The organism is Streptococcus gingivalis, from assembly GCF_035544715.1.
GTDB classification, from domain to species: domain Bacteria; phylum Bacillota; class Bacilli; order Lactobacillales; family Streptococcaceae; genus Streptococcus; species Streptococcus gingivalis.
In genome coordinates this window covers 1,210,201-1,298,580 of record NZ_JAYKTO010000001.1, presented here as the reverse complement: position 1 = coordinate 1,298,580, position 88,380 = coordinate 1,210,201, and the positions used below count along the sequence as shown (strand labels likewise).

At 42.3% G+C, this 88,380-nt stretch carries 86 protein-coding genes, 1 tRNA gene, 1 other RNA gene and 1 pseudogene (1 of these 89 only partly in view); 70 read left to right on the top strand and 19 right to left on the bottom strand.

Annotated elements, in window-relative coordinates; all coding sequences use genetic code 11:
* From SM122_RS06390 to folK, 24 genes and pseudogenes are all read left to right on the top strand, one after another.
* Positions 1-628, top strand: a pseudogene (locus tag SM122_RS06390) (DUF2726 domain-containing protein); the annotation flags it as partial.
* Between the two features lie 178 nt (positions 629-806).
* Positions 807-4,073 (top strand): phage tail tape measure protein, encoded by a 3,267-nt coding sequence (locus SM122_RS06385; protein WP_324737654.1) that lies wholly within the window; start codon positions 807-809, stop codon positions 4,071-4,073.
* Entirely contained in the window at positions 4,070-4,786 is a 717-nt protein-coding gene (locus SM122_RS06380; protein ID WP_324737655.1) for a distal tail protein Dit, read from the top strand. Before SM122_RS06385 ends, SM122_RS06380 begins: the two co-directional genes overlap by 4 nt.
* Positions 4,783-8,118: a phage tail spike protein gene (locus tag SM122_RS06375; protein WP_324737656.1), complete on the top strand. Its 3,336-nt coding sequence runs from the start codon at positions 4,783-4,785 to the stop codon at positions 8,116-8,118. Before SM122_RS06380 ends, SM122_RS06375 begins: the two co-directional genes overlap by 4 nt.
* Positions 8,118-8,312: a hypothetical protein gene (locus tag SM122_RS06370; protein WP_324737657.1), complete on the top strand. Its 195-nt coding sequence runs from the start codon at positions 8,118-8,120 to the stop codon at positions 8,310-8,312. The genes SM122_RS06375 and SM122_RS06370 overlap by 1 nt, the downstream gene beginning before the upstream one ends.
* A gap of 3 nt (positions 8,313-8,315) precedes the next feature.
* Positions 8,316-8,921 carry a hypothetical protein gene (locus SM122_RS06365; RefSeq protein WP_324737658.1) on the top strand — a complete coding sequence of 202 codons (606 nt, stop codon included), beginning with the start codon at positions 8,316-8,318 and terminating at the stop codon, positions 8,919-8,921.
* A 30-nt stretch (positions 8,922-8,951) separates the two neighbouring features.
* Positions 8,952-9,353, top strand: a complete 402-nt coding sequence (locus SM122_RS06360) for a hypothetical protein (RefSeq protein WP_324737897.1) — start codon at positions 8,952-8,954, stop codon at positions 9,351-9,353.
* A 1-nt stretch (position 9,354) separates the two neighbouring features.
* Positions 9,355-9,618, top strand: coding sequence for a phage holin (locus tag SM122_RS06355; RefSeq protein ID WP_324737896.1), 264 nt, complete (start codon positions 9,355-9,357; stop codon positions 9,616-9,618).
* Positions 9,619-9,635: 17 nt separating this feature from the next.
* Positions 9,636-10,388 carry a CHAP domain-containing protein gene (locus SM122_RS06350; RefSeq protein ID WP_324737895.1) on the top strand — a complete coding sequence of 251 codons (753 nt, stop codon included), beginning with the start codon at positions 9,636-9,638 and terminating at the stop codon, positions 10,386-10,388.
* Positions 10,389-10,406: 18 nt separating this feature from the next.
* Positions 10,407-10,823 (top strand): hypothetical protein, encoded by a 417-nt coding sequence (locus tag SM122_RS06345; RefSeq protein WP_324737894.1) that lies wholly within the window; start codon positions 10,407-10,409, stop codon positions 10,821-10,823.
* A gap of 12 nt (positions 10,824-10,835) precedes the next feature.
* Entirely contained in the window at positions 10,836-11,186 is a 351-nt protein-coding gene (locus SM122_RS06340) for a hypothetical protein (RefSeq protein ID WP_324737893.1), read from the top strand.
* A gap of 11 nt (positions 11,187-11,197) precedes the next feature.
* Positions 11,198-12,082, top strand: coding sequence for a hypothetical protein (locus SM122_RS06335; RefSeq protein ID WP_324737892.1), 885 nt, complete (start codon positions 11,198-11,200; stop codon positions 12,080-12,082).
* Positions 12,083-12,972: 890 nt separating this feature from the next.
* Positions 12,973-13,242, top strand: coding sequence for a competence type IV pilus major pilin ComGC (gene comGC, locus SM122_RS06330; protein ID WP_049475017.1), 270 nt, complete (start codon positions 12,973-12,975; stop codon positions 13,240-13,242).
* Entirely contained in the window at positions 13,202-13,636 is a 435-nt protein-coding gene (comGD, locus tag SM122_RS06325; RefSeq protein WP_173018791.1) for a competence type IV pilus minor pilin ComGD, read from the top strand. Before comGC ends, comGD begins: the two co-directional genes overlap by 41 nt.
* On the top strand, positions 13,602-13,889 hold the full coding sequence (gene comGE / locus SM122_RS06320; RefSeq protein ID WP_003004353.1) for a competence type IV pilus minor pilin ComGE: 288 nt from the start codon (positions 13,602-13,604) through the stop codon (positions 13,887-13,889). Before comGD ends, comGE begins: the two co-directional genes overlap by 35 nt.
* Complete coding sequence (gene comGF / locus SM122_RS06315) at positions 13,879-14,331, top strand: competence type IV pilus minor pilin ComGF (protein ID WP_195327212.1); 453 nt, start codon at positions 13,879-13,881, stop codon at positions 14,329-14,331. Before comGE ends, comGF begins: the two co-directional genes overlap by 11 nt.
* Entirely contained in the window at positions 14,318-14,755 is a 438-nt protein-coding gene (gene comGG / locus SM122_RS06310) for a competence type IV pilus minor pilin ComGG (RefSeq protein ID WP_229042376.1), read from the top strand. Before comGF ends, comGG begins: the two co-directional genes overlap by 14 nt.
* Before the next feature lie 30 nt (positions 14,756-14,785).
* Entirely contained in the window at positions 14,786-15,739 is a 954-nt protein-coding gene (locus SM122_RS06305) for a class I SAM-dependent methyltransferase (protein ID WP_195327211.1), read from the top strand.
* Positions 15,740-15,790: 51 nt separating this feature from the next.
* Positions 15,791-16,984: an acetate kinase gene (locus SM122_RS06300; RefSeq protein ID WP_023919646.1), complete on the top strand. Its 1,194-nt coding sequence runs from the start codon at positions 15,791-15,793 to the stop codon at positions 16,982-16,984.
* A gap of 72 nt (positions 16,985-17,056) precedes the next feature.
* Complete coding sequence (locus tag SM122_RS06295; RefSeq protein ID WP_195327210.1) at positions 17,057-17,788, top strand: CPBP family intramembrane glutamic endopeptidase; 732 nt, start codon at positions 17,057-17,059, stop codon at positions 17,786-17,788.
* A gap of 162 nt (positions 17,789-17,950) precedes the next feature.
* Positions 17,951-18,901 (top strand): dihydropteroate synthase, encoded by a 951-nt coding sequence (gene folP, locus SM122_RS06290; protein ID WP_155125028.1) that lies wholly within the window; start codon positions 17,951-17,953, stop codon positions 18,899-18,901.
* Positions 18,902-20,212 (top strand): bifunctional folylpolyglutamate synthase/dihydrofolate synthase, encoded by a 1,311-nt coding sequence (locus tag SM122_RS06285; RefSeq protein ID WP_195327209.1) that lies wholly within the window; start codon positions 18,902-18,904, stop codon positions 20,210-20,212.
* Positions 20,213-20,220: 8 nt separating this feature from the next.
* Positions 20,221-20,775: a GTP cyclohydrolase I FolE gene (folE, locus tag SM122_RS06280; protein ID WP_195327208.1), complete on the top strand. Its 555-nt coding sequence runs from the start codon at positions 20,221-20,223 to the stop codon at positions 20,773-20,775.
* Positions 20,776-20,800: 25 nt separating this feature from the next.
* A complete protein-coding gene (gene folK / locus SM122_RS06275) occupies positions 20,801-21,610 on the top strand; it encodes a 2-amino-4-hydroxy-6-hydroxymethyldihydropteridine diphosphokinase (RefSeq protein WP_195327207.1) in 810 nt (269 codons plus the stop codon).
* 335 nt (positions 21,611-21,945) lie between these two features.
* Here the strand turns inward: folK and SM122_RS06270 are convergent, their stop codons facing one another.
* Positions 21,946-23,430 (bottom strand): DUF1846 domain-containing protein, encoded by a 1,485-nt coding sequence (locus tag SM122_RS06270; protein ID WP_021154294.1) that lies wholly within the window; start codon positions 23,428-23,430, stop codon positions 21,946-21,948.
* A 244-nt stretch (positions 23,431-23,674) separates the two neighbouring features.
* The gene (pepA, locus tag SM122_RS06265; RefSeq protein WP_014712788.1) at positions 23,675-24,739 is read right to left on the bottom strand and encodes a glutamyl aminopeptidase; all 1,065 of its coding nucleotides are present in this window, start codon (positions 24,737-24,739) and stop codon (positions 23,675-23,677) included.
* Positions 24,740-24,881: 142 nt separating this feature from the next.
* Between pepA and SM122_RS06260 the strand changes: the two genes are divergently transcribed.
* The 19 genes from SM122_RS06260 to SM122_RS06170 all read left to right on the top strand — a co-directional run bounded on the left by SM122_RS06260 (position 24,882) and on the right by SM122_RS06170 (position 41,120).
* Positions 24,882-25,172 carry a DUF4651 domain-containing protein gene (locus SM122_RS06260; RefSeq protein WP_031572648.1) on the top strand — a complete coding sequence of 97 codons (291 nt, stop codon included), beginning with the start codon at positions 24,882-24,884 and terminating at the stop codon, positions 25,170-25,172.
* Entirely contained in the window at positions 25,169-25,486 is a 318-nt protein-coding gene (locus SM122_RS06255; RefSeq protein ID WP_324737890.1) for a thioredoxin family protein, read from the top strand. Before SM122_RS06260 ends, SM122_RS06255 begins: the two co-directional genes overlap by 4 nt.
* Positions 25,487-25,495: 9 nt before the next feature.
* On the top strand, positions 25,496-26,122 hold the full coding sequence (ytpR, locus tag SM122_RS06250) for a YtpR family tRNA-binding protein (RefSeq protein ID WP_003009800.1): 627 nt from the start codon (positions 25,496-25,498) through the stop codon (positions 26,120-26,122).
* A gap of 101 nt (positions 26,123-26,223) precedes the next feature.
* Positions 26,224-26,619: a single-stranded DNA-binding protein gene (locus tag SM122_RS06245; protein WP_003004675.1), complete on the top strand. Its 396-nt coding sequence runs from the start codon at positions 26,224-26,226 to the stop codon at positions 26,617-26,619.
* Positions 26,620-26,807: 188 nt separating this feature from the next.
* Positions 26,808-27,791 carry a substrate-binding domain-containing protein gene (locus tag SM122_RS06240; RefSeq protein ID WP_101770900.1) on the top strand — a complete coding sequence of 328 codons (984 nt, stop codon included), beginning with the start codon at positions 26,808-26,810 and terminating at the stop codon, positions 27,789-27,791.
* Positions 27,791-29,107, top strand: coding sequence for a sensor histidine kinase (locus tag SM122_RS06235; protein WP_118095976.1), 1,317 nt, complete (start codon positions 27,791-27,793; stop codon positions 29,105-29,107). Before SM122_RS06240 ends, SM122_RS06235 begins: the two co-directional genes overlap by 1 nt.
* A 5-nt stretch (positions 29,108-29,112) precedes the next feature.
* Positions 29,113-29,796, top strand: coding sequence for a response regulator transcription factor (locus SM122_RS06230; RefSeq protein ID WP_070664840.1), 684 nt, complete (start codon positions 29,113-29,115; stop codon positions 29,794-29,796).
* Positions 29,793-31,091: an ABC transporter substrate-binding protein gene (locus tag SM122_RS06225; RefSeq protein WP_195327203.1), complete on the top strand. Its 1,299-nt coding sequence runs from the start codon at positions 29,793-29,795 to the stop codon at positions 31,089-31,091. Before SM122_RS06230 ends, SM122_RS06225 begins: the two co-directional genes overlap by 4 nt.
* A gap of 140 nt (positions 31,092-31,231) precedes the next feature.
* Positions 31,232-31,669 (top strand): PTS sugar transporter subunit IIA, encoded by a 438-nt coding sequence (locus SM122_RS06220; protein ID WP_049499847.1) that lies wholly within the window; start codon positions 31,232-31,234, stop codon positions 31,667-31,669.
* Between the two features lie 14 nt (positions 31,670-31,683).
* Positions 31,684-32,178, top strand: coding sequence for a PTS system mannose/fructose/N-acetylgalactosamine-transporter subunit IIB (locus SM122_RS06215; RefSeq protein WP_000261775.1), 495 nt, complete (start codon positions 31,684-31,686; stop codon positions 32,176-32,178).
* Positions 32,179-32,234: 56 nt separating this feature from the next.
* Complete coding sequence (locus SM122_RS06210; protein WP_014712796.1) at positions 32,235-33,077, top strand: PTS mannose/fructose/sorbose/N-acetylgalactosamine transporter subunit IIC; 843 nt, start codon at positions 32,235-32,237, stop codon at positions 33,075-33,077.
* The gene (locus tag SM122_RS06205; protein ID WP_037585172.1) at positions 33,061-33,915 is read left to right on the top strand and encodes a PTS system mannose/fructose/sorbose family transporter subunit IID; all 855 of its coding nucleotides are present in this window, start codon (positions 33,061-33,063) and stop codon (positions 33,913-33,915) included. Before SM122_RS06210 ends, SM122_RS06205 begins: the two co-directional genes overlap by 17 nt.
* Before the next feature lie 101 nt (positions 33,916-34,016).
* Entirely contained in the window at positions 34,017-34,310 is a 294-nt protein-coding gene (locus SM122_RS06200) for a hypothetical protein (protein ID WP_003004348.1), read from the top strand.
* A gap of 129 nt (positions 34,311-34,439) precedes the next feature.
* Entirely contained in the window at positions 34,440-34,721 is a 282-nt protein-coding gene (gene groES, locus SM122_RS06195) for a co-chaperone GroES (protein ID WP_003013619.1), read from the top strand.
* A gap of 21 nt (positions 34,722-34,742) precedes the next feature.
* Positions 34,743-36,368, top strand: a complete 1,626-nt coding sequence (gene groL / locus SM122_RS06190; protein ID WP_003004647.1) for a chaperonin GroEL — start codon at positions 34,743-34,745, stop codon at positions 36,366-36,368.
* A 1,025-nt stretch (positions 36,369-37,393) separates the two neighbouring features.
* The gene (locus SM122_RS06185; protein WP_037608250.1) at positions 37,394-38,128 is read left to right on the top strand and encodes a response regulator transcription factor; all 735 of its coding nucleotides are present in this window, start codon (positions 37,394-37,396) and stop codon (positions 38,126-38,128) included.
* A 31-nt stretch (positions 38,129-38,159) separates the two neighbouring features.
* Positions 38,160-39,446, top strand: coding sequence for a sensor histidine kinase (locus SM122_RS06180; RefSeq protein ID WP_324737889.1), 1,287 nt, complete (start codon positions 38,160-38,162; stop codon positions 39,444-39,446).
* A 289-nt stretch (positions 39,447-39,735) separates the two neighbouring features.
* Complete coding sequence (locus SM122_RS06175; RefSeq protein WP_009732098.1) at positions 39,736-40,416, top strand: ABC transporter ATP-binding protein; 681 nt, start codon at positions 39,736-39,738, stop codon at positions 40,414-40,416.
* The gene (locus SM122_RS06170) at positions 40,413-41,120 is read left to right on the top strand and encodes an ABC transporter (RefSeq protein ID WP_324737888.1); all 708 of its coding nucleotides are present in this window, start codon (positions 40,413-40,415) and stop codon (positions 41,118-41,120) included. The genes SM122_RS06175 and SM122_RS06170 overlap by 4 nt, the downstream gene beginning before the upstream one ends.
* 199 nt (positions 41,121-41,319) lie before the next feature.
* Here SM122_RS06170 and SM122_RS06165 read toward each other — a convergent pair whose 3' ends face one another.
* On the bottom strand, positions 41,320-41,850 hold the full coding sequence (locus tag SM122_RS06165) for a hypothetical protein (RefSeq protein ID WP_129824460.1): 531 nt from the start codon (positions 41,848-41,850) through the stop codon (positions 41,320-41,322).
* A gap of 562 nt (positions 41,851-42,412) precedes the next feature.
* Positions 42,413-43,564 (bottom strand): low temperature requirement protein A, encoded by a 1,152-nt coding sequence (locus SM122_RS06160; protein WP_324737887.1) that lies wholly within the window; start codon positions 43,562-43,564, stop codon positions 42,413-42,415.
* An 817-nt stretch (positions 43,565-44,381) separates the two neighbouring features.
* Here SM122_RS06160 and SM122_RS06155 point away from each other — a divergent pair.
* The 5 genes from SM122_RS06155 (at position 44,382) to SM122_RS06135 (ending at position 49,399) form a co-directional block, all read left to right on the top strand.
* Positions 44,382-45,671, top strand: coding sequence for a DUF308 domain-containing protein (locus SM122_RS06155; RefSeq protein WP_125330279.1), 1,290 nt, complete (start codon positions 44,382-44,384; stop codon positions 45,669-45,671).
* A gap of 9 nt (positions 45,672-45,680) precedes the next feature.
* The gene (locus tag SM122_RS06150) at positions 45,681-46,769 is read left to right on the top strand and encodes an AI-2E family transporter (protein WP_006150832.1); all 1,089 of its coding nucleotides are present in this window, start codon (positions 45,681-45,683) and stop codon (positions 46,767-46,769) included.
* A 549-nt stretch (positions 46,770-47,318) separates the two neighbouring features.
* Positions 47,319-47,663: a lipopolysaccharide assembly protein LapA domain-containing protein gene (locus tag SM122_RS06145; RefSeq protein ID WP_004250751.1), complete on the top strand. Its 345-nt coding sequence runs from the start codon at positions 47,319-47,321 to the stop codon at positions 47,661-47,663.
* A 585-nt stretch (positions 47,664-48,248) separates the two neighbouring features.
* On the top strand, positions 48,249-48,734 hold the full coding sequence (locus SM122_RS06140) for an immunity protein YezG family protein (RefSeq protein ID WP_009732100.1): 486 nt from the start codon (positions 48,249-48,251) through the stop codon (positions 48,732-48,734).
* Between the two features lie 125 nt (positions 48,735-48,859).
* On the top strand, positions 48,860-49,399 hold the full coding sequence (locus SM122_RS06135) for a T6SS immunity protein Tdi1 domain-containing protein (protein ID WP_009732101.1): 540 nt from the start codon (positions 48,860-48,862) through the stop codon (positions 49,397-49,399).
* A gap of 548 nt (positions 49,400-49,947) precedes the next feature.
* Here the strand turns inward: SM122_RS06135 and SM122_RS06130 are convergent.
* The 7 genes from SM122_RS06130 to SM122_RS06100 all read right to left on the bottom strand — a co-directional run bounded on the left by SM122_RS06130 (position 49,948) and on the right by SM122_RS06100 (position 55,067).
* On the bottom strand, positions 49,948-50,463 hold the full coding sequence (locus SM122_RS06130) for an HdeD family acid-resistance protein (protein ID WP_042361342.1): 516 nt from the start codon (positions 50,461-50,463) through the stop codon (positions 49,948-49,950).
* Between the two features lie 218 nt (positions 50,464-50,681).
* On the bottom strand, positions 50,682-51,098 hold the full coding sequence (locus tag SM122_RS06125) for a helix-turn-helix domain-containing protein (RefSeq protein WP_225305933.1): 417 nt from the start codon (positions 51,096-51,098) through the stop codon (positions 50,682-50,684).
* 519 nt (positions 51,099-51,617) lie between these two features.
* Entirely contained in the window at positions 51,618-52,628 is a 1,011-nt protein-coding gene (locus SM122_RS06120) for a YeiH family protein (RefSeq protein ID WP_031576934.1), read from the bottom strand.
* A gap of 322 nt (positions 52,629-52,950) precedes the next feature.
* Positions 52,951-53,364, bottom strand: a complete 414-nt coding sequence (locus SM122_RS06115) for a helix-turn-helix domain-containing protein (protein ID WP_081103087.1) — start codon at positions 53,362-53,364, stop codon at positions 52,951-52,953.
* Between the two features lie 94 nt (positions 53,365-53,458).
* Positions 53,459-53,531, bottom strand: a tRNA-Lys gene (locus SM122_RS06110).
* Positions 53,532-53,536: 5 nt separating this feature from the next.
* A non-coding RNA gene (ssrS, locus tag SM122_RS06105) (6S RNA) lies at positions 53,537-53,729 on the bottom strand.
* A 66-nt stretch (positions 53,730-53,795) separates the two neighbouring features.
* Positions 53,796-55,067 (bottom strand): replication-associated recombination protein A, encoded by a 1,272-nt coding sequence (locus SM122_RS06100; protein ID WP_324737886.1) that lies wholly within the window; start codon positions 55,065-55,067, stop codon positions 53,796-53,798.
* Between the two features lie 114 nt (positions 55,068-55,181).
* Between SM122_RS06100 and SM122_RS06095 the strand changes: the two genes are divergently transcribed.
* The 7 genes from SM122_RS06095 (at position 55,182) to dtd (ending at position 61,881) form a co-directional block, all read left to right on the top strand.
* Positions 55,182-55,652 carry a DUF3013 family protein gene (locus tag SM122_RS06095; protein ID WP_324737885.1) on the top strand — a complete coding sequence of 157 codons (471 nt, stop codon included), beginning with the start codon at positions 55,182-55,184 and terminating at the stop codon, positions 55,650-55,652.
* 12 nt (positions 55,653-55,664) lie between these two features.
* Positions 55,665-56,108, top strand: a complete 444-nt coding sequence (locus SM122_RS06090; RefSeq protein ID WP_049482801.1) for an NUDIX hydrolase — start codon at positions 55,665-55,667, stop codon at positions 56,106-56,108.
* Positions 56,105-57,001, top strand: a complete 897-nt coding sequence (locus tag SM122_RS06085; RefSeq protein ID WP_049482800.1) for a GIY-YIG nuclease family protein — start codon at positions 56,105-56,107, stop codon at positions 56,999-57,001. The genes SM122_RS06090 and SM122_RS06085 overlap by 4 nt, the downstream gene beginning before the upstream one ends.
* 10 nt (positions 57,002-57,011) lie before the next feature.
* Positions 57,012-57,962, top strand: coding sequence for a 50S ribosomal protein L11 methyltransferase (gene prmA, locus SM122_RS06080; protein WP_070505334.1), 951 nt, complete (start codon positions 57,012-57,014; stop codon positions 57,960-57,962).
* A 1-nt stretch (position 57,963) separates the two neighbouring features.
* Positions 57,964-58,707, top strand: coding sequence for a 16S rRNA (uracil(1498)-N(3))-methyltransferase (locus SM122_RS06075; protein ID WP_324737884.1), 744 nt, complete (start codon positions 57,964-57,966; stop codon positions 58,705-58,707).
* A 162-nt stretch (positions 58,708-58,869) separates the two neighbouring features.
* The gene (locus SM122_RS06070; RefSeq protein WP_003013723.1) at positions 58,870-61,089 is read left to right on the top strand and encodes a RelA/SpoT family protein; all 2,220 of its coding nucleotides are present in this window, start codon (positions 58,870-58,872) and stop codon (positions 61,087-61,089) included.
* Positions 61,090-61,437: 348 nt separating this feature from the next.
* Entirely contained in the window at positions 61,438-61,881 is a 444-nt protein-coding gene (gene dtd / locus SM122_RS06065) for a D-aminoacyl-tRNA deacylase (protein ID WP_003004672.1), read from the top strand.
* Between the two features lie 21 nt (positions 61,882-61,902).
* Here the strand turns inward: dtd and SM122_RS06060 are convergent, their stop codons facing one another.
* Positions 61,903-62,556 carry a metal-dependent transcriptional regulator gene (locus SM122_RS06060; protein WP_155168078.1) on the bottom strand — a complete coding sequence of 218 codons (654 nt, stop codon included), beginning with the start codon at positions 62,554-62,556 and terminating at the stop codon, positions 61,903-61,905.
* A 124-nt stretch (positions 62,557-62,680) separates the two neighbouring features.
* Between SM122_RS06060 and SM122_RS06055 the strand changes: the two genes are divergently transcribed.
* Positions 62,681-63,706 (top strand): DUF3114 domain-containing protein, encoded by a 1,026-nt coding sequence (locus SM122_RS06055; protein ID WP_324737883.1) that lies wholly within the window; start codon positions 62,681-62,683, stop codon positions 63,704-63,706.
* A 282-nt stretch (positions 63,707-63,988) separates the two neighbouring features.
* On the opposite strand, the gene tpx is transcribed toward SM122_RS06055, so the two are convergent.
* The 4 genes from tpx to SM122_RS06035 form a co-directional block, all read right to left on the bottom strand.
* Positions 63,989-64,483: a thiol peroxidase gene (gene tpx / locus SM122_RS06050; RefSeq protein WP_324737882.1), complete on the bottom strand. Its 495-nt coding sequence runs from the start codon at positions 64,481-64,483 to the stop codon at positions 63,989-63,991.
* 78 nt (positions 64,484-64,561) lie between these two features.
* Complete coding sequence (gene fimA, locus SM122_RS06045) at positions 64,562-65,491, bottom strand: metal ABC transporter substrate-binding lipoprotein/fibrin-binding adhesin FimA (RefSeq protein ID WP_324737881.1); 930 nt, start codon at positions 65,489-65,491, stop codon at positions 64,562-64,564.
* An 11-nt stretch (positions 65,492-65,502) separates the two neighbouring features.
* Positions 65,503-66,345 carry a metal ABC transporter permease gene (locus SM122_RS06040; protein ID WP_324737880.1) on the bottom strand — a complete coding sequence of 281 codons (843 nt, stop codon included), beginning with the start codon at positions 66,343-66,345 and terminating at the stop codon, positions 65,503-65,505.
* Positions 66,342-67,064 carry a metal ABC transporter ATP-binding protein gene (locus SM122_RS06035; protein ID WP_195487389.1) on the bottom strand — a complete coding sequence of 241 codons (723 nt, stop codon included), beginning with the start codon at positions 67,062-67,064 and terminating at the stop codon, positions 66,342-66,344. The genes SM122_RS06040 and SM122_RS06035 overlap by 4 nt, the downstream gene beginning before the upstream one ends.
* Before the next feature lie 148 nt (positions 67,065-67,212).
* On the opposite strand from SM122_RS06035, the gene SM122_RS06030 reads away from it, so the two are divergent.
* Complete coding sequence (locus SM122_RS06030) at positions 67,213-69,108, top strand: M13 family metallopeptidase (protein ID WP_324737879.1); 1,896 nt, start codon at positions 67,213-67,215, stop codon at positions 69,106-69,108.
* Positions 69,109-69,229: 121 nt separating this feature from the next.
* On the opposite strand, the gene SM122_RS06025 is transcribed toward SM122_RS06030, so the two are convergent.
* Entirely contained in the window at positions 69,230-69,460 is a 231-nt protein-coding gene (locus tag SM122_RS06025) for a hypothetical protein (protein WP_324737878.1), read from the bottom strand.
* Between the two features lie 187 nt (positions 69,461-69,647).
* Here SM122_RS06025 and SM122_RS06020 point away from each other — a divergent pair, with 187 nt between their 5' ends.
* Positions 69,648-70,739, top strand: coding sequence for a glycerol dehydrogenase (locus tag SM122_RS06020; protein WP_070594751.1), 1,092 nt, complete (start codon positions 69,648-69,650; stop codon positions 70,737-70,739).
* A gap of 315 nt (positions 70,740-71,054) precedes the next feature.
* On the opposite strand, the gene SM122_RS06015 is transcribed toward SM122_RS06020, so the two are convergent.
* Positions 71,055-72,377, bottom strand: coding sequence for a DUF1958 domain-containing protein (locus SM122_RS06015; RefSeq protein WP_324737877.1), 1,323 nt, complete (start codon positions 72,375-72,377; stop codon positions 71,055-71,057).
* A gap of 165 nt (positions 72,378-72,542) precedes the next feature.
* Between SM122_RS06015 and SM122_RS06010 the strand changes: the two genes are divergently transcribed.
* The 12 genes from SM122_RS06010 (at position 72,543) to glmS (ending at position 87,838) form a co-directional block, all read left to right on the top strand.
* Complete coding sequence (locus SM122_RS06010; RefSeq protein ID WP_324737876.1) at positions 72,543-74,519, top strand: peptide ABC transporter substrate-binding protein; 1,977 nt, start codon at positions 72,543-72,545, stop codon at positions 74,517-74,519.
* Positions 74,520-74,642: 123 nt separating this feature from the next.
* Positions 74,643-77,144 carry a leucine--tRNA ligase gene (gene leuS / locus SM122_RS06005; protein ID WP_155169352.1) on the top strand — a complete coding sequence of 834 codons (2,502 nt, stop codon included), beginning with the start codon at positions 74,643-74,645 and terminating at the stop codon, positions 77,142-77,144.
* A 96-nt stretch (positions 77,145-77,240) separates the two neighbouring features.
* Positions 77,241-77,696, top strand: a complete 456-nt coding sequence (locus SM122_RS06000) for a MarR family winged helix-turn-helix transcriptional regulator (RefSeq protein WP_070674717.1) — start codon at positions 77,241-77,243, stop codon at positions 77,694-77,696.
* A gap of 56 nt (positions 77,697-77,752) precedes the next feature.
* Positions 77,753-78,985, top strand: coding sequence for an acyl-CoA thioesterase/bile acid-CoA:amino acid N-acyltransferase family protein (locus SM122_RS05995; protein WP_173018886.1), 1,233 nt, complete (start codon positions 77,753-77,755; stop codon positions 78,983-78,985).
* Between the two features lie 141 nt (positions 78,986-79,126).
* Positions 79,127-79,540 carry a YjdF family protein gene (locus tag SM122_RS05990; RefSeq protein WP_070674722.1) on the top strand — a complete coding sequence of 138 codons (414 nt, stop codon included), beginning with the start codon at positions 79,127-79,129 and terminating at the stop codon, positions 79,538-79,540.
* A 306-nt stretch (positions 79,541-79,846) separates the two neighbouring features.
* A complete protein-coding gene (locus SM122_RS05985; protein ID WP_155169350.1) occupies positions 79,847-80,296 on the top strand; it encodes a MarR family winged helix-turn-helix transcriptional regulator in 450 nt (149 codons plus the stop codon).
* Between the two features lie 18 nt (positions 80,297-80,314).
* Positions 80,315-81,169: an SDR family oxidoreductase gene (locus SM122_RS05980; RefSeq protein ID WP_324737875.1), complete on the top strand. Its 855-nt coding sequence runs from the start codon at positions 80,315-80,317 to the stop codon at positions 81,167-81,169.
* Positions 81,162-81,890 (top strand): ATP-binding cassette domain-containing protein, encoded by a 729-nt coding sequence (locus tag SM122_RS05975; protein ID WP_195487395.1) that lies wholly within the window; start codon positions 81,162-81,164, stop codon positions 81,888-81,890. Before SM122_RS05980 ends, SM122_RS05975 begins: the two co-directional genes overlap by 8 nt.
* A complete protein-coding gene (locus SM122_RS05970) occupies positions 81,883-83,403 on the top strand; it encodes an ABC transporter permease/substrate-binding protein (protein ID WP_195487396.1) in 1,521 nt (506 codons plus the stop codon). Before SM122_RS05975 ends, SM122_RS05970 begins: the two co-directional genes overlap by 8 nt.
* Positions 83,404-83,581: 178 nt before the next feature.
* Positions 83,582-84,277 carry a gamma-glutamyl-gamma-aminobutyrate hydrolase family protein gene (locus SM122_RS05965; RefSeq protein WP_021154354.1) on the top strand — a complete coding sequence of 232 codons (696 nt, stop codon included), beginning with the start codon at positions 83,582-83,584 and terminating at the stop codon, positions 84,275-84,277.
* Between the two features lie 134 nt (positions 84,278-84,411).
* Positions 84,412-85,797 carry a glycoside hydrolase family 1 protein gene (locus SM122_RS05960; RefSeq protein ID WP_003009948.1) on the top strand — a complete coding sequence of 462 codons (1,386 nt, stop codon included), beginning with the start codon at positions 84,412-84,414 and terminating at the stop codon, positions 85,795-85,797.
* A 232-nt stretch (positions 85,798-86,029) separates the two neighbouring features.
* Positions 86,030-87,838 carry a glutamine--fructose-6-phosphate transaminase (isomerizing) gene (gene glmS / locus SM122_RS05955; RefSeq protein ID WP_155169344.1) on the top strand — a complete coding sequence of 603 codons (1,809 nt, stop codon included), beginning with the start codon at positions 86,030-86,032 and terminating at the stop codon, positions 87,836-87,838.
* Positions 87,839-87,900: 62 nt separating this feature from the next.
* Here the strand turns inward: glmS and SM122_RS05950 are convergent, their stop codons facing one another.
* Positions 87,901-88,380: the 3' portion of a 5'-nucleotidase, lipoprotein e(P4) family gene (locus SM122_RS05950; RefSeq protein ID WP_324737874.1), read on the bottom strand. It continues 378 nt past the right edge of the window; the window shows 480 of its 858 coding nt (coding positions 379-858); its start codon lies beyond the right edge, outside the window; it ends in the stop codon at positions 87,901-87,903.

Genomic DNA, 88,380 nt, shown 5'->3' with positions numbered 1-88,380 from the left:
TAATAGGACTTACGAAGTAACTCCTGGGCATTTCTTAACAACTGGAAGGCGGTGTCCGTACTGCAAAGGCGGTATAAGAGTTAAGGACTACGACTTCAGCGAGGAAGTTAAGAAAGAAACAAATGGTGAGTATGAAGTATTGAGCGAATATACAAATAATCGCACACCTTTAAAAATGCTTCACAAAACTTGTGGAACACAATGGGAAATCAGACCATACAACTTCAAAAACGGCAAAAGGTGTCCTAATTGTAATCAAAGTCACGGTGAAAAAACCATCGAGTCGATTTTAAAAAAAAATAATATAAATTTTAAAATCCAGTGGAAAACCGCTGATTGTAAAAACATAAGAAGTTTACCTTTTGACTTTGCTATCTTTGAAAATAATAAAGTTATTCAACTGATAGAATTTCAAGGAGAGCAACATTATAGAGTTGTTGAATACTTTGGAGGAAAGAAAGGTTTTCTTTCCAGAGTTAGAAATGACAAAATAAAAAGAGATTATTGTGAAAAGAATAATATACCTTTATTAGTAATTGATTATCACGATAATATCGAAGAAAAAATAAACACTATGACAATCATGAGCCAAGCCTGTACGGAAACGGCAGGAAGGTGCAACGACTAGATAAAGTAATCTAAACAAAAAGCAATCTAATTTTAGGTTGCTTTTTTGCATGACGAAATATCCACGAGCGCTTAACACCTTAGCGAATAAAGTCGAAGGTGATGATATAGTCTGAACTTATAGGAAACTATGAGAAGTTAGGATAAAGAGCCTAACGATAACATAATTGGGAACTGCAATGACTCAGACCCTTACTGGTATTGGTAAAGCCGTGTCTGGTGTAGGTAAAGGAGCAAAAGAAAAACTTGAAGTTATCGCACAAACAGCAGGAATGACTGCGGAACAATTTTCTACCGCTTGGAAACAGAAACCAGCGGAAGCCTTGCAATCATTTATTAAAGGCTTACAACGCGCCCATGATGAAGGCAAGAATATGGATGGCATTCTTGATGAACTTGGAATGACAGGTATTCGTCAAGGGAATATGCTGAAATCTCTAGCTTCTGCATCAGACAAGATGAGTGAGGCAGTCAGTCGCTCTAATACCGCTTGGAAAGAAAATAACGCACTTACTAATGAAGCAAGTAAACGCTACGAAACCACAGAATCACAACTTAAAATTTTTAAGAATAAACTTACTGACATTGCTATTGAGTTTGGTGGTCCACTCTTAAAAGCGCTAAATAGTAGTTTGGACGCTGCTAAACCGTGGTTACAAACTCTATCAGACATGGCTAAGAAGTTTAGTGAAATGTCAACAGAGCAACAGCAAAGCATTTTAATGTGGGGTGCTTTTGCTGCTGCAATTGGCCCAGCGCTTAAAGTGTTGGGTACTGGCGCAAGTGTCATCAGTGTTTTTGCTAAAGGAATTGGTACAGTCGCTAGAGGAATTGGTAAATTTAGCGGTGTACTAAAATCTGTTTCTGAGGGTAATGGATTTATCAACAGCTTAAAAGGAATGGCTACTGGTATGACTGCTACTGGTACGGCTGCAGAGAGTGCTGCTGCAAGTACAGGATTGTGGAGTGCGGCGGTTGGCTTACTTGGTAATCCATTAACTTGGGGTGTAATCGCTGGTGGTGCTGCACTAATAGGCATCGGGATCATTGCGAAAGAAATGGCGGATGCCAACGAACGAACCCAAACGTGGGGTACGAGCGTAAGCAAACTCCAAGATCAAGAATTGTCACGTTTGAAATCCAAAGTCGATGAAGTGCATCAAGCTACAATCGGATTTGGTCAAGGTGGCGCACAAGCGGTTGAAAATGTACGTAAGAGTGTGCAAGGTCTTGCTGATGATATCCAAAAAGCGATCGACAAAGATCTTGAGAAAACTTTAAAAGGTCTTGAAAAAGTTGGTGCGAGTGAAACAATCCAAAAACGTGCTGTAGCGCAAGCAGAACAGCAAAAGAAAAACATCCAGTCGATGACAGATGAGATTGTGCAGATTTATCAAAACGCATCTGACCAACACAGAAAGATCACTCGCGAAGAACAAGCGATTATCTACGACTACGAAAACCAATTTATTGACAAGCAATTATCATTGCAGAAATATTCTGCCGATGAACGTACTGCAATTATGAAAGCCATGAATGGCCAGATTAGTGATCTAAATGAAACTCAACTACGCAAAGGTACAGGGGTTGTAGCTAAATGGCTCAAAGAGGAACAGAAGCTCTATGATGAGCAAGTGACTGCATTGAAAGATGCTCACGAAAAGGGGATTTATAGCCAGTCCGAATACAACAAGGAAATGGAAAAACTAAATGCCCAACACAAGTCCAAGATGGAAGCATTTGGCCGTGAGTATGCAGCATTGCAACAAGAATGGAGTAAAAAAGTCCCTCTTAATTTTGGCGATGATCGACAACGTCAATTGTACTTTGATCAAATGCGTAAGAGTTGGGCAGAGCTTGGACTTGACTACGACAAGATGATGGCCAAGGCAGACCAATTCGCCGACATCGTGGGTCGTTCGTCTGGTATGGTTGCTAAGAGCGTGCAAAATATGTCACAGGAGACCAAAGATGCCAACAACATCTGGAATGGATTAGTATTTGATCCTAAGACTGGACAAGTCAAGACCAATGCGCAAGAGGAAGTAACTAAAGCGCTCCAAGCTGAAAATGGCTGGGAGAATATGCAGTTTATCCTCAAGCACGCAAATCTTGAAACAAATGCTAAGATGACAATCGGACAAGCATTGGTCGAGGTTGGCAAGTGGGATAGCTTAACCCCACAAGAGAAAGAGTTAGTAGTCGGTAACAACCAAGGTATGAAAGCCGTCCTTGATAGTAAAACATTGCTGGAACAGTACAACGCTATGCCAGCGGAAGTCAAAGAACTCTTGATGAAGAACACTGACTTTCTCTCATCTGGTGAACGTGCTACAGCAATCATCGAACGCTGGAATACACTCACACCAGAGCAGAAAGAACTGATCTTAAAGGATGCTGCAAGTGATAAAGCCGAACGTGTACGACTAGCAGTCGACTCACTAACTGGTATGGCCCACGTAGTCAATTTGGATGCAGAAGATAAGACCAAGAGCGCTATCGCTAGTGCGATGTCTAGCATCTTAACGTTACCAACTGACCACAAGACGGATTTGATTGCAACTCCAGACGGTGTTACCCTTGGAACTAACCAAGCTATGGGCGCTTTGGGATTGTATAACGGATTCGCAGTACCTACAAAACCATTAACAGCAGACGCTTCTAATGCCGTTAATCAAGGACAGGCAGCAATCAACAAACAGCAAGAATGGAATAACACTCCATCTCCTGTAAAACCTATACAATCAGATGCAATGAATGCTGTGACAAATGCTCAGAGCGCTATCAACAAGCAGAATGAATGGAACGCAACTCCATCTCCTACAAAAATCATTTCTGCTGATAACGCTGGTGCAGTTATTGGAGCGCAAGTTGCTAAAGGTGCAATCGAATCTATCCCAACATCTTGGACCACTGTCATCACAACGATCACCAAATCAATTAAAGGACATGCCAGAGGAACAAACTACCACGAGGGTGGCCTTGCGATGGTCAATGACCAACGCGGTACGCTCTACAAAGAAATGGTCACACTACCGGACGGATCATCGTTTATCCCAGAGGGCCGTAACGTGATCCTTGATCTTCCAAGAGGTTCGAAAGTCATGCGCGCTGGTTTGACTAAAAACTTTATGCGTGAATTAGGTATACCGAACTTTGCAGACGGTGTAGGTTGGAAACGTTCGGAAGTTGCGAACGTTACACAACGAATTAAGAATGTTAACGAATGGAAACGGAATAATGAACAGCGTGATTTAGTACCGTTTATCCAAGAGTTGATTGACCAAGTTAAACGCGGTAACAATCGTGATGAACGACCAAACCAAAACTACACATTGAATGTGCATGGAAATAGCACTGGACAAGATTTGACACCAGAGTTCATGAAGCGCTTAATGCGTGAACTAGCATACTATACTAATCAGGAAGGAAGGGGATTAGCTTGACGACATTTACTTTCAACGGAAAGAAAAATACTGAATTCGGCTTAAAAGTAGCAGAAGGCAAGAAGATCACTACTTCCAGCCTTGATGTGGAGCGCGTGACAGTAGCAGGACGGGACGGTGATTTGCTCATCAGTAATAACCGTCTTAATTCTGCTGAGTTGAGTTTTCCAGTAAATTTTGTGAAAGAAAAGGGATTAATCGCCACAGATGTTTATAAAATATCTGAGTGGTTAAATGTGGCGGGCTACAAGGATTTAACGATCTCTTATGATCCAGATTTTATCTATCGTGCTGCCTACCTCGAAACATTTAGCATTGAGGAAACCATGCGCCAGTTTGGTAAAACGACCATTAATTTTGTGTGCTATCCTGTTAAATTTTATAAGCAAGGTCGTACCACGCAGAAACTAATGAATGGTGCTACCGTGAATGGTATGGGCAATGTCAACGCAAAACCTATCATCACACTTGTCGGATCGGGTGACTGTACACTTACTATTAATGGACGCAAGACTAAGTTGCGAGACGTACAAGGTAAGATAACACTTGATATGCAAGCAAATCAAGTATACAAAGATAATCTACCAGCGTGGGATAAAGTCGTTCGAAGCCCACAATTCCAAATGCCGTATCTTGACTATGGACGCAATTTGATTAGTTGGGACGGTAACTTTGAAGTGTTTATTATTCCAAATTGGGGGGTTAAGCTATGAGGCCTATACTATTCAATAAGAATGAACAATCATTTGATACGTATGGCCTTGGTGAGCTTAACGTTACCAAAGGGACTGTAACCCGTGAACGCAACGGAAATTATACGCTATATTCAGAAATTCCCACGAACGATCCAATGGTTGCAACCCTTGAGAAAGAAATGAAGCTCAAGGCTGACGCTGGACTGCGAACTAAAAACCAAACCTTTGAGATCTCGCGAATCGTAAAAGATAGCAGTAACATTGTTAAAATCTACGGTCAGCATATCAGTCATAAGCTGGAATACATGGGGCTAGTGAATGGCAGGCCCTTTAGTGGTTCTGCCTTTACTGCTCTCGCAATCTGGCACAATGCAACGATTGGTGATCTACGTTTTGATGTATGGTCGGATATCCAAACCACTGGAAAAGGCGTATTTGATATCTCTAAAATGGAGAATGCCCGTCTTGCCCTTGGTGGTGTAGAAGGTTCTATTTTAGACATCTATGGCGGTGAGTATGAGTTTGACAATACGACGGTCAGACTACATAAGCAGTTAGGTCGTACTGCTCCAACCGTGCTTGAATATGGTCGAAATATCTTATCGGCTGAATTAGATGAAACAATCGAGAGTGCATACACTAGCGTACTGCCTTTCGCGACTTACACACCAGACAAACCAGAGGGCGACACTAGCGATAACCAGCCTGATCCTGTTACCGTCACGCTTCCAGAGAATTATGTAGATAGTAAGTATAAGGCTCTCTACGCACATCGCAGAATTAAAGTCGTAGACTTCTCTAGCGAGTTTAAATCAGATAGTAAGAGTAAGGATATCCCAACTCCAGATAAGTTGCGTAAACTTGCTACGGATTATATGGAGCATAACGCAATCGGTAAGCCTAAGATCAACATCAAAATCGAGTATGCTGATTTAGCTAAAACACTTGATTATGCAGATAATGGCTGGATTGAAGAACTAGAACTATGCGACATCGTACCTATCTACTACCCACAGATTGGGCTTACGGACGAAACCGCGAAAGTAACGACTGTTACTTACGACTTTGTCAATGAGCGAAACGAGAGTGTAGAGTTTGGTGACATTGGTACAAATGTCCGTGCGACAATGCAGAGCGGACTCGCTGGCAAGGTTGATGATATTGCTAAAGCCCAGCAAGACTTTGAGAATAGCTTGCCAGATTATCTCTTAAATGCACAGGGAAATAAAGTTTGGTACAACAGACCAGATGACAAAGAACATAAAATCGGCGATATCTGGTTTGAAAAGAACGGTCTATATGACCGAATGTATGTCTGGAACGGTTCGCAATGGGAGAAGCGTATTGATACGGAAGATGTCGATAAGATTAAGAAAGAGGTTGATAAACAGCTTGAACAAGCCAAGCAGTCAACTGCTATCGAGATTGAAAAGGCAAACGCTAAAGCTCAAGAAGCTCTTATAAAAGCTGGAACGATTCCAGACACAGCTACATTATCAGATCGGATTAAAACGCTGATTTTAAACAGTCCAGATCTGAGCCGTAAGGTTACGGAAACATTTAACAATGCTGATAATGGGGATACGATCTATAGCAAGGTGTATTCCAAGGTAGCAAAGAATTTTGCATCACGAGATCAATTTGAAAATTTGGATCGCGCACAAAACGACCAAGGCCGTGATTTACTAACCCTTTCTAAAAAAATTGAAACGCAAACCGTAGAATTTAACAAGCTGACGGAAAGTAACAAACTCTATGAGCGTATCCTTGGCACGTCAGAAACAGGCGCACCAGACAAGCTCTCTCGCTTGGTTATGTCAAGTGAAATATTTCAAACCGAAGTTGGGAAGTATGTCACAGATGATAATAACTTGATCGTCAACTCAATGACAATGGCTACTAATACGCTTGTCGGGAACAACAATCCAAATGCAAGCGTATCTGTCACAGATGGTATTTTTACGATAAAGGCGCAAGGGCTTACTGATTATAACTGGACAGGGTTCACACTCCCGATTTACGTTCGCAAAATTTATAAAGGTGAAACATACACGCTAGGATTTAAATATCGTATTAGAGAGTATCCAGATGTATCATTTGCATTTAACATCAAAAACCACGGACTAAATAAAACCCTAACATGGTCTAATATCGGCGAGAATAGGCCACCACTAAACGAGTGGCAGGAGTTCCAAAAAACTTTTACCATGACGGAAGACTTTACTTTCGGAGAAGATAAAAACTATCCATTTTATATCTTTTTGTCTAAAAATGGTTGGATAGAATTTAAGGAACCTATTTTGGTCCGTGGGTCAAACACAGGGCCTTACAAACCAAGTCAATTTGATGACGCTTATAAGGCTAGCAATGAAGCGAAAGTACTTGCTAGCGACGCGCAAGCAAAAGCGATTCAAGTTGCACAAGGTACGGAAGCGGTCAGAACGCAAATGAGTCTGCTTGCGGGGTCTTGGGCGGTGCGTAACCTAAATAACAACGGTGACGTACTCAACTCTATCAACCTACTTGCTAACGGTACGAACCGAATAGATGGAAGTCTAACGCATATCACAGGTCAGACCAAGATTGATAATGCGGTGATTAAAGATGGTATGATCGCTAACTTAAACGCTGATAAAATTGTCGGTGGCACGATTGATGCTAGTCAAGTCAATGTGATTAACGTAAACGCAAGCAACGTACTAGCTGGTACGCTAACTGGTATGACCGTTCGAGGTGGTCGGATCGAAGGTCTAAATGGCAAGATGTATATTGACTTACAAAATAGTCAATATAACGTTTTAAACAACGAAGCCACAATCAGACGGATTGACGATACCAATTCCTCGCAATTTATTAAATTAACAAAGAGTGGATTTGTCGCAGAACGATTCAGAGATAGCAATGCTGCACTCATGGTTTTAGGCACGAATCACAACAAAGACCCTAAAGAGGTAGAACGGCATGATAATGAAACGTTCGCAGGTATTCGGCTTTGGTCTGGTAAAGGAAACGGCACGGAAGAAAGTCTTACTGAATTCGTGGGTGACCGTGTGTTGATTTATAACAATGGTCGATACCGCAGTCCTTGGAACTTCCACGGAAATACAAATGACGGGAATGCCTATCTAATACCAATGAACCAAAATGGTGTTAAACATTTTATTGGACGTGGTGACTTTTTCTTAGAGGGTATTTACTCACGGAAATTTTACATGAGTGGTGGTATTGATATCGGTGATTACATCTGGGACTTGCTCACTTGCTTTGGAGAAATGGCCAAAAACAATATGCTTGGTGGGGCTAAAACCCACATTACTGGTGTACTACGGAAACGAGGTTACAGAATTTAATGAACACAACAGACAAAATTATCAACGATGTCGCAGTCCAACTTGCGAATAAAATTATTGAGTGCGCTAATTATAAGGCGTACTACGAACAAACAAATGAATTGCTAACTAAATTTAACGATGTTTTAGCTAGTGACTCAGCACTCAAGGACCTCTTTGATGAGGCCTCTCAAAAATTAGAAGAAGGTAAATAGTATATGACATTTAAAGTAGTAAACAAATACTTACAAGAAACTAACAAAACATTCGTAGCAATTCGACAAGACGCACCATATACGGCTTTTGACCGCGTATTAATCGGTGACCGTACAAGCGAGTCAGACGATGCACTTATCGAGGCTGTATTAGGTCAGATCGCAACCGAATTTAACCCAGCGGATGGTGTCAAGAAATTACAAGAAGATTTGCACGTCCAAGCAGAAAGCTACGAGCAGAAACTAGCTGAGAAAGATACAAAAATCGCAGAAGTAAAAGCGGTAGCAGATTGGGCAGTATTGGCGCGGGTGACTGACACAGATAACCCATTAGATCCAACAATCTACAAGCGTGGTCTTGAATTGGTCGATCTTGGACAGTCTGGTAAAACCTACAAGTCACAAGAAATCTTTGCAATTGAAGATGCCACACACAATGCATTGTATGGTGAGGGTAACCGTGTGATGGTGCAAGTCAACAGTGACTTTACCTATAATGGCGAAACTATTGATCAGCTTGCAAGCCTTGAGCAAAACGGCAAGCTGGCAGTTTGGAAGTGGACGAAACCGAAAGAAAATACTGATTTAGAAACTCAACCACTGGCATAGAATTGAGGTGATTGAGTGACATTCTCTGATTTGATCGCACACCTCGCCCCGACTTTCGGAGTGATTGCTACTGGCTGGTTTGGGATGAAAGCTAGTAAATCTGCAAACTTAAACAAAGAACAGTTTAACGAATTAAAAGACGAACTAGGAACAATCCAACAGGCGGTAGAGACCGTTAAAGTTGTGGGTGAGGATAATAATAAGAAAATCAATGAAGTGAATGATAAGTTAGCCGTACATGATGAAGCGCATCTAGTCACAATGTATTTGAGGCTAGAGCGTGACATCTCTACGGCTATCAAGCGTGGATATACCACAGTCCACGAATCAGATATCATTCATAAGATGCATAAAAGTTATAAGAAATTGGGTGGCAACGGGTACATAGATGCCCTGTATAGTAAATATGTAAATTTAGAAGTGAGGAATTAATATGAATAAAATTAACTGGTCAGTACGTTTAAAAAATAAAAACTTTTGGCTTGCAATCGTTCCAGCGCTTGCATTGCTATTTCAAGCGTTTGCGGATATCTTTGGCATTAAGCTAGAGTTTGGACAAACCATTGATAAAATTTTAGTGTTTGTAAATGTACTCTTTGCGCTCCTTGTGTTGGTCGGTGTCGTAAACGACCCTACAACGACAGGACTTGGAGATAGCACACGGGCGCTTGGATATGAAGAACCTAACCAAGACTAATAAAAGGAGGTGGTCTTTTGACTACTCAAAGACAATTATTAGATACGTTAGACAGCGTAGTTAATCAACGCGTGACTGTCCCGACTAACCCTTACGGCGGCCAGTGCGTGGCTTTAATTGACAATATTCTGCAATACCAAGGATTGTACGATCTCAATTTTAGCTATTTAAACGCTATAAACGGTCTGGATAGGGCTTCTGCGCTGGGGCTTAAAGTAACATACTTTAACGGCTATAATAACCCTCCTGTCGGCTCTGTATTCGTTTCTGATTGCTCCCCATACCATTCATTCGGACACATCGGATTCGTGGTGGCAGAATACGCAGACGGAACGATCACAACTATCGAGCAGAATATAGACGGCAATGCAGACGCTCTATATAATGGCGGATGGGTTCGCAGAGTTCGCAGAAACTTATCAGATGATGGAACATTTAGTTATGTTGATTGGAATGCACCAAGTCAACGCATGGTGGGCTGGTTTGAGTTACCATTTACGGAAGAACCAACAGCACCACAACAAGCAAACACAAAGAAAAGAGGAAATGAAACAATGTTAGTTATGCGCAGTCATTCAGGTAAACAAGGATATTTTGGGGTGGTAGGAGATACAGTATTCGGTATCGGACACATTGAGACAGTTCAAAGTCTAATCAACGCAGGCGCTGCAGAAATCAGTATCCATGATGATGATTTCAACCGAATTATCGGACAACTCAACAGCGACTTAAAAATCCTTGGAGACATTGAAAAAAACACCAACTTGTAAAATTAAGGAGGTAGACAATTGAGATTAAACTCTACCAATCTAAAACAATTCGAGGGTGGCGATGTCGTTAAACAAGGCGATACAGCTTCCCTCTTTGGTTATGAGTTGCTAGATGAGAATTACAGTCCGGTAACAGAAATCGAAGGGCAGGAAGCTACGATCACGCTTGCCAACCGAAATGGCAAAACCAAGTTAACCAGTACAGTCACAGATCACAAGGTTAAATTTACGATTGGTAAAATCTTACCAGTTGGTATCTACCAAGTAGAGATCACTTGCGGTAACTATGTATTCCCATCTGATAAGTCAACGGTAATCAAAGTGACACAATCTGCAGAAGAGTATACCTCAGATAGTCTAGAAGAACTTCGGAAACGTGAGCAAGGCGAAGACCTACCAGACTTAACCGTACTATACAATCTAGCTAAAATTTGAAAGGACATATAAATGACTTTAAACACTGAAAAACTAACACAATTCGCTCAAGCCGTCGGTGCTGACGTAAAAGAAATCAAAACCACACTTGCAAGCAAGGCTGACAAGTCCGAAATCGGCCAAGGCGGAATTACACAGCAACAATTAGACACGGCTATCCAAGGGGTTAAAACAGCAATTCTTGGCGAGGGTGTGCCAGAAGAACTTGACACTCTCAAAGAAATCGCAGACCGTATTGCTAACGGTGCAGGATCAGCAGATCAGGCTATCGTGTCTAAAATGACAGAGCTTGGTCAAAAATTTACTGACTTGGAAAATACCGATTTTGCACAGATTTATAATACCGCTAAAAATACCCTCTAAGGAGGTGAAGCATGGATAAACTAAAACAAGTTATTCAGGCGATTGGGGTTGATATAGGTGTGCTTCAAGGACAACAGGCTTCATTTTTATCAACCTCTAAAGCATACGAACTATTTCCAACCTATACAACCTTGCAATCCCAGATGGCCAATAACATCAAAGACAAGCACCTTGAATTGGGTCTGGATGCATTGATTAATACAAAATTGGCAAATGGCGGTGATCCATTCGTAACACGCTCTAAAATCCCGACAATCGACACAAGCCAACTGGCCAGCAAAAACGATCTTGAGGAATTAAAGCGTTCGGTAGGATCTGGTGGCAGTGCTGGAACGGAATTAAAAGGTCAAGGCTTCCCGTATAATCTAAACGCTGACATCGGTACAATTTATACTGATACCACGGCTAAAAACGGAGCGGTGAAGTGGATCAAGAAAGGCTCCGGAACCGGCTCTAACGCTTGGTCGGTCTTGTTTGGAGATGTCAAAATTAAACCAAGAAATATCAACTCAAATCAAACTAATGCATATGTTGAGTTTAGACGTGTAAATTCCACGGTAGAGGTCGGTTTCGGTGGTCTATCGTGGGGTTGGTTTGGAATCGTGAGACGAGGTGCGCCCAGCTACGTTCCCCAAGGGTCGGACCGTGAGCGTAACGTGGTGATCTTAAATGTCGGTGGTATACCCGTCGGTTTTCGTGCCACTAGCTCAAAACTTGGTATTATGACAAATGACAAGGGAAAACGTTTGGGAACATTTTATTTAGGCGGGCCGGGTGACGGTAACCAGCTACGCTTACAATTCGATGATCCCGTACCTACTGATAGAGATATCGGAGATTTGCGGTTTACAAATATGTCGTATACCACGGACGACCCGTGGCCAGAAACTTTATAAGATGACAACAGCGGTAGCATTATGCTACCGTTTTTTTATTTGCTCTGAAACATTAAGAGATAGCAGTATATTTTAAAATGTGATATAATATACGTGAAATACGTATGGGATTTACTCATTCTAAAACCGCTAGCCCCAACTAGTGGTTTTGTCTGTTATAACGGCAATTTTTAAAAATGTCTATTACAACGGCAATTATGCTGTTATTTACTTGAAAAAAACGACTAACAGTGCTATAATAATTGTACACGGATTTTAAACAATCTACTGAATAACCAAGTGTAGATAGGGTGACACCTTGCTTGGATTGTATACATAATTCCCGTTACGCTCTCCGTGAGATATTGTGGAGGGATAAGTAATTCTCTTTTGAGTAATTGAAAGAGATCATGAAGTGTAAGAAGATTGAGGGTGTATGCAGTATAGAGGTTGTGCGTAATTAGACCATTATCAGACGGTGGCGGTGACAATAGACGCTTTCGGTGAAAGAATAATCTGGGTAGGCCTTGCGTAGCAGTAAGAACCGAACCAGAAATGCTAAATTAAACCGTTTTGCACTTGAGGCCAAGGGATTGGCCAATAACACCAAAGATAAGTACAAGTAGCCCAAAATGTGCAGACGATACATTAGAATGTATTAATGCTTAAAATATATTTCTGAATGTCGGGTGAAAGTTGGGCGTAACCAGTCGTGCCTAGTCATTTAATCGCTACGGAAGTTATAGGGTCGCTCCTTATGGCTCAGACCGTGGTAGGCTATCGGTCAATAAATTGCGTACAATCGAAGTAGAGCGAAGGCTCATTTAGTTGATTGTTTAAAGTTCGTGTCCTTGCATTTAGCAAGGTTTTTTATTTTTGTCCGAGTGACAAATTTACTTTCTTTGATTGAAATGTTAGTGGTCTTATTGATCATCAGTGTGCTCTTATTGCTCTTTGTGCCGAATTTGACCAAGCAAAAAGACTCCGTGAAAGAGACAGGAAATGCAGCGGTTGTGAAGGTGGTCGAAAGCCAGGCTGAATTGTACGAGCTCAATCATACCAATGACCAAGCCACTCTAGCAAAGCTGATTGCGGATGGAAATATTACCAACAAACAAGCAGAATCTTATCGTGCCTATTATGCGAAAAATAGTGGAGAAACTCGTGCGGTTGCAGATTAAGGCCTTCACCTTGGTGGAGACCCTTCTGACCTTGATGATCGTCAGTTTTATCTATCTGGGCTTATCGGGATCGATCAGGACGAGCTTTCAGCAGGTGGAAGAAAAAGTATTTTTTGCAGAGTTTGAACACCTCTATCAAGAAAGCCAAAAGATAGCCTTGGCAAGGCAAACGGAATTGGATGTTGAAGTGACTGCAAGGAAGATTCAAACGCCTTACCAGACGGTGGAGATTCCTGATTCTGTCATTTTGCAAGATCCTAAAACTATTCGTTTAGACCGAGCAGGTGGCAATTCATCCCTGGCCAATGTTCACTTTCAGACACAGAGAGGAGTGGTGACCTATCAACTGTCGCTTGGAAATGGGAAAATTAAAAAAAGCATCCGTTCCCGCTAGTATTCTCATAGAATCTTTGGTAGCCTTGGGTTTATTTGCCATGATTACGACCTTATTGTTAGGGGAGATCCGGCGTTCGCGCAAGGAGCGACTAGCGGATTTCAAAGAGGTAGAGGTCTTATCTGTCGCTCAAATGGCACTTCAGACAGGGCAAAATCATCTGGAGGCCAATGGTATTCAAGTTCAAGTCGAAAAAGATGCCGATCAACTCACGGTCTATCATCAAGGAAAGGTGGTACTGCATGTGGAATAAAGGTAAGGTCAAGGCCTTTACCCTGCTCGAAGCCTTGGTCGCTCTCTTGGTCCTTAGTGGGGGTGTGTTGGTCTTTCAAGGCTTGACTAAGCTCCTGCATGCTGAATTGGACTACCAAGCACACCAAAAGCAGGAGGAATGGATACTTTTTCAGCAACAATTGCAGGTGGAATTGGATCGGAGTCATTTTGAAAAAGTGGCGGACAACCATATCTACTTGATCCAGGATCAAAAACCAATTGCCATTGGCCAATCTAAAGGAGATGATATCCGAAAAACAGATGATAAGGGCAGGGGCTATCAGCCTATGATTTCAGGAGTTCACTCTAGCCAAATTTGGCAGGAGGGAGAGTTCCTTCATCTGCGTTTGAATTTTGAAGAAGGTCTAGAAAGGGAGTATGTCTACCATGTGGTACCAGCGATGCAAAATGAAAAAAGTTAAGGCTGGTGTCTTGCTTTACGCTCTCTTGATGGCAGCGATTTTTAGTCTCTTGCTTCAGTTTTACCTGCACCGTCAGGTTGCGGAAAGACGAATCTTAAAGACGAGTCAAGATCGCCTTCGGGCCTATGCTTTGGTGCAATTGGCTCTTGAAAAGAGAAAGAGTGATGAGAAGACATCAGAGATTCATTTAAAGTCTGGAACAGTTCAGCTAAAGAAAGACAACGGTTTTCTTCATGCCCAAGCTGAGATGAATGGCGAAAGTTATGAGTTTGTCCTTCCAGTAAGGGAAGAAAAAGAAAGCAAGAAGAGCCAAAAAGAAAAGAAGAAGACACAGAAAGATAAGGAGAAGGCAGGGAGCGAAACGCCTTCTGAAGAGACGCCAAACGAGACCAAGGAACCATCAGAAAATAGCGAAAAAGACTAATTTTTGGTATGATAGGGTGCGGAGGAAATCATGAATTTCGAAAAAATTGAACAAGCTTATACCTATCTATTAGAAAACACTCAAAGTATTCAAAATGAATTGTCGACCAACTTTTATGACGCCTTGATTGAACAAAATGCCATGTATTTGGATGGCAAGACGGATTTAGACATTGTTAAAAACAATAGCAAAAAATTAAAAGAACTAGGTTTAAGTAAGGAAGAATGGCGCAGAGCCTACCAATTCCTTTTTATGAAAGCTACTCAGACAGAGCCTTTACAAGCGAATCACCAGTTCACACCAGATGCGATTGGTTTTATCATTACATTTTTGATCGATCAGTTGGCCAAAGGCGACCAACTGGATGTCTTAGAAGTGGGGAGTGGAACCGGAAATCTCGCTGAGACTATTGTCAACAATAGCCGTCTCACGATTGATTACTTAGGATTGGAGGTAGATGATCTCTTGATTGATCTATCTGCTAGTATCGCAGATGTGATGGAATCCAGTGTTGTCTTTGCACAAGGCGATGCGGTGCGTCCGCAAGTGTTGAAAGAAAGTGACTTGATCGTTAGCGACTTACCAATTGGTTATTATCCAGATGATACGATTGCACAGCGCTATCAGGTGGCGAGCTCCGAAGGCCATACCTATGCCCATCACCTCATGATGGAACAGGCTCTGAAATATCTGAAACCTCAAGGAGTTGCCATCTTTTTAGCTCCAAATAACCTCTTGACGAGCCCTCAGAGTGATCTGTTGAAAGCTTGGCTAACAGACAAGGCCCAAATCCTTGCCATGCTGACCTTGCCAGAATCTCTTTTTTCAAATCCAGCCTATGCTAAGACGATTTTCGTCCTACGAAAACAAGAAGAAGAGTCTGTTCAGCCCTTTGTCTATCCGTTTACCGATCTCCAGGATCAAGACCAGGTGGTTCACTTTATGGAAAGTTTCCAAAACTGGTTAAAGGATAGTGAAATTTGATCAAAGATCTGATATAATAGAGGAAGTGAAAACGCTTAATGAGGTGAATATATGTCGAAAACAATTTCTATTAATGCAGGAAGCTCTAGTTTGAAATGGCAATTGTACCAAATGCCAGAGGAAACTGTTCTTGCAAAAGGGTTGATTGAACGGATCGGTTTGAAGGATTCTATTTCAACTGTTAAATTTGATGGACGCTCTGAAAAACAAGTATTAGATATCCAGGACCATACACAAGCTGTAAAAATTTTGTTGGATGATTTGATTCGTTTTGATATTATCAAATCTTACGATGAGATTACAGGTGTGGGCCACCGCGTCGTTGCTGGTGGAGAATACTTCAAGGATTCTGCCTTGGTAGATGACGAAGTCCTTCGAAAAGTAGAAGAATTGTCTTTGTTAGCACCTCTTCATAATCCTGCAAATGCAGCCGGAATTCGTGCCTTTAGAGAGATTTGTCCAAATATTACCAGTGTTGTGGTATTTGATACTTCTTTCCATACAACCATGCCGGAAAAAGCTTATCGTTACCCTCTTCCAACTAAATATTACACAGAAAATAAGGTCCGTAAGTACGGCGCTCATGGAACCAGTCATCAGTATGTAGCTGGTGAAGCTGCTAAACTTCTTGGAAAACCATTAGAAGAATTGAAATTGATCACCTGCCACGTTGGCAATGGTGTATCTGTTACAGCGGTTGACAAGGGAATCTCTGTGGATACCTCAATGGGCTTCACCCCTCTAGGTGGAGTCATGATGGGAACCCGTACAGGGGATCTCGATCCAGCGATTATTCCTTACTTGATGGAGCATACAGAGGATTTCAATAAGCCTGAAGATATTAGCCGTATCCTCAATCGTGAATCAGGTCTTCTGGGTGTTTCTGGATCTTCTAGCGACATGCGGGATATTCATACAGCGATGCATAATGGAGACGAAAAAGCCAAATTGGCTTACGATATCTTTATCGATCGTTTGCAAAAATACATCGGTCAATACTTGGCTGTTTTGAATGGTGCAGATGCCATCATCTTTACAGCAGGAATCGGTGAAAATGCAGTAAACGTTCGTTCTTCTATTATCAATGGCATCAGCTGGTTTGGCTGCAAGGTCGATCCTGAAAAGAACGTCTTTGGAGTTGTCGGAGACATTTCCACAGATGATTCCCGTGTGAAGGTATTGGTGATTCCAACTGATGAAGAGTTGGTGATTGCGCGTGACGTTGAACGTTTCAAAAATCAGTAAACTGAAATAAAGTGAGAAGGCTAGAGGCGAAAGCCCCAGTCTTCTTATTTTATACAAGAAAGAGGTTGTCCATTGAAAAATATACAGTCTTTTGTTCGAAAGCACCCATTTTGTAAGAATGCCCTCTGGCTCCTTCTTTTTGTGCCCTTGTTCTTTCTCTCGCAATTTCCCCTCATCACTATGGTTTATTCCCTTCAAGAAGGAGTAGATGCAAGGTGGATCACTGTCCTCACTCTCTTGGTGACAGTGGCGGTGCTCTTTGTTTTTTATAAGGTCATCAAAAAGAGCCCTCTGGAGAACTTAGATGTTCGGGTCATTACCTGGCCGGCTTTGGGGAGAAATTTTCTTTTTCTTCTCTTATTGATGGCTAATAACCTGCTCGCCTATCCCTTGTTGAAACAAGAGGCAGGTGGTACAACGGCAAACCAAGCGGCTCTGAATGAACTGCAATCTCATGCTCCTTTTCTTGCTATGGGCATGGTCGTGATCCTTGTTGCTCCGATTCTAGAAGAGCTGCTCTGTCGGGCCATCATCCCTCGTTTGATCTTTCGAGGAGCAGAACCGATCGGTTACTTAGCCGGTGCTCTCTTTTTTACTTATTTGCATGGACCGAGCGCCTTGGGGGAATGGGTAGCCTACGGAGGTATGTCTTTGATCTTAACTTGGGTGGCTTATCGCTACCAGCGGATCGAGTACAGTATTTGCCTCCATATGACCTTGAATGCGCTAGCTTATTATTATCCTGCTGTATTCCTCCTTTGTTTATTGCCGGTATCGAGAGTTTTCTTCCATGATAAATTATGATAAAATGGTAGGTACCAATGAGTTTTGATGCAGAACCATCCTACAGAAGGTCAGATAAAATCAGAAATCCGTATGGAGAGTAGACTCAAGGGTTTAGAACACTTGTTCTAGCCTCTTTTGTTCGCAAGCATGCTGTAGGAAGGGAATCGAAGGAGAACGAAAATGATTGATAATAAATGGCTGAGTGGCCAAGGGACCCTTCTTTGTGGGATCTTAAATGTCACTCCGGATTCATTTTCTGATGGCGGTAAGTATACGAGTCTGGATGCAGCCTTGCAGCAGGCGAGAAAACTGATCCAAGAAGGAGCTCAGATCCTCGATATCGGGGGAGAATCAACCAGACCAGGTAGTCATTATGTAGAGATCCAAGAAGAGATTGACCGCGTGGTTCCAGTAATTAAAGCCATTCGGAAAGAAAGTGATGTCTTGATTTCAGTGGATACCTGGAAGTCCCAGGTGGCGGCGGCGGCGCTCGAAGCTGGGGCTGATATTGTCAACGATATTACGGGTTTTCTTGGAGATCCTAAGATGGCTGCTGTCGTCGCGGAGCATGAAGCGAGCGCAGTTCTCATGTTTAATCCAGTGATGGCAAGACCGCATCATCCAAGTTCCACTATCTTTCCAAGTTTTGGTTTCGAACCAGTCTTTTCAGAGCAAGAGCTTCAACAGATGGCTCAAGAACCGATTCAAGACTTGATGTGGACCTTCTTTGACCGCTCGCTTGCGGTAGCGAAAGCAGCTGGTGTCCAGACGGATCGTATTATGTTGGACCCTGGGATCGGCTTTGGTTTGACCAAGCGTGAGAACTTACTCTTATTACAAGAACTTGAGACGATTCACCAAAAGGGGTATCCGATCTTTCTAGGGGTCTCCCGCAAACGCTTTGTGGTCAACATTATTGAGGAAGCTGGATTTGAGACAGATCCTGCAACGGAGACTGGTTTTTGGAATCGGGACCTGGCTTCGAGCCATTTGACGAGTATTGCAGCCAGTCAAGGAGTCGAAGTGGTGCGGGTGCATGATATTCCCCTACACAAGATGGCAGCCAGTCTGGGACAAGCCATTTTCCAAGCCCAAGAGGCAGCAGATACCAATTTAAAACAATACAAGTAAATGAAGACGAAAGAACATCAGTTGGATCTTCGTTGGCTAGAAGCCTATCGTTCGCAGGATCCACATTTTGGCTTGGAGCGCATGGAAGCTCTCTTGGCTTTGAGAGAAAATCCTCACCTAGACTGTCGGGTCATTCATGTTGCGGGGACTAATGGCAAGGGCTCTACCATTGCTACCTTGTCCCAACTCTTGAGGCAGGCAGGTTTACGCATTGGAGTCTTTACCTCTCCTTATCTGATCCACTACAATGACCAGATCACCATTAATGGCGAAGCCATTTCCGATCAAGACCTGCAAACCTATCTGGATAGCTACCAACAGCTCTTGGAAGCTGAAGAATCAAGAGACATCTTTCAAGGTTTGACGGAATTTGAAGTGATGACGGCGATCGCCTATGATTATTTTGCTCATGAGGAGCTGGATTATGTGATTATGGAAGTCGGTATGGGGGGGCGACTAGACAGTACCAACATCTGCCAGCCCGTTCTGACCGCGATCACTTCGATTGGCTTGGATCATGTTGCCCTTCTTGGGCCAGATCTGGCTTCCATTGCCCGTGAAAAGGCAGGCATCATTAAGCCAGGAATTCCTCTGGTTCTAGGGAAATTAGAAGCAGAAGCCAGCCAAGTCATTGAAGGTATTGCGATTCAGAAGCAGGCACCGATAACAGCCTATGACAGAGATTACCAAGTTGAGCTAGAAGCCTCTTGTCTATCAGGCCAATCATTTTCTTATCACAGTTCTAAAAGAGAAAAAGCCTCTTATCAAGTAGCGCTCTTAGGTCATCACCAGGCCAGAAATGCAGCTCTTGCGATCAGTATCTGTGATGTACTTTTTGAAAGAGAAGGGCGTGAACTCTTGTCAAGAGAGTTAGTGGATGAGGCCTTGCATCAAGTCGTCTGGCCTGGCCGGATGGAAGTGGTCTCGCAAAATCCCATGATCTTGCTAGATGGGGCCCATAACCCCCACGCCGTTGCGCCTTTAATCGCAAGTCTTCGGGAACTGTTCCCAGGCCAAAAAAAGACCATTCTTTTTACCTGCATCCGGACCAAAGCCTTAGAAGAGATGCTCATTCAGTGGCAGGAACTAGAAAATAGTCGCTTGATCCTCACGACTTTTGAAGATCCAAGAGCCTATTCTCAAGAAGAGATAAGAGCTGCTGCGAAAAACCATCAGCTTGAGGAAGTTAACTGGCAAGAGTTTCTACAAAACTGGCAAGCTGAAGGCGATGAGCTCCTCATTGTAACGGGGTCGCTCTACTTCCTTAGTCAGGTACGACCTTATTTATTAAAAACAGAAAAATCCAACTAGGAGATGATATGGATACAAAGAAAATTGAAGAAGCAGTGAAAATGATCATCGAGGCAGTCGGTGAAGATGAGAACCGTGAGGGACTTCAGGAAACGCCGACCCGCATTGCCAAGATGTACCAAGAAATCTTTGCAGGACTAGGGCAGACAGCAGAAGAGCACCTGTCTAAATCATTTGAAATCATTGATAACAATATGGTGGTCGAGAAGGATATCTTCTTCCATTCCATGTGTGAGCATCACTTTTTGCCATTTTATGGAAAAGTGCACATTGCCTACATTCCAAATGGCCGTGTGGCTGGGCTTTCAAAACTGGCTCGTACGGTCGAGGTTTACGCTAAAAAACCACAGATTCAGGAACGTTTGACGGTAGAAATCGCAGATGCCTTGATGGAATATCTTGGAGCACAAGGAGCACTTGTCTGGGTAGAAGCAGAGCATATGTGTATGAACATGCGTGGTGTCCGTAAACCTGGGACCGCTACAGTGACAACTGCAGCGCGTGGACTGCTTGCGACAGATAAAAACTTAAAAAATGAAGCCTATAAACTCATGGGCCACTAATGGCTGGCTATAAGAGGTGAACAGAGTGGATCAATTACGGATCAAGGACTTAGAGGTATACGCCTATCATGGTGTTTTTCCAGCAGAAAAAGAATTAGGACAACGCTTTGTCCTAGACCTATGGGTAGATTATGAGATGACTCGTGCTGCCCGCACAGGTGATTTGGAAGCTTCAATCCATTATGGGATCTTGGCGGAACAGTTGACCGAGTGGATGCAGGCAGAAAAGATCGATCTGATTGAAACAGTGGCCTTTCAGTTGGTTCAAAAGATTTTCGAAAGCTATGCCTTTGTAGAAAAAGTTCGTCTGGAGTTGAAAAAGCCCTGGGCTCCTGTTCCCTTGCCATTAGAGACTTGTTCTGTGACAATCGAACGGGAGAAAAAACGGGCCTTTATTGGGCTTGGCACCAATATGGGAGATAAACAACTGCAACTAGAGACGGCGCTAGAAAAACTCAAGGATCGAGGCATTCGCCTTCTTCAGACATCCACAAGGATTGAAACAGAACCTTGGGGAGGAGTGGAGCAGGACACCTTTTTGAATCAGGTGGCAGAGGTTGAAACTTGGATGACCCCAGAGGATTTATTAGAGACCTTACTGGTCATTGAGCAGGAAATGGGGCGTGTCCGTGAGGTCAAGTGGGGGCCACGTGTGATCGATCTAGATCTGCTCTATATGGGGGACACCATTTGTTACAGTCCTAGCTTAATCTTGCCACATCCTTATGTGGCAGAACGTGCCTTTGTCCTAGAATCTTTGAATGAAATTGCTCCTCATTTTGTGGACCCTGTTCAAAGAAAGCCCATTCGCCAATTATGGGATGCTGTCAAATAGTTTCTCTTCTTTGCATTATAAAAAAACAATCCCTCGAGCAGGGATTGTTGAGAGCGTAGATAAACGAATCTTTAATAGAATCTAATCAATTCTTTAAAAATTATACTCGTTATAGTTATTCAGTCATCTAATGAAACTTTCCGCCGTGAGAAAAGTGCCTGAAACAATACCGTTTCAGGCACTCGGAATTATTGAGACCTTAGGCTCAATAATTAGTCATGGAACTTCGTAGAAGTTCGCTGACGTCCGTACTCACCTAAGGAAAGTTTTTTAAGAAGACTTTGTCTTCAATCTGAACAATTCCTAAAACAGGGATTGTTTTTGTTTGTCTGAGTTTATTTACGATACAAACGATCGTACTGGTAGACAGGGTCCATGGTGACGTTGATACCGAGCTTGCGAAGGACATTCTTGTCTTCGTCTGTCAGCATTACGGTTGAGTGGGCTTCACTGCCTTTCAACTTGCCTAATTCTTGCATAGCAAGCTTAGCGTCTTCATTGGTCATAGCTGTAATGGCTAGGGCAATGAGGATCTCGTTTGAGTGAAGACGAGGGTTACGGCTACCCAAATGATTGATCTTCAAGCCTTGGATAGGTTGGACGTATTCTGGCTCGATTAATTTGGTTTCTTTATCAATATGTGCCAATTTCTTGATCGCATTGATCAAGAGGGCTGCGGTTGGGCCAAAGAGATCAGAGGTTTTTCCGGTTACCATCTCGCCGTTTGGTAATTCAAGGGCCAAGGCTGGCTCACCTGTTTCTTCTTCTTTTTGGCGGGCAAGCACGGTCACTTTCCGATCATTTGGAGTAATCCCCAAATCATTCATCAAGAGCTCGATCTTCTTGACAGCTCCTTCACCGACACGCTCTGCTTTAACATCCAAAATGGTTTGGTAATAGCGACGGATGATTTCTTGTTGGGAAGCTTCAATCGCAGCGTCATTGTCCACAATGGCAAAGCCAACCATGTTGACGCCCATGTCTGTTGGAGAAGCGTAAGGAGAGGTTCCTAAGATGCGTTCCAACATGCGCTTCAAGACAGGGAAGATTTCGATATCGCGGTTGTAGTTGACCGTTGTTTCCCCGTAGGTTTGGAGGTGGAAAGGATCGATCATATTGACATCGTCTAGATCTGCAGTCGCTGCTTCATAAGCCAAGTTAACTGGGTGGTGCAAAGGAAGATTCCATACTGGGAAGGTTTCAAACTTAGCATAACCGGATTTGATCCCATTTAATTGGTCATGGTACATATTGGACATACACGTTGCCAGCTTACCAGAACCAGGGCCAGGAGCTGTCACAACGACCAAATTGCGACTAGTTTTGATGTAGTCGTTTTTCCCCATCCCTTCAGGAGAGATGATGTGGTCCATATCAGTCGGATAGCCCTTGATCGGATAGTGTAGATAAGAGGCGATCCCGCTCTTGTCCAGTTGTTTGCGAAAGGCATCTGCTGCAGCTTGTCCAGCATATTGGGTGATGACGACAGAGCCTACAAAGATCCCCAATTCATTGAATTTGTCGATCAAACGCAGTACTTCTTGGTCATAAGAAATTCCTAGATCCCCACGGGCTTTTGAGTGCTCAATGTTGTTGGCGTTGATGGCAATGACAATTTCCACCTGGTCGCGCAATTCTTGTAGCAGCTTGATCTTATTGTCTGGTTCGTATCCAGGGAGGACACGAGCAGCGTGAAAGTCTTCTAACATCTTACCACCAAATTCAAGGTAGAGCTTGCCATCGAATTGGTTGATCCGCTCAATAATGTGGTCACGTTGCAAGTTCAAATACTTTTCAGAACTAAAAGCTTGTTTTTTCATGTAAAACTCCTGTATATAAGGGAAGGGTCTGCCACACGAATCCAAGGATGAGTGTTCCGTTCCCTACCATTTCATTCTTTCATATTATATCAGAAAACAGATGGAAGATAAAATATTCTAAGATACTTTCCTAAGGAGAGTGCGGATGCCAAGGGACTCAATGGTGACTCACGCTGGAAAGTTTCAAAGAGAACTTTGTTTTTCCTCTAAAAAAGCCCCTTACGGGGCTTCAGATCGATGCTACTTAATAGTGCTTGATCAAATCAACTGTAGAGCGATCCAATTTCTTAACCAATGCTTGCAAGAAGGCTTGCGCTTGTAAGAAATCATCCATGGCATAGAGGGTTTGGTGAGAGTGGATGTAACGTGCACAGACACCAATGGTGGTTGATGGGACTCCACCATTCTTCAAGTGTGCTGCACCTGCATCGGTACCACCTTTGGCACAATAGTATTGGAATTTGATGCCTGCTTCTTCAGCAGTAGTGAGCAAGAAATCTTTCATATTTGGTAGCATGATGTGACCTGGATCGTAGAAGCGAAGCAGTGTTCCTTCCCCAATCGCACCTTGGTCTCCAAAGACATCGGCTGCTGGCGAACAGTCTACCGCAAGGAAGATTTCAGGATCAAATTTAGTAGTTGAAGTGTGAGCTCCACGAAGTCCCACTTCTTCTTGAACGTTGGCCCCTACATAGAGTTCGTTGTTTAAGGCTTGTCCAGAAAGGCTCTTAGCCAATTCGCTGACCATCAAGACGCCGTAGCGGTTATCCCATGCTTTGGAGATGACGTTTTTACCATTAGCAGTGAGAATCGCAGAGCTGTCTGGGACCAAAGTATCTCCAGGACGGACCCCATAGCTTTCAGCTTCGGCTTTAGAGCTAAAGCCTGCATCAAAGACGATGTCGCTAATGGCAGGTACGGTTGGTCCACCTGTTCCACGTGTCAAATGAGGAGGAACAGATCCTGAAATAGCAGGGTATTCACGTCCGTCGCGTGTAAAGAGTTTGAAGCGTTGGCTGCTGACGACCATCGGATTCCAACCTCCGATTGGGACAACACGGAAAGTTCCGTCAGCTTTGATTTCGCTGATCATAAAACCAACTTCGTCCATGTGGGCAGCTACTAAGATACGAGGAGCATCGGCAGCTGTTGAATGTTTGACCCCAAAGATCCCACCGAGACCATCTGTCACGATTTCGTCCACATGAGGGGTCAATTGTTGGCGCAAATAATCCCGTACAGGAGCTTCATGACCTGAGATAGCAGGGATTTCAGTTACTTCTTTGATTTTAGAAAATAAATCAGTCATAGGTTACCTTCTTTCTGATGCTATTTTAACACTTTTTCTACAAGGATGGTAGCGTTATTATGGAAATCAATCTCAAAAAGCAGAGGGAGAGATCCAGCCTAGACCGTTGTCCCTCTGCTTATTTTGTGTTACAATAGGCACTATGAAAGCTAAAAAAATTATTTTGTCTAGTCTGGCTGTAGCAAGTGCAGGAGCTCTTGCGGCCGGTGTTTATAAAATCGCCAAAGATCAAAAGCGTCTCCGTACCCAAGAAGAGTTGGTAGCAGAAGTACGGGAGCAAATGGAAGCCATGGGGACGATTGCGACTCTGTATGTGGAACTCTACGAGTCTAGTGAAGAGCGCTTAGTAGGTGGTGTCATTTTTGAAGATGAGCGCCATTACCGCTTTATCTACGAGGACGGTCTCTTGCATTACGAAGAGGAAAAACTATGATTATACCAAATTCTCTAGAAGAAATTGCTTCATATGTAGAGCAAGATGGCAAGAAAGTGTTTGTCTTTTCAGCCGACTGGTGTGGGGATTGTCGTTACCTCAAGCCTTTTTTGCCGGAGATTGAAGCTGAAAATCCCGAATTTACCTTTATCTTGATTGACCGAGATGCCTATATGGATCTGGCGAAAGTCTGGGATGTTTATGGGATCCCAAGTTTGGTGGTTCTGGAAAAGGATAAGGAAATCGGTCGGTTTGTCAATCGGGATCGAAAAACCAAGGCGCAGCTTACAGCATTCTTAGCAGGATTAAAATAGGAGAAAAACATGATTGTAACATACAACAAAGAACAAGTCGGCGATGTCTTGATGCTGACCTTGAAAAATAGTGGAGAAGCAAAGCTCGCGGTGGAGAGAAAAGGAAAAGTGGCTCGCGTTTACCGTGAGGACAAGCAAGAAACCGTTGCCTGGAATATTTTTGATGCCTCATCTTTCTTCGCCATCGAAGGCAAGGGCCAAGTCTTTTTGACAGATGAGCAAGTAGCTCGTTTGAATCAAGAATTGGAAAGAGAAGGCTTCGCAGAACGTTTGGTCAATGATCGGGAACCAAAATTTGTGGTGGGAGAAATCCTTGAAATGGTAGCCCATCCAGATAGTGACCACTTGAATATCTGCCAAGTAGCAGTTGGACCAGATAAGACGGTTCAGATCGTAGCTGGAGCTCCAAATGCGCGAGTGGGTCTCAAGACCATTGTCGCTCTTCCAGGTGCCATGATGCCGGATGGTAGCTTGATTTTCCCAGGGGCCCTTCGTGGAGAAAAAAGCTATGGGATGATGTGCAGTCCGCGCGAATTGCACTTGCCAAATGCTCCTCAAAAACGAGGCATTATTGAATTGGATGACGCAGAAGTAGCAGGGACACCTTTTGATCCTGCTCGTCACTGGCACGAATAAAGAGAAGAATCTAGGATGTTTTGGATCCTAGATTTTTTTGATTTTGGTTTGTCACCTCCATTTTTTGAAATTTTTTCGAATAAATAGATAGGAGGTAAATGATGTATAATAAAGTTATTTTAATCGGTCGCCTAGTAGCGGCCCCAGAATTGCATAAAACCAGCACAGACAAATCCGTTGCCCGAGTGACCGTTGCGGTCAATCGTCGCTACAAGGACCAAAACGGGGAGCGAGAGACTGATTTTGTCAATGTCGTTGTCTGGGGGAAATTGGCTGAAACCATGGCTAGTTATGCTAGCAAAGGGAGCCTGATCTCTTTGGATGGAGAGATTCGGACGCGCCGCTACGAGAAAAATGGAGTTATGCAGTATGTGACAGAGGTCCTCTGCCAAAGTTTTCAGTTGCTAGAGAGCCGCGCTCAGCGAGCGATGCGTGAAAATGGTGGAACGGGAGATTTAGCCGATATCATCTTAGAAGAGGAAGATCTTCCCTTTTAGGATCAAAAAAGAAAGCTGGTTCGTTTATAGACCAGCTTTTTTGATACTTGCTAGGGATTTTATTCGGGAACGACTCTTTTAAAAATAAATCAAAAATATGCATCTGTACAATAAAAGCCAGCACTTTTCTTGAAAAAGTAGTAAAATAAAGTAATATATATTCAAAATTTTCAGAAAAGGAACGGAGTTTGAAGAGGAAAGAAGAAAGAAAAGAACTGTTAAAATGGCTGATAAAACGGGTTCTACTGGTGATTCCAGTGGCCTGCCTCCTCTTGTGGATCTATGCTGTTTGTCAAACCAGTAGCATCAAGGATCAGACCAAGATTGGTGTCACCTATATGACCATGAACAATGAGTTCTATAAAAGTATTCATTCGGAAATTAGTCGGATTGCCGATGAGAGAGGGGCTCTTGTATCTGTTCGAGATCCGGAATTGGATGAAAAAAGGCAGAGCCAGCAGATCGATGATTTTTGCGCTCAAAAAGTAAATGTGATTGTGATTAATCCGGTCAAAGGGGATAGTCAGCCGATTTTAAGGGCTCTTAAAAAAGCTAGAAAACAAGGAATTAAGATCATTGCAGTTGATACCCAGCTCAAGCATTTTAAGCCGGATGCCAGCATTGTCTCCGACAACTACCAAGCAGGAGTCTTGATTGCGAAAGAGTTGATGAAACGCTCTTCAAATGCTCGGATCCTTCTCTTGGAGCACAAAGGGACTGTTTCGGCAGATACGCGGATTCAGGGATTTAAGGATACCATCAAAGGACATGGATCTTATGAGATCATCTCGGAACTAGAAACCAAGGGTCAGACGGAGATCGCCATGCCCGCTGTCCGTAAGTTCTTGCAGTCAGGGGGGAATGTTGATACCCTAGTTGCCCTGAATGACCGATCGGCTATAGGAGCTTTAGCGGCGATCAAGGAGCAAGGAATCACCCATTCCATTGCGATTTATGGGATTGATGGCTCACCAGATATGAAAGCCTTGCTGCACTCGACAGATGATGTCGTAGGAACCGTTGCCCAGTCTCCGTTGAAGATGGGAGACCGCGTGATGGAGGTCATCCAAGATATGGCTGATGGGAAGAGCTACCAAAAAGAGATAACCATTCCGGTTCAAATGATGACAAAGGAAAACATCGATCACTTTGATGTGAATGGGTGGCAGTAATGAGAAAATTTAGAGGTGTGAGATACAGTTTGGCCATCCTGATGGTCGTGAATTTTATCGCTGTGATGCTCAACAGCATCATCTATCTTCAAGCAACCAACTATATCATTGCCCAACGACAAGCTTCTCTATTGGTAGAACGCTTAGAGCGCATTCCTTTTGCGCCCTCTACAACTTTTTGGTTGTCTGCGCTCTTATTTGCTGGAATTGCCTTGATCTCCATGAGTCGTTACCGGTCTCAAACGAGTCGATGGTCCATTTTTGATAAGTGGAACATTCTGGAGATCCTCCTGATGTTGCTCTTGATGTGGGTTCAAAATGTTGCTTATAACGGGCTCATTCTCTTGGTTTTTGCAGATATCTTCTATGGTTCCAAAGAGTTGAATACCAAGCGAGACCGCAGGTATTGGTTTGCGTTTATCCTAGTGAGTTTCTTGATGCTTCTTGTGACCAATTCAGACGTCTTTTCGCTTTTCTTTCCGATACCTTCTCTTGATGTCTATATTCATTTTTATCCTGCCTCCATTCGGATTCTGGCCTTTTTCTTAAAGAATTCCCTCTATGCCTTGAATATGGTGCTCTTCATTATTTCGCTTTTGTTCTATATTATGAATGTTCTTGCGGAAAACCACGAAGTGGAAGAAGAGTTGGCCATGGTTTCGAAGGTCAATACGGAGTTGAACAACTATATGGCCTTGTCTGAGAAAATTGCAGAGGATCGAGAGCGCAAGCGGATTGCTCGGGAGATTCACGATACCTTGGGACACGCGCTAACAGGGATCTCGGCCGGCTTAGATGCTGTTGGGGTCTTGATTGATATCGATCCCAATCGGGCAAAAGAGCAGGTGAAAAGTGTATCAGAAGTGGTTCGTGAAGGGATCCAGGATGTGAGGGGCTCTCTCAATCGCCTCCGTCCAGGTGCCCTTGAGGGACGAACTCTCAAAGATGCTTTGGAAAAGATGATCCGCGAGTACCAGACACTTTCCAATTTGCAGGTTGATTTACACTATGAATGGGTCGATGTCGATATGGACGTCATGATTGAAGATACGATCTTTCGTGTGATCCAAGAGTCTATGACTAATGCGGTTCGCCACGGTCATGCCAGTCAGATGAGCCTTCATTTTTTTGAGGATGAAGAAGATTACCTGATCGAGTTGCAGGACAACGGGGTTGGGTTTGAAACCTTGACCTATGGCTATGGACTCAAGCAGATGATGGAACGAATTTCCATCCTAGGAGGACAGCTTCAATTTGAAAGCCGCGATGGATTTTTCACGCGCGTCAGTTTACCGAAATATAAAGAAGGGAGATAGAGATGGTGATAAAAGTAATGGTGGCAGATGACCAGGCCTTGATTCGAGAATCTCTGAAAATTATTTTGTCAGCCCACCCCGATATCGAAGTGGTGGCCACAGTGGAAGACGGCAATCACGTCCTGTCTAGCATTCCGCAGACACATCCTGACCTGATCTTGATGGATATTCGGATGCCAGGCATGGATGGAGTTTTAGCCACAAAAGAGGTCAAAGAACACTACCCAGATATCAAAATTATTATTTTAACAACCTTTGATGATGATGAATTTATCTATAGTGCACTCAAGTATGGTGCTTCAGGTTATCTTTTAAAGGGAGCCTCGACAGAGGAACTCTATGAAGCGATTAAGGTGGTGCATCAAGGCGGAGCTATGATCAACCCGAATATCGCTAGTAAAGTCTTTCAAATTTTCTCACAAATGGCCAAAACCAACTTCTCTATTGCTGTAGATGAGGACAATGTCAAGGATTTGAGCACGACGGAATGGCGCATTATCCAAGAAGTCGGCTATGGGGAGTCCAATAAAGAAATTGCAGCCAAACTTTTCTTATCAGAAGGAACCGTGCGCAATTACTTATCAACGATTTTGGCGAAATTAAACCTACGAGATCGAACGCAATTAGCGATCTGGTCAGTCCAAACAGGAGTGACGAGACGTGATTTTTCTAAAGGAAATACAGAATGAAATTGAAGCGAAAGCATCTTTGTTGGGGGATTGGTCTCCTTGTTGTGCTCTGTGTGAGCGCAGGTTTTTATTGGTGGAAACAGCAACCGACCGTACTCCATATCGGCGTTTATGCAGGTTCTAGCTGGGATGTGCCGACCAGTCAACGTTCCCATGCCTTGGATCGTGCGATTCAAAAATTTGAAAAATCCCATCCCCACGTCCGTGTAGAGTATGAAAACGGGATTCCGCAGTCAGATTATTCAGACTGGCTCTCTGAAAAGATTGTCTCAGGAAAGACGCCAGATGTGTTTATGGTCTCTGAGCAAGATCTTACCTTATTAGCAGCGCGAGGCGTATTAGAAAAGTTAAACGGCTATATGGATCGAAAAGATCAAGCTGCCTTTTATCCCGTTGCATTTGAATCCGGTGTCTATCAGGGGCAAACCTATGCCTTACCTTATGAAAGCAATCCGATTTTGATGTGTGTCAATAAAGATCTCTTGGATAAAGAAGGCATCGCGGTTCCCAAAAAAGGTTGGACCCTTGAAGAGTTCTATACGATTTGCAAGAAACTAACCAAGGATACCAATGGGGATGGGCAATTGGACCAATTTGGAAGTACAGAATACACCTGGAAAGAAGCCTTAGCGGCAAATGGAGGTCATCTCTTCCAGGGTGGCATGCTCAAGCTGACAGCTCCAGAAGTGAAAGAGTCTCTGACTTTTCTGCAAAAATTGGAAGATCTAAATAAAAATTACAAGGTGAGTTCTAAAGATTTTGACCAGGGGAAAGTCGCCTTCTATCCCATGACCTTGGCCCAATATCGGACCTATAAACCTTATCCCTACCACGTTTCTAAATATTCAAACTTCACTTGGACCTGTATCCCGATGCCGGCTAAGTCAAAAACGACCAAGGCAACCTTGGTCACGACGACTTCTTTTGCTATGTCAGCTCGAAGTTCTCATTCCAAGTTGGCTTGGGAACTGATGCAAGTTTTGACAGAGGATCCAGACATTCAACAAACCCTCTTTGCCCAATCCCAAGGGATCTCTGTCATGCCACAGGTAGTCAAGAGTCGCTCTAGTAAAGACCTTCTGCAGGTAGATGATTTTGGGACGGATTCCTTGACCAATCAGACCTTGAACCGCATCATGGAACAAGCTGTTGAAAGTAGCCCGAAAAATGTCTCAAAAGAGCTGTTAGAAAAGTTAGATTACTTGATTGGCAATGCCTTGCGCGATCAAGATGTTGAGAACCGCTTGCCTCAAATTCAGAGGGAGATTGAAAGTAGTCTACAGGTAGGAGTTTAGAGTAAAATAAGATGGCATTTTGTCAAGTGACAGATGTCATTTTTTTATTGCTAAATGTCATATTGGGAATGTGACATTTGACAATGTAAAAGCGCTTTCAAATAGTCTACAATAGAGTCAAATAAAGGAGGCGTAGAAAAATGAAATACCTCATTTTGGTCAGTCATGGTGGACTGGCAGAAGGTCTAAAAACATCACTAGCCATGTTTGCTGGTGACAAGTTGGATCAGGTCATCGCAGTTGGACTCAAAGAAGGAAAATCAGTCGATGACTTCGCAGTTGATTTTAGAGAGAGCATTTCAGGATTGACAGCTGATGATTCTGTTTTGGTCTTGGCAGATATTGTAGGGGGGAGTCCATTAACCACTGCAGCCACGGTTCTAGAAGAAGCCGGAAAGCTTGATGGAGCCTTGATCCTTGGTGGGATGAACCTCACCATGGCCTTGACGGCAGTTGTGATGAAGGATGTGCTCGATGGAGACGATTTGTCAGCCACCATCTTATCAGAAGCACGATCTGCACTACAGCCTTTTGAAGTTTCAGCCACAAGTGCTGAAGAAGATGATGACGATATTTAATAGGGAGGTACCTTATGGTAGTAACATTTGTACGGATTGATGACCGCATGATTCACGGTCAAACAGTCACACGCTGGGCAAAGGAAAAACCATGTGATGGTTTGATTGCCGTAAATGATGCAGCAGCATCAAACAAGGTTTTGATTCAAGCTTACAAAGGCGCATCAGACAAGAAAACCTTTGTATGGACAAAGGAAGCCTTTAAAGAAAAATCAGCAAAAGTAACAGAATCAGATAGTCGTTACTTCTTGATCACCAAAAATCCAATCGATATGAAGGAAATTTTGGTCGACCAAGGGTTTGTCCCAGGTGATGTTAAAGAAATCATCGTAGGCCCTGCAAATGATCGTCCTGGAGCTGTAAAATTGGGAAATAACCAATCCATCACTCAGGAAGAAGCAGAAGCCTTCCAAGCCATTCAAGCAGCAGGCTACAAGGTGAAATTCCAGTTGTTGCCAGATGTTTCTATCGGGTATTGGGATGATTTCAAATCAAAATTTGGTTTTTAAAACTAACAGTCTGATCTGTTAGGTAAATATATTTACAAACAAAAGGAGCGTTTGTTATGACAATTTCATGGATTCAAGCAATCTTGCTTGGTATTTTCGCCAGCTTGTCTTCAATGCCTGGTATGGGAGGTTCCAGTATCGGGAACTATACACTCGGTCGTCCTTTGATCGGTGGGTTGATTTCAGGTTTAATTCTTGGAGATGTGACAACCGGTATTATGGTCGGGGTTGCCCTTCAAGTCGTTTATATCGCCTTGGTAACACCTGGTGGTACTGTATCTGCCGATGTGCGTGCCATCTCTTACATCGGTGTTCCTCTTGCTATCTTGTTTGTGCATGCCAATAACATCACAGATGAAGCTGGAATCGCCGCAGCTGCAGCTCCAATCGGTGCAGCCGTTGGGACAATCGGTACAGTTCTTTTCTACGGTACCGCTACTATGAACTTGGTTTGGCAACACATTGGTTGGAAAGCCGTTGAAGAAGGAAACTTCAAAAAACTCTACGCAGTTGACTGGGTTTACCCTTGGATCTCTCACTTCCTCTTCTCTTTCCTTCCAACAATGATTATCACCAAATACGGTGAAAACATGGTTGATTTGATGAAACAATACCTTCCTATGGATGGTTACTGGATGAAAGCCCTCTTTACAGTCGGTGCTCTTCTCCCATGTGTCGGTATTGCCATCTTGTTGAAACAAATTGTTACAGAAGCAACTGACTTCATTCCATTCTTTGTTGGATTTACCTTGGCGAAATCTCTCGGATTGAACTTGGTATCCAGTGCCGTTGTTTCATTAATCTTTGCAGTAATCTACTATGAACTTGAAGTGATCAAATCGATGAAAGCTGCTCCAGCCGGAGTGGTGGACCTAGACGATGATGAGGAGGATATTTAAAATGGCTGATAGAAAGAAAATTTCAAAGAAAACATTAGCAAAAGCATTCCATCATTGGTATTATGGTCATTTGACTTGTTTCTCTCAAGAACATATGCAAACCTTCGGGTACTTGACTTCTATGCTTCCAATCGTAGAAGAAATGTATGACACAAAAGAAGAACAAAAGGATGCTATGCAAACCTATACGGCCTTCTTCAACACTGAACCACAACTTGGATCTCTTGTTGTAGGGATCACAGCTGGTTTGGAAGAAGCGCGTGCAAACGGAGATGCAGTAGATGGCGAAACCATCAACGGTATGCGTGCCGGTTTGATGGGACCAATCGCTGGTATTGGTGACTCATTGGTCGTTGGTACCTTGATCCCAGTTCTCTTGGGGATTGCCCTTGGACTTTCTAAAGGTGGTAACGTCGCTGGTGCCCTCTTCTATATCGTCGTATGGAACCTCTTAGTCTACTTTGGTATGCGCTTTGCCTTCTTCAAAGGTTACCAATTAGGGGATAAAGCCGTTGAATTCCTTGTAGGACCAAAAGGACAAGCTCTTCGTAAAGCGATCAGCGTTGTCGGTGGTATGGTTATCGGTGCCGTAGCAGCTACTTGGGTATCTGTTACAACAGCCCTTCAATTCAAGAATTCTGAAGGAAAAGTCTTCTTGAACATCCAAGAAAAGATCGATGGTGTTTATCCAGGTCTCTTGACAGCAGCCTTCATCACTCTTTGCTGGTGGTTGATGTCTAAGAAAAAAATTTCACCAAACAAAGTTATGTTACTTCTCGTTGTAGTTGCTTTGATCGGTGTTGCCCTTGGTATCTTTGATCCACATCTTAAATACTAAGGAAAAGAAAAAACGAATTTGCTAGTAGGAGTTTTTGAGAATGAAGTGAATTGACCTCCTTTATTTGCACTTCATTCTCAATTTTTATCAGGAGGAATCCCATGGTTACAAAACAAGAACTTGTCAATGGATATGAAACAGAAATCAAGTACCAACGCCACATGCTTGAAAACCTTGGTCGTTGGTTCAGCTTACTCTTTATCATTGCCAGTATTGGTGTGGTATTGATCTATCTCTTTCACAAAAGTTTCCTCCCACTCTTGATCCTCGGGATTTTACTAGCCTTGGTTGGAATTTTAGGCATGATTGTTTTTGGATATGGTATCTACCGTGGGCGGATCAATCTTCAAAAAGTGATCGATGATTTCAATCAAAAATTGACAATTTTAAATTGATATTTTAGAAACATCTCATCTATTTTTGAGGTGTTTTTTTCTTGACTATTTCTGACCAAGTGATACAATAGAAACATAAGTTAGCACTTATGTATAGAGAGTGCTAAAAACACGTATGGAGGAATGAACATGTTAAAACCATTAGGAGACCGTGTGGTCTTAAAAGTAGAAGAAAAAGAACAGACTGTTGGAGGTTTTGTCCTCGCAGGTGCGAGCAAGGCTGATACAAAAACAGCTGAAGTAGTGGCCGTTGGTGAAGGTGTGCGTACCCTAAGTGGTGAACTCATTGCTCCAGCTGTAAAAGCAGGAGACCACGTTTTGGTTGAAAGCCATGCAGGAATTGAAGTGAAAGATGGGGAAGAAACCTACACCATCGTTGGAACATCAAACATTCTTGCAATTGTAGAGTAAGAGAAGAAAGAGGTAAGAGAAATGGCAAAAGATATTAAATTTTCATCTGATGCACGTTCTGCAATGGTCCGTGGTGTCGATGTCTTAGCAGATACAGTGAAAGTTACGTTGGGCCCTAAAGGACGCAATGTGGTTCTTGAAAAATCATTTGGTTCACCCTTGATCACAAATGATGGGGTGACCATCGCAAAAGAAATTGAATTGGAAGACCATTTTGAAAATATGGGTGCTAAATTGGTGTCAGAAGTGGCTTCTAAGACCAATGATATCGCAGGTGACGGTACAACGACCGCAACGGTTTTGACCCAAGCCATCGTCCGTGAAGGGATCAAAAACGTTACTGCAGGTGCTAACCCAATTGGCATCCGCCGTGGGATTGAGACCGCTGTTGCAACAGCAGTAGAAGCTTTGAAAAACAATGCGATCCCAGTATCAAGCAAGGAAGCGATTGCTCAAGTAGCTGCTGTGTCTTCTCGTTCTGAAAAAGTCGGTGAGTACATCTCTGAAGCCATGGAAAAAGTTGGCAAAGATGGGGTCATCACGATTGAAGAATCTCGTGGAATGGAGACAGAACTGGAAGTCGTTGAAGGCATGCAGTTTGACCGTGGTTACCTCTCACAATACATGGTCACTGATAATGAAAAGATGGTGGCAGACCTTGAAAATCCATACATTTTGATCACTGACAAGAAGATTTCAAATATCCAAGAAATCTTGCCATTGTTGGAAAGCATTCTTCAAAGCAACCGTCCACTCTTGATCATCGCAGATGATGTCGATGGCGAAGCTCTTCCAACACTTGTCTTGAACAAGATCCGCGGTACCTTTAATGTCGTAGCTGTTAAGGCACCAGGATTTGGTGATCGCCGCAAAGCCATGCTAGAAGACATTGCCATCTTGACTGGTGGTACAGTCATTACAGACGATCTTGGTTTGGAATTGAAAGATGCAACCATTGAAGCACTTGGTCAAGCAGCTAAAGTGTCAGTCGATAAAGACAGTACTGTCATTGTCGAAGGTTCTGGTAACCCAGAAGCGATCGCTAACCGTGTTGCGGTTATCAAGTCACAAATCGAAACCACAACCTCTGAATTTGACCGTGAAAAATTACAAGAACGTTTGGCTAAATTGTCTGGTGGTGTTGCCGTAATCAAGGTCGGTGCTGCAACAGAAACAGAATTGAAAGAAATGAAACTCCGTATCGAAGATGCCCTTAATGCGACTCGCGCAGCCGTTGAAGAAGGGATCGTTGCCGGAGGTGGTACAGCTCTTGTCAATGTCATCTCTGCAGTCGCAGCCCTTGAATTAGAAGGAGATGAAGCGACCGGACGCAATATCGTTCTTCGTGCCTTGGAAGAGCCGGTGCGCCAAATTGCCCACAATGCCGGTTACGAAGGATCTATTGTGATTGATCGCTTGAAAAATGCCGAAGTCGGAACAGGTTTCAATGCTGCAACAGGTGAATGGGTGAATATGATTGATGCAGGAATCATCGACCCAGTGAAGGTGAGCCGTTCAGCCCTTCAAAACGCCGCTTCCGTAGCGAGTCTGATCTTGACGACCGAAGCAGTCGTAGCCAACAAACCAGAACCAGCAGCCCCAGCAGGACCAGGAATGGATCCAAGCATGATGGGGGGGATGATGTAACCTGATACCAATGATTGGTGCTAAAGCACCGAATCATTGGACGGTAGCCGCTATGTTGCGGCCTACCTAATCATCTTACTAGCTCAAAGGGAGGAAAATATCGTTCCTCCCTTTTCACGTCGTAACCCCTTGGTTAATTTATCAGGTGCATTTATTGTTATGGCAAGCACCATGGTGCCTTGCCGAAGTGTCTTACTAAGAAAATAAAGAAGGCGTTATAGGCCTTCTTTATTTTCTGTCGTAACTGTTACACGATTGAGGCTATACCTCTCATCGTTGGATAGTAGCCACTATGTTGCGGCCTGGCTAATCGTCTTACTAGCTCAAAGAGAGTGGGACAGAAATCGGTAATTCGTTAGAATTCGATTTCGTTGTCCCACCTCCGCACAGTTGAGTAGGGCTGTAAAAGCTGATGAAATCAGCGTAGTAGAGCCCACTCAACCACTGCGTCTTGCTCGACAATCCAAAAATAATTGAGAGGCTAGGACTTTTGTCCCAGCCTCTTTTTATCGTGCTTTGGGATTTTCATTTATTATGGAATAATATTTTTATTTTAAATTTTGTAACAGAAATGATAAATACTAATTAAAGAGGACTTGCGTAGATGCTTGGGAATCAAGCATTTGCGGTGTTTTCAGGCAGAGGGATATTTGCCAACAAATTGCAATACAAATTAACTGATTTTGTAATAATTCTAGTGTATACTAGTAAGAGTAGATCACAGGTCTACATTGTTGCAAGGGGAGAACTTCCCACATACATGTCTATTGACAATAAAACTTGATCGTAATATCGCTGTTAGTAAAATGAGAGTTTGAACATAGCATAGATTTTATCGACCTTTTTCATATTAAAAAATATTTTTCAAATTCCCCTTGCGCAAGCTCTTCCGGATTCCTCCGGGAGAGTTTTTTTGTTAAGGAGAAAAGGTAGAAGGGCTATTAAGTCTCTTTTGAAAGAGTGGCTCAGCAGGCATCATTTATGGTAAAATAGAACATATTCGTAGAGGGGAAGGAGTGAGGACTTTGTTGAAGATTTTTGTGTTAGAAGATGAATGGATCCAACAATCGCGTATCGAAGCGGTCTTGCAGGATCTCATCCGTCAAAAATTCTTGCAATGCAAAGCGCCAGAAGTGTTTGGGAAGTCAAGCCAGTTGCTGGATGCTATCACAGAGAGAGGCGCCCATCACCTATTCTTTTTAGATATCGAGATTAAAGGTGAGGAGAAAAAGGGGCTGGAGATCGCAAAAGAGATTCGTAAGAAAGATCCCCATGCGACCATTGTCTTTGTCACCACTCACTCTGAATTTATGCCCATTACCTTTCAGTACAAAGTGGCTGCCTTGGATTTTATCGATAAAACGCTGGGTGAGGAAGAGTTCAAAGAGAGAATCAGCTCAGCCATCGATTATACCTTGGAGCAAGCTGGGACCACGATTGCGCAAGATGCCTTTACGTTTGAGAGTGCGATGGCGCGTGTACAAGTTCCTTTTAATAAGATTTTGTATGTTGAAACGTCTCCAACCATTCACAAGGTCATTTTACACACCCAGGAAGAGCGCTTGGAATTTTACGCTAGTATTGCCGATATCGAAAAAGCAGATCCCCGCTTGTATCGGTGCCACCGCTCCTTTGTGGTGAATCCGCAAAATATTACGAAGATTGATAAAGAAGCCAAGAAAGCTTTTTTTGAAAATGGGGACAATTGCTTGATCTCACGGACCAAGTACAGAGGCTTACTGGAAGCTTTGAAAAAATAGAAGGGAGAAAGAATTGCTGTTAGATATTCTAATGTCTTACCTAAAGTTCTTCGTCAGCATGCTGATCTATCGTCATATCAGTAGACAAGAGTTCGCTTGGCGCTGGCTCTTTTTGTGCCCTTTCTTCTTTGCAGTCGTCTTTACCCTTGTGCCACCGGTAGGCTTTTTTGGCTATTTCTTAGTATTTATTGCCTATAGTTTCTATCGAAATCGTAACATACGACACCTGTTGAATATTTTTTACGGGCTCTACCCGGTTGTCATGGAGAGTCTCATTGCGCGTCTCTTAGCATTTTATGTCTTTCCAATGCTCGGGATTGTACTTGTTCATGAGGCATCTGTCAGCTGGTATGATGCTCTACTTGAATTGCTGGTCTTTCCTGTCTATTTAGGGCTTACTAAATTGTTAAAACTAGATTTTACGGATTTAAAAGTAGGGTTTCAACGGCAGTATTTTAATCGTTTCTTACTCCCAATGGATCTTTCTATGTTTGTGTATTTAGTCAGTGTTGTAGGTCTGGTGGTTTTTGAGGATGCTATTCCGCATGCAGATGCTTTACGGGAACAGTTAAATAGTATTTATTTGATCTTATTTTTTATGATGCTCTTGTATTTCAATGCAGTGTCCAAAGAACGATTGAAACAAGAGATTCTAGAGCAAAAAGATAGGCAACTGCAGGAGTTAGCCACCTATAGTCAACACGTCGAAATGCTCTATGGGGAGATTCGTGCCTTTCGTCATGATTACCTGAATATTTTAACCAGTCTCAAGTTAAGTATTGAGCATGAAGATCTCAATGCGATCAGGGAAGTTTATGAGAATGTTCTTCGAGAGAGTGGCCAACAATTTTACGATAGCAAGTTTGATATTGCCAAACTCAGTCACATCGAAAATCCAGCTGTAAAAAGTGTTCTGTCCGCAAAATTGTTGGAAGCTCAAAATAAAGGGATTGGGATCTCTGTCGAGATCGATGAACCTGTTCGTGATTTATTCATCGAGGTTTTAGATTTCATCACCTTCTTATCCATCCTTTGTGACAATGCTATTGAAGCGAGTCTTGAATCAGATGACCCACAGCTGACTCTTGCCATGCTCCAGGAGGAAAACTCCCTCATCTTAATAGTTGAAAATAGTACAAAAGCTGAAAAAATAGATCTGGCGAGAATTTTTGAAAAGGACTTCTCAAGTAAAGGAGATGGCCGCGGTCTTGGCTTGTACAAGATCCAACAATTACTGGAAAAGTATCCCAAAACGACAGTGTCTACCAAGAGTTCAAACTACCGATTTACCCAGAGCCTGACCTTTTGGAAGGAATAATGGAAGAGAGAGTGGGACAGAAATCGGTCATTCGTTAGAATTCGATTTCGTCGTCCCACCTCCGCACAGTTGAGTAGGGCTGTAAAAGCTGATGAAATCAGCGAAGTAGAGCCCACTCAACCACTGCGTCTTGCTCGACAATCCAAAAATAATTGAGAGGCTAGGACTTTTGTCCCAGCCTCTTTTTTGACCATTCACGACGATTTTTTGACCGATTCTGACAGAGAGCCTCCAAGGTTTTCTCCTTGAAGTATAATGGACACAAGATCAATAAGAAAAGAGAGATCATATGTTTCAGTTAGCATCTATTACAAAATCATTTAAGGAGAAAGCTGTATTAAAGGGGGTATCTTTTTCGATAGAAGAAGGAGACAAAATTGCCTTGCTGGGAAACAATGGAGCAGGTAAAAGCACCCTGTTCAACATTATTGCTGGGCAGCTCCAGGCCGATTCGGGGACGATAAAGACTTCGCTTGATTTTCAAAGGGAAATTGGGATGATGCCACAGGGGGATCTGCTCATCGAGGATCTAACCGTTGCTGAATTCGTCGAATTAAAAAGCCGGATGAATCAGTTGAAGCAGGCTGATATCAATGGACTCTTAGAAATGGTCGAATTAAGAGAATCAAGAGAGCAGATGGTGGGAAGTCTTTCCGGTGGTCAAAAGAGACGCTTGTCCTTGCTGTTAACTATTTTGAATCATCCAAAGTTGATTTTTTTAGATGAGCCGACGACAGGCATGGACTTGGAAGCAGTGGATAATTTTTGGAAATTGCTGGAGCAGCAAGAGTTTACATCTGTTGTGGTGACCCATGATTTTAACCAAATTGATGCCTTTTTTACAAAAGTCCTGATTTTAAAAGAGGGTCGAATTGCTGCAACAAAGGCTGTTGAGGACATTCACCAGGCTGGTCAAACCATTGAGCAGTATTTCCGAGAAGAGATGAATAAAGGAAGGGAACAAGCATGAAAAAGATTCAATTAAAACAAGTTTTACGAAATAAGCGCTTCGTATTATTCACCATTATTTTACCCATAGGCTGGTATATCTTCTTTTATCAGCTTCAAAAAGGGATTTCACCAAGTATTTTATTAGGCATTGCCGTATTTATCGGGGTCATTGGCAATAGCCTTGCAACTTTTAGTAAGCGAATCGCCTCAGATATCGGGTTTTATTCTTTTGAATCCCGCTTTACAAGCTATAGTGTCAAGAACTATTTATGGGATCAAAGCATCGTACAACTGATTCTGAACAGCTTGATCTTTTTAGCGGTGCTAGTAGTTGCTGTCCTAGGTTTTCACTTTCCAGTGACGACTAGCCTGTTGGTACAATTTTTCCTCTTATCCTTGATGGGGATCTACTTTAGTGTGATTGGTTTTGTACTTGGGGTGAAAGTAGATGCCAAGACGATTGATACCATTGGCTTTCCAGTTATTATTTTAGCAGCCATGACCATTATTCCCTTTGATACGCTTGGCGCAAGTGGAGGATTTATGGACTTGGTTGGCAAGCTACAATGGGTATTCCCAGGCTATTATTATACAAAGCTGATCCAAGATTTGACGGAGAAACAAACGATTGATGCCACCCAATTAGCGCTCTTTGTTGCCGTATTTGGATTGAATTTGCTATTTTTCTATCTGCTTGTACCCAAAGGGAAAATGGGGAATTAAGAACAGATAAAAAAGAGAGTGAGACAGAAATCGGTAATTCGTTAGAATTCGATTTCGTCGTCCCACCTCCGCACAGTTGAGTAGGGCTGTAAAAGCTGATGAAATCAGCGTAGTAGAGCCCACTCAACCACTGCGTCTTGCTCGACAATCCAAAGATAATTGAGAGGCTAGGACTTTTGTCCCAGCCTCTTTTTCTTTGCTACAAAACGGTTATTTGATATTCGTTCGTCAAGTACTTGGATAGGTTTTGCCAATCTTCTTCCTTAAATTTACAAAAATTGACGAAGAGTTTTACGGTATGGTGCTCTGTGTTAATGATCGTATTGGATTTTGAGAGATTTTCTAGTGCAGTATTTTCCCTCAGCTGAAATTCGATAAAATAACTCTTACTATTTTGGTGATCGGGGTCACTAACGTCAGCCACTTTATAGGCTGCACTCACCAAATCTTCCTTGGGAATAAAGATGTCTTTTGTCAGAATCACTCCTTGATAAGCATAGATCCCATCAGAAGTCAGCTCAAAGGCGATCTGACGACTGGTCAGCCTTTTGATCCCAGCAATGGTTGCATAGATCGCAATCAAAAATAAAAGGATTTGAATGAGAGTGATAAAAGTGATTTTTGGAAAACCCTCAAAACCTAGGACCGATAAAAAAGCTAAGTGGACAAAGAGCGCACAAGCAAAAGCCAGAGAGCCATATCCGATATATTTTGAATAATAGATTTTCATTTTGGACTCCTTACATTTAAGATGCAACGAAAACTTGGAATTTCAAGTACCCTTATCATAGCGGATTCGGTGAAGAGCTGTCAAATGTTTGCTAGGGTTCAAAGGTGCTTTTTTATTTTATATGGAATAACAATGATGCAGGATGTTCTAACTTCGTACGCTACATTATAGTATATAAAAATATGAGCCAAATACTTTTGAGACAAGCAAAAAAGCCTTGGTTTTCAAGGCTTTTTCCTGTTGATTTAGATGCCCCCTGCATGGATTTGTAAGAACTTTTCATATTGAAAATAAACAAAAATGTTGAAATATAGCTGATTTTAGGGAAATACTTTTAGGTATTTTCAATGTAAATATTTCAAAATGGGGCAAAAGTGGGGCAAAAACGAATGACTCGTATTTTGTTTGAAAACCTATAATACCTAATGATTATACCATACTAGATATATAGTGTTGTTATAAATAAATGTCAGTGCGAGTTCAAATCGGAGGATAAAATGGAAAAACAAATTAATGAAAAAAAAGCCTTGGTTCCCAAAGCTTTTTTTATGTTATAAACTCATTAAAAGAACCCCCAGTTAGATTTGGAATATTTTTTATTCTGTGTCACATAAAAATAAATAAAATGAGTGGCTATAGCTAGAGCTAAAATGGTTGTTATACTCACTACTATTATAGGATTAGAAGCAAAGATTAAAGAGAGAATCAAGGCAGCCAGATAGAGTGTCGCTTGGACACAGTAGTAACTTTTCGAATAGCGAAGATAGTGTTTGTTATAGGGCCCATTTACTAGGACAGCAGCTTGAAAGAGGCCAAATCCGATATAAGAGAAGCTGGTTGCAAAGAGACGATTAACTTCAGGATTCTGAAGAAAGCCAATCGATACAGTCATCATCATAAGTCCAATGAAAATAGGATAGTGACTGTAAATTAGAAATAGTCCCTTTTGATCAGATTTTTCATCAATAGCATGGTCGAATTGACCAAAATAAAACAAGAACAGAGAAAGCATAATAATGAAATAAAGAACCGAATAAATCGAGAAATTCTCGATTGTAAAGAAGTTAGCTAGCTCCATAATCATCTCTCCAAACGTAATAATGACAAGAAGGGAGATGCGCTCGATTAAATGGGGGAGATTTACCTGGTAATGCTTATCTTTACTAAGCAAGATAATTGGCATAATAAACGTTAGCAGAATACTAGCAAAGAAGATATAGACTCTAACGTAAATAGGAAGAGGAAGAAGAGCTGCTAAATAGACTCCTAAACTTCCTAGCCCTGTTATCCATAGAAAACCTTTGATACTTTCCCGATTAGCATTATCGGTTGATTTTCTAAAAAATTCAACCAAATATTGTAAAAATAAGGTAAAGGTTAATGTACCAATAGCCCAACAGAGATAATGAAAATATTGTTGCCAATCAGGTCCAATTATATTGGCTATAAAGAGTAAAAGTCCCATTTTGATAAACATGATTACCATGTTAAATAAAGAGTTCTTTCCATAGCGATTGGTATAATCGGTTTGAATCATCCAGGAATCGATGAGAAACAAAATAGCAATGAAAAAATCAAGGAAAGAATTCCAAGTCAAAATACCGTTATGAAGATGGTCGATTAAAGTAGTTACTTTTGAAATTGCAAAAACAAAAACTAAGTCATAAAAAAGTTCTGAAAATTCTACACGTTTATGTTTAATAAGAGTTGTCATCTTAAGACCTTTCTATTTTAGAAGTACAATTTATTATACTATAAAATGGTAATGAGAGAAAAGGAGATGCTTAAATAACTTTATGTGGCGCGAATGAACTGCGCCACAAAAGTTAGGTTTTTTCTGTCTAACTTTTGGGGTGCAGTTCAGAAGGGGTGTTTTTTCTATCGTTTTTTAGTGCTAAGACTACACAAAAAAGCCTTGATTCCAAGGCTTTTCCTGTTGTATGTAGATGCCCCCTACATGAATTTGTATGAAATTTTCATATTGAAAGTAATCAAAAATATTGAAATATAGATGATTTTCGGAAGGTACTTTTAGGTATTTTCAATGTCATGATTTAAAAATGGGACAAAAGTGGGGCAAAAACCATACAGATTCTAAACTGTATGGTTCTTTTTTTATCTAACCAAGAAAGGTTAAAACTTATTAAAACAAATGCAATCAACTGTTGAAAACTTTTTAGTCCGTGTAATATAAAAACAAGTAAAAAGTTGAACTATAGGGAATATTGTGTCACAATAGGTAATAGATGAATAATTAATAGATTGGAAATAATGCTTTCTTACCTTAACAAGTTGAATTGGTTATACATTTTTTCGTCGCAATTGTGTCTATCTCTCGAGTTTAGCTAGTTTTTATAAGCTCTGGTTTCTAATCAATATAACAAATTTTAGAAGTGCATAAGACAAGATGGTGACATTATTACAGTCATTTCTAGTCACCATATGTTGCTGGCACAGGCTGTTTGTAGTGTTGGCTATTTACTAGTCAGTTTAATCGGAGTGTTTAATTTTTATTGTTGAAAGGTTTTTATATGGCGAAAATTCTATCTTTAGGTCTGACAGGTAAGAAATTACTTGCTCAGGGGTTCTTGTTTGTTCTGCTAGGTCTCATCTTGATGGTCACGGGGACTTGGTTGCCAGTAACAGTTATTCGCCTGGTTCTGTTTTTAGCTTGGATAGCAACGGTCGTAGATTTGCTATTAAGAGTTTTCAAAAAAAGCCAGTCAACGGATACCTTGGGAGTTGCACTGGTTAAATTGTTAGTGCTGGGATATTTGCTAGGTTCTAATCTTGCGACTGATATACCGATTTATGTTCTGGCTCTTGTGATTGGAGTTTATCAGATTTTTAGGGCCACGATTAATCTTGTCACCTATGTTCTCTACCGTAAAAATAATATTCGACCTCGTTTTCGTCTCTTACTAGATGGTATTCTACTAGTTTTTCTTGGTGGAGCTAGTCTTTTGTCCTCTACGGGAAATTCTGTCTTTCAACTCTTTGTTTTAGGGGCTTATTTTTTCCTTTATGGTCTGTCCAATATCCGTGACGGTTTCTTATTTGAAGGGGAAATTGGGAAAAACCATCTCAAACGTCGCATTAGAATTAGCTTACCTATTGTCCTAGCCGCTCTCATCCCTGCAAGAACTTTAGCAAAAATTAACAAATTTATGCTGGAAAATGCTGATGAGGAAGAAGATATCCATCTTGGAATAGTGAAGTCTGGTAAGACAGCAGAGCTAGAAATTTTTGTTCATACAGCTGAGACCTCCCTGTTTTCAGCTATTGGTCATGTGGATATCTGCTATCAGGGCCGTGTTATTTCTTATGGCAACTATGATCCGTCATCTGAGACCTTATTTGGTATGGTAGGAGATGGTGTCTTATATTTCTGTGACCGTGATAAGTACATTGACTTATGTAAACGGGAGAGTCAAAAAACGCTATTTGGTTACGGAATAGATTTGACACCGGAAATGGAAGAAGCGGTTCAGGAAAAATTAGCTGAATTAAAACAACTAACGATTCCTTGGGAGCCAAGCGCAGATAAAATTAAAACGGAAGATGGTAAGGAAGACTACACCTACGCTTATAAAATCAGACATGAGACGGATGGGGAACTTTATAAATTTATCAAATCTAAGTTTAAATCCTACTTTGTCTTGTCCACAAACTGTGTGCTCTTGGCTGATACCATAGTCGGTCAAGCTGGAACAGATATCCTCTCACCAAAAGGATTTATCGCTCCAGGAACTTACCAAGCCTACCTTGATCGAGAGTTTGAAAAACCAAATAGTATAGTCGTATCTAAACATGTTTATTAAGGAGAATTTATGAACTTAGTTAAAAAATATACCCCGTTAATCCTTTTTATAGGGCTGGTTGCTCTTGTAATTCTGAATGCATCGAGCTTTATATCAGGAGCAATCTCTCTCTTTGATGTAACATCAACCTTGATTTATGGTGCTGTTATTGCTTTTGTGCTTAATGTTCCTATGAAAAAAATTGAACAGTACTTAGTTAAATTGAAGGTAAAGGCAGAGTTGCGTCGTCCGATTGCCATGGTACTTGTTTTCCTAGCTCTTATCTTAATCGTGATTGCTCTTTTGGTTTTGGTGCTGCCAACCCTAGCTCAGACTATTAGTCAGCTGGGAACAGTCCTTTCAACAGTCCTTACTCAACTTGGGAAATTGCTAGGCAGCTCGGAATTTGTAACCAAAGACATGTTGTCAACTATCGTATCAGGCATACAGGGACAATCTAGTTCTATTAGCCAAGCTTTGATAGGTTTTTTATCAGGTCTGACTAGTAATATCGGCAATATTTTTTCAAGTTTGATGAATGCCTTTTTGATTATAGTCTTCACCTTTTTATTTTTATCCAGTAAGGAACATTTGGCAGCGATGACGAGTCGACTTCTAAAAGTTTTTCTTCCAGAGAAGGTGGTGATAAAGTTGACTTACATTGGACAAGTAGCACTAGAGACTTATGACCAATTTTTGATGAGTCAGCTGATTGAAGCAGTTATCATAGGAGTTATGATAGCGGTTGGTTACAGCCTGTTTGGGATACCCTATGGAGTAATGACAGGTATATTTGCAGGAGTGCTATCGTTCATTCCTTATGTAGGGCCTATGATTGCTTGTGTTGTGGGAGCGATTTTTATCTTCACAGTGAGTCCTACTCAAGCCTTACTTTCTCTTCTTCTATATCAAGTTATACAGCTGATTGAAGGAAACCTTATTTATCCAAAAGTTGTAGGTCAGTCTATTGGTTTACCAGCTATTTTCACGCTTGCGGCTGCTAGTATTGGAGGCAATCTCTTTGGCTTACTTGGGATGATATTCTTTACCCCCGTATTTGCTGTTATCTATCGACTGGTTAAAGAATTTGTCGTTGCAAAGGAAAATCAGGTAGATTAAGCAAAACTAAATTTAATAAGATATACTGAGAAGAGAGTGAGAGATTCTCTTCTCTTTTATTTTTAAATACTTTTCTACAAAAAGCTATTAGACGTTAAAAAAAGCCTTGGTTTCAAGGCTTATTTCTGTTGATTTAGATGTGCCCCCTGCATGAATTTGTAAGAACTTTTCATATTGAAAATAAACAAAAATGTTGAAATATAGCTGATTTTAGGGAAATACTTTTAGGTATTTTCAATGTCAGGATTTAAAAATGGGGCAAAAGTGGGGCAAAAATAACGAATGACTCATATAGGTTTCCTATTTGGTTTGAAAACCTATAATACCTAATGATTATGCTATACTAGATATATAGTGTTGTTATAAATAAATGTCAGTGCGAGATCAAATCGGGATACTGTCAATAATTATGTGTAAATACTCAAGTAGAGTTACGGAGTGTTAATCAAATAATTATTGACAGTATCGAATTTTTCTGGTAGAATGGCTTCGGTTAATATCTAAATGTTGTGTAGTTTTCTATCAACATAGTCAGGAGAAAAGGAACTTATGCTAAAAAAATTTAATGAATTGTCACTGAAAGATAAGGCTTATCTAATTGGCGGTTTGATCTTATTAGTCATTGTGATCTGCTTTGGTCTGCTCAATCGTCAAACAGTAACTGTCAGTCTTGTCTTTACACAACTATCTGCTTCCTTGATTTTGGTGATTTTTACTTGTCTAGTAATCGGAATCATTGCTGGTAGTGTTATTGGTATTAGCTATCACCATAGCAAGACTCAAGATCTGAGAAGCCGCATTGCTGAAGCAGAAGCGACTATCAATATAAAAGACAAGGAGCTTGTCCAGTACGAGGAACAGGTGCAACAATTAAAACAGGAAGCCAAACAATAAGTGTAGAAATCAAAAAGTTCCAGAGTCAGGTGAGACTTTGGAACTTTTTTGGGATAAGAGTGTCCCGTCTTAACAGAGCAGGTGTTTATTAGCAAGGATGAAGTCGATAAACCGTTGGCTGGCTAAGGGAAGAATACTCCTATCTGTAAAAGCAATAGAAAAAGGTCGGCAAATAGGTGGTTTGGTACTGCGTTGGACAATATTATAATTGACTTTCCGACTCAGAAAGATGCAAAAGATTTTCAGTTATTTTTCATTACACAAGTTAATGAAAAATAAACATATGTGGCTTTCGTGTTAGATAAAGACCTTATTTTAATTTATTCTAACTATTCTCAGGATAACGACATGAATTTGTAAGAACTTTTCATATTGAAAATAAACAAAAATGTTGAAATATAGCTGATTTTAGGGAAATACTTTTAGGTGTTTTCAATGTCAGGATTTAAAAATGGGGCAAAAGTGGGGCAAAAACGAATGACTCACATTTGGTTTGAAAACCTATAATACCTAATGATTATGCCATACTAGATATATAGTGTTGTTATAAATAAATGTCGGCGTGAGAACAAATCGGAGGATAAAATGGAAAAACAAATTAATGAAAAAATTCGTGAGATTGCACAGAGTGTTAATGAGACAATACCAGTAGCATGGGATAATCTTTTTATTAACATAAGTTTAGCTTTTGATGGAGGAGAGGTATATTATTTCTTTAATGAAGAGGGGAAAAATGAGTATATCTACAATCTATATATTCCAAAGCGGTATGGTATTCCTAATTTAGAATTTCGGAATCAAGAAAGACGCACCTTTAGATTAGCTTGGGAGTTGAGAGAAATTTTTGAGAAAGAAGGCCAACCTTTGTGGACTTCTTGTACTATAAAAGTAATTGGCACGAAATTATCTGCTGAATTTGACTATGCACCTTGGAATGAAAGTGATTATAGTTCAGGTCAACAAATGGACTTTTTTGAATATAAATATCTCGGAAAGCAACCAGCTAATGAAAAAGAACTAGAACAGTTCAAGGCTATGAAAGCCTTCCAAAGAGAGCATAATGGCAAATAGTTATATCTAAAGAATAAACCACCTACGCGGTGGTTTTCTTGTTGTTTAACAAATGTTGGTACATATGGTTTATGGTATACTATGGTTGTAGAGAAATGATGCTAAAAATCAAATCGGAGGAAAACATGCTAGAAAACTTTATCAAAGTGGCAGATATGCCCCAAGAAGTTATTGAAAAATACAAGGACCAAGTCCCTGCTGAGTTGTTACAGATTTGGCAGGAAGATGGCTTGGGAACCTTTTTAGATGGTTATCTAAAAGTCATCAATCCAGATGATTATCTTGAGCTTCTCCAAGATAGTTATTTCAGAGGAGATGTCGCTTTTCCTATGTTCGTAACAGCGTTTGGAGATATTGTTACTTGGGAAAAGAACGCCTATGTGGGAATTGTCCAATATAATATTCAGGATTTGGATATTATTTGTAAGGGGATGGATTTATTCGTTCAATATTTAGATAACGAATATATTACAAAAAAATTTGAACTTGATTTATACAGACAAGCTGTGTCAAAACATGGTGCTCTGTCTTATAACCAATGTTTCGGTTTTGTCCCGCTCCTAGCATTAGGAGGCTTTAAAGATGTGGATCATATGGATAAAGTTAAAGTCCTGGAGCACATTTACCTCATGTACCAACTCACAGGCGGAGTGTTTGACGATTGATAAAAAAGAACCACCCTCGCGGTGGTTTTTTCGATGAAAACGAGTGTTAGATAAATAGTGAGTCTTTGGATGAGACTCGCTTATTTTGTTAATGTAAAATTTTTTGGTACAAATTTTGGTACAAAAAACAAAATGACAAACAAAAAAGCCTGATATATCAGGCTTCCTGTTGATTTATTGGATGCCCCCTGCATGAATTTGTAAGAACTTTTCATATTGAAAATAAACAAAAATGTTGAAATATAGCTGATTTTAGGGAAATACTTTTAGGTATTTTCAATGTCAGGATTTAAAAATGGGGCAAAAATAACGAATGACTCATATAGGTTTCCTATTTGGTTTGAAAACCTATAATACCTAATGATTATGCTATACTAGATATATAGTGTTGTTATAAATAAATGTCAGTGCGAGATCAAATTGGAGAATAAAATGGAAAAACAAATTTCTACGTAGAATGGAATGCGAAAAAGTGATAATTAAAGAGACAAAAAAGCTGAGAATATGATTTCCCAGCTTTTTTGAATGCGATAGAAATAGCAACTAGACTATTTACGAAAGGCCTCAATAATGTAGGTGAAGCCAGTAACTAAAACTGAAAAGGCAATGACATAAACGACAAAGACACCTGTAGCCACTGGATTGAACAGAATCACTAGACCTAGTAAAAATTCAAGCAAGGCTACCCACGTGATATTGCTACCAATAATAGGGAAATTCAATCTTAGACGATTGCCTTTAAAGAAAGCAATAATGGCTTCTACAATTAACCAAATTCCTACAATGGTCGGAATGACGACCGGCAGGGTCACAAAGCCATAAGCAACGAGGTAAAGAGCTAAGAGAAGACTAACAAATCCTTGGAAAAGATAAACAGGTGAGCGAAGCTCTTTTGGTGCAGAGAAATAGCCTAAAATAGCTGCTATAGAAGAAACCAGTAAACCAAATGAAATCCACCAGCTGTAAGCAACAAGATTAGCTACTGGGTTTGTAAATAGGAAAAGTCCTAAAAGGACAAAAACAACTCCTGCAAGGAATAGCAGTAAACGATTAGAAAATTTCATTTCAATACCCCCTATATAGTATAGTTTTCTAATAAAACTATTATACTTATTTTTATAGAAAATGTCAATAAAATAAATAAACAATTTGGAAGTTTCAGTCTGACTTACAAAAAGAAAAGGAGTTTTCACTCCTTTTCACAGATTGAAGACAAAGTCCTTATAAAAGTGTCTTCTAAAGATTTTAACTTCAATCTGAAGCGAGGTTATCCTCGCTTTTTCTATTTATCAAACAATTCCTTATTTTCAATTAAGAGTTCTAGTGGAGATTTATCCCTTGCTTCAATAAAACCAGGTTCATATTGGTTATGAAGTGTTCTTTTCTGAGAAGTTGGATCAATATACAACTCATCTCCATCTTCTGTGTATAGTTGGTTGCCTCTTGTTAAGTAAAGTAAATCCTCTAAGTACTGTCCATCAGTTTCTAGAAAATCTTCGATGTATTTGACAGCTTTTAAAATCTCACTTACTTTATCAGAGTATTCATTAGATTCAAGAACACTCTTTTCTAACTCAATCTCTTTACTAGTTCCAAATAGTTGGGTTGGAGTTGCATTAAAATATTCTGCTATCTTATCCAAATTTGCAAAGGTAGGATAGCTTTTTTGTTTTTCGTAATCAGAGATGTCTGGAAAGATTGCTCATAAAAAAAATGTGGGGCAAATGATGGGGCAAATCAGTTATAGACAAGCAAAAAAGCCTTATAAATAAAGGCTTTTTCCTGTTGATTTAGATGCCCCCTGCATGGATTTGGAAAGGATTTTCATATTGAGAGTAATTAAAAATATTGAAATATAAGTGATTTTAGGGAAGTACTTTTAGGTATTTCCAATGTCATGATTTAAAAATGGGGCAAAAACGAATGACTCTCATTTGGTTTGAAAACCTATAATATCTAATGATTATGCTATACTAGAAATATAGTGTTGTTATCAATAAATATCAGTGCGAGACTAATCGGAGGATAAAATGGAAAAACAAATTAATGAAAAAATTATCGAAATGGATAGGGAATATCCCTTTTTATTTTGCTTTAAATCAGATTTTTGGATGGAATAGTAGATGATAAGACAAAATATCTTTGAACATACAAAAAGACAAACGCCAAAAATGACGTCTGTCTACGTTCTGAGGTAGCCTTTAGGCTCCCTTTTTTCTTAGAAAATACCGATGAGTAATTGCATGCCAAGACTAGTCAGGATGATAGCAATCCAGCAAAGGGCTCCAAGAAGAATGGATTTTCCACTGGATTTGATCATAGCAACGAGGTTAGTTTTGAGACCAATAGCACTCATAGCCATGATGATGAGGAATTTGGAGAGCTGTTTGAGAGGTGAAAAGAAGCTATTGCTAACACCAAAAGAAGTAAGGACGGTAGTTAGCAGAGAAGCTAGGATGAAGTAGAGAATGAAAACGGGGAAGATTTTTTTAAGCTTTACTCCTTGGTTGTTGTCTTGTTGACGGCTTTGCCAATAGGAGAGGAAGAGAGTAATAGGGATAATAGCTAAGGTACGAGTCAGTTTGACAATGGTTGCAGATTCTAGAGTATTGGTATGATACAGACTATCCCAGGCGCTAGCTGTGGCTGTTACAGAGGAAGTATCGTTGACCGCAGTACCCGCAAAGAGAGCAAAACCTTCGTTGGAGAGATGGAGCCAAGAACCTAGAGTTGGAAAGATAAGAGCTGCCAAGACATTGAAGAAAAAGATAACAGAAATGGCTTGGGCTACTTCTTTTTCCTTGGCGTGAATAACAGGAGCAGTCGCTGCAATGGCAGAACCGCCACAGATAGAAGAGCCTACCCCAATCAAGGTAGCTAGCTTTGTATCCATGTTAAAAAATCGTTGGAAAAAGAAAGCAATAATTAAAGCGATAGAAATAGTCGAAAGGATGACAGGAAGGGAAGATTTTCCAACTGCGAAAACTTGAGAGATATTGAGTCCAAAACCAAGTAAGATAACAGCATACTGAAGCAATTTTTTGGAGCTATAAGTCAAACCAGCATCCAGTTGTTTATAGGGAGTGAGAAAGGGGTAGAGAATCATTCCGATAAAAATGGCGAAAACAGGTGCTCCCACAACAGGCAGAAAGCCTCCTAAAACCCAAGAGATGATAGAAATGATCAGACAGGCTAACAGTCCTGCCCAATTTTTTGATAGAAATGACATAAAAACCTCCGAAAATAAATACCCCTTATTATAATCTTATTTATCAGAAAAGTAAAATAGAAAATAGAAAGTAGGAATAAGGTAGTAAATTAACGGAATTTTGCGGTCAGAGAGCTTTTTGTAATATAATAGATATATGTTCTTTGATCAATAAGGATGCAAATGTGGCATATGTTATTGAAAAAAATGAATTTGATGAGCCTGGACATGTGAAGTAATTATGTGAGATAAGAAAATAAATAAGAGAGTTGAAAATGTACTGATCCCAAAAGTTAGATTTTTTTCTGTCTAACTTTTGGGATCAGTACATATCCTCGCTTTTTTAATCTAATAGGTCCTTATTTTCAATTAAGAGTTCTAGTGGGGATTTATCTCTTGCTACAATAAAACCAGGTTCATATTGGTTATGAAATGTTCTTTTCTGAGAAGTTGGATCAATATACAACTCATCTCCATCTTCTGTGTATAGTTGGTTGCCTCTTGTTAGGTAAAGTAAATCCTCTAAGTACTGTCCATCAGTTTCTAGAAAATGTTCGATGTATTTGACAGCCTTTAAGATCTCACTTACTTTATCAGAGTATTCATTCGATTCAAGAACACTCTTTTCTAATTCAATCTCCTTACTTGTTCCAAAAAGTTGAGTTGGAGTTGCATTAAAATATTCTGCTATCTTATCTAAATTTGCAAAGGTAGGATAGCTTTTTTGTTTTTCGTAGTCAGAGATGTCTGGAAAGATTGCTCATAAAAAAATGTGGGGCAAATGATGGGGCAAATCAGTTATAGACAAGCAAAAAAGCCTGATATATCAGGCTTCCTGTTGAATTATTGGATGCCCCCTACAGGGCTCGAACCTGTGACCCATAGATTAAGAGTCTACTGCTCTACCAACTGAGCTAAGGAGGCAAATATAAAAAGCTGTATTGGTGCCGAAACTTCACGATTTGTATTGAACCCGCGCAATTAAGCAGGTGGGCAACTCGCTCTGACTTAGCTGCTTCCGCGTGAAACGGCCTGCATACTGCCAGAAGTCTTTTGTTTCCCTAATAATACAAAAAATAGTCGGTCAACACTTAAGTGTGAAGTCGTACACCACAGCGTTTCTATATGTATATGATACCACATTTTGAAAATATTTCAAGGGAAAATCTCAATTTTTTGAAACCGATGTCACTTTTTCTTAAATTGATCAATCTTCTCCTTGGTGGCTCCGAGAGCACGCTCATACTTGCCGTTTTCATTGGGAATAAAGTAGGAAGCGTGTTTGAGCTTGTCTGGCAGGTAGTCCTGCTTGACCCAGTTGCCAGGGTAGTTGTGAGGATATTTATAGTTTTGCGCATTTCCCAGTTCCTTACTTCCAGCATAATGACCATCGCGGAGGTGGCGAGGGATGGGAAGGTTGCCAGATGTCCTCAGATCAGACAGGGCCTTGTCCATGGCAACGTAAGCTGAGTTAGATTTAGGCGAAAGGGCTAGATCGATGACGATGTTGGCGATGAGAATGCGGGCCTCAGGAAAGCCGATACGCTCCGCTGCCTGAAGGGCTGTTACGGTATGGATCTGCGCATCTGGATTGGCCAGGCCGATATCCTCATAAGCGATGACGGTCAAGCGACGAGCTAGGCTGGGTAGATCTCCAGCTTCGATCAAACGAGCGGCGTAGTGAAGACTAGCATCGACATCTGAACCACGGATAGACTTTTGCAGGGCAGAGAGCACATCGTAGTGGCCGTCTCCATCTTTGTCCATGGTGATGTAGCTACGCTGGAGGCTGTTTTCCATGATCTCTAACGTAATATGGCGGATGCCTTCTGCATTTTCAGAGGTCGACAGCACAGCCAGATCGAGAGAATTAAAGGCGGAACGAAGATCTCCATTGGTCGAGGTAGCGATGAAATCCAAAGCGTCCTCATCGAGTACGACTGGAAAATCAAAGCCACGCTCGGTATCATCTAGCGCCGTTTTTAGAGCTTGCTTGACCTCCTCCGTCGTCAACGGTTCCAGCTCAAAGATTTGTACGCGGCTACGAATAGCGGGTGTGACAGAGAAAAAGGGATTTTCTGTCGTTGCACCGATCATGATGACCAGACCGCTTTCGAGCAAAGGCAGGAGAAAATCTTGCTTGGTTTTATCAAGGCGATGGATCTCATCCAAAAGCAGGACTAAGCCACCAGAAAATTTGGCCTCCTCTGCGATTTCTTGGAGGCGTTTTTTGCTGTCAACCGTTGCATTGAAGGTCCGAAAGGCATACTTGGTCGTTCCTGCGATGGCAGAAGCAATACTGGTCTTTCCGATCCCCGGAGGTCCATAGAGAATCATGGAGGACAGACGATTGGCTTCGACCATGCGGCGGATGATTTTGCCTTCTCCGACCAGGTGTTGTTGACCGATGACTTGATCGATCGTCCGTGGGCGCATACGGAGTGCGAGATTGTCGGGCATTTCCTTCTCCTTTCTAGCTTTGTCTCCTTTCAAAGAGGCGGTTTTTATGGTAAGATTGTAGTAACTATTGTATCATATTCCGCTCTAAGAGTGGGAAATTAGAAAGAGGACGCCATGTCTAAATATGGATTTTTGGATATTTTAGAAGAGGAGATGGAAAAGGACTTTCCTTTTGATTTTGAGATCAATTGGGATAAAAAAAACCATGCGGTAGAAGTGGCTTTTCTCTTGGAAGCACAGAATACGGGAGGGGTTGCACTGGTTGATGAAGCGGGTGAAGAATCTGATGAGGATATTTTCTTTGAAGAAGCCGTCATCTTCTACAATCCAGCCAAGTCGCATGTGGAAGAAGATGCCTATTTAACGGCGATTCCTTATGAGCCTAAAAAAGGCTTGTCTCGTGAATTTCTAGCCTATTTTGCGACTTTCCTTCGGGATACAGCTGAGTTGGCCTTGGATGAACTCATGGATTTCTTAGCAGACGAGGAGGCAGAGAGCTTTGAGATCGTCTGGAACCAAGAAGTCTTTGAAGAAGGCAAGATTGGCCTAGAAGAAAGCACCTTTTATCCCTATCCGAGATATTAGGAGGGGAAGCTCATGCTTGAGGATTGCTTAGAAGCACGATTCGAATTTACGGGTTGTAAAATTGCCTTGATTTGTGAGGGGCAAATTTTGACCATCTTGCGCGATGATAAAGAAACGATTCCTTACCCCAATATGTGGGACTTGCCAGGTGGTGGTCGGGAAGGAAATGAGACACCTTTTGAGTGTGTGGCGCGTGAGGTTTATGAGGAATTGAATATTCAACTGTCGAAAGAGGAAGTGATATGGTCCGAGATCTATCCTGGCATCTTGGATGAGAAGAAACAGTTCGTTTTTCTAGTTGGCAATCTAGCCCAAGAAGAGTTTGAACACATTGACTTTGGAGATGAGGGACAGGGCTATAAGTTAGTGAGCTTTGAAGAGTTTTTAATTTCAGATCGAGTGGTTCCTCAATTGCAAGAACGGGTGAGAGATTATGTGGAGAAGAAATTAGGATGAAGCGTAGTAAAAATATCAACATGTTTCTCATGGATGGAGAAGTTACTGGTATAATCAAATGTACCTTGTCCAATTGGACAGGTGTGATCTATAAAATTCCACGCATTCAATTATCAGATTTAAAATCACGTGACGAAATGAAGCAAAGTGGCATTTATTTCTTATTTGGTCGTGATGAAAATAAGCAAAAGGATGTTACCTATATTGGGCAGGCGACGAATCGCAAAAATGGTGAAGGTGTCCTTTTACGTGTTCAGGAACATACTCGTGATAACCATGCAGATTATTTTAATGATGTGATTATTTTGACGACGCAGAATATTTCCTTTGGTCCCACAGAAATTAGTTACTTGGAAAATAAATTTACACAACTAGCAAAGGACGCGGGGCGCTTTATTGTCAAAAATGGGAATGAGCCCAATTCTGGGAATGTAACAGAAGAAAAGCAGTCTGAGTTGGATGAGGTTGTAGAAAATACTTTGATGATTGTAGGAACCTTAGGGTACCGAGTGTTTGTTCCTATGACCAAGAAAACAGATCAGAATGTTTCTAATGAAAATTCAACTCATCTCTATTTGAAGCGAAAAACAAAGAAATCAAATCGAATGATTGAAGCTATCTGCGAACAGACTTCGGAAGGTTTTGTTGTTTTAGAAGGCAGTCAAGTGGATGAGGTTGATTCACCCGCAATACCAGCAAGTCTAAAAGAATTGCGTAAGGAATTAATCAAATCAAATGTGATTAAAGATGGTGTTTTACAAGAAAAACAACTGTTCTCCAGTCCATCTTACGCAGCCGCTTTTGTACTAGGCATGAATACGAATGGTCGAACGGATTGGAAAAATAAGGACGGTAAGACTTTAAAAGAATTAGAAGAAACAATGGATTGTTAAGGAGAATCAAATGGAAACATGGCAAGAGTTAAAAGTTACAGTGAAGCGTGAGGGTGAGGAACTAGTCTCCAACCTCTTGATCGAGTTAGGCGCCCAAGGGGTAGCAATCGAAGACAGCATGGATTATGTGGGAAATGTCGACCGCTTTGGTGAGATTTTTCCTGATGTCGAGCAGCAAGAAGAAATCGTGGTGACCGCCTACTACCCGGAAACGGTTGATGTAGCAGCGGTTGAAGCGGACTTGCAGGCTCGCTTAGCAGAATTGACGGATTTTATGGATCTAGGAGAGGTCAAGATGGGCACGACTGCCTTGGCTGAGGAAGACTGGGCCGACAACTGGAAGAAATACTATGAACCAGCTCGTATCACTCATGACTTGACCATCGTGCCATCATGGACAGACTATGAGGCAACTGCTGGCGAGAAGATTATCAAGCTAGATCCTGGTATGGCCTTTGGAACAGGAACTCACCCAACAACCAAGATGAGCCTCTTTGCCTTAGAGCAGGTTCTCCGTGGTGGGGAGACAGTGCTCGATGTAGGAACTGGTTCAGGTGTCCTTTCCATTGCTAGCTCTCTTCTGGGTGCCAAGGAAATCTTTGCCTATGACTTGGATGATGTGGCGGTTCGTGTCGCTCAGGAAAATATTGAGCTCAACCCGGGCATGGAAAACATCCATGTAGCTCCAGGCGATTTGCTGAAAGGCGTGGAGATTGAGGCAGATGTCATCGTGGCAAACATCTTGGCGGATATTCTTATCCATCTGACAGATGATGCTTATCGTTTGGTCAAGGACGAAGGTTACCTGATCATGAGTGGCATTATCAAGGACAAGTGGGACATGGTGCGTGAGTCGGCTGAGTCGGCTGGATTTTTCCTTGAAACCCACATGATCCAAGGGGAATGGAATGCCTGTGTCTTCAAGAAGACCAAGGATGTCTCCGGTGTGATTGGAGGCTAGCATGCAGCAGTATTTTGTAAAAGGTTTGGCTAGCTCACCTGTCACTATCGAGGACAAGGAAACCAGCAAGCACATGTTTCAGGTTATGCGCTTAAAAGAAGATGATGAGGTGACTTTAGTTTTTGATGATGGGATCAAGCGCTTGGCGCGCGTGGTCAATGTAGAATCCCGTCAGTTGGAGCTAATCGAGGAATTAGTTGACAATGTGGAACTGCCAGTCCAAGTGACCATTGCATCAGGCTTTCCCAAGGGAGACAAGCTGGAGTTCATCACTCAGAAAGTAACGGAACTCGGTGCCAGCCAGATTTGGGCCTTCCCTGCAGGCTGGTCAGTCGCCAAGTGGGACGGCAAGAAATTGGGTAAAAAGGTCGAAAAACTAGAAAAAATTGCCCTTGGAGCAGCCGAGCAAAGCAAGCGGAATTTGGTCCCAAGCATTACCCTTTTTGAGAAAAAGGCAGACTTTCTGGCTCAGTTCGACCAGTTTGACCGGATCGTGGTGGCTTATGAAGAGTCAGCTAAAGAAGGTGAGGTGGCAGCTTTACTTCAGTCGCTGACCGGATTGGAAACTGGAGCTAAACTGCTCTTTATCTTTGGGCCAGAGGGAGGCCTCTCCCCTGCAGAAATTGAAAGTTTTACAGCTAAAGGAGCAGTCCTTGCAGGACTTGGGCCTCGCATCCTACGAGCAGAAACAGCCCCACTCTATGCTCTCAGCGCCGTGAGTGTTGTTACAGAATTAATGAACTAACGAAGTGAAGAAATCGCTTCGTTAGTTTTTTTACAAGAATGATGAAAGCAAGGTGGATCCCAGAATGATCTTCGAGAAGTATCCGTATATTAAAGTAGCTTCATTGGTTCCCATCTGCTTCTAAAAGTGTTAAAATAGTATCCAAGAAACTGGAGAAAATACATGCCGAAAGAAGAGAATTTAACAGGGGACCAAGTCGTTGCCCTTACAAAAAAATATTTATCACCTGAAGATGTTGCTTTTGTGCAAAAGGCTTTGGTCTATGCTGTTGATTGCCATAATGGGCAATTCCGTCAGTCTGGCGAGCCTTATATCATTCACCCAATTCAAGTAGCAGGAATCCTTGCTAAGCTGAAACTGGATGCTGTGACGGTCGCCTGTGGCTTTTTGCATGATGTCGTAGAAGATACGGATGCGACTTTAGATGATTTAGAGCGCGAATTTGGTCATGATGTGCGCGTGATTGTCGATGGGGTGACCAAGCTCGGGAAGGTCAAGTACAAGTCCCATGAAGAGCAGTTGGCGGAAAACCATCGCAAGATGCTCATGGCTATGTCTCAAGATATCCGTGTTATTTTGGTCAAATTGGCAGACCGCTTGCATAATATGCGTACCCTCAAGCATTTGCGCAAGGATAAGCAAGAACGCATTTCGCGTGAGACCATGGAAATCTATGCACCACTGGCCCACCGTCTCGGGATTTCCAGCGTTAAGTGGGAGCTTGAGGATTTGTCCTTCCGTTATCTGAATGAAGTCGAATTCTACAAGATCTCCCATATGATGAAGGAAAAACGTCGCGAGCGAGAAGAGTTGGTGGAAGAGGTTGTCCACAAGATTGAGACCTATGCTGGGGAACGCCATTTGCATGGGAAAATTTATGGTCGACCAAAGCATATCTATTCGATCTATCGCAAAATGCAGGATAAAAAGAAACGCTTTGATGAAATCTATGACTTGATTGCCATCCGCTGTATCCTGGATACCCCAAGTGATGTCTATGCCATGCTAGGCTACATCCATGAGCTCTGGAAGCCAATGCCGGGGCGTTTTAAGGACTATATTGCCAACCGGAAGGCCAATGGTTATCAGTCCATCCATACGACTGTATACGGCCCTAAAGGACCGATTGAGTTCCAGATCCGAACCAAGGAAATGCACGAGGTTGCTGAGTATGGGGTTGCGGCTCACTGGGCCTATAAAAAAGGGATCAAGGGCCAAGTCAACAGCAAGGAATCGGCTATTGGGATGAACTGGATCAAGGAGATGATGGAACTCCAAGACCAGTCAGGTGATGCCAAAGAATTTGTTGAAAATGTAAAAGAAGACATCCTGGCAGAAGAAATTTACGTCTTCACACCAGATGGAACCGTGCGCTCGCTTCCGAAAGATTCCGGACCGATCGATTTTGCCTATGAAATCCACACCAAGGTTGGGGAAAAAGCGATTGGTGCCAAGGTCAACGGCCGGATGGTGCCCCTCAATACCAAACTTCGGACGGGAGACCAGGTGGAGATTATCACCAATGCCAACTCCTTTGGTCCGAGCCGTGACTGGCTGACCCTTGTCAAAACCAGCAAGGCGCGCAACAAGATTCGTCAATTCTTTAAAAATCAAGATAAGGAATTGTCGATTAACCGGGGTCGTGACCTCTTGATGGCCCAATTCCATGAGCATGACTTGGTAGCCAATAAGTTCATGGACAAAAAGCACATGGACAAAGTGCTACAAAAATCAAGTTACAAGACAGAAGAAGCCTTGTTTGCGGCGATTGGTTTTGGAGAGATCGGAGCTATTACCATCTTTAACCGCTTGACGGAGGATGAACGCCGGGAAGAAGAACGGGCTAAGGCACGCGCAGAAGCAGAAGAGCTGGTCAAAGGTGGCGAGGTCAAGGTTGAAAATAAAAAAGACACCCTCAAGGTCCGTCACGAGGGTGGCGTGGTCATCCAAGGAGCTTCGGGACTCTTGATTCGGATTGCTAAGTGTTGTAATCCAGTTCCAGGTGATGAAATCGTCGGCTACATCACCAAAGGACGCGGTGTTGCGATTCACCGTCAGGACTGTATGAATCTCCGAGCTCAAGACAACTACGAGCAACGCTTGATCGATGTCGAGTGGGAAGACAACAACACGACCAAAGACTACATCGCCCACATCGATATATATGGACTCAACCGTGCCGGACTTCTGAACGATGTACTACAAGTCCTCTCTAATACAGCTAAGATGGTATCAACCGTCAATGCCCAACCAACCAAAGATATGAAATTTGCCAATATCCACATTTCCTTTGGAATTCCAAACCTGTCTATGTTGACAACGGTTGTGGATAAGATTAAGAGTGTGCCGGAGGTGTACTCTGTTAAGCGTACCAACGGCTAGTCGGCTGCTCAGAACTCTTTTATTGCTTGGTTAGCTCGTCTCGCCGTACTTCAGTACTGTCTTCGTCTCGCTGCCTTGCTCTAAAAGCAACTGAACAGCCTTTAGTTTTCAGCTAGTCTGCCTGCGTCTCACTGCCTTGCCTGATGTCGATTTTCTTTGAAGTAAGTAAGAACATGGTCAGAATTCTTTTATTAGTTGGTTAGCTCGCCTTGCTGCCTTGCTCTAAAAGCAACTGAACAGCCGTTGCTTTTCAGCTAGTCTGCCTGCGTCTCACTGCTTTGTCTGAAGTTGATGTTCTTTGAAGGTTAGTAGTGAATGCCCAATAGATTTATAAAATAGGATAGTAAAATGAAATTAGTGATTCAACGGGTTAAGAGTGCCTCAGTTTCCATTGATGGTCAAGTCTACAATGCGATCCAGCAAGGCTTGTTGCTCCTAGTGGGAGTGGGGCCTGAGGATGACCAGAAGGATTTGGATTATGCGGTCCGCAAGGTATCGCAGATGCGGATTTTCTCAGATGAGGAAGATAAGATGAATCTTTCGGTCAAAGATGTCCAAGGGGAAATCTTGTCGATCTCTCAATTTACCCTCTTTGCGGATACCAAAAAAGGCAACCGTCCTGCTTTTACAGGGGCTGCCAAGCCAGATATGGCCAGTCAGTTATATGATGCCTTTAATGATCAATTAGAAAAAGAAGTCCCTGTCAAACGAGGGATCTTTGGGGCCGATATGGCGATTGAATTGATCAATGATGGTCCAGTGACGATTTTGTTAGATACAAAAAATCCATAAGTAAGAAAACATGCAGTCGGTTTAGACTGCATGTTTTTCGATATAGAGTTGTTGGGCGATCACTTGGTTGATAGAAATTTCTTGTCCTTGGATGACTAAGTGATAGAGACCTGTGTAGTCATCATATCGTTGAAACGCGATAGTATCCCCAATCTGGAGATGGATCTGGTCTAAGAATTTTAACAATTCATAGGTGTCATGGACCCTTTGCAGAATATACAGACCAGGTTGGGTCGCTTCGCTGAGACGGTCTTGGTAGGCTTCGACAAGCCTTTCGCCTTTCTTTGGAATTGTCCCACCGTGAGGGCAGGTCTTAGGAGTTCCAAGCATGTGATCCAGCTGGTCAATGAAATGTTCAGAAACGGTATGCTCGAGAACTTCTGCCTCTTCATGGACTTCTTCAGTTGTATAGTCAAGTTTTTCCAGAAGAAATACTTCGATCAAGCGGTGCTTGCGGTAGAGATCAGAGACCAACTGCGATCCTAGATCCGTTAGTAGATACCCATGGGTCTTATCCTTCACCAAGAGACCCTCTGAGATCATGCGCTTAATCATCTCGGTCACAGCGGGTGGAGAGACCTGCATGCGACTCGCGATTTCCTTGTTGCTAATTTTTTCTACTTCTGTGCCAATTTCATAAATGCACTTGAGGTAATCTTCTTTGTTTGGTGTCATGCTTTCCTCTTTTCTTCGCTCACTTCTAGTATATCAAAAAAATCATCAAAAACGCTAGTGGAGTAATGAGAATTGTCTCAAGCTCCAAAAGATGGTAGTATAGAAACATAGAAAGGACGGCACTATGAACAGACGGGAATTAGCGAGACTAGGCTGGAGAGAAAATAGTTTAGCCTATCTAGAGAAGCACTTGCAGGGATACAAAGATCCACAAGCCTACCAAGAACAATATCAGTCTGTCTTTTTCTTTGCCAGTCCTCTGTTTCAAAACATGTGGTTTCAAGAGATCAAGGATCTAACGGAGACTGCTGCCCAAGACTTGCTGAGGGGCGTCATGAAAATTCTCCTGATGCCGAGTGACTTGTCTGGAACTTGTGAAGAAACAGCCTTTCTTCTGAGTAGGATGGCTCCAGATTGTCCGCCAGGATCCGACTTTTGGAAGGCTTTTTCACGCGTCGTGCAGGTCGCATTTGAAAATGATCCTTTAGCAGATCAGTCGGGAGATCAGCTTTTGAAACGCCAGGTTCACCAGTTGCGCTACCTACTTTCAAGTTACCAGGCGCAATGGATTCGGATACATAATGCGAGAGCTGGACAGACTGACGAAGAGGCCTTACAAGCTTACCTACAGGAGACTATAGCTGTCAGGGTGGATGCTTATGCGGCTGCTCGTCTTCACAACAAGGTCTCCCTAAGGCCAGATGGTCACCTTCATTATCCATCAGGGGCATCACAACAAGTCAATTTCAAAGTCTTGTTAAATTTCCATACGGAGTATATTTTCGACCAAGCTGGGCATTTCCTCAATGAAGTCGATCCAGTAGAAATTTCTGAAAATGGCATTGTCAATGGTGCCAGTTTTAACTACGGGTTGGCTAGGGGCCGGACCCATAAGGACTTAGATATTGACCCCGTCAAAGCGTGGGACCCAGCCTTTCGTAAGCAGGTCCTTTATCGCCAAGGTGTTCGCTATCTAGCCCCGAAGAATGACCGCGGAGAGCAAGGTTATTGGAGTCGAAAAGGAGTTTTTGCACAAGGAGGCAAGAGCTATAAGCAACAAGTAGCAAAGCGCGTGCGAAGTTTCCTCAGAGGCATCCCTCGCTTACGCTGGCGGGTCCTCCTCCAGAATGGGCTCCATCGGATTTTATAGCAACGATAGAACTGTTATTTTACATAAAATAGCCTAAGAGATTCTTAAAAGAAGTTAAAACAGTTAAGTTCTTAGAGCTGATCTATCAGGTGATGGGCCTTTCCGCTGTGAGAAAAGTGCTTGAAACATGGTTGTTTCAAGTACTCGGGAGTTTTGAAACGTTAGGTTCAAAACTAAGTCATGGAACTTCCTAGAAGTTCGCTGACGTCCGTACTCACTAAAGGAAAGGTTCTGAACAGATTTTGTAGATATAGAAAAGAGGTCGCAGACCTCTTTTTATGTTTATCCAAGTGCTTTGACAGCTTCGATTGCAGCGTCATAATTGGGTTCGCTGTTGATGTTGTCTAGGTATTCAACGTAAGTCACCTTGTTGTCTGCATCTAAGACCAAGACAGCGCGTGCGAGCAAGTGCCATTCATTGATCAAGAGGCCGTAGGCTTTCCCGAAGGAATGATCATAGTAGTCTGAGAGCATGATAGCATTGTCGAGTCCTTCAGCAGCGCACCATTTACCTTGAGCAAAAGGAAGGTCGACAGAGACCGTCAAGACGACAGTGTCGTCCAAGTCCGACAAGGTCTTGTTGAAGTGACGTGTTTGAGTGGAACAGATACCAGTGTCAATAGATGGGATGATGCTGAGGACTTTTTTCTTGCCAGCGAAATCAGCTAAAGATTTCTTCTCAAGAGCTGGAGTGATCAATGAAAAATCATGGGCCATTTCCCCTACTTGAAGTTGAGATCCGGTAAAGGTCACAGGGTTTCCTAAAAATGTTGCCATAAAAAGACTCCTTTTTTGTTTTTATTGTACCGCAATACCGGTGGAGGGACCACTGATTTGTTTAGAAATCTGAATGGTCTACTGACTCAATCCTTCTGCGATCTTGTCTAAGTTCCACTTCATCATGCTGTAGTAGCTATCGCCCTTTTCTCCTTCTTTGGCAATCGAGTCAGTGAAGATCTTTGCATAGATCGGGATATTGGTATCCTTAGACACAGTTTTCATAGGACGCTCATCGACACTGGATTCGACAAAGAGGGCCGGTACTTTGGTTTGCCGGAGCTTTTCTACCAGCGTTTTGATTTGGTCAGGTGTCCCTTCTTCTTCCGTATTGATTTCCCAGATATAGGCAGATGGGACGCCGTAGGCTTTGGAGAAGTACTTGAAGCAGCCTTCACTGGTTACAATCATCTTCTTCTCTTCTGGGATATTGTTGAATTTTTGTTTGGCTTCTTGGTCGAGCTTACTAAGTTTTTCAGTATAGGCTGCTAGATTTTTTTCGTAGAAGTCCTTATTTTTGGGATCTTTTGCGATCAATTGTTTGGCAATGTTTTTAGCGTAGAGGATCCCGTTTTCGAGATTGAGCCAAGCGTGAGGGTCTTCTTTTCCAGCTTGGTTTTGGCCTTCCAAGTAGATGACGTCGACTCCGTCGCTAGCTGCGAAATAGTCTTTGTTTTCAACTTTATTGGCATTTTTGACCAATTTAGTAAACCAAGCATTGCCACCGGTTTCGAGGTTGATCCCGTTGTAGAAGATGAGGTCTGCTTGCGAAGTCTTTTTGACATCTTCTGGAAGCGGTTCGTACTCGTGAGGATCTTTGCCGACAGGAACGATACTGTGCAGATCGATCTTATCCTCAGCAATATTTTTAGTTATATCTGCAAGGATTGAATTGGTGGTGACCACTTTCAATTTACCAGAAGCTCCAGAAGAAGAGCCTTTGCTACAGGCTAGAAGACCGAATAAGAGTGCTACAAAGAGGGCGAGGATAGAAGCGATTTTTTTCATGTGTTTCTCCTTTAATGAGACGAAAGAGCGTGCTTGTTCTTTCTCTGCTTAGGAGCGATAAAAAAGCTGATGAGAAAGAAGAGGGCAGAAGTGAGGACAATACAAGACCCAACGGCGATGTTCAAACTATAGCCAATAAAGAGTCCCAGAACGGATGCAAGAGCACCTAGGCTGGAGGACAAGAGCATCATGGACCAGAGGCTATTGGTATAGAGATAGGCTGTCGCAGCGGGTGTGATGAGCATGGCGACGATGAGAATGGTTCCGACACTTTGCATAGCAGTGACAGAAACCAAGGTCAAGAGCACCATGAGCAGGTAGTGGTAGACCTTGACCCGGACGCCCATGGATTGAGCCAGAACGGGATCAAAAGAAGTAAGAAGCAAGGGGCGAAAGAGCAGGAAAATCACCAGTAAGACTGCCACCCCAACACCGATGGTCATCCACATATCTTGGTCTTGCACAGCCAAGATATTCCCAAAGAGAATGTGGAAGAGGTCGGTGGAACTTTTAGCGACTCCAATCAGAATGACTCCTAAGGCGAGGAAAGAAGAGAAGGTAATCCCAATCGCGGTGTCGCTTTTGATAATGGAGTTGCTCTTGATATAGGTGATGAGGATAGAAGCTAAAAGTCCAAAGACAATGGCGCCAATAAAGAAATTGATGCCAAGGATAAAGGACAGGGCCACCCCTGGAAGGACTGCGTGCGAGATAGCATCTCCCATGAGAGACATGCCTCGCAAAATAATGAAGCATCCGACAGCTCCAGCGACAATACCGATGGCAATGGCTGTGATCAGGGCATTCTGTAAGAAGTGGAATTGCTGTAATCCATCAATAAATTCTGTAATCATCCGACTCCACCTCCTATAAAGAGTTCATGCCCGTAGGCTGCATGCAGATTCTCCTTGGTAAAGGTTTCCTCTGTTTTCCCAAAAGCGATCAGCTTGCGATGGAGAAGGAGGACCTGGTCGAAATAAGCTGGGACCTTGCTGAGATCGTGATGGACGATCAGGATGGTCTTGCCTTCTTGTTTCAAGGTCTGAAGGGTCTGCATGATAATGTCTTCGCTGACGGAGTCAATCCCTGCGAAGGGCTCATCCAAAAAAATGACATCCGCTTCTTGGACCAAGCAGCGGGCGATCAGCACCCGTTGGAATTGCCCTCCTGAAAGCTGGCCGATCTGGCGATCCGCTAGATCAAGAAGATTGACAAGTTTCAAGGCATTTTCCACTTTTTGGAGATCTTCTTTGCTTTTTCTCTTGAAGATAGAAAGGTGGGGATAAAGACCCAGTGAGACACACTCCCGCACCGTGATGGGGAAGTGGAAATCAATTGCGGATTTCTGTTCGACGTAGGCCACTCGTTGAAGAGCTTGGCCGAGATCTTTTTGATCGAGCAGGACCTTTCCCGAATGAGGGAGAAGTCCTAGCATGGCCTTGATCAGGGTTGATTTTCCAGCTCCGTTGGGTCCAAGAATGCCTAGGATGGTTGGACCCTGGATGGTGAGGGAAAGATCCTCCAAGGCCAGTGTTTGCTGGTAAGCAACACTTAGATGTTCAATTTGAATCATGATTTTGCTCCTTTACTATTAATATACATAAATAAAAAAATTAAGTCAAGTTAATTTTTAAAATGATTTAGATTAACTTACTTGTAATCATTGAAAAAAGTTCCTATTTTTGATAAGGTTATTAGAAAAGAATGAAAGCGAGAAGATCATGGTACGTTTACAAGATGATTTTTATGATTACGTCAATGGGGAATGGGCTGAGACAGCTGTGATTCCTGATGACAAACCGTCAACTGGTGGTTTTATGGACTTGATCCAAGATATCGAAAACTTGATGTTGGATATCACTGGAAAATGGCAACGGGGAGAAGAGCTGCCTGAAGACAGCATTCTGCAAAACTTCGTCAAATACCACAAAATGGTGGCAGATTTTGATGCGCGAGAAGCAGCCGGTGTCGCTCCAGCTATGCCTTTGATCAATGAAATTAAGGCTCTGTCTTCTTTTGAAGACTATACCAGCAAGTTGGGTACCTATGAACTAGCTGGCAAACCAAATCTCATGCCATTTAGCGTGTCACCAGACTATATGAATGCTCAAATGAATGTCTTGTGGGGAGAAGCGCCGGCTCATATCTTGCCAGATACGACCTACTATGAAGAAGGCAACGAAAAAGGACCAGAATTGCTGGCTATCTGGCGCCAAATGATGGAAAAACTCTTACCTAAATTTGAATTCTCAGAGGCAGAAATCAAAGATATCCTGGATAAGGTCATTGCGTCGGATGCAGAATTGGCCAAATATATCTTGTCAAATGAAGAAAGATCCGAGTACAACAAACTCTACCATCCTTATGAGTGGGCAGATTTCAAGGCCTTGGTTCCAGAATTGCCACTCGATACTTTCTTTACAGAAGTGATCGGACAAACTCCGGATAAAATCATCGTTCCAGAAGAGCGTTTCTGGAAGGAATTCGCACCAACATTCTATTCAGCAGCCAACTGGGAAACTATTCATGCAAGATTGAAACTCGGTGCAGCCGTAGATTGGACTTTATTCTTGACCGAAGAAATCCGTGTCTTGGCTGGTGAATATAGTCGTACGATTGCAGGTGTTCCAGAACCTCGTCCAAAAGAAAAGGCGGCCTTGTCATTAGCAGAAGTACCATATAGCCAAGCGCTTGGACTCTGGTATGCGGGCGAAAAATTCTCACCAGAAGCAAAAGCAGACGTAGAGCATAAAGTAGCGACCATGATTGACGTCTATAAGGAGCGCTTAGAAAAAGCAGACTGGCTCGCTCCTGAAACTCGTGAAAAAGCCATTGTCAAACTCAATGTCATCACACCACATATCGGCTACCCTGAAAAATTACCAGAAACATACGCCAAAAAGATCATCGACGAAAGCAAGACCTTGGTGGAAAATGCTCAAGCCCTTTACGAAATTTCCGTTGCCCATACTTGGAGCAAGTGGAACCAACCAGTTGATCGGAGCGAATGGCACATGCCAGCCCACCTGGTCAATGCCTACTATGATCCGCAACAAAACCAAATCGTCTTCCCAGCAGCGATTTTACAAGCACCTTTCTATGACCTTCACCAATCATCATCAGCCAACTACGGCGGAATCGGTGCAGTCATTGCCCATGAAATCTCCCACGCCTTTGACACCAATGGAGCTTCCTTTGACGAGCACGGTAGCTTGAAAGACTGGTGGAAGCCAGAAGATTACGAAGCCTTTACCGCTCGCACACAAAAAGTCATCGATCAGTTCGAAGGTCAAGACTCTTACGGTGCCAAGATCAATGGGAAATTGACCGTTTCTGAAAACGTAGCAGACCTCGGTGGTATCGCTGCAGCCCTTGAAGCCGCTAAGAAAGAGGAAGATTTCTCAGCAGAAGAATTCTTCACCAACTTTGCTCGCATCTGGCGCATGAAAGCTCGGACAGAGTACATGCAACTCCTCGCAAGTGTCGATGTCCACGCACCAGGAAAACTCCGCACCAATGTCCAATTACCAAACTTTGACGAATTCTTTGAAACCTTTGATGTCAAAGAAGGCGACGGCATGTGGCGCGCACCAGAAGACCGTGTGATCATTTGGTAAATCAAGATACTAAGCCCGTAAAAAAAGCGAGAAGAAAATAGGAGATTGACCATGTGGGCCATGCCCACCAGGCAATCTCTCTTTTTCTCGACGCTTTTAGGGCGAGTTCAATTTCGCGATACTAGTTTTGTTGATCAAAGGAAGTAGTCTCGACTTCAGTTAAGCCATTGATTGATTTTCTTGACCATGTGGGCCATGCCCACCAGGCAATCTCTCTTTTTCTCGACGCTTTTAGGGCGAGTTCAATTTCGCGATACTCGTTTCGTTGATCAAAGGAAGTAGTCTCGACTTCAGTTAAGCCATTGATTGATTTTCTCAATGCTTGTAAAAAAATAAAAATCCCAAAAGCCAAGTTTCAATCTACTGAAACTAGCTTTGGGGATTTTTGATAATAAGATTCATCAAATGAAAATGAAACGCTTCCAATGACTGCGTGAACAGATAAATTTAATTGATTGGAGCCTTGTATAATTCTTTGAATTTCATAGAAATAAATGCTACTATGGGTGTGAACTAAATAAATTTTAAAGGAGCAGACTATGAGAAATTTTGCAAGTCCGTCACGTTACATTCAAGGGGAAAATGCCTTGTTTGAAAATGCGCAATCTATTTCAGAATTAGGGACTCACCCTGTTTTACTATGTGATTCAGTGGTTTATGATATCGTAGGGAAACGTTTTGAAGAATACCTTGGTCAAAATGGGCTTACGGTTTTGCCAGTCTTCTTTAATGGAGAAGCTTCTGATAACGAAATCAATCGTGTGGTTAGTTTGGCAGAAGAAAATGGCTGTGATTTGGTCATTGGACTTGGTGGAGGAAAGACCATTGATAGTGCTAAAGCTATTGCTGATCTTTTAAAATCACCAGTTGTGATTGCCCCTACCATTGCCTCTACAGATGCTCCTGTTTCCGCCTTATCTGTTATCTATACAGATGAGGGTGCCTTTGAGCGCTATATTTTCTACTCTAAAAACCCAGAATTAGTCTTGGTGGATAGTAAAGTGATCTCTCAAGCACCAAAACGCTTGCTCGCTTCTGGTATCGCAGATGGTCTAGCAACTTGGGTCGAAGCGCGTGCGGTGATGCAAGCGAATGGAAAAACCATGTTGGGTCAACGACAAACCTTAGCGGGTGTCGCCATTGCACAACGTTGTGAAGAAACCTTATTTGCAGACGGTCTTCAAGCCATGGCTGCTTGTGAAGCCAAAGTTGTAACCCCTGCTCTTGAAAACATTATTGAAGCTAATACCCTTCTCAGTGGTATTGGATTTGAAAGTGGGGGATTAGCTGCTGCCCATGCCATCCATAATGGCTTTACAGCCCTTACTGGGGACATCCACCATTTAACTCACGGTGAAAAAGTAGCCTACGGAACGCTCGTTCAATTGTTCTTGGAAAACCGTCCGAAGGAAGAATTGAACAAATACATTCGTTTCTATCAACAAATCGGTATGCCAACGACTCTGAAAGAAATGCATCTTGAAACTGCAAGTTATGAAGATCTTCTCAAAGTTGGTCAACAAGCCACCATCGAAGGAGAAACCATCCATCAAATGCCATTTGAAGTGAAGGCTTCTGATATTGCCCAAGCCATCGTAGCAGTAGATGCCTATGTTCAAGGTTTAGACTAAATCAATATCTGTCATTCACAGATAATGTAGACAAACTGATTTTTTACATCAAACAAACTAATGGATGCCTAAAAAATTAAAATTAGATACTTTTTAAGGCTCATTAAAAAATACTTAGGAACTTTCCGCCGTGAGAAAAGTGCCTGAAAACAATTGTTTCAGGCACTCGGGAGTTTTGAGACCTTAGGCTCAAAACTAAGTCATGGAACTTCTTCGAAGTTCGCTGACGTCCGTACTCACCTAAGGAAAGTTTCTAAGATGGCTTTGTCGACAAACCAAGAACTCCCATACCTTATGGTAATGGGAGTTCTTTTTCTATTTTCTTCTTTTTGGATCGGTTTGTTTAAAGATCAGGTATAAAATTCCGGCAGGCAAGAAGCAGAAGAGCCACATAACATCGAGTCCCTTGCTTTTACTGCTAGAGGTCGTTGCTTTAGACTCACTGACGGCCACTCCCGGTTTAATGCTTGGAGATACCTGTTGCAAGCCGTTTTGGACGACTAGGCGGTTATTTTCGAGTTTTAGCGCTGGCTTCGTCCCCTTCTTAACAGTCGCATAGAAGTCTTGCTTCAAGTGAATTGTCTTCCCGTCGATGGTATGATCGCCTGCAGAAAGGATTTTTTTATACTGGTAGTCTGCGAACATTTTCTCAGCCAAGGTATTCCCGATTTGATTGCGGTAACTTTCGGCGATCTCGACATCGTAGTTTCCAACCCCCAAAATGACTTCGATAATCCGCTGTTTACCCCGCTTGGTTGTCGCGGTGTAGTTGTAGTCAGCAGTCGGGCTGGATCCAGTTTTGAGTCCATCTGTTCCTTTAAGGGCGAATTTTCCACCTTCGAGGGAAGTATTGTAGTTATCGTAGCTTTGCTCGTAGGGTGTTCCTTCCATGATCGTAGTGTGAGCTTGCTTGGTGTATTCCAACATTTCTGGCAGGTCGTTTACGATGTGATAAGCCAGAATAGACATGTCCCGCGCTGTGATTTCGTTATTCGCATTGACATCGTAGCGCTGAGGATTGTAGTAGCCCTGAAGGACTGAAATCATTGCCCCATTTGGATTGTGCCATTTGGTATGGCTCATCCCCATTTCTTGTGCGTACTGATTCATTAAGTCCAAAAACTTATCGGGATCATTGTCAGTGACGGCGTTGGCGAGCATAATCACGGCCGCACTGGAAGATGGAACAAAGAGCATCTTGATCAATTCAGATACTTTGTAGTCAACACCAGCTACAATAGGTGAGTTACTTAAAAGATTGTTTTCCGAGATGGCTTGGTCTGCCTCTGTTGCTGTGACCACGGTATCGTACTTGATCTTGCCTTCCTTGAGGGCCCGAAAGACCACATAGGCACTCATGAGCTTGGCCATGCTTCCTGAGTCCCGGACCGTGTCGATATTGTCTCCGTACAATATAGCTCCAGTATTGGCGTCGATGACGATGTCAGCCTTAGGCTTGTAAAAATCGTCCAATACCAGTCCAGCATCAGCTGCGATTTTCATGACATCTTCTTGCTGGTAGATGTCGTCCGCAAAGGCAGTGGAAATAGGGCCTAATGTCAAGACTCCTACAAGGAGGGACAAGAGGCTGTGTTTTAGTCGTTTGTGTAAATGTCTCCCATAATTCATAGATTCCATTATATCATACAGGCCAGAGATTCAACTTGAAAAAATTCTAGAAAAAGTAGAAATTGAAAAAATAAAGAAAAAATAGAATAATTTCGCAGTAAAAGCGTTTACATTTCCCTAGAAAGTGCTATAATTTAAATTGAGTATAACATTTTTTACAATGAGGTGATTTATATGAACAAAGGGAAGGTACTCTTAGCTACCAGCGCTCTGCTTTTATCAGCTGGTGTACTGGCAGCCTGCTCAGGAGGAAAATCTGGAAGTTCCGGCGGACAGACTTTTAGCTATGTCTATACCCAGGATCCGGATACTCTCGACTATTCGATTTCTAATAAAAAATCGACTTCCGAGTTTACAGGAAATGCGATAGATGGCTTGTTGGAAGTGGACAAGTACGGGAATTTGATCCCATCGCTTGCTAAAGACTGGACTGTTTCCAAGGATGGCTTGACCTATACTTATAAACTCCGTAAAGGGGTCAAATGGATGACTTCTGAAGGGGAAGAATACGGAGAAGTCAAGGCCAAAGACTTTGTCACAGGTCTCAAGCACGCAGCAGACAAGAAATCACAAGCGATTTACTTGGTCCAAAAATCTGTCAAAGGTTTGGATGATTATGTTTCAGGGAAGACATCTGATTTCTCAACTGTTGGTGTGAAAGCTATTGACGATTACACCGTTCAATATACCTTGAGCCAACCAGAAAGTTTCTGGAATTCCAAGACTACGATGGGGATCTTGATGCCGGTTAACGAAGAATTCCTGAAATCTAAAGGAGATGACTATGGCCAAGGAACCTCTCCGTCTAGTATCCTCTACTGCGGACCTTATTTGATCAAATCCATTACTTCGAAATCTTCTGCGATATTAGAAAAAAATCCAACCTACTGGGATGCGGAAAATGTCAAGATCAGTAAAGTCAAACTGACCTATTATGATGGTCAAGACTCAGAATCCTTGATTCGTGGATTTGATAACGGTGACTATACAGTTGCCCGTGTTTTCCCAAATGGTTCCAACTATAAGAGTGTAGAGAAGAAGCATAAGGACGACATCGTCTATACTGACCAAGGTTCCTCAACCTATAACCTTTCCTTCAACATTGACCGTCAGGCCTATGAAATCACAAAGAAGACCACGGATGCTCAAAAGGCCTCTACCAAGAAAGCAATCTTGAACAAGGATTTCCGTCAAGCTATTATGTTTGCCTTCAACCGCAAGGCTTATGTAGCGCAAACTAACGGGGAAGCGGGTGCCAATAAGGTGATCCGTAATACCTTTACGCCACCAAACTTTGTCCAAATCGATGGCAAACAATTTGGTGATGCAGTAGAAAAAGACTTAGAAGCTTATGGGGATGAATGGAAAGGGGTCTCTGTCGCAGATGGAAAAGACACCCTCTACAATCCAAACAAGGCCAAAGAAGAGTTTGCCAAAGCTAAGGCAGAATTGCAGTCTCAAGGAGTTGAATTCCCAATTCATTTAGACCTTCCAACTTCTTCGACTTATACGGAAGGAATCAAACAAGCCCAATCCTTCAAACAGTCGATTGAATCTACATTGGGAGCAGAAAATATTGTCATCGACCTGAATATGGTTTCTGAGGATGATCTGCAACGGGTGACTTACTTTGCTGAAAATGCTTCGCAACAAGACTGGGATTTGAACAATAACTTGGGTTGGGGACCAGACTATACGGACCCATCTTCTTACATCGATATCACTAGTGGTAAATCCGGCGAAAACGCCAATGCCTACTTTGGATTCGATGCTGGTACCAACAATGCGGCCGCAAAAGCAGCTGGTTTTGATGAATACGATCAATTAATTGAGGATGCTCAAAAAGAAACTACAGATGTGAACAAGCGTTACGAAAAATATGCTGCCGCTCAAGCTTGGTTGACCGATAGTGCCCTCTTGATTCCGATCCATTCAGATGGAGCTTCTCCAGTCGTTCGTAAGACTGTACCATACTCTGCAGCCTTTGCTTGGACAGGCCACAAGGGTCAATCCTTCAACTATAAGTATTTAGAAGTTCAAGACAAGGTTGTATCGGCTAAAGACTACGACAAAGCGCGTGATCAATGGAAGAAAGAAAAAGAAAAATCCAATAAAAAAGCGCAAGAAGAACTTGAAAAGCATGTGAAATAGACTTTTCTTGAAGAAAACAGGAAGGACAGGTCCCGTATGGGACCTGTCTTTTTCTTTGTCTGAACCTTTAAAAATCGCCTAAAAATGGTATAATAGGAGCATCACGAAAATTGGAGAGACGCTATGAGTTTTTACAATCATAAAGAAATCGAGCCTAAGTGGCAAAAATACTGGGCTGACCATCACACCTTTAAGACAGGAACAGATGCTTCAAAACCTAAGTTTTATGCATTGGACATGTTCCCTTATCCATCTGGAGCGGGTCTTCACGTAGGACACCCAGAAGGCTACACAGCAACAGATATCCTTAGCCGTTTCAAACGCGCCCAAGGCTACAACGTTCTTCACCCAATGGGATGGGATGCCTTTGGTTTGCCTGCAGAGCAATATGCTATGGATACAGGGAATGACCCAGCGGAATTCACAGCAGAAAACATTGCTAACTTCAAACGCCAAATCAATGCGCTTGGCTTCTCTTACGACTGGGATCGTGAAGTCAATACGACAGATCCGAACTACTACAAGTGGACGCAATGGATTTTCACCAAGCTTTACGAAAAAGGCTTAGCTTATGAAGCGGAAGTACCAGTAAACTGGGTGGAAGAATTGGGTACAGCTATCGCCAACGAAGAAGTTCTTCCAGATGGAACTTCTGAGCGTGGTGGCTATCCAGTTGTCCGCAAACCAATGCGCCAATGGATGCTTAAAATTACTGCCTATGCGGAACGTTTGCTGACTGACTTGGATGACCTTGACTGGCCAGAGTCTATCAAGGACATGCAACGCAACTGGATTGGGAAATCAACTGGTGCCAATGTCACCTTCAAAGTGAAAGGTACTGACAAGGAATTCACCGTCTTTACGACACGTCCAGATACCCTTTTCGGTGCGACCTTCACTGTTTTGGCGCCTGAGCATGAACTGGTAGATGCTATCACAAGTCCTGAACAAGCTGAGGCTGTAGCTAACTACAAACACCAAGCTAGCCTTAAATCAGACTTGGCTCGTACCGACCTTGCCAAGGAAAAAACAGGTGTTTGGACTGGAGCTTATGCTATCAACCCTGTAAACGGCAAAGAAATTCCAATCTGGATTGCGGACTATGTTCTTGCTAGCTACGGAACAGGTGCCGTTATGGCCGTACCTGCCCATGATGAGCGTGACTGGGAATTTGCTAAACAATTTGACCTTCCAATCGTAGAAGTCTTGGAAGGTGGAAACGTAGCAGAAGCTGCCTACACAGAAGATGGCCTTCACGTCAATTCTGACTTCTTGGACGGTCTCAACAAAGAAGACGCGATTACTAAAATTGTGGCTTGGTTGGAAGAAAAAGGCTGTGGTCAAGAAAAGGTTACCTACCGTCTCCGTGACTGGCTCTTTAGCCGTCAACGTTACTGGGGTGAACCAATTCCAATCATTCATTGGGAAGATGGAACTTCAACAGCTGTTCCAGAAAGTGAATTGCCACTTGTACTGCCAGTCACCAAGGACATCCGCCCTTCAGGTACTGGTGAAAGCCCACTAGCTAACTTGACAGACTGGCTGGAAGTGACTCGTGAAGATGGGGTCAAAGGTCGTCGTGAAACCAATACGATGCCACAATGGGCCGGTTCAAGCTGGTACTACCTCCGCTATATCGACCCACATAACACAGAGAAATTAGCTGATGAGGACCTCCTCAAACAATGGTTGCCAGTCGATATCTATGTGGGTGGTGCAGAACATGCCGTACTTCACTTGCTTTACGCTCGTTTCTGGCATAAATTCCTCTATGACCTTGGTGTTGTACCGACTAAAGAGCCATTCCAAAAACTCTTTAACCAAGGAATGATCTTGGGAACCAGCTACCGTGACCACCGTGGTGCTCTTGTAGCGACTGACAAGGTTGAAAAACGTGACGGTTCCTTCTTCCATGTGGAAACAGGGGAAGAATTGGAACAAGCACCAGCTAAGATGTCTAAATCCCTCAAGAACGTGGTGAACCCAGACGATGTGGTGGAACAATACGGTGCCGATACCCTTCGTGTCTATGAAATGTTCATGGGACCACTCGATGCCTCCATCGCTTGGTCTGAAGAAGGTCTGGAAGGAAGCCGTAAATTCCTCGACCGTGTGTACCGTTTGATTACAAGTAAAGAAATCGTTGCGGAAAACAATGGTGCTCTTGACAAGGTTTATAACGAAACCGTTAAAGCTGTCACAGAGCAAATCGAGTCCATGAAATTCAACACAGCCATTGCCCAGCTCATGGTCTTTGTCAACGCGGCGAACAAGGAAAACAAACTCTATGTGGATTACGCCAAAGGCTTTATCCAATTGATTGCCCCATTTGCCCCTCACTTGGCAGAAGAACTCTGGCAAACAGTTGCAGCAACAGGTGAGTCTATCTCTTATGTAGCTTGGCCAACATGGGACGAAAGCAAATTGGTTGAAGACGAAATCGAGATCGTTGTCCAAATCAAAGGAAAAGTCCGTGCTAAACTCATGGTCGCAAAAGACCTTTCTCGTGAAGAATTGCAAGAAGTCGCTCTAGCTGACGACAAAGTCAAGGCAGAGATTGATGGCAAAGAAATCGTGAAAGTAATTGCGGTACCGAACAAGCTTGTAAATATTGTTGTGAAATAAAAATGAATCCTTCAGAGTTCAGCTCTGGAGGATTTTTGACTCTTCTTGACAAGAAATTGGTATTTTGTTAATATGGTTAACAAAAAGAAGGAAACCATGAATAAGAAAGAACTGCATAAGTTTAATAATCGTTTTAACAGCTTTGCTTTAGCTTTTGAACAGTTGAAAAAAGCTCAGCATAGGAACAGTATTGATAAATCAATCACTATTAATGAAGTCCATTTGATCGACCTGATAGGCCGCAATCAGCCTGTGAATCTAGTGAAATTATCTGAGTTACTTGAAGTGTCTAGGAGTGCCATTACTCAGAGTGTTAGACGTTTAACCAAGAAAGACCTCGTTGCTTTTGAATTTGCACCGGATAATGAAAAAAATAAATATCTGATATTATCCAAAAAAGGGGTTGAAGTTTTTAACATTCATAAAGAGCAGCAAGAACATATTGAGACAGCCATTTTTTCAGTTTTAAAAAACTATAATGAGGAGGATCTTCAAATGATTATGAAATTGATGGATGATGTTGAACAGGTTTGGCAAGAATTACCGTGGTAAAAATCACGGTAATTTTATGACTATATTGTTAATTGTATTAACAAAAAGAGGAAGATATGAATATACAAATTGAACTGATCTCAGAGTATGATTTAGCAGACGCATCTTTTAATATTGTCATCGATGGCTTAAAACCAAGAGAAACATATCGAGTCGAAATGTTTCTATCTGATTATTATTGTATCAATGCTCCCATGCTTTTAACTCATGATGTTTTATGGAGATCAACAGGGACTTTTGTATCAGATAAGAATGGTATTATTGATATTTCACAAACTCCATCTTGTTCTGGCTCTTATGAAGGCATTTCAACAATGGGACTATTTTTTAATGCCAAGCCCTTGACCAATCAGAGAAAGAAACTTCCAAACTCTCTTTCTGAAATTCCCATATTAGATCATTTTTTTGTGGATATCAAAATTATGCAAGGAAATACTGTCATTGCAGAGAGAACTTTCACAAGACATTACATGAGTTCGCAAATTAGTCATCAAGATATTTACGGGGAACATTTTCAAGGGAGACTTTTTTATGATCAAAAGGCAATAAAAACACCAGCATTGATTATTGTGAGCGGCAGTGAAGGAAGGATTGAAAAGGCACAGAATATAGCTCAGCTTCTATCTTCTAGAGGTTATATTTGCCTAGCAGTTGCCTACTTTGGTTTAGAGGGGTTGCCAAAATATTTGGAACGTATTCCTTTAGAGTGCCTTGTGGAAGCAAAGGATTATCTACGTCAGCATCCTCAAGTAGATAGTGAAAGAATTGGAATCTATGGACGGTCTAAGGGAGCAGAATTAGTTTTAGCTGAGGAGAGCCTTTTTAATGACGTTCAATGTTTGGTACTAAATTCACCCTCTGATGTGGTATATGAAGGGATAAAAGGGAAATGGAACTCTCACACTTCTTCTTGGACAAATTTGAAAAAAGAACTTCCCTATCAAAAGTTTCGACTTGGAGATTATCTGTTCAGCAAACTTTTTAGAAAAAGCTTCCCTAAAGATCGTTCTGCTAAGATAGATATCGGTCAAATGCATTCACCAATCTTATTGCTCGGAAGTACTGTTGATGAAATATGGGATGCCTCGTCAGCAATTGATGATATTGTCTCAGATTATAAAGGACGCCACATTACATTTAAAAAATATCATGAAACAGGTCACATGTTGACAGTGGCTTATCAACCAAATCACCGTTATCGAAAAGATTGGCGTTTATTGATGAGAGAGAGTAAGGATTCTTGGCTAGCTACGATTCATTTTTTTGATAGGCATTTGAAGAAGAAATAAAAATAGATTATAAATATGCTATAATAGTTCCAACTAAGATAAAAACACAGTTCTGGTTGGTAGTCCAGACGTAGGCAAGCCTATCAGTAACCTTCCTCCTTGGTTGTCCATTCTTAGGGATAGATTTAAGGAGGTGCTGTCGTGGAAACAATTTCAATTGGATTGACAGTTTATTTTGAAGATGGATTTTGGCATGGTTTGTTCGAACAAGTGTATCGAGAAACTTATCAAGTTTGTCGTGTGACATTTGGTAAGGAGCCAAAAGATGATGAAATTCTAGAGATTTTACAGACTCAGTTTACTCAATTATCTTTTAGTCCAGAAACTACAGTTAAGCAACATGTAAAAATCAAGAATCCTAAACGATTACAGCGAATGGTGAGGAAACAAGTAAAACAAAAAGTTTCTTCCAAGTCGAAAGAACTATTGCAGTTGCAGTATGAGGAAAGGAAAAAGATTTCAAAACATCAATCTAGTGTCCAAAAGCAATTGCTCAAACAAGAGAAATTTGAACGCAAACAGCAAAAACGAAGAGACAAGCATAAAGGACATTAACCCTTATCTCTTTCATCAAAAAAGCTTCGGTAGGAAGAACCCTACCGAGGCTTTTTAACAAATTTCATTCTGCATGATAGTGAAGAGATGTAAAACTCAGTGTCGTTCAAAAAGGAGTATAAATGTTGCTTTTCTTCCAAGGAAGATGGTGTAAAAGGATTAAAAAATCTGGTATTTTGAAGTTCCTCAAGGATTCTGTGGACATATTCTTAGATTTTTTATTTCGATATCGAAATAGTTGACAGATGTAACGAACGGTGATACAATGACTGTGATATTTCGGTATAGAAATAAAAAGGAGACAAAATGGACAAGATGCAAGGGGGCTACCAAGCTTTACAGATACGCTTGTTAAATGGGCGTATCTTTCAAAAACTGCTGAGTAAGGAACCAGATGCCCTATACCGAAGTGAACAAGGGAAAATTTTAACGATTTTGTGGAAGCAAGAGTTGGAGTGCGCTACTGCGACCGATATCGCTCTTGCGACGGGTCTAGCCAACAATACATTGACCAGCATGGTTAAGAAATTGGAAGAACAAGGCTTGGTTACGATTCAACCTTGTACGCAGGATAAAAGGAAAAAATATATTTCTTTGACAGACCTCGGTTGGGCACAAAAGGAAATTGGGGATCGTGTTAGTAAGGAACTGGGTGAGATTTTCTATCAAGGATTTTCGGATCAAGAAATTCGAGAATTTGAAGCCTATCAAGAGCGGATAATCTCAAATCTAAAAGCTAAAGAGAATGACATCTAGGGAAAGGAGGCAACAGTTATGATTGGAATTACAGGTGTAACAGGGAAATTAGGTTCCTATGTGGCGGATCTTGTCGATAAAAAAGGAATCGCTTCCGTCCATCTGGCAAGAAGCCCAGAGCGTGCAAAAGTTTATGCGTCAGCGGAACTTCGTAAGATGGTGTATGCCAATACTCCAGAGGTGGTTGAGGCCTTAAAGGGTATCGATGTCTTATTGATGGTCTCTGCTCGGGAAAATCCAGAGCGTGTCAAGGAGCACAAGGAGTTTTTAGATGCTGCAAAGCTGGCGGGGGTGCAGCATATTGTTTATACCTCCTTTTATGGGGCAGATGAGAAGGCAACTTTTACCTTGTCTCGAGATCATGCCCAGACGGAAGCCTATATCAAGGAGTTAGGATTCACCTACACTTTTTTGAGAGATAATTTTTACTTGGACTTCTTGATTGATATGGCGCTTGAAAATGGAGAGATTCGTGGTCCGGCTGGCAGTGGGCAGGTGTCAGCTGTTGCCCGTAAGGACACATCTAGGGTTGCAGCAGAAATTCTTTTAAATCCTAAGGAGTGGGAAAATCAAACCTTGAATCTGACAGGGCCAGAGGATCTTTCCATGGAAGAAATCGTAGCGCTTCTCTCAAAAGAGACCGGTAAGACCATCGCGTATGTGGATGAATCAGTAGAAGAAGCCTATGAGTCACGGAAAAAATGGCCAGCACAAACTTGGGAGTATGATGCCTGGGTCAGTACCTATACAGCGATTAAAGCTGGTGAACAAGCTGGGGTTTCAACAGATGTCGAAAAAGTCCTAGGGCATCCAGCAAGTAGTCTATTGGATATTCTTAGAGACAGAAAACTTATTGAGGAAAAATATGATTGAATACAAACATGTAGCCTTGCGCTACACGGAAAAGGACATTTTGAAAGATGTCAATCTCCGCATTGAAAATGGAGAATTTATGGTTCTTGTGGGACCTTCAGGATCTGGAAAGACCACCATGATCAAGATGGTGAACCGTCTCTTGGAGCCGACAGATGGCAATATCTATATGGATGGGAAACGTATCAAGGACTATGATGAACGGGAGTTACGTCTCAGTACCGGCTATGTCCTTCAAGCCATTGCCCTATTTCCAAACTTGACCGTTGCGGAAAATATTGCTCTCATTCCTGAGATGAAGGGCTGGACTAAAGAACAAATTGCTTCTAAAACAGAAGAACTCTTGGCCAAGGTGGGGCTACCTGCTGCAGATTATGCTCATCGTTTACCAAGCGAGTTATCTGGTGGTGAGCAACAGCGGATTGGTATTGTGCGGGCTATCATTGGGGAACCAAAGATTCTATTGATGGACGAACCTTTTTCAGCCTTGGATGCCATCTCTCGCAAGCAGTTGCAGGCTCTTACAAAAGAATTGCATAAAGAATTCGGCATGATCACTATTTTTGTGACCCATGACACAGACGAGGCTTTGAAATTAGGCGACCGGATTGCAGTACTGCAAGAAGGAGAGATTGTACAAGTGGCGGATTCTGAGTCCATTTTAGACCAGCCAGCCAACGACTTTGTTGCAGATCTATTTGGAGGTGCTCACCATGTCTAAACTACTTGCAACCTTTCAAGAACGCTTTGGGGACTGGCTCGCTGCACTGGGGCAACATTTGCAACTGTCATTACTGACCTTGCTCCTTGCGATTTTTCTGGCTGTTCCTCTAGCTATTTATTTGAGTATCCACAAAAGAACAAGCAACTGGGTTTTACAGCTAGCTGGGATCTTCCAGACCATTCCTTCCATGGCCCTTCTCGGCCTCTTCATACCCATCATGGGAATCGGAACGCTTCCGGCCTTAACAGCTCTTGTCATCTATGCCATTTTCCCCATCCTTCAAAATACCATCACCGGTTTACAGGGGATTGATCCAAGCCTTGAAGAAGCAGGAATCGCCTTTGGGATGACCAAGTGGGAGCGACTCAAGAAGTTCGAGATTCCCTTGGCCATGCCCGTCATTATGTCTGGGATTCGCACGGCAGCCGTGATGATTATTGGGACAGCTACCCTAGCTGCCTTGATTGGAGCTGGGGGACTCGGTTCCTTTATCCTCCTAGGGATTGACCGCAATAATGCCAGTCTGATTTTGATCGGTGCCCTATCTTCTGCCTTCTTAGCCATCGCATTTAACCTTCTTCTCAAATGGATGGAAAAGGCCAAATTGCGGACCATCTTTGCAGCCTTTGCTGTGATGGTTATTGGATTAGGAGCTTCTTATACGCCAAGTCTACTTCCCAAACCGAAAAAAGAAAATCTGGTCATTGCTGGGAAGTTGGGTCCTGAACCTGAAATTCTCGCCAATATGTATAAGATCTTGATCGAGGAAAATACGGACATGACAGTGACTGTCAAACCGAATTTTGGCAAGACCACCTTCCTCTATGAAGCCCTGAAAAAAGGGGATATCGCTATCTATCCAGAGTTTACAGGTACGGTGACCGAAAGTCTCCTCAAGCCAGCACCACAAGTCAGTCATGATCCAGAAACAGTCTACAAAGCTGCCCGAGATGGGATCAAACGACAAGACGACCTGGCCTTGCTCAAACCTATGGCTTATCAAAATACCTATGCTGTTGCAGTCCCTAAAAAGATTGCCCAAGAGTATGGACTCAAGACTATTTCAGATTTGAAAAAGGTGGAAGGACAACTCAGGGCAGGCTTTACGCTTGAGTTTAACGACCGAGAGGACGGAAACAAAGGCTTGCAGAAGATCTATGGTCTCAACTTACAAGTCTCCACCATGGAGCCAGCCCTTCGCTACCAGGCGATCCAGTCTGGGGATATTCAAATAACGGATGCCTACTCAACAGATGCCGAGCTGGCTCGTTATGACCTGGTGGTCCTTGAAGATGACAAGCAACTCTTCCCACCTTATCAAGGGGCTCCCCTCATGAAAGAAGCTCTTCTTAAGAAACACCCTGAATTGGAAGCTGTTCTCAATCAGTTAGCTGGTAAAATCACAGCAGAGCAAATGAGCCAGATGAACTACCAAGTCGGAGTAGAAGGCAAGTCTGCTGCTCAAGTGGCGCGTGACTTTTTGGTAAAAGAAGGGTTTATTAAAAATTAACAAACAATTCTCAAGTCTTCGCACTTGAGGATTTTTTGATAGAAAGCAATTTTAACCCCTTTCAGCAAGCTTTTGTTATAGAGGGAGAGACCTTCTCTTCAAAAAAACTCCATTGAGTCTGGCTTAAAATTGTGTTACAATAAGCCTTGAAGATGAATGAAAGAATATGGAAATAAGCATGAAAATAAGACCAGTGATTGGAATTACAGGAAATGAAAGACCCTTCCCAGATGATCCAGACGCGAACATGAGCTATGCGGCGACTGGTTTTGTCGAAGCGGTCAAAGAGGCAGGAGGGATTCCCTTGATCTTGCCGATTGGAGATGCGGCCTTGGCCAAAGACTACATATCGATGATTGATAAGCTCATCATCACCGGTGGACAAAATGTCTTGCCCAAGTTTTACGGAGAAGAAATCACCATCGACAGTGATGACTACCTCTTGAAACGCGATCTCTTTGAGTTGGCCTTGATTGAAGAAGCGCGTGCGGCTAAAAAAGCTATCTTTACCGTTTGCCGTGGGACCCAGCTCTATAATGTCGCTCTAGGGGGAACTCTGTATCAAGATATTGAACACCACTGGCAGGACAATCCAGGTCAGTACACCAGTCAAGAGTTGGTGACCAAGGATCAGACGGTCCTGCAAGAGATCTATGGTAAGACCAGTCGCATCAATTCTTTCCATCATCAAAGTATTAAAGACTTGGCAGATGGCTTAGAAGTAATCGCGCGGGATCCTAAAGATGACATCATAGAAGCCGTTCAATCCACAGATGAGAGCCGTTTCCTCGGAGTTCAGTGGCATCCAGAACTACGTTTTGACAAGAGCCCAGCAGATCGCAAGCTCTTTGAATATGTCGTGACTCAATTATAAAGAGGACCAGCTCCCTTAGGAATTTTTCCTAAGGGGCTTTTTCTTTAATCTGCGTAAGAAAGACTGTAAATTGTGCCTAGGTTTTGGAGGAGGATGCGCTACAATAGAGCTAGTAGAATGAGGAGGATTAGGACATGTATCAATTTCCAAAGGATTTTTTATGGGGGAGTTCGACCTCGGGGCCTCAAACAGAAGGACGTCTAGCCCAGGATGGAAAGGGAGACAATCTCTGGGATTACTGGTATAGGGTCGAGCCCAACCGCTTTTATCAAGGGCAAGGACCAGAGAAAACATCGACTTTTTATGAACACTGGGAAGAAGATCTGGACCTCTTGTTAGAAACCGGCCACACGGCCTTTCGAACCTCTATCCAGTGGTCACGTATTTTCCCAGAAGGACGAGGGGAGATCAATCAAGCAGGTGTTGATTTCTACCGCCGTGTCTTTGAAAAGATTAAAGAAAAAGGGATTCACCTCTTGGTCAACCTCTATCATTTTGATTTACCGATGGCTCTTCAAGAGCAAGGGGATGGTTGGGAAAATAAAGAAACCGCCTATGCTTACCAGGAATATGCGCGTTTTTGTTTCAAGACCTATGGAGATCTGGTCGATCAGTGGATCACCTTTAATGAACCTATTGTCCCTGTAGAATTTGGTTATTTTTATGATGCCCATTTTCCTCATAAGGTAGACGCAGCAGCAGCTGTTAAAGTAGCCTACCACACCCAGCTAGCAAGCTCTCTAGCAGTTAAGGCCTGTCATGAGGTGGATCCTAATTACCGTATCGGGATTGTGCTCAATTTGACACCAGCCTATCCTCGGAGCCAGCATCCAGAAGATGTGAAAGCTGCGCGTATTGCCGAGCTCTTTCAAGCCAAATCTTTTTTAGATCCATCTGTTCTTGGTCATTATCCTGAAGAATTAGTGGAGATCCTACGGGAGCGCGATCTCTTACCGGATTATGATCCCTTTGAATTGCGCTTGATCGAGGAAAATACGGTGGATTACCTAGGGGTTAACTATTACCAACCACTCCGTGTGGCGGCTCCTCGTTATGCTCCAAATCCAGCATCTCCCCTACTCTTTGAACAATTTTATGAACCCTATGTCATGCCAGGTCGCAAGATCAATCCCCACCGAGGTTGGGAAATCTATGAGCAAGGCTTGTATGACATTGCCCAAAATATCAAGGAAAACTATGGCAATATCGAGTGGATCCTGACCGAAAACGGGATGGGAGTTGAAGGAGAGGAAAAATTTCGCAAGGATGGAGTGATCCAAGACGATTACCGGATTGACTTTGTCAAAGACCATCTTCGCGAGCTCCACCGGGCTATTCAAGATGGTGCCAACTGTAAAGGCTATCTGATCTGGACCTTTATTGACTGCTGGTCATGGCTCAATGGCTACAAGAACCGCTATGGTTTAGTTGAGTTGGAGCTCGAAAGTCAAAAACGAACCCTCAAAAAATCTGGTCATTGGTTCCGTAAGTTGAGTCAGCGGAATGGATTTGAAGAGTAGAAAAAGCAACCTATCAACCAAGATGTTGATAGGTTTTTCTTAACCCTCCCTTAACTAGACCAATTTTCTTGAATTTCCTAGTTGACAAACTGGAAGAAACATTGTATACTGACTCCGCTGGTTGCTTTTTGGTCAAATTAGACTAGACCAATTTTAAAGTAACTGAGAAATCGACCATGGGTCGTTTGACTAAGTAAAGGGGAAAGTATAGCAAGGCTATATCGTAAAAACTATGTGCGGAATCGTTGGTGTTGTAGGAAATACAAATGCTACTGATATTTTGATTCAAGGACTTGAAAAACTCGAATACCGAGGCTATGACTCTGCGGGTGTTTTTCTGGCTAGTGAAGGCAAGAGCCAATTGGTAAAGGCAGTTGGCCGTATTGCAGAATTGTCAACTAAGGCGGAAGGTGTCGAAGGGACAGCTGGGATTGGACATACCCGTTGGGCCACTCATGGAAAACCAACTGAGGACAATGCTCACCCACACCGCTCTGAAACAGGTCGCTTTGTGTTGGTCCACAATGGGGTGATTGAAAACTACCTTGAAATCAAGGAAGAATACCTAGCCGGTCACCATTTCAAGGGGCAAACAGATACAGAAATCGCCGCCCACTTGATCGGAAAATTTGCTGAAGAAGATGGCTTGTCTACGCTCGAAGCCTTCAAAAAAGCCCTCCACATCATCCGTGGGGCCTATGCTTTTGCTTTGATGGATGCGGAAGATCCAAGCACCATCTATGTGGCAAAAAATAAATCACCACTCTTGATCGGTCTTGGCGATGGTTACAATATGGTCTGCTCTGATGCCATGGCCATGATTCGTGAAACCAACCAATACATGGAAATCCATGACCAAGAGTTGGTCATTGTCAAGGCTGATAGCGTTGAAGTGCAAGACTATGATGGAAACGTCAAAGAACGGGCTAGCTACACGGCTGAACTTGACCTTTCTGATATTGGAAAAGGGACTTACCCATACTACATGCTCAAGGAAATCGATGAGCAACCAACTGTCATGCGTAAGTTGATCCAAGCCTATACAGATGAATCTGGTCAAGTAGTAGTAGACCCAGCTATTATCAAGGCTGTTCAAGAAGCAGACCGCATCTATATCCTTGCGGCTGGTACCTCTTACCATGCTGGATTTGCGTCTAAAAAAATGTTGGAAGAGTTGACGGATACCCCAGTAGAACTCGGTATTTCATCTGAGTGGGGGTATGGTATGCCACTTCTCAGCAAGAAACCACTCTTCATCTTTATCAGCCAATCTGGTGAAACAGCCGATAGCCGCCAAGTATTGGTCAAAGCCAATGAAATGGGCATTCCAAGCTTGACAGTGACCAATGTTCCAGGTTCAACTCTTTCACGTGAAGCAGACATGACCATGTTGCTCCATGCTGGTCCTGAAATTGCGGTAGCTTCTTCTAAGGCTTATACGGCTCAAATCGCAGCCCTTGCCTTTCTGGCGAAAGCTGTTGGGGAAGCTAATGGCAATGAGAAGGCCAAAGCCTTTGATTTGGTGCACGAATTGTCTATCGTTGCCCAATCGATCGAATCAACCCTTTCAGAAAAAGAAGTGATCGATGAAAAAGTTCGTGGCTTGTTGGAAACAACCCGCAATGCTTTCTATATCGGACGTGGCCAAGATTACTATGTTGCCATGGAAGCCAGTCTGAAATTAAAAGAAATTTCTTACATCCAATGTGAAGGCTTCGCTGCGGGTGAGTTGAAACACGGGACCATCGCTCTGATCGAAGAGGGTACACCGGTTATCGCCCTCTTGTCTGATCCAGTCCTAGCCAGCCACACACGTGGAAACATCCAAGAAGTGGCAGCACGTGGGGCTCATGTTTTAACCATTGCAGAGGAAAATGTTGCTAAAGAGACAGATGATTTGGTCTTGACAGCGGTTCACCCTTACCTCTCTCCAATCTCAATGGTAGTACCAACCCAATTGATTGCCTACTTTGCAACCCTTCATCGTGGGCTCGATGTTGATAAACCACGGAACCTTGCTAAGTCTGTAACAGTTGAATAAAATTATCTGTTCTATATAGAAAAAACATCCTCGTTAGGTTTTTCCTAGCGAGGATGTTTGCTTTATTTTTCAAAACCTTGCAAGGCTTTGAGGCGTTCTTCTGTTTGTCCCTTGGCATCTAGTTTTTTACCTTGGTAGACAGCAGATTCCCATGATCCATACATTGGATTTGGGAAGATGATGAATTTTTCACCAAATTCTTTTTGCAATTCGTCCAATTTCTTGTCGCGATCAGCTTCAGATGTCTTAGAGAAGTCTGCAAAGTCAACCAGGTTGTCCCCAAAAAGCAAGACAAGATTGGTCTTTTCTTGTACAGCTTGGCGACGGCCTTCTTTTGATTTGACGCCATCTTCTAAGAACATGAGGTGGTCACGTCCTTGAACAGGAATGCCTTCTTTTTCAAGGTTCTTAATGGTATCATCTACTTGAGAGGTTGTACGGTCAGAAATGTAGTAGATTTGAACCCCGTTTTGATCCGCATATTGAAGGAAATCTTTGGCACCTGGCACCGCTTTTGCGGCTGCTTTTTTCACCCAAACATC

Excerpts from the sequence above, each read along its gene's own strand:
- SM122_RS06160 (WP_324737887.1), bottom strand. The coding sequence starts at position 43,564 with ATGACAACTCTTATTAAACATAAACGTGTAGAATTTTCAGAACTTTTT.
- SM122_RS06040 (WP_324737880.1), bottom strand. The coding sequence starts at position 66,345 with ATGATTACAGAATTTATTGATGGATTACAGCAATTCCACTTCTTACAG.
- SM122_RS06210 (WP_014712796.1), top strand. The coding sequence starts at position 32,235 with ATGACAATTTCATGGATTCAAGCAATCTTGCTTGGTATTTTCGCCAGC.
- folP (WP_155125028.1), top strand. The coding sequence starts at position 17,951 with ATGATTGATAATAAATGGCTGAGTGGCCAAGGGACCCTTCTTTGTGGG.
- SM122_RS06000 (WP_070674717.1), top strand. The coding sequence starts at position 77,241 with ATGAATAAGAAAGAACTGCATAAGTTTAATAATCGTTTTAACAGCTTT.
- SM122_RS06365 (WP_324737658.1), top strand. The coding sequence starts at position 8,316 with ATGACATTTAAAGTAGTAAACAAATACTTACAAGAAACTAACAAAACA.
- tpx (WP_324737882.1), bottom strand. The coding sequence starts at position 64,483 with ATGGCAACATTTTTAGGAAACCCTGTGACCTTTACCGGATCTCAACTT.
- SM122_RS06245 (WP_003004675.1), top strand. The coding sequence starts at position 26,224 with ATGTATAATAAAGTTATTTTAATCGGTCGCCTAGTAGCGGCCCCAGAA.
- SM122_RS05995 (WP_173018886.1), top strand. The coding sequence starts at position 77,753 with ATGAATATACAAATTGAACTGATCTCAGAGTATGATTTAGCAGACGCA.
- SM122_RS06100 (WP_324737886.1), bottom strand. The coding sequence starts at position 55,067 with ATGCCCGACAATCTCGCACTCCGTATGCGCCCACGGACGATCGATCAA.
- SM122_RS06145 (WP_004250751.1), top strand. The coding sequence starts at position 47,319 with ATGCTAAAAAAATTTAATGAATTGTCACTGAAAGATAAGGCTTATCTA.
- prmA (WP_070505334.1), top strand. The coding sequence starts at position 57,012 with ATGGAAACATGGCAAGAGTTAAAAGTTACAGTGAAGCGTGAGGGTGAG.
- comGF (WP_195327212.1), top strand. The coding sequence starts at position 13,879 with ATGTGGAATAAAGGTAAGGTCAAGGCCTTTACCCTGCTCGAAGCCTTG.
- SM122_RS06200 (WP_003004348.1), top strand. The coding sequence starts at position 34,017 with ATGGTTACAAAACAAGAACTTGTCAATGGATATGAAACAGAAATCAAG.
- SM122_RS06340 (WP_324737893.1), top strand. The coding sequence starts at position 10,836 with ATGACTTTAAACACTGAAAAACTAACACAATTCGCTCAAGCCGTCGGT.
- SM122_RS06030 (WP_324737879.1), top strand. The coding sequence starts at position 67,213 with ATGGTACGTTTACAAGATGATTTTTATGATTACGTCAATGGGGAATGG.
- SM122_RS06135 (WP_009732101.1), top strand. The coding sequence starts at position 48,860 with ATGCTAGAAAACTTTATCAAAGTGGCAGATATGCCCCAAGAAGTTATT.
- SM122_RS06035 (WP_195487389.1), bottom strand. The coding sequence starts at position 67,064 with ATGATTCAAATTGAACATCTAAGTGTTGCTTACCAGCAAACACTGGCC.
- SM122_RS06225 (WP_195327203.1), top strand. The coding sequence starts at position 29,793 with ATGAAATTGAAGCGAAAGCATCTTTGTTGGGGGATTGGTCTCCTTGTT.
- SM122_RS06010 (WP_324737876.1), top strand. The coding sequence starts at position 72,543 with ATGAACAAAGGGAAGGTACTCTTAGCTACCAGCGCTCTGCTTTTATCA.
- pepA (WP_014712788.1), bottom strand. The coding sequence starts at position 24,739 with ATGACTGATTTATTTTCTAAAATCAAAGAAGTAACTGAAATCCCTGCT.
- SM122_RS06385 (WP_324737654.1), top strand. The coding sequence starts at position 807 with ATGACTCAGACCCTTACTGGTATTGGTAAAGCCGTGTCTGGTGTAGGT.
- groES (WP_003013619.1), top strand. The coding sequence starts at position 34,440 with ATGTTAAAACCATTAGGAGACCGTGTGGTCTTAAAAGTAGAAGAAAAA.
- fimA (WP_324737881.1), bottom strand. The coding sequence starts at position 65,491 with ATGAAAAAAATCGCTTCTATCCTCGCCCTCTTTGTAGCACTCTTATTC.
- comGC (WP_049475017.1), top strand. The coding sequence starts at position 12,973 with ATGTTAGTGGTCTTATTGATCATCAGTGTGCTCTTATTGCTCTTTGTG.
- SM122_RS06180 (WP_324737889.1), top strand. The coding sequence starts at position 38,160 with ATGTCTTACCTAAAGTTCTTCGTCAGCATGCTGATCTATCGTCATATC.
- SM122_RS06155 (WP_125330279.1), top strand. The coding sequence starts at position 44,382 with ATGGCGAAAATTCTATCTTTAGGTCTGACAGGTAAGAAATTACTTGCT.
- leuS (WP_155169352.1), top strand. The coding sequence starts at position 74,643 with ATGAGTTTTTACAATCATAAAGAAATCGAGCCTAAGTGGCAAAAATAC.
- SM122_RS06255 (WP_324737890.1), top strand. The coding sequence starts at position 25,169 with ATGATTATACCAAATTCTCTAGAAGAAATTGCTTCATATGTAGAGCAA.
- SM122_RS06020 (WP_070594751.1), top strand. The coding sequence starts at position 69,648 with ATGAGAAATTTTGCAAGTCCGTCACGTTACATTCAAGGGGAAAATGCC.
- comGG (WP_229042376.1), top strand. The coding sequence starts at position 14,318 with ATGAAAAAAGTTAAGGCTGGTGTCTTGCTTTACGCTCTCTTGATGGCA.
- SM122_RS06235 (WP_118095976.1), top strand. The coding sequence starts at position 27,791 with ATGAGAAAATTTAGAGGTGTGAGATACAGTTTGGCCATCCTGATGGTC.
- glmS (WP_155169344.1), top strand. The coding sequence starts at position 86,030 with ATGTGCGGAATCGTTGGTGTTGTAGGAAATACAAATGCTACTGATATT.
- SM122_RS06355 (WP_324737896.1), top strand. The coding sequence starts at position 9,355 with ATGAATAAAATTAACTGGTCAGTACGTTTAAAAAATAAAAACTTTTGG.
- SM122_RS06075 (WP_324737884.1), top strand. The coding sequence starts at position 57,964 with ATGCAGCAGTATTTTGTAAAAGGTTTGGCTAGCTCACCTGTCACTATC.
- SM122_RS06015 (WP_324737877.1), bottom strand. The coding sequence starts at position 72,377 with ATGGAATCTATGAATTATGGGAGACATTTACACAAACGACTAAAACAC.
- SM122_RS05975 (WP_195487395.1), top strand. The coding sequence starts at position 81,162 with ATGATTGAATACAAACATGTAGCCTTGCGCTACACGGAAAAGGACATT.
- SM122_RS06375 (WP_324737656.1), top strand. The coding sequence starts at position 4,783 with ATGAGGCCTATACTATTCAATAAGAATGAACAATCATTTGATACGTAT.
- SM122_RS05965 (WP_021154354.1), top strand. The coding sequence starts at position 83,582 with ATGAAAATAAGACCAGTGATTGGAATTACAGGAAATGAAAGACCCTTC.
- SM122_RS05980 (WP_324737875.1), top strand. The coding sequence starts at position 80,315 with ATGATTGGAATTACAGGTGTAACAGGGAAATTAGGTTCCTATGTGGCG.
- SM122_RS06140 (WP_009732100.1), top strand. The coding sequence starts at position 48,249 with ATGGAAAAACAAATTAATGAAAAAATTCGTGAGATTGCACAGAGTGTT.
- folE (WP_195327208.1), top strand. The coding sequence starts at position 20,221 with ATGGATACAAAGAAAATTGAAGAAGCAGTGAAAATGATCATCGAGGCA.
- SM122_RS06220 (WP_049499847.1), top strand. The coding sequence starts at position 31,232 with ATGAAATACCTCATTTTGGTCAGTCATGGTGGACTGGCAGAAGGTCTA.
- SM122_RS06300 (WP_023919646.1), top strand. The coding sequence starts at position 15,791 with ATGTCGAAAACAATTTCTATTAATGCAGGAAGCTCTAGTTTGAAATGG.
- SM122_RS06085 (WP_049482800.1), top strand. The coding sequence starts at position 56,105 with ATGAAGCGTAGTAAAAATATCAACATGTTTCTCATGGATGGAGAAGTT.
- SM122_RS06335 (WP_324737892.1), top strand. The coding sequence starts at position 11,198 with ATGGATAAACTAAAACAAGTTATTCAGGCGATTGGGGTTGATATAGGT.
- SM122_RS06305 (WP_195327211.1), top strand. The coding sequence starts at position 14,786 with ATGAATTTCGAAAAAATTGAACAAGCTTATACCTATCTATTAGAAAAC.
- SM122_RS06270 (WP_021154294.1), bottom strand. The coding sequence starts at position 23,430 with ATGAAAAAACAAGCTTTTAGTTCTGAAAAGTATTTGAACTTGCAACGT.
- comGD (WP_173018791.1), top strand. The coding sequence starts at position 13,202 with ATGCGAAAAATAGTGGAGAAACTCGTGCGGTTGCAGATTAAGGCCTTC.
- ytpR (WP_003009800.1), top strand. The coding sequence starts at position 25,496 with ATGATTGTAACATACAACAAAGAACAAGTCGGCGATGTCTTGATGCTG.
- groL (WP_003004647.1), top strand. The coding sequence starts at position 34,743 with ATGGCAAAAGATATTAAATTTTCATCTGATGCACGTTCTGCAATGGTC.
- SM122_RS06090 (WP_049482801.1), top strand. The coding sequence starts at position 55,665 with ATGCTTGAGGATTGCTTAGAAGCACGATTCGAATTTACGGGTTGTAAA.
- SM122_RS05985 (WP_155169350.1), top strand. The coding sequence starts at position 79,847 with ATGGACAAGATGCAAGGGGGCTACCAAGCTTTACAGATACGCTTGTTA.
- SM122_RS06215 (WP_000261775.1), top strand. The coding sequence starts at position 31,684 with ATGGTAGTAACATTTGTACGGATTGATGACCGCATGATTCACGGTCAA.
- SM122_RS06070 (WP_003013723.1), top strand. The coding sequence starts at position 58,870 with ATGCCGAAAGAAGAGAATTTAACAGGGGACCAAGTCGTTGCCCTTACA.
- dtd (WP_003004672.1), top strand. The coding sequence starts at position 61,438 with ATGAAATTAGTGATTCAACGGGTTAAGAGTGCCTCAGTTTCCATTGAT.
- SM122_RS06205 (WP_037585172.1), top strand. The coding sequence starts at position 33,061 with ATGAGGAGGATATTTAAAATGGCTGATAGAAAGAAAATTTCAAAGAAA.
- SM122_RS06165 (WP_129824460.1), bottom strand. The coding sequence starts at position 41,850 with ATGAAAATCTATTATTCAAAATATATCGGATATGGCTCTCTGGCTTTT.
- SM122_RS05970 (WP_195487396.1), top strand. The coding sequence starts at position 81,883 with ATGTCTAAACTACTTGCAACCTTTCAAGAACGCTTTGGGGACTGGCTC.
- SM122_RS06150 (WP_006150832.1), top strand. The coding sequence starts at position 45,681 with ATGAACTTAGTTAAAAAATATACCCCGTTAATCCTTTTTATAGGGCTG.
- SM122_RS06055 (WP_324737883.1), top strand. The coding sequence starts at position 62,681 with ATGAACAGACGGGAATTAGCGAGACTAGGCTGGAGAGAAAATAGTTTA.
- SM122_RS06285 (WP_195327209.1), top strand. The coding sequence starts at position 18,902 with ATGAAGACGAAAGAACATCAGTTGGATCTTCGTTGGCTAGAAGCCTAT.
- SM122_RS05960 (WP_003009948.1), top strand. The coding sequence starts at position 84,412 with ATGTATCAATTTCCAAAGGATTTTTTATGGGGGAGTTCGACCTCGGGG.
- SM122_RS06370 (WP_324737657.1), top strand. The coding sequence starts at position 8,118 with ATGAACACAACAGACAAAATTATCAACGATGTCGCAGTCCAACTTGCG.
- SM122_RS06260 (WP_031572648.1), top strand. The coding sequence starts at position 24,882 with ATGAAAGCTAAAAAAATTATTTTGTCTAGTCTGGCTGTAGCAAGTGCA.
- comGE (WP_003004353.1), top strand. The coding sequence starts at position 13,602 with ATGGGAAAATTAAAAAAAGCATCCGTTCCCGCTAGTATTCTCATAGAA.
- SM122_RS06095 (WP_324737885.1), top strand. The coding sequence starts at position 55,182 with ATGTCTAAATATGGATTTTTGGATATTTTAGAAGAGGAGATGGAAAAG.
- SM122_RS06170 (WP_324737888.1), top strand. The coding sequence starts at position 40,413 with ATGAAAAAGATTCAATTAAAACAAGTTTTACGAAATAAGCGCTTCGTA.
- SM122_RS06130 (WP_042361342.1), bottom strand. The coding sequence starts at position 50,463 with ATGAAATTTTCTAATCGTTTACTGCTATTCCTTGCAGGAGTTGTTTTT.
- SM122_RS06120 (WP_031576934.1), bottom strand. The coding sequence starts at position 52,628 with ATGTCATTTCTATCAAAAAATTGGGCAGGACTGTTAGCCTGTCTGATC.
- SM122_RS06175 (WP_009732098.1), top strand. The coding sequence starts at position 39,736 with ATGTTTCAGTTAGCATCTATTACAAAATCATTTAAGGAGAAAGCTGTA.
- SM122_RS06060 (WP_155168078.1), bottom strand. The coding sequence starts at position 62,556 with ATGACACCAAACAAAGAAGATTACCTCAAGTGCATTTATGAAATTGGC.